The organism is Nibrella saemangeumensis, assembly GCF_039541915.1.
Taxonomy (GTDB): Bacteria; Bacteroidota; Bacteroidia; order Cytophagales; family Spirosomataceae; genus Nibrella; species Nibrella saemangeumensis.
On sequence record NZ_BAABHD010000084.1, the window covers coordinates 57,672 to 173,014 of the forward strand.

The 115,343-nt window shown below is 54.4% G+C and carries 99 protein-coding genes and 1 tRNA gene (2 of these 100 cut by a window edge); 50 read left to right on the top strand and 50 right to left on the bottom strand.

Features of this window, described 5'->3' with window-relative positions; genetic code table 11:
- The 11 genes from ABD949_RS27970 to ABD949_RS28020 form a co-directional block, all read left to right on the top strand.
- A protein-coding gene (locus ABD949_RS27970; protein WP_345249354.1) for a DegT/DnrJ/EryC1/StrS family aminotransferase crosses the window boundary here: on the top strand, positions 1 to 1,072 show its 3' portion. The gene continues 155 nt to the left of window position 1, outside the view; only the last 1,072 of its 1,227 coding nucleotides appear in the window; its start codon lies off the left edge, out of view; its stop codon occupies positions 1,070 to 1,072.
- Positions 1,073 to 1,168: 96 nt separating this feature from the next.
- Entirely contained in the window at positions 1,169 to 2,071 is a 903-nt protein-coding gene (locus ABD949_RS27975) for an alpha/beta fold hydrolase (RefSeq protein WP_345249356.1), read from the top strand.
- 60 nt (positions 2,072 to 2,131) lie between these two features.
- Positions 2,132 to 3,082, top strand: coding sequence for an NAD(P)-dependent alcohol dehydrogenase (locus ABD949_RS27980; protein WP_345249358.1), 951 nt, complete (start codon positions 2,132 to 2,134; stop codon positions 3,080 to 3,082).
- 22 nt (positions 3,083 to 3,104) lie between these two features.
- On the top strand, positions 3,105 to 3,557 hold the full coding sequence (locus tag ABD949_RS27985; RefSeq protein ID WP_345249360.1) for a nuclear transport factor 2 family protein: 453 nt from the start codon (positions 3,105 to 3,107) through the stop codon (positions 3,555 to 3,557).
- A 23-nt stretch (positions 3,558 to 3,580) separates the two neighbouring features.
- Positions 3,581 to 4,111 (top strand): dihydrofolate reductase family protein, encoded by a 531-nt coding sequence (locus ABD949_RS27990; RefSeq protein WP_345249362.1) that lies wholly within the window; start codon positions 3,581 to 3,583, stop codon positions 4,109 to 4,111.
- Between the two features lie 41 nt (positions 4,112 to 4,152).
- Positions 4,153 to 4,728, top strand: a complete 576-nt coding sequence (locus ABD949_RS27995) for a TPM domain-containing protein (protein ID WP_345249364.1) — start codon at positions 4,153 to 4,155, stop codon at positions 4,726 to 4,728.
- Positions 4,729 to 5,122: 394 nt separating this feature from the next.
- A complete protein-coding gene (locus ABD949_RS28000; protein ID WP_345249366.1) occupies positions 5,123 to 5,353 on the top strand; it encodes a DUF2281 domain-containing protein in 231 nt (76 codons plus the stop codon).
- A complete protein-coding gene (locus ABD949_RS28005; protein ID WP_345249368.1) occupies positions 5,346 to 5,666 on the top strand; it encodes a type II toxin-antitoxin system PemK/MazF family toxin in 321 nt (106 codons plus the stop codon). The genes ABD949_RS28000 and ABD949_RS28005 overlap by 8 nt, the downstream gene beginning before the upstream one ends.
- A 271-nt stretch (positions 5,667 to 5,937) precedes the next feature.
- On the top strand, positions 5,938 to 6,294 hold the full coding sequence (locus ABD949_RS28010) for a nuclear transport factor 2 family protein (protein WP_345249370.1): 357 nt from the start codon (positions 5,938 to 5,940) through the stop codon (positions 6,292 to 6,294).
- A 29-nt stretch (positions 6,295 to 6,323) separates the two neighbouring features.
- The gene (locus tag ABD949_RS28015) at positions 6,324 to 7,124 is read left to right on the top strand and encodes an SDR family NAD(P)-dependent oxidoreductase (protein ID WP_345249372.1); all 801 of its coding nucleotides are present in this window, start codon (positions 6,324 to 6,326) and stop codon (positions 7,122 to 7,124) included.
- A gap of 139 nt (positions 7,125 to 7,263) precedes the next feature.
- Positions 7,264 to 7,836: a DUF4256 domain-containing protein gene (locus ABD949_RS28020; RefSeq protein WP_345249374.1), complete on the top strand. Its 573-nt coding sequence runs from the start codon at positions 7,264 to 7,266 to the stop codon at positions 7,834 to 7,836.
- Positions 7,837 to 7,862: 26 nt separating this feature from the next.
- Here ABD949_RS28020 and ABD949_RS28025 read toward each other — a convergent pair whose 3' ends face one another.
- The 3 genes from ABD949_RS28025 to ABD949_RS28035 form a co-directional block, all read right to left on the bottom strand.
- Entirely contained in the window at positions 7,863 to 9,026 is a 1,164-nt protein-coding gene (locus ABD949_RS28025; RefSeq protein WP_345249376.1) for an AraC family transcriptional regulator, read from the bottom strand.
- Entirely contained in the window at positions 8,992 to 10,302 is a 1,311-nt protein-coding gene (locus ABD949_RS28030; RefSeq protein ID WP_345249378.1) for a sugar MFS transporter, read from the bottom strand. The genes ABD949_RS28025 and ABD949_RS28030 overlap by 35 nt, the downstream gene beginning before the upstream one ends.
- Positions 10,303 to 10,367: 65 nt before the next feature.
- The gene (locus ABD949_RS28035) at positions 10,368 to 12,992 is read right to left on the bottom strand and encodes a family 20 glycosylhydrolase (RefSeq protein WP_345249380.1); all 2,625 of its coding nucleotides are present in this window, start codon (positions 12,990 to 12,992) and stop codon (positions 10,368 to 10,370) included.
- Between the two features lie 66 nt (positions 12,993 to 13,058).
- Between ABD949_RS28035 and ABD949_RS28040 the strand changes: the two genes are divergently transcribed.
- Both ABD949_RS28040 and ABD949_RS28045 read left to right on the top strand, forming a co-directional pair.
- On the top strand, positions 13,059 to 14,198 hold the full coding sequence (locus tag ABD949_RS28040) for an acyltransferase family protein (protein ID WP_345249382.1): 1,140 nt from the start codon (positions 13,059 to 13,061) through the stop codon (positions 14,196 to 14,198).
- An 88-nt stretch (positions 14,199 to 14,286) separates the two neighbouring features.
- Positions 14,287 to 14,760, top strand: coding sequence for a response regulator (locus ABD949_RS28045; RefSeq protein WP_345249384.1), 474 nt, complete (start codon positions 14,287 to 14,289; stop codon positions 14,758 to 14,760).
- A 42-nt stretch (positions 14,761 to 14,802) separates the two neighbouring features.
- Here ABD949_RS28045 and ABD949_RS28050 read toward each other — a convergent pair whose 3' ends face one another.
- The 4 genes from ABD949_RS28050 to pafA all read right to left on the bottom strand — a co-directional run bounded on the left by ABD949_RS28050 (position 14,803) and on the right by pafA (position 19,950).
- A complete protein-coding gene (locus ABD949_RS28050; protein WP_345249386.1) occupies positions 14,803 to 15,819 on the bottom strand; it encodes a bestrophin family protein in 1,017 nt (338 codons plus the stop codon).
- Between the two features lie 12 nt (positions 15,820 to 15,831).
- Positions 15,832 to 16,989 (bottom strand): acyltransferase family protein, encoded by a 1,158-nt coding sequence (locus ABD949_RS28055; RefSeq protein ID WP_345249388.1) that lies wholly within the window; start codon positions 16,987 to 16,989, stop codon positions 15,832 to 15,834.
- Positions 16,990 to 17,079: 90 nt separating this feature from the next.
- Positions 17,080 to 18,237: an acyltransferase family protein gene (locus tag ABD949_RS28060; RefSeq protein ID WP_345249390.1), complete on the bottom strand. Its 1,158-nt coding sequence runs from the start codon at positions 18,235 to 18,237 to the stop codon at positions 17,080 to 17,082.
- Positions 18,238 to 18,294: 57 nt separating this feature from the next.
- On the bottom strand, positions 18,295 to 19,950 hold the full coding sequence (gene pafA / locus ABD949_RS28065) for an alkaline phosphatase PafA (RefSeq protein WP_345249392.1): 1,656 nt from the start codon (positions 19,948 to 19,950) through the stop codon (positions 18,295 to 18,297).
- Between the two features lie 144 nt (positions 19,951 to 20,094).
- Here pafA and ABD949_RS28070 point away from each other — a divergent pair, with 144 nt between their 5' ends.
- The 11 genes from ABD949_RS28070 to ABD949_RS28120 all read left to right on the top strand — a co-directional run bounded on the left by ABD949_RS28070 (position 20,095) and on the right by ABD949_RS28120 (position 32,293).
- A complete protein-coding gene (locus ABD949_RS28070; protein WP_345249394.1) occupies positions 20,095 to 21,060 on the top strand; it encodes a dihydrodipicolinate synthase family protein in 966 nt (321 codons plus the stop codon).
- A gap of 74 nt (positions 21,061 to 21,134) precedes the next feature.
- On the top strand, positions 21,135 to 22,610 hold the full coding sequence (locus ABD949_RS28075) for a sodium:solute symporter family protein (protein ID WP_345250427.1): 1,476 nt from the start codon (positions 21,135 to 21,137) through the stop codon (positions 22,608 to 22,610).
- Positions 22,611 to 22,631: 21 nt separating this feature from the next.
- Positions 22,632 to 23,339, top strand: coding sequence for an orotidine 5'-phosphate decarboxylase / HUMPS family protein (locus ABD949_RS28080; protein ID WP_345249396.1), 708 nt, complete (start codon positions 22,632 to 22,634; stop codon positions 23,337 to 23,339).
- Between the two features lie 30 nt (positions 23,340 to 23,369).
- The gene (locus ABD949_RS28085; protein ID WP_345249398.1) at positions 23,370 to 24,395 is read left to right on the top strand and encodes a zinc-binding dehydrogenase; all 1,026 of its coding nucleotides are present in this window, start codon (positions 23,370 to 23,372) and stop codon (positions 24,393 to 24,395) included.
- A 3-nt stretch (positions 24,396 to 24,398) separates the two neighbouring features.
- Positions 24,399 to 25,220, top strand: coding sequence for an SDR family NAD(P)-dependent oxidoreductase (locus ABD949_RS28090; protein ID WP_345249400.1), 822 nt, complete (start codon positions 24,399 to 24,401; stop codon positions 25,218 to 25,220).
- Positions 25,220 to 26,155, top strand: coding sequence for a sugar phosphate isomerase/epimerase family protein (locus ABD949_RS28095; RefSeq protein ID WP_345249402.1), 936 nt, complete (start codon positions 25,220 to 25,222; stop codon positions 26,153 to 26,155). Before ABD949_RS28090 ends, ABD949_RS28095 begins: the two co-directional genes overlap by 1 nt.
- On the top strand, positions 26,152 to 27,534 hold the full coding sequence (locus tag ABD949_RS28100; protein WP_345249404.1) for a DUF3748 domain-containing protein: 1,383 nt from the start codon (positions 26,152 to 26,154) through the stop codon (positions 27,532 to 27,534). Before ABD949_RS28095 ends, ABD949_RS28100 begins: the two co-directional genes overlap by 4 nt.
- Positions 27,535 to 28,027: 493 nt before the next feature.
- On the top strand, positions 28,028 to 29,296 hold the full coding sequence (locus ABD949_RS28105) for a vanadium-dependent haloperoxidase (protein ID WP_345249406.1): 1,269 nt from the start codon (positions 28,028 to 28,030) through the stop codon (positions 29,294 to 29,296).
- Between the two features lie 178 nt (positions 29,297 to 29,474).
- A complete protein-coding gene (locus tag ABD949_RS28110) occupies positions 29,475 to 30,947 on the top strand; it encodes a Kelch repeat-containing protein (protein WP_345249408.1) in 1,473 nt (490 codons plus the stop codon).
- Positions 30,948 to 30,989: 42 nt separating this feature from the next.
- The gene (locus ABD949_RS28115) at positions 30,990 to 31,595 is read left to right on the top strand and encodes a PKD domain-containing protein (protein ID WP_345249410.1); all 606 of its coding nucleotides are present in this window, start codon (positions 30,990 to 30,992) and stop codon (positions 31,593 to 31,595) included.
- Between the two features lie 131 nt (positions 31,596 to 31,726).
- The gene (locus tag ABD949_RS28120) at positions 31,727 to 32,293 is read left to right on the top strand and encodes a hypothetical protein (RefSeq protein WP_345249412.1); all 567 of its coding nucleotides are present in this window, start codon (positions 31,727 to 31,729) and stop codon (positions 32,291 to 32,293) included.
- A gap of 115 nt (positions 32,294 to 32,408) precedes the next feature.
- Here the strand turns inward: ABD949_RS28120 and ABD949_RS28125 are convergent, their stop codons facing one another.
- Together ABD949_RS28125 and ABD949_RS28130 are read right to left on the bottom strand one after the other, a co-directional pair.
- Positions 32,409 to 33,302 (bottom strand): MBL fold metallo-hydrolase, encoded by an 894-nt coding sequence (locus ABD949_RS28125; protein WP_345249414.1) that lies wholly within the window; start codon positions 33,300 to 33,302, stop codon positions 32,409 to 32,411.
- A gap of 52 nt (positions 33,303 to 33,354) precedes the next feature.
- Positions 33,355 to 34,299, bottom strand: coding sequence for a 2-hydroxyacid dehydrogenase (locus ABD949_RS28130; RefSeq protein WP_345249416.1), 945 nt, complete (start codon positions 34,297 to 34,299; stop codon positions 33,355 to 33,357).
- Between the two features lie 57 nt (positions 34,300 to 34,356).
- On the opposite strand from ABD949_RS28130, the gene pdxA reads away from it, so the two are divergent.
- Together pdxA and ABD949_RS28140 are read left to right on the top strand one after the other, a co-directional pair.
- On the top strand, positions 34,357 to 36,006 hold the full coding sequence (gene pdxA / locus ABD949_RS28135) for a 4-hydroxythreonine-4-phosphate dehydrogenase PdxA (protein ID WP_345249418.1): 1,650 nt from the start codon (positions 34,357 to 34,359) through the stop codon (positions 36,004 to 36,006).
- Between the two features lie 107 nt (positions 36,007 to 36,113).
- The gene (locus ABD949_RS28140) at positions 36,114 to 37,001 is read left to right on the top strand and encodes a YicC/YloC family endoribonuclease (protein ID WP_345249420.1); all 888 of its coding nucleotides are present in this window, start codon (positions 36,114 to 36,116) and stop codon (positions 36,999 to 37,001) included.
- Positions 37,002 to 37,025: 24 nt separating this feature from the next.
- Here the strand turns inward: ABD949_RS28140 and ABD949_RS28145 are convergent, their stop codons facing one another.
- Positions 37,026 to 38,105: a saccharopine dehydrogenase family protein gene (locus ABD949_RS28145; protein ID WP_345249422.1), complete on the bottom strand. Its 1,080-nt coding sequence runs from the start codon at positions 38,103 to 38,105 to the stop codon at positions 37,026 to 37,028.
- Between the two features lie 75 nt (positions 38,106 to 38,180).
- Here ABD949_RS28145 and ABD949_RS28150 point away from each other — a divergent pair, with 75 nt between their 5' ends.
- The gene (locus tag ABD949_RS28150; RefSeq protein WP_345249424.1) at positions 38,181 to 38,771 is read left to right on the top strand and encodes a DNA-3-methyladenine glycosylase; all 591 of its coding nucleotides are present in this window, start codon (positions 38,181 to 38,183) and stop codon (positions 38,769 to 38,771) included.
- A gap of 15 nt (positions 38,772 to 38,786) precedes the next feature.
- Here the strand turns inward: ABD949_RS28150 and ABD949_RS28155 are convergent, their stop codons facing one another.
- Positions 38,787 to 39,752 (bottom strand): helix-turn-helix transcriptional regulator, encoded by a 966-nt coding sequence (locus tag ABD949_RS28155; protein WP_345249426.1) that lies wholly within the window; start codon positions 39,750 to 39,752, stop codon positions 38,787 to 38,789.
- Between the two features lie 113 nt (positions 39,753 to 39,865).
- On the opposite strand from ABD949_RS28155, the gene ABD949_RS28160 reads away from it, so the two are divergent.
- Positions 39,866 to 40,969, top strand: a complete 1,104-nt coding sequence (locus tag ABD949_RS28160) for a serine hydrolase domain-containing protein (RefSeq protein ID WP_345249428.1) — start codon at positions 39,866 to 39,868, stop codon at positions 40,967 to 40,969.
- A gap of 83 nt (positions 40,970 to 41,052) precedes the next feature.
- On the opposite strand, the gene ABD949_RS28165 is transcribed toward ABD949_RS28160, so the two are convergent.
- The 6 genes from ABD949_RS28165 to ABD949_RS28190 form a co-directional block, all read right to left on the bottom strand.
- Positions 41,053 to 41,997 carry an NAD-dependent epimerase/dehydratase family protein gene (locus ABD949_RS28165; RefSeq protein ID WP_345249430.1) on the bottom strand — a complete coding sequence of 315 codons (945 nt, stop codon included), beginning with the start codon at positions 41,995 to 41,997 and terminating at the stop codon, positions 41,053 to 41,055.
- A gap of 82 nt (positions 41,998 to 42,079) precedes the next feature.
- Positions 42,080 to 42,904 carry a sterol desaturase family protein gene (locus ABD949_RS28170; protein WP_345249432.1) on the bottom strand — a complete coding sequence of 275 codons (825 nt, stop codon included), beginning with the start codon at positions 42,902 to 42,904 and terminating at the stop codon, positions 42,080 to 42,082.
- The gene (locus ABD949_RS28175) at positions 42,901 to 44,013 is read right to left on the bottom strand and encodes a fatty acid desaturase family protein (protein ID WP_345249434.1); all 1,113 of its coding nucleotides are present in this window, start codon (positions 44,011 to 44,013) and stop codon (positions 42,901 to 42,903) included. Before ABD949_RS28175 ends, ABD949_RS28170 begins: the two co-directional genes overlap by 4 nt.
- Positions 44,014 to 44,093: 80 nt before the next feature.
- A complete protein-coding gene (locus tag ABD949_RS28180; protein WP_345249436.1) occupies positions 44,094 to 44,711 on the bottom strand; it encodes a hypothetical protein in 618 nt (205 codons plus the stop codon).
- A gap of 120 nt (positions 44,712 to 44,831) precedes the next feature.
- The gene (locus tag ABD949_RS28185) at positions 44,832 to 47,297 is read right to left on the bottom strand and encodes a TonB-dependent receptor (RefSeq protein WP_345249438.1); all 2,466 of its coding nucleotides are present in this window, start codon (positions 47,295 to 47,297) and stop codon (positions 44,832 to 44,834) included.
- A 227-nt stretch (positions 47,298 to 47,524) separates the two neighbouring features.
- On the bottom strand, positions 47,525 to 50,641 hold the full coding sequence (locus tag ABD949_RS28190) for a carboxypeptidase-like regulatory domain-containing protein (RefSeq protein WP_345249441.1): 3,117 nt from the start codon (positions 50,639 to 50,641) through the stop codon (positions 47,525 to 47,527).
- 264 nt (positions 50,642 to 50,905) lie between these two features.
- Here ABD949_RS28190 and ABD949_RS28195 point away from each other — a divergent pair, with 264 nt between their 5' ends.
- Together ABD949_RS28195 and ABD949_RS28200 are read left to right on the top strand one after the other, a co-directional pair.
- Complete coding sequence (locus tag ABD949_RS28195; protein ID WP_345249442.1) at positions 50,906 to 52,957, top strand: 7TM diverse intracellular signaling domain-containing protein; 2,052 nt, start codon at positions 50,906 to 50,908, stop codon at positions 52,955 to 52,957.
- Positions 52,958 to 52,990: 33 nt separating this feature from the next.
- Positions 52,991 to 53,746, top strand: a complete 756-nt coding sequence (locus ABD949_RS28200) for a LytR/AlgR family response regulator transcription factor (RefSeq protein ID WP_345249444.1) — start codon at positions 52,991 to 52,993, stop codon at positions 53,744 to 53,746.
- Between the two features lie 87 nt (positions 53,747 to 53,833).
- On the opposite strand, the gene ABD949_RS28205 is transcribed toward ABD949_RS28200, so the two are convergent.
- From ABD949_RS28205 to ABD949_RS28240, 8 genes are all read right to left on the bottom strand, one after another.
- The gene (locus ABD949_RS28205; protein ID WP_345249446.1) at positions 53,834 to 55,762 is read right to left on the bottom strand and encodes a CocE/NonD family hydrolase; all 1,929 of its coding nucleotides are present in this window, start codon (positions 55,760 to 55,762) and stop codon (positions 53,834 to 53,836) included.
- Between the two features lie 45 nt (positions 55,763 to 55,807).
- On the bottom strand, positions 55,808 to 56,416 hold the full coding sequence (locus ABD949_RS28210; RefSeq protein ID WP_345249448.1) for a DUF308 domain-containing protein: 609 nt from the start codon (positions 56,414 to 56,416) through the stop codon (positions 55,808 to 55,810).
- A 17-nt stretch (positions 56,417 to 56,433) separates the two neighbouring features.
- Entirely contained in the window at positions 56,434 to 58,887 is a 2,454-nt protein-coding gene (locus tag ABD949_RS28215) for a carboxypeptidase regulatory-like domain-containing protein (protein ID WP_345249450.1), read from the bottom strand.
- 81 nt (positions 58,888 to 58,968) lie between these two features.
- The gene (locus ABD949_RS28220) at positions 58,969 to 59,751 is read right to left on the bottom strand and encodes a hypothetical protein (protein WP_345249452.1); all 783 of its coding nucleotides are present in this window, start codon (positions 59,749 to 59,751) and stop codon (positions 58,969 to 58,971) included.
- A 448-nt stretch (positions 59,752 to 60,199) separates the two neighbouring features.
- Positions 60,200 to 60,808, bottom strand: coding sequence for a hypothetical protein (locus ABD949_RS28225; RefSeq protein ID WP_345249454.1), 609 nt, complete (start codon positions 60,806 to 60,808; stop codon positions 60,200 to 60,202).
- Positions 60,786 to 61,184: a hypothetical protein gene (locus ABD949_RS28230; RefSeq protein WP_345249456.1), complete on the bottom strand. Its 399-nt coding sequence runs from the start codon at positions 61,182 to 61,184 to the stop codon at positions 60,786 to 60,788. The genes ABD949_RS28225 and ABD949_RS28230 overlap by 23 nt, the downstream gene beginning before the upstream one ends.
- Before the next feature lie 377 nt (positions 61,185 to 61,561).
- Complete coding sequence (locus ABD949_RS28235) at positions 61,562 to 63,217, bottom strand: 7TM diverse intracellular signaling domain-containing protein (protein ID WP_345249458.1); 1,656 nt, start codon at positions 63,215 to 63,217, stop codon at positions 61,562 to 61,564.
- A 224-nt stretch (positions 63,218 to 63,441) separates the two neighbouring features.
- The gene (locus ABD949_RS28240; protein WP_345249460.1) at positions 63,442 to 63,792 is read right to left on the bottom strand and encodes a hypothetical protein; all 351 of its coding nucleotides are present in this window, start codon (positions 63,790 to 63,792) and stop codon (positions 63,442 to 63,444) included.
- A 240-nt stretch (positions 63,793 to 64,032) separates the two neighbouring features.
- Here ABD949_RS28240 and ABD949_RS28245 point away from each other — a divergent pair, with 240 nt between their 5' ends.
- On the top strand, positions 64,033 to 65,196 hold the full coding sequence (locus ABD949_RS28245) for a sensor histidine kinase (RefSeq protein WP_345249462.1): 1,164 nt from the start codon (positions 64,033 to 64,035) through the stop codon (positions 65,194 to 65,196).
- 28 nt (positions 65,197 to 65,224) lie between these two features.
- The gene (locus ABD949_RS28250) at positions 65,225 to 65,950 is read left to right on the top strand and encodes a LytR/AlgR family response regulator transcription factor (protein ID WP_345249464.1); all 726 of its coding nucleotides are present in this window, start codon (positions 65,225 to 65,227) and stop codon (positions 65,948 to 65,950) included.
- A gap of 3 nt (positions 65,951 to 65,953) precedes the next feature.
- Here the strand turns inward: ABD949_RS28250 and ABD949_RS28255 are convergent, their stop codons facing one another.
- A complete protein-coding gene (locus ABD949_RS28255) occupies positions 65,954 to 67,627 on the bottom strand; it encodes a dipeptidyl-peptidase 3 family protein (RefSeq protein WP_345249466.1) in 1,674 nt (557 codons plus the stop codon).
- A 124-nt stretch (positions 67,628 to 67,751) separates the two neighbouring features.
- On the opposite strand from ABD949_RS28255, the gene ABD949_RS28260 reads away from it, so the two are divergent.
- The 4 genes from ABD949_RS28260 (at position 67,752) to ABD949_RS28275 (ending at position 72,164) form a co-directional block, all read left to right on the top strand.
- Positions 67,752 to 69,194 carry a DUF1593 domain-containing protein gene (locus ABD949_RS28260; RefSeq protein WP_345249468.1) on the top strand — a complete coding sequence of 481 codons (1,443 nt, stop codon included), beginning with the start codon at positions 67,752 to 67,754 and terminating at the stop codon, positions 69,192 to 69,194.
- A gap of 203 nt (positions 69,195 to 69,397) precedes the next feature.
- On the top strand, positions 69,398 to 70,126 hold the full coding sequence (locus ABD949_RS28265; RefSeq protein ID WP_345249470.1) for a carbon-nitrogen hydrolase family protein: 729 nt from the start codon (positions 69,398 to 69,400) through the stop codon (positions 70,124 to 70,126).
- Positions 70,127 to 70,211: 85 nt separating this feature from the next.
- Complete coding sequence (locus ABD949_RS28270; RefSeq protein ID WP_345249472.1) at positions 70,212 to 71,678, top strand: TrkH family potassium uptake protein; 1,467 nt, start codon at positions 70,212 to 70,214, stop codon at positions 71,676 to 71,678.
- A 24-nt stretch (positions 71,679 to 71,702) separates the two neighbouring features.
- The gene (locus ABD949_RS28275; RefSeq protein WP_345249474.1) at positions 71,703 to 72,164 is read left to right on the top strand and encodes a GNAT family N-acetyltransferase; all 462 of its coding nucleotides are present in this window, start codon (positions 71,703 to 71,705) and stop codon (positions 72,162 to 72,164) included.
- 34 nt (positions 72,165 to 72,198) lie between these two features.
- Here ABD949_RS28275 and ABD949_RS28280 read toward each other — a convergent pair whose 3' ends face one another.
- Positions 72,199 to 73,329, bottom strand: a complete 1,131-nt coding sequence (locus ABD949_RS28280; RefSeq protein WP_345249476.1) for a D-2-hydroxyacid dehydrogenase — start codon at positions 73,327 to 73,329, stop codon at positions 72,199 to 72,201.
- A 78-nt stretch (positions 73,330 to 73,407) separates the two neighbouring features.
- A complete protein-coding gene (locus ABD949_RS28285; RefSeq protein ID WP_345249478.1) occupies positions 73,408 to 73,923 on the bottom strand; it encodes a YdeI/OmpD-associated family protein in 516 nt (171 codons plus the stop codon).
- Positions 73,924 to 74,044: 121 nt separating this feature from the next.
- On the opposite strand from ABD949_RS28285, the gene ABD949_RS28290 reads away from it, so the two are divergent.
- The gene (locus ABD949_RS28290) at positions 74,045 to 74,467 is read left to right on the top strand and encodes a DUF4345 domain-containing protein (protein ID WP_345249480.1); all 423 of its coding nucleotides are present in this window, start codon (positions 74,045 to 74,047) and stop codon (positions 74,465 to 74,467) included.
- A 41-nt stretch (positions 74,468 to 74,508) separates the two neighbouring features.
- On the opposite strand, the gene ABD949_RS28295 is transcribed toward ABD949_RS28290, so the two are convergent.
- The 14 genes from ABD949_RS28295 to ABD949_RS28360 form a co-directional block, all read right to left on the bottom strand.
- On the bottom strand, positions 74,509 to 75,270 hold the full coding sequence (locus ABD949_RS28295) for a hypothetical protein (RefSeq protein WP_345249482.1): 762 nt from the start codon (positions 75,268 to 75,270) through the stop codon (positions 74,509 to 74,511).
- Between the two features lie 112 nt (positions 75,271 to 75,382).
- On the bottom strand, positions 75,383 to 76,252 hold the full coding sequence (locus ABD949_RS28300) for a LytR/AlgR family response regulator transcription factor (RefSeq protein ID WP_345249484.1): 870 nt from the start codon (positions 76,250 to 76,252) through the stop codon (positions 75,383 to 75,385).
- A 103-nt stretch (positions 76,253 to 76,355) separates the two neighbouring features.
- Entirely contained in the window at positions 76,356 to 77,285 is a 930-nt protein-coding gene (locus tag ABD949_RS28305) for a bifunctional riboflavin kinase/FAD synthetase (protein ID WP_345249486.1), read from the bottom strand.
- Between the two features lie 13 nt (positions 77,286 to 77,298).
- Positions 77,299 to 77,973 carry a tRNA pseudouridine(55) synthase TruB gene (truB, locus tag ABD949_RS28310; protein ID WP_345249488.1) on the bottom strand — a complete coding sequence of 225 codons (675 nt, stop codon included), beginning with the start codon at positions 77,971 to 77,973 and terminating at the stop codon, positions 77,299 to 77,301.
- 5 nt (positions 77,974 to 77,978) lie between these two features.
- A complete protein-coding gene (locus tag ABD949_RS28315; RefSeq protein ID WP_345249490.1) occupies positions 77,979 to 78,845 on the bottom strand; it encodes an undecaprenyl-diphosphate phosphatase in 867 nt (288 codons plus the stop codon).
- Positions 78,842 to 79,108, bottom strand: a complete 267-nt coding sequence (locus tag ABD949_RS28320; RefSeq protein WP_345249492.1) for a DUF3098 domain-containing protein — start codon at positions 79,106 to 79,108, stop codon at positions 78,842 to 78,844. The genes ABD949_RS28315 and ABD949_RS28320 overlap by 4 nt, the downstream gene beginning before the upstream one ends.
- Positions 79,109 to 79,128: 20 nt before the next feature.
- On the bottom strand, positions 79,129 to 80,007 hold the full coding sequence (locus ABD949_RS28325; RefSeq protein WP_345249494.1) for a cell division protein FtsX: 879 nt from the start codon (positions 80,005 to 80,007) through the stop codon (positions 79,129 to 79,131).
- Positions 80,008 to 80,130: 123 nt separating this feature from the next.
- Positions 80,131 to 81,420: a serine hydrolase domain-containing protein gene (locus tag ABD949_RS28330; protein ID WP_345249496.1), complete on the bottom strand. Its 1,290-nt coding sequence runs from the start codon at positions 81,418 to 81,420 to the stop codon at positions 80,131 to 80,133.
- Positions 81,421 to 81,516: 96 nt separating this feature from the next.
- Positions 81,517 to 82,914 (bottom strand): DUF418 domain-containing protein, encoded by a 1,398-nt coding sequence (locus ABD949_RS28335; protein WP_345249498.1) that lies wholly within the window; start codon positions 82,912 to 82,914, stop codon positions 81,517 to 81,519.
- A 32-nt stretch (positions 82,915 to 82,946) separates the two neighbouring features.
- A complete protein-coding gene (locus ABD949_RS28340; protein ID WP_345249500.1) occupies positions 82,947 to 84,329 on the bottom strand; it encodes a DUF418 domain-containing protein in 1,383 nt (460 codons plus the stop codon).
- 201 nt (positions 84,330 to 84,530) lie between these two features.
- Entirely contained in the window at positions 84,531 to 84,995 is a 465-nt protein-coding gene (locus tag ABD949_RS28345; protein WP_345249502.1) for a hypothetical protein, read from the bottom strand.
- Positions 84,996 to 85,142: 147 nt separating this feature from the next.
- Entirely contained in the window at positions 85,143 to 85,736 is a 594-nt protein-coding gene (locus tag ABD949_RS28350) for a bifunctional nuclease domain-containing protein (protein ID WP_345249504.1), read from the bottom strand.
- A 128-nt stretch (positions 85,737 to 85,864) separates the two neighbouring features.
- Positions 85,865 to 86,827: an electron transfer flavoprotein subunit alpha/FixB family protein gene (locus tag ABD949_RS28355; RefSeq protein WP_345249506.1), complete on the bottom strand. Its 963-nt coding sequence runs from the start codon at positions 86,825 to 86,827 to the stop codon at positions 85,865 to 85,867.
- Positions 86,828 to 86,924: 97 nt separating this feature from the next.
- On the bottom strand, positions 86,925 to 87,662 hold the full coding sequence (locus ABD949_RS28360; RefSeq protein WP_345249508.1) for an electron transfer flavoprotein subunit beta/FixA family protein: 738 nt from the start codon (positions 87,660 to 87,662) through the stop codon (positions 86,925 to 86,927).
- Between the two features lie 106 nt (positions 87,663 to 87,768).
- On the opposite strand from ABD949_RS28360, the gene ABD949_RS28365 reads away from it, so the two are divergent.
- Complete coding sequence (locus ABD949_RS28365) at positions 87,769 to 88,092, top strand: tetratricopeptide repeat protein (RefSeq protein WP_345249510.1); 324 nt, start codon at positions 87,769 to 87,771, stop codon at positions 88,090 to 88,092.
- Between the two features lie 168 nt (positions 88,093 to 88,260).
- Here ABD949_RS28365 and ABD949_RS28370 read toward each other — a convergent pair whose 3' ends face one another.
- The gene (locus ABD949_RS28370; protein WP_345249511.1) at positions 88,261 to 89,076 is read right to left on the bottom strand and encodes a purine-nucleoside phosphorylase; all 816 of its coding nucleotides are present in this window, start codon (positions 89,074 to 89,076) and stop codon (positions 88,261 to 88,263) included.
- A 183-nt stretch (positions 89,077 to 89,259) separates the two neighbouring features.
- Entirely contained in the window at positions 89,260 to 90,510 is a 1,251-nt protein-coding gene (locus tag ABD949_RS28375; protein ID WP_345249512.1) for a BaiN/RdsA family NAD(P)/FAD-dependent oxidoreductase, read from the bottom strand.
- Positions 90,511 to 90,557: 47 nt separating this feature from the next.
- On the opposite strand from ABD949_RS28375, the gene ABD949_RS28380 reads away from it, so the two are divergent.
- From ABD949_RS28380 to ABD949_RS28395, 4 genes are all read left to right on the top strand, one after another.
- Positions 90,558 to 91,649, top strand: a complete 1,092-nt coding sequence (locus ABD949_RS28380; RefSeq protein WP_345249513.1) for a DNA/RNA non-specific endonuclease — start codon at positions 90,558 to 90,560, stop codon at positions 91,647 to 91,649.
- 168 nt (positions 91,650 to 91,817) lie between these two features.
- Positions 91,818 to 93,758, top strand: a complete 1,941-nt coding sequence (locus tag ABD949_RS28385; RefSeq protein ID WP_345249515.1) for a helix-turn-helix domain-containing protein — start codon at positions 91,818 to 91,820, stop codon at positions 93,756 to 93,758.
- 95 nt (positions 93,759 to 93,853) lie between these two features.
- Positions 93,854 to 94,372, top strand: coding sequence for a hypothetical protein (locus ABD949_RS28390; protein WP_345249517.1), 519 nt, complete (start codon positions 93,854 to 93,856; stop codon positions 94,370 to 94,372).
- Between the two features lie 12 nt (positions 94,373 to 94,384).
- Entirely contained in the window at positions 94,385 to 97,006 is a 2,622-nt protein-coding gene (locus tag ABD949_RS28395; RefSeq protein WP_345249519.1) for a choice-of-anchor Q domain-containing protein, read from the top strand.
- A 154-nt stretch (positions 97,007 to 97,160) separates the two neighbouring features.
- Here ABD949_RS28395 and ABD949_RS28400 read toward each other — a convergent pair whose 3' ends face one another.
- Positions 97,161 to 98,423: an asparagine synthetase B gene (locus tag ABD949_RS28400; protein WP_345249521.1), complete on the bottom strand. Its 1,263-nt coding sequence runs from the start codon at positions 98,421 to 98,423 to the stop codon at positions 97,161 to 97,163.
- A 118-nt stretch (positions 98,424 to 98,541) separates the two neighbouring features.
- On the opposite strand from ABD949_RS28400, the gene ABD949_RS28405 reads away from it, so the two are divergent.
- The 5 genes from ABD949_RS28405 to ABD949_RS28425 all read left to right on the top strand — a co-directional run bounded on the left by ABD949_RS28405 (position 98,542) and on the right by ABD949_RS28425 (position 104,165).
- The gene (locus ABD949_RS28405; RefSeq protein WP_345249523.1) at positions 98,542 to 99,780 is read left to right on the top strand and encodes an ABC transporter permease; all 1,239 of its coding nucleotides are present in this window, start codon (positions 98,542 to 98,544) and stop codon (positions 99,778 to 99,780) included.
- A gap of 183 nt (positions 99,781 to 99,963) precedes the next feature.
- Positions 99,964 to 100,047: transfer RNA gene (locus ABD949_RS28410), tRNA-Leu, on the top strand.
- 528 nt (positions 100,048 to 100,575) lie between these two features.
- Positions 100,576 to 101,580 (top strand): ATP-binding protein, encoded by a 1,005-nt coding sequence (locus ABD949_RS28415; RefSeq protein ID WP_345249525.1) that lies wholly within the window; start codon positions 100,576 to 100,578, stop codon positions 101,578 to 101,580.
- A complete protein-coding gene (locus ABD949_RS28420) occupies positions 101,580 to 103,574 on the top strand; it encodes a tetratricopeptide repeat-containing sensor histidine kinase (RefSeq protein WP_345249527.1) in 1,995 nt (664 codons plus the stop codon). Before ABD949_RS28415 ends, ABD949_RS28420 begins: the two co-directional genes overlap by 1 nt.
- Before the next feature lie 60 nt (positions 103,575 to 103,634).
- Positions 103,635 to 104,165: a hypothetical protein gene (locus tag ABD949_RS28425; RefSeq protein ID WP_345249529.1), complete on the top strand. Its 531-nt coding sequence runs from the start codon at positions 103,635 to 103,637 to the stop codon at positions 104,163 to 104,165.
- A gap of 121 nt (positions 104,166 to 104,286) precedes the next feature.
- Here the strand turns inward: ABD949_RS28425 and ABD949_RS28430 are convergent, their stop codons facing one another.
- The 3 genes from ABD949_RS28430 to ABD949_RS28440 form a co-directional block, all read right to left on the bottom strand.
- Positions 104,287 to 106,074 carry a hypothetical protein gene (locus ABD949_RS28430; RefSeq protein ID WP_345249531.1) on the bottom strand — a complete coding sequence of 596 codons (1,788 nt, stop codon included), beginning with the start codon at positions 106,072 to 106,074 and terminating at the stop codon, positions 104,287 to 104,289.
- Positions 106,075 to 106,121: 47 nt separating this feature from the next.
- Positions 106,122 to 106,676, bottom strand: coding sequence for a fasciclin domain-containing protein (locus tag ABD949_RS28435; RefSeq protein ID WP_345249533.1), 555 nt, complete (start codon positions 106,674 to 106,676; stop codon positions 106,122 to 106,124).
- Positions 106,677 to 106,955: 279 nt separating this feature from the next.
- On the bottom strand, positions 106,956 to 108,137 hold the full coding sequence (locus ABD949_RS28440; protein WP_345249535.1) for an Nramp family divalent metal transporter: 1,182 nt from the start codon (positions 108,135 to 108,137) through the stop codon (positions 106,956 to 106,958).
- A gap of 155 nt (positions 108,138 to 108,292) precedes the next feature.
- Between ABD949_RS28440 and ABD949_RS28445 the strand changes: the two genes are divergently transcribed.
- Genes ABD949_RS28445 through ABD949_RS28455 form a run of 3 tightly spaced genes read left to right on the top strand, consistent with a single transcriptional unit; the run spans position 108,293 to position 111,483 of the window.
- Positions 108,293 to 109,336, top strand: a complete 1,044-nt coding sequence (locus tag ABD949_RS28445; RefSeq protein WP_345249537.1) for a sialidase family protein — start codon at positions 108,293 to 108,295, stop codon at positions 109,334 to 109,336.
- Between the two features lie 41 nt (positions 109,337 to 109,377).
- On the top strand, positions 109,378 to 110,322 hold the full coding sequence (locus ABD949_RS28450; protein ID WP_345249539.1) for an NADP-dependent oxidoreductase: 945 nt from the start codon (positions 109,378 to 109,380) through the stop codon (positions 110,320 to 110,322).
- Between the two features lie 3 nt (positions 110,323 to 110,325).
- Positions 110,326 to 111,483, top strand: coding sequence for an acetyltransferase domain-containing protein (locus ABD949_RS28455; RefSeq protein WP_345249541.1), 1,158 nt, complete (start codon positions 110,326 to 110,328; stop codon positions 111,481 to 111,483).
- Positions 111,484 to 111,501: 18 nt separating this feature from the next.
- On the opposite strand, the gene ABD949_RS28460 is transcribed toward ABD949_RS28455, so the two are convergent.
- Complete coding sequence (locus ABD949_RS28460) at positions 111,502 to 112,566, bottom strand: sensor histidine kinase (protein WP_345249543.1); 1,065 nt, start codon at positions 112,564 to 112,566, stop codon at positions 111,502 to 111,504.
- 154 nt (positions 112,567 to 112,720) lie between these two features.
- Positions 112,721 to 115,343: the 3' portion of a hydantoinase B/oxoprolinase family protein gene (locus ABD949_RS28465; RefSeq protein ID WP_345249545.1), read on the bottom strand. The gene runs 1,277 nt beyond the window's last position; the window shows 2,623 of its 3,900 coding nt (coding positions 1,278-3,900); its start codon lies off the right edge, out of view; the stop codon is at positions 112,721 to 112,723.

Here is a 115,343-nt window from a genome sequence, read left to right on the forward strand (position 1 = left end):
GGTCGAAGCCTTCGAGCGGGCCTTTGCCGACTATTGCGGCACCCGGTACGCCGTCACCTGCGTCAACGGCTCGGTTTCGCTGCGACTGGCCCTGATGGCCTGTGGCGTCAAACCGGGCGATGAGGTAATTGTGCCGCCTTACACGTTTATCGCCACAGCCTCAACCGTGCTGGAGGTGAACTGCGTGCCGGTGTTTGTCGATATCGATCCGGATACTTACAACCTCGATCCCGCAGCCATTGAAGCCGCTATTACCGAACGCACCCGCGTGATTGTGCCGGTGCATTTTGCCGGGCAGGCCTGCGATATGGACGCCATCATGGCCATTGCCCGCCGGCATAAACTGCGGGTAATCGAGGATGCCGCCCACGGCCATGGTGCAGAGTACAGGGGCAGAAAGTTGGGGAGCATAGGCGATGTGGGTAGTTTCAGCTTTCAGTCGTCTAAGAACCTGACCAGTGGTGAAGGCGGCATTGTCGTTACCAACGACGAAGCACTCTACCGCATGATGGCCTCGCTGCGCAACGTCGGCCGGATTGAAGGCGGGCAGTGGTACGACCATTACAACCCCGGCTGCAACTACCGCATCACCCAGATGCAGGCCGTGCTGCTTTCGCAACAACTGAAACGACTGGAAGAACAGACCCGAATCCGCGACGCCAACGGCCGGTTGCTGAACGAACTGCTCAGCGGCATCGACGGCATCACGCCCATGCGTCGGGACCTCGGCGAAACGCTCCACTGCTATCACCTCTACATGTTCCGCTACGACCCGGCTGCGTTTGGGCAGTTGCCGAAGCAGCGGTTCGTAGAGATGCTGGCGGCCGAAGGCGTTCCCTGCTCGGCCGGATACCCGCACCCACTTTACAGACAACCGCTCTTTCAGCAGAAGAACTTCATGTGCTACGCCATTCCGGAGACGGTGGATTACAGCCAGGTCTACTGCCCGGTAGCCGAGCAGGCCTGCCGCGACGAAGCCGTCTGGATCTTTCAGCACGCCATGCTGGGTACGGCGGCCGATATGGAGTTGTTTGCGGAGGCTATCCGTAAGATTCAGCGGGTGGTGGCCTGAAGAGCATAAGAGAAATACGATTTTATCAAATGATAACGACTCTCCGCTGTTAGACTCCCACCTTTGTCTCATTACATCACTGAAACAGTTTTAACGATGAGACGGCTAATGTTTGGAGTAACGGTCCTGGTATCGCTGACTACGAAAGCGCAGGCGAACGAAGCGTACGTGACAACACTAATTGACAACAAAGGCGATAAGTTGTTTTCCACGATTTATCCCAATCCAACCAAAGAAACCATCCTCCTGCTGCACGGAGGGCCAGGTTTCCCGAGCGATCTACTGGAGGTCGTTGATAGTCTGAAAGAGAACTTTCAGGTCATCACCTTTCACCAGAGGGGCACCCGCAACTCGCCCTGCGTCAGCAAAGACTATTCGATGGATGCCTATGTAAGCGATGTAGACGCCATCCGGGCGTATTACCACCTCGACAAGTTTCATCTGTGGGGCCACTCGTGGGGCGGCCTGTATGCGCAGATCTACGCCGACAAGCACCCCGAAAACCTGCTGAGCCTGTTTCTGTGCTGCCCGGGTTCAGGTACCAATGCCGAATGGCAACAGACCGAGAAAGAGGTCATGGCGCTCAACAAATCCAAATGTACGGCCTGGCAGTGGACCGCTATGGGCTGGAACAACCTGCTGGGCATGCTGGGTAGCGATAAAGCCTACAGCCGCCTGTTTACCCAGGTGATGAAGAACTATAACGATGAGTTCATCGATACCGATCATCTGGACATCGACTTTGATAATCTGAAAGCGGAGCCGATCAACAAAACCAGACCGGAAATTATAAAGTATCCGCGTCTGGCCAGGCAGGAAACTCCCGGCTACAAGATCACGATCGTGTACGGCGATCAGGATATTTACCAGACGAGCAAAGACTTCGTCATCAACCGGTATCCGACCGCCACCGTCATGACCATTAAAAACAGCGGCCATATTCCCTGGCTGCACAACCCGACCGATTATAAAGCTATATTGAAAGGGCATTACGAATAGGCAAATATTCCACGGTTCCACACATGGTCACCGGGTGATTAAGGGAAATGAAATTCTACGATGAAAGCCTTTACGAAAACCAGATATGGCGGGCCGGACGTACTTCAACTGGAAGAGGTAGCCAGGCCGTCGGTGAAGGATAACCACATCCTGGTGAATGTTAAAGCCAACTCAGCCAATCCCGCCGACTGGCATATTCTTCGGGGCAAACCGTTGTTCGCCCGGTTCACGTTCGGCTTGCTCAAACCCAGCGATAAAATTCTGGGGGCCGATTTTGCCGGTGTTGTAGAAGCAGTAGGCAACAATGTAACGCATTTTAAAGCCGGTGATCGGGTATTTGGCGAGACCCTCAAAGGCGGGGCTTTTGCTGAGTACACCTGTGTAGCCGCCAGTGTGTGTGGCCTCATGCCGGAAGGAGCCGGTTTTACTGAGATGGCCAGTGTTCCCATCGCCGGGGTAACGGCATTGCAGGCGCTTACTAAGCATGGGCAGCTCAAAAAGGGTGAGTCGGTTTTGATCAACGGTGCTTCAGGGGGTGTCGGACATTTTGCGGTGCAGCTTGCCAAAGCCTACGGGGCTACCGTAACCGCTGTCTGTTCCAGTAGAAACAGTGACTTTGTAAGGGCCTTAGGGGCCGATCAGGTTATTGCCTACGATACCGAAAGCATTCATCACCACCAGGGACGATACGACCTCGTGGTTGACACGCACGGCAATCTGACGTACCAGGATTACAAACGCATGGGGCAACGGGGTGTCACCGTCGGTTTCACCACCATAGGCCATATGGTTACGCTGCTTGCAAACGCAGCGGTTGGTAAATTCCCCCTGGCGCAGTTCACGGCCGAAGCTAATACGACCGATTTAGAAACACTGGCTGCGTTAATCCAGCGTGGTGACATCAAGGTTCATATTGAGAAAACGTATTCATACAAAGAAATTCCGGAAGCCATTCGCTATATTGAAGCCATGCATACAAGGGGAAAAGTGGCGATGGTTTGGGAAGGATAGCAACCAGGCAAACACCCTCCATATGAAACGATTCTTTTGGTTAACGGCTTTTGTATCGTCAGCCCTATGTTGTCATGGACAGCCCTCTGCCCGGATAGAAGCTGAAATTAGACAATTGGAACAAACCGTTGTGACGGCAATTTTGAATGCGGACACTACGACCCTGAAGCAAGTCTGGGTCCCGGAGTTTCTGGTAAATAATCCCAGAAACGATATTTCTGTCAACCGGGCTGCTGTACTGCAGACGCAAAAAGCCGGCCTGATTAATTATAGCACGTTTGACCGGGTGATTGAGCAGATGCAGGTTCAGGGAGATGTTGTGATTACAATGGGGCACGAGACGTTTGTATCCCGAAATGACATACCTGGTGCTAAGGCAGGGCAGCCCTATAAAAGACGATTCACGAATATCTGGATGAAGAAAAAAGGCAAGTGGCAGCAGATTGCCAGACATGCTTCGATCATATGCCAGTAGCGGTATCTTTAAAATTCTTAATAATGCGAAAACTCATTCTGCAGGTAGCTGTTAGCCTGGACGGCTTTATTGAAGGCCCAAACGGCGAATTCGACTGGTGCTTCACCGACCAGGATTACGGAATGACTGCCTTTTTTGAGCGGATCGATAGTGTCTTTTATGGGCGTAAGTCGTACGAGCTTACCGTATCTATGGCAGACTCCATGGACAACGGAGCGCTGCCCGATTTCCCAAAACTGCAGGAATACGTTTTCTCCAACACCTTACCCGAAGTAAAGCCGGGCGTCATCCTCATAAACGGAGATATAGAAACTGAAGTGAGACGGATAAAAAATGAACCCGGTAAGGACATCTGGCTTTTTGGAGGGGCAAGCCTGACGGCCTCCCTGATGGCTTTGGGTCTGGTCGACGAAATTTCACTGGCCGTTCATCCCAATCTACTAGGTTCTGGTAAACCACTGTTTGGCCCACTAACCAAACGAATGCCCCTAACCCTGCTGGACACAAAAACCTACTCCTCCGGACTGGTGTCCCTGACCTACGCTCTGACCTAAGACGCAACGCACAATTGGTAGATCGAATGACTCGACAGCGAATGACCTCCCTAAAATGCTTCGCCTTGCTGATTCTGCTTGCGTTTACAAGCTGTAGTATTGTTTCATGTCAGTCAAAACGATCAGCGTCTCAGGAAGCCGACGATCAGGTACAGTCGTTGCGGGAGGAGTACCGGCGAAACCCTCCTGAGCGTAAGGGCTACGTGAATAATTACGAAAATCTATACACGGACAAAGAAGAAAAAACGCTGGATAGCCTGCTTGCGTTATTTACGGAAAAGACAACCATAGAAATTGCGGTTTTTACCATCGATACGGTAATGACCGAGCGGGACAGCCTGGACGCGTTTACCCTGCGGGTAGCCAATACCTGGGGCGTTGGGCAAACCGGGAAAAACAAGGGCGTTGTGATAGGAATCAGCCGGGGCCACAAAAGGATGAGGATACAAAACGGATATGGGATTGAGAAACTTATCTCGGACGCTGAAACGAAGCTCATTGTCGACACCGCCTTTCTGCCTTTTTTCCGAAAAGACCTCTATTTTGAGGGAACCCGGAATGGCTTAGCGGTGCTAATGGCTACCCTCGAAGGCAGATCTCAACCGGTCAATTCTTAATTGGTTCTTCTCCGGCTATGAGCCTTATAAACAAGGCCCAGGCTGGCGGCCAATACCCGTTTTATCAACAACCGCCCTTTCAGCAGAAGAACCTCAGATGCTACGGCTATGCTGTCAATATAGCCAATTGAACATGCAAATTCAGAAGGCCATATGACTCCTTAAATCTGAAAAAGGCGTAACTTACCCACAGGTATTACGCAATTGCTGTAGTGCTAATTTAAATAAGCACTACACTTAAAGTGCAGTCTGTTCTTTTTAAAGTGCAAATTAATGCAAAAGGTACGACCGCCCGGTGGCCCGGAAAACTTTCGCATATTTACGAGTTGCCTGCAAAGCAGCGTGAGAGTGTAAGCAGACAAAATCTGTTAACTTTGAAAACAATCTTTTGAGCATGACCCGACAAGCAATCATAGAACGGACGTTAAAGGCAATCAATCAGTTGCCGGAAGAAAAAGCGGAGGAAATCTCTGATTTTGCCGAATTCATGATGAGACAATACGAGGAGCAACAAATCTCAAAAGGCATTCAGTGGCTGACTGCTAACAGCCAGGCGTTTGACTTTTTAAATGACGAAGAAGACCTCTACACAGAAGAGGACTTAAAAGAAAAGTACAATGGCTAAAGGCGACATTGTACTCATCACCTTTCCTTTTACAGAATTAAGCGGCTCTAAACTGAGACCAGCCGTCGTTCTTGCTGACACGAGCCTTGACCTGACGGTCTGCTTCATCACGACACAATTGGGTTGGCAGGAAGCGACAGACGTTTTGCTGACACCGAGTGCAACAAATGGCTTGCGTAAACCTTCACTCATCCGGACAAAGAAAATTGCAACATTAGACAAAGCCTTAGCCAAAGGGCTGTTGGGCAGACTTTCCGGACAGGAAGTGAGTGAATTGAACACAAAACTCAAGCAGTTTTTGCAGCTACCTTGACGAGAAGCACATGCAGGCAACATGGGGCTTTGTGCAATAGCGGGGCAACGAAACGCAGCATCAACTTTTCGTTCGCTGTTCATCTGCAGTTTCGGCTGAGCAAACGCAGGTGGACGACAGAAATAAACATCAACTTTTGTGCATTTATCACCAGCGGTTCGGGGCAGACGGAACACGGAATACCGCTACTGCACAAAGCCCTATTCGTTAGAGGCAATTTTTCGAGATACTAATTCCTCACGACTGATTAAACATCAAAGGAAATATTGACATGGGTGAGAGTAATAAAGCCATTTTAGAAAGAGCAAACGCAGCGATCACGAAAGGCGATAATGAGGGCTTTCTTTCTTTTTGCACTGAAGACACCGAATGGGTATTTATAGGTGATAAAGTTCTACGGGGCAAGGATGCTGTTCGACACTACATGGCAATGGCTTATGTGGAGCCTCCAAGGTTTGTAGTTGAAAATTTGATTGCTGAAGGTGATTTTGTTACCGCAATTGGCACAATTAGAATGAAGAACGAACAGGGCAAGATGGTTGACTATTCCTACTGTGACATATGGCGATTTCGTGATGGCAAGATGGCTGAATTGAAAGCATTTGTCATAGAAACCAAGCCAAAGTGAAGATCACAAAATGAGGAGAGACGAATAACATGGCAAATCCACAAGATAATGTAGTATGGATAACGGGTGCTTCATCCGGCCTTGGTAAATTTATGGCTCTTGAATGGGCAAGATTAGGCTATAAAGTAGGTCTTTCCTCCAGGCGTAAAGAATTATTGGATAAAGTAGCAGACGATATTCGGCACTCCGGTGGGGAAGCACTGGTGATACCGTGTGATATAATGGATGAAACCTCTATAGAAAATGCAGTCCAACAAATCATTTCAGCCTGGGGGCGTTTGGATGTTGTTATAGCGAATGCCGGCTTTGGTGTTTTTGGCAGTGTGGAAAAACTAACCGCCAACGACTGGAACAGACAATTACAGGGCAATGTTACAGGATTAGCCTTAACGGTTAAATACGCCCTGCCACACTTAAAGAAGACCGAGGGAAGGATTGGTTTAGTAGGTAGTGTGGGTGCATATCTCCCTAGCCCAAATCTAGGCGCATACGGTGCTTCAAAAGCTGCCGTACACTCCATTGGTCAGACGTTGCAGGTTGAATTAATGGGTACCGGTGTGAGTTGTACCACGTTGCATCCCGGATTTGTGGTTTCGGAAATTGCCAGAATTGATAATGACGGCGTTTGGCATCCTGAACGTCCGGACCCACGTCCATCAAAGTTAATGTGGCCTACTGATAAAGCGGCAAAAGTCATGGTAAAGGCTATGATAAATCGAAAGAGAACGTATGTGTTCACTACACACGGCAAACTATTTGTATGGTTGCAACGATGGTCTCCTGGGTTGATGCGATTTATACTGTCAAAAGGCCCAAAACCAGATTCCTAACTAAAGCGAAGCCGAACGCACAACCCCGATTTTGCGCCAGGCGGGCTGACGTGCAAATTTGAAGCTTTGTGCTCTGAATTCCTGGACAAACGCTAAGCCCCAAAAAGCTAAAGTCACCATAAGTACTCCCCAATCTACCATGACCACACCCAGCACTAACAAAGAGTTGCCATCCCTACAACGTGAAGAGCTGCTCAGCGTATTGAGAACTCGTTTTGAGGAAAATAAGCACCGCCATGCTGGTATTGAGTGGGTGGATGTTCAAACAAGGCTGGAGGCTAATCCTGAGAAACTGTGGTCGCTTCAGGAAATGGAACGGACGGGTGGTGAGTCGGATGTGGTTGGTCAAGATAAGGCGACGGGCGAATACCTGTTCGTAGATTGTTCCGCGGAGAGCCCCAAAGGTCGCCGGAGCGTTTGCTACGACCGGGAAGGGCTTGAGTCGAGGAAAGAGAATAAGCCGGAAAACAACGCGGTTGATCTGGCTGCGGCCATGGGGATTGAGCTCTTAACGGAAGAACAATACCGCGAGTTGCAGACGCTTGGCCGTTTTGATACCAAAACGTCGAGCTGGGTAAAATCACCGGCGGACATCCGGAAACTCGGCGGTGCCCTCTTCGCCGAATACCGCTACGGTCAGGTTTTCGTGTATCACAATGGAGCACAGTCCTATTATGCCATAAGGGGATTCCGGGGCTTGCTACGAGTTTGAGTTTTGCGCGGGCGGCCATAGGGCCCTTACTTCCCCGCCAGGTACTTATTGCGGTACTCGATGGGCGTGCAGCCTTTTACCTGCCGGAACTGGCGGGCAATGTTCTTGCTGTCGTTGAGGCCCATGTCCAGGGCAATTTCAAACACGGTCTGGTCGGTTTCCAGCAGTTTCTGCGTGAACTTCTCCATCCGCAGGTTATAGATGTATTTGTAAATGGGGTAGCCGGTGATCCGTTGAAACCGCTGCTCCAGCGATCGTCGCGATAAAGGTACCTGCCGCACCACCTCATCTACCTGCAGATTCCGTTCAATATTCTGGTGAATGTACTTCAGCGTAGAGGCAATATGATCGTCGTTGGTGGCGTAGATGTCGGTGGATTGCCGGGTAACAATCTGGATGGGCTTGACAATAATGTCGTAATACCCCGACATGCCATGCCGGATCATGTGGTCCAGCAGCTTCGCCGAATCATAGCCGCCCTGCTCGGCGTTGAGGGCAATGCTGGACAGAGGAGGGTCGGAAAGTTCGCAGAGCATTTCGTCGTTGTCGACGCCCAGCACCGCCACCTCGCCGGGGATGTGAATACCGGAATGGCGGCAGGCCTCCGTAATCTGCTGCCCCTGCCGATCGTCGCAGGCCAGAATCGCGATGGGCTTGGGAATGGATTTCAGCCATTTACTGAGCGAGCTGGGTTTGTAGTACCACAAATCGCCCGATTCGGCCCGGTGGTGGTCGAAGTATTGTACCGGGTAGCCGGCCTTTTTCAGTCGTTCTTCAAAGCCCTGGGCGCGTTCGCGGGACCAGACAATGTCCTGAAAACCATAGAACGCAAAGTGCTTAAAGCCCTTTTTCAGGAAGTATTCGGCGGCCATAATGCCGGCTTCCCGGTAGCCACCGGTGATATTCGGAATGGTGTCGAAGCGCTCCTGGAAGTCCTGGGCGATAAGGGGTATACCGGCCTGTACGATCTTGTCGATGTCCTTACCGTTGTAAAGCTGCCCGATAATGCCATTGGCTTCCCATTCGGTAGCCCATTCCAGAATACCGTCGATACCTATGGTTTCCCGGTGGAATAGGGGCATGCGGCAGAACACCCAGGGACCATACTCTTTGGAGTAGCGGGTAATTCCTTTTAGCAACTGTTTGCTGTATTCCTCAGCGAAGTCGATCAGCAGGATGATTTTGTTCATGGGCGGGGGTTGCAGTGTCGGTACGTGGCCGGAATAAATCCTTAAAACTTGTCACGGTCGCATTGTTGACCAGCGGCCGGGCCCACATGCCAATGCTGAGAATATATCCGAGGGTAATCAGCAGAAAGAGCATGGCCAGGCGAAGGCCCACCAGTTCGCCCAGGCCGCCGATGATGAGTGGAACCACCGCCCCTCCGGCAATACCCGTACACAGGATACCCGAAAAGGTACCGTGGTGGTGCGGCACCGAATTTAACGCCAGCGACACAATGACTGACCACATCACCGACGCAAAGAAGCCGGTCAGCGGAAACGCGTAGAGCGCTACATTCAGCGGGCCGAACAGGCCCGCCAGCAGGGCCACGATAGCGCCGATGGTGAACAGCATCAGCACCCTGCGACTATCGAAGATCTTGAGCAGCACCAGCCCCAGCAGGCAGCCAATGGTGAGCAGTCCCCAGAAATACGAGATGACGGTAGCGCCGGTCGTAGCCGGATCGACACCGTGGTAGGTCAGCAGAAACTTGGAGGTCCAGTTGGCAATGCCCTGCTCGGTACCCACATAGGCGAAAATGCCGAGGAAGAACAGCAGCACGTACCGGTTGCCAAGCAGGTCTTTAAAGGCTTTGCCGGTATCGATTCGCTCATCATCTTTAAGCGCTACCTGCGGAAACCGGACCAGCCGGATCACCATCACCATCAGCAGTGCAATCACCGCAAAGACCCAGTACAGCGATACCCATTTCAGATCCGCCGGCACCAGGTTGTTAAACAGCTTGATGAGAGGGGAGGTGTTGCCGGAGTGCACGTTAAGCACCAGGTAACTGTACAGCAGCGGACTCAGAAACGAAGCCCCGCCGAAAAAGAGCTGGGCCAGCACCGAGTTAAAAGCAAAGTTCTCTTCCCGACCCGCAACCCGAAGCAACGGATTGATCACCACCTGCAGCATAGCCATGCCGATGCCGATCAGAAACAGCGAAAGCAGGGCAACGGCGAAGCTGGGCAAGACGGCAAACAGCAGCGCTCCGGTAAAAGCCAGCAGAAAGGCCCAGATCATCACCCGTTTTTCGCGGTATCGCTCCACCAGCAGACCCGACGGAATGGACATAACGCCGTAGGCCACAAAGAACGCAAAGGGTAGAAACCCCGCCAGCCCGATACTAAGCTCAAAACTGGTCACGATATCCGGGATGAGCGGCCCCAGAATATTGCTGAGAAACGAGATGACAAAAAAGATTAACAGAATCAGGATAACAATCCACGTGTTACGGCTCATACGGCTGCGGGACGGTTTCGTAGTTTCCGTCCCTACTGGTAAATCCTCGGCGGGTGAATTCCTAATCATTTTGGTGGAGAAAATCCGAGCGATGCATTGGCGGAAGCGATACTGGTCCGGCTGGAGCGTCCGGCGGCATCAAAGCTTTTCAGCTTCACCGTTCCGTCCACGGCCACCGGGCGCTGGTATAAAGGTGACCGGTTGTCGGGCTCTGATCCGTCGGTGGTGTACCGGATACTCAGGCCGGGGTATTCGACATTGGCTTTGAGCATCCCGTTTTCGATCACGGCACCGGGCAGTGGCAGTCGGTAGTTGTAGCCTCCGTTTAGTTGGCTCAGCCGGGGGAGTTCTTTCTGCGCGAGGGTATTGGCAAATACCGTCCAGCCGGCTTTGATGGCGGTTTCCTGCGCCTGCCGGTTGGCAATGGTCTCCCAGGGGCGTTCCGGAGACCAGGCGCTTTCGGCAAAGCCCATCAGTTTCGGCAACAGATAATACTCGATCATATCGCGGCCTTTGATGGTTTCGCTCCAGAGCTGGGCCTCTACTCCGAGTATATTTTTGCGGGCTTCCGGCTTCAGCGATTCCAGGCCCGGTATCTCTTTCTGCTGGTCGATCGGTCGGCCCATATTGGTCTTGTAGGTGGTCCGGAACATATTGAAGGGTGCAAAGGTCCAGGCGTTGCGGGTATCCACAAAGCCACCCCAGTACAGGCCCGGTTCTTTCGGGTCGTTGGTATAGGCCAGGTCGAAGTAAAAGTTCGAGACATTGCACAGCACCACCGGGTAGCCCGCATTGGCCAGCCGGTAGCCCAGGTCGGGGTAGTCGAACACGTTGTTCCAGATGTAGGGCACCACTGCCCCACCGGCAAAGGCCTGGTTAGGGTTGTACCGGCCGTCGGGGCCTTTATTCAGGGCTACCTCTTCCCAGCCGTGGATGGTCAGGTTCCGCTTTTTCAGTCGTTTCAGCAATTCCCCGAAGAAATACCCCTGCAGGTTTTTCGGGTCTTTGATGGCCGGATGCTCGCTCATAAGTTTGGCCGCCTGGGGCGATTGGGTCCAGGCCCCTTCGGGTACCTCATCGCCCCCGGCATGAATCACGTCCATCTTCAGGCCGGCCTGCTGGTACATCTTCGCCAGCTCATCCACCACCTTTTCGTAGAAACGGTAGGTCGATTCCCGCGCTACGCTGACCACGTTGTCTTTGTAGCCCTGCGCGGAGAGGTAGACCGATTTATCGTCGGGATCGATCAGGCGGTACTCATTGGCTTCCGTCTCTTTGCCTTCCTTCATCAGGCGCTCATAACGGGCTTCCATGGCTTTGATGGCGGCTCGGGCGTGGCCGGGGAAATTCAGTTCGGGGATGACTTTGATATGCCGCTCGCTGGCGTATTTCAGAATCTCGATAAAATCCGCTTTGGTGTAGAAGCCGCTGCCGTGTTTGCCCTTGTCGTAGGCGACCGGGCCGGAGCCGTAGGCCGGGTGCAGGGCGGGGGCTCCCATACCCGAGGTATGCTGCCGCTGCCCGGCCACCTGCGTGAGTTCCGGCAATCCGTCGATTTCTAGTCGCCACCCTTCGTCTTCGGTGGTGTAGAACAGAAAGTGGTTGATCTTGTAAAAGGCAAGCAGATCGAGGGTGCGCAGAATGGTTTCCTTGGTCTGGAAGTTCCGGCTGACATCCATGTGCAGTCCCCGGAAGCCAAAACGGGGCGCATCGTCAATCCGGATGTAGGGCAGTTTAACCGAAGCGCTGGTTTTGAGATATGCTTCTGCCGGGGCAAGCGCCAGCAGGCTTTGAATGCCGTAGAAGACGCCGGCCGCATCTCCCCCTGTAATGGTCACCCCGTTTGCGCTAACTCCCAGTTGATATGCTTCGTGCTTAACACCGTTAACCTGAACCGGACCTGTTGTCAGCACAATGCCCCGGCCGGTCGATGGGCCGTTCTTTACTGGGAAATCGGTGCCGGTCAGCGCCCGCAGTTTCTGGCTGAGGAAGCGGGCTTCGGTTTCCAGTCCGGCCTGGTAGATGATGGGCAGTTTATTGTCGAGCGTCAGGAAACCGAGTTCTCGTTTCAGGCTTACTGGGGAGGGGATCACCGGCAGGAGCTTTTCGGCGCTGACCAAGCTCATTGCCAGATTATCCTGGTAGCGCTGGGCCGCCGTCTGGAGGGGTTCCTGATCGGCCTTGCCCCGGCGCATCTGCTCCGGCCGGGTAAAGGGCTGAATGGTGTACTTGGTAACCTGGGCAACACTTTCTTCTTTACCCTGCTGGTCGTAAAAGACCAGGTACAGCCCCAGTGGAGCATCAGTCTCTTTGATGACCCCCTCTGTACCCGCATAGCGGATCTCTACCGATGCCCCCGGTTTGAGACTGAAGCTCTGGTTGGGTACTAGTTTGTACCAGTCGCCGTTGATGTGCTGAACGGTAGCCGGTTGTGGGGTTTTTGACGGCAGAATCGGCCGGGGAGCCATGTTAAAAAACAGCGCCCAGTTCTTTTCCGTCAGGGTTACATCACTGTTGTTGCTCAAGGTGAACCGGGCTTCAAATCCATTTTCAACGTCGGTAAAATTGCTGATCAGTTCCCAGCTAACGGCGATGTCGGTCGTTTGGACCGTTTGCGTGCTGGCTGCGTATTTACAACCAGACAGTAGGGAGGCAAGGAGCAGGAAAGGTAGGTAAAAAAAAGTGCGCATACGGGGGCGGTTAAGTAGCCTTAATACTACTGAATTCCGTATTAAAAAGACCATTGGTCTGCCGCGATGATCCCACAAACCGCACAATCTTTTTCGGAGCCAGCTGAGTCAGCCGCCGTCAGCAACCGGCTCATCTCCCTGGACACCCTGCGCGGGTTTACCATTGCGGCCATGATCCTGGTCAATTTTCCCGGCGACGGCAACCATGTGTATCATCCGCTGAAGCATACCACCTGGAACGGCCTGTCCTTTACCGACCTAATTGCGCCGTTTTTTCTGTTCATCATTGGTGTTTCCATCGTGTTCGCCTACGCCAGGCGGCTCAGTGAAGGGAAGCCTAAAGGGGAGCTATACCAAAAGATCGTGATCCGCGCGCTGAAGATCTTTGCCGTCGGCATGTTCCTGAATATGCTGCCCGACTTCGACTTCGCCAATCTGCGGTGGACCGGCACCCTCCACCGCATCGCCCTGGTTTTTCTGGCCTGCGCCATTCTCTTTCTGAACACCAACTGGAAGCAACAGGCCTGGATCGGGGCAGGGGTACTTCTGGCCTACTGGCTGGCGCTGACCCTGATACCCACACCGGGTATCGGTAAAGTCATGCTGGAGCCGGGTGTCAACCTCGTCGCCTGGGTCGACAGCCGATACCTGCCCGGCCGGATGTGGCAGGACACCTGGGACCCCGAAAGCATTCTCAGCACGTTTCCGGCCATCGTCAGCGGCATCACCGGCATGCTGGCGGGGCGCCTGCTGCTCAGTAGCTTCACCCGAAACGAGAAAGTGAATTACCTGATGACCATCGGCCTGTTCACAGCTGCAGCCGGTTACGGGTGGGGACTGGCGTTTCCGGTCAACGAAAACCTGTGGACCAGTTCATTCGTGCTGGTTACCTCCGGCTTTGCCGCGCTGCTATTCGGGGCGGTGTATTTTCTGGTTGATATCCTGGGCCGAACCGGTGGTACCAAACCGGGCGTGGTCTTCGGGGCCAACGCCATTGCCGTTTACGTACTGGCTGATCTGCTGGCTCTAATTTTCTACGGATTACCGGTAGGCGGGCATTCACTGAACGAGCATTTCGTGGCCCATTTCACGGCGCAGGGCCTGGAGCTGCGGTTTGTCAGTATGCTGTACGCGCTGCTCTTCGTCTGCATCAACTTCATTCCGGCGTATGGGCTGTACCGCCGGAAGATTTTTATTAAATTGTAACCAGTAGAGGACTACGAACCCACGGCAGGGGCTGGTAGCTGCGACTGATAGCGTGATAAATGAGTACTAGCCTAATAGACGAGTAGGTATGATGACGATCGGATCAATTCTAAACGAACTACGGGAAACGTTTTCGCCCGCGAACTGGACGGTTTACAGTACCCAACGCCTGAAAACGATTCGTATCGCTGTTTGTGACGACTACAGCCTGTATCGCCGGGCGCTCTCGATGGTGCTTGGCCGAATTCAGGGTTTCGAGGTGGTGCTTCAGGCCGCCAATGGTCAGCAACTTCTGGACCAGATATCCTCTGCCAGGCCTGACGTGGTGTTGCTGGATCTGGACATGCCCGTAATGGATGGTGCGGCTACGGCCGATATTCTGCTTCGCACCTATCCGAACATTGAAATTATTCTGCTTACGCTAGGGCGGGAGAATGTCGATGTGTCCGATCTGCTGAAAAAAGGCATACAGGTCTTCGTCAGCAAAGACGCCGATCCCGACGAAATTGAAATGGCCATCCGTAAGGGCGAGTTGCGTAAGCAGTACTGGCGAAAGCGGTAGGTAGCAGGATTTCTCAAAGATCACCCTTAAGACAGCGTATTCTCAAAACAGCACATCAAGCTCAGGCTTCATCCGTTCGGGCAGGTCTTTTTCGCCGAGCATGTCTTTCAGGTCGATCTCGATATTGCGCACGATGCTCTGAATAGGTACATCGTTTATTAGTCCTTCAAAGGGGTTTTCGCTATAATCGCCGGTGTATTCCATTAGCGAAAAGACCCACGATACCACCAGGTTGAACGGAATCAATAACCAGATAAAGTCTTCGCCAATCTTCTGAAATTCGTTCAGCATACCGAAGGGCAGCAGAAAGGTAAAGATGAGGATGAAAATGGCGCTCGACGTGGAATACTGCCGCGGGAGCGGAGTGTTTTTGATGCGCTCGGTCCGGCCCTGCTCGGAATACAATTCGGTGATAAGCCGTTGCAGCTCCATATGCCGGAAATCATCGATTAACTTTCGCCGTCTGAGGGCCGCCAGGTGCTGCGACTGCCGGTCGAGGAGTTGCGTAGCGGCATTCCTTTTGCTTTTAATCCACGCCAACTCGTCGGGGCTCAGGCAGGCGGAGGCTTCTGTTTCAAACGAGGAAAAGTCGATCCGTTTCCGAAAGTAGTTTCGCTGCCGGACGCTCGCTATCTGTTCATGTTCCCATGGGGTCCGTTGCCACATAGCATGTTTCAGGGCATGGAGCCAGGCGATATGGCGGTAAATCAGGGTGCATACCTCCTGGTGGATCTCCTGCTGCGGAACGGCTTCGTCGGTAAAATCGCTGGTAACAAAAGCGCGGGCAGCGGCTCCGAACGACCGGCTGGTGTTCACAATGCCGCCCCATACTTTTCGGGCTTCCCAGCCCCGGTCGTAGGACTGGTTATTTTTGAAGCCCACATAAAACGCCACGGCGGTACCGATCAGCGATACCGGCAACCAGGGAATGGCCACCCACCGCCAGTCCAGGTAGTGATACGTCGCCACCGCCAGTAATCCCGTAAACAGGGAGTACAGGATCATGCGCCAACTTATGAAGTAGATGATGACCGGGTGAAAATAGCGTCTGACGTACATACGGGTATGGGTTTAGACCCTGAGAAAAACCTTCTTCCGGTACAGAAAATACAGAAACGCCCACTTCACGGCCAGCAGCGCCAACACCCCCGCCACGGCTTTGGCCGGCTCCGACGACAGGAAGCTGATCAATCCGCCGAAGAGGTACTTCACGGTATGCTCAAAGTCGATAAAGTCGCCGGCGAGGTAGATCAAAATGGAGTTCATGCCGATGACCACAAAGAAGGTGGTCCAGCGTTTGATCTGCTTTACATCGATTACCCAGTAGAACAGGGCCAGCAGCAGCAGGCTGAGGCCGCCCGTTACCAGCATAAAGGAGCTGGTCCACAGGTTCTTGTTCAGCGGAAAAACAAAGCTCCACGCCCAGCCGACTATCAGACAGGCCGCACCCGCCAGGACCAGCAGCACCGTTTTGCGTTCCTGTCCAAACGTCCGGCCATCGGACCGCAGCAGAGTACCCGCAAAAATACCGAGCAGGGCGTTGGCAATGGCCGGTACAGTCGACATCAGGCCTTCGGGATCGTGGACGGTCTTGTACAGATGACCGGGGACCAGCAGCCGATCGACGTACCCGACCAGGCTGCATTCCATGGTGAGTACCCCAGCTCCGCAGCCCGGCACCGGTATCAGCATCAGCATGGCCCAATAACCCAGCAGAATACCGGCGAACCAGCCATACTGCGCCCGCCGGCCGGCATACACGTAGATCAGCTGCGCAAACATGCCCGCCATACCAATCCGCGCTAATACGCTGGGGAAGCGCATTTCATGAATCGGGGTGGTAAACAGACCGTTGTTGTAGATAATACCCAGCAGCACCAGAACGAGCCCGCGGGTGATGATCTTCCGGGCCAGCTCCGATTTGGAAGCGCCTTTCTCCAGCCGGCTGCCGATGGAAAACGGGGTAGATACACCCGCCATGAACAGAAACAGCGGAAAGATAAGGTCATAGGGGCTGAAGCCGTTCCAGTCGGGATGCACAAACTGTTCGGCCATGAAGATGGCCCAGGCCCAGCCGGTGGTTTTAGCCAGCACGTGGAAGATTTCTTCGCCACCCATGATCCAGAACATGTCGAAGCCGCGGAGGGTGTCTAAAGAAACTAAGCGACGGACCGGAGCGGGTTGGGCCACCGCTGGTTCGGCCGTTGTTACGGTAGAGGTTTGGTGCATAAAAAATGGTTTAGGAAAAAGATGGGATTGCAACGTAACGGTATGAAAAGCTGAATATACGGCAAAAAGGAAATGCCAGACACATCTGGCTTACACCCGCAGAAATACTTTCTTCCGGTACAGGAAGTACAGAAACACCCACTTCACGGCCAGCAGCGCCAGCACGCCGGCGAGCCCTTTGGCCGTATCGGATGACAGGAAGCTGATCAGTCCGCCGAAGATATATTGGGCGGTATGGTTGAAGTCAATAAATTTGCCGGCCAGATAGATCAGTACGGAGTTCATGCCGATGACGGTAAAGAGGATCGTCCACTTCTGGATACCCTTCACGTCGATCACCCAGTAGAACAGGGCCAGCAAGAGGAGGCTCAGGCCGCCCGTTATAAGCACATACGAACTGGTCCACAGGTTCTTGTTGACCGGAAAAGCGAGGTCCCAGGCCCAGCCCAGCAGCAGGAGCGCCACGCCCGCAATCGCCAGCATACCCGTTTTCCGTTGTTGGCTCATCGTTCGGCCGTCGGCGCGCAGCAGGTTGCCCGCGAAGATGCCGAGCAGGGCGTTGGAGATGGCCGGTAGGGTGGATAAAATACCGAGTGGATCGTGGTTGCTCCGGAGCAGTCGGCCGGGCAGCAGGGTGCGATCCAGGTAGCTGGCCAGGTTACACTCCTGGGTAATAACGCCCGCTCCGCAGCCGGGCACCGGTACCAGCATCATCAGCGCCCAGTAGCCCAGCAGCAACCCGGCGTACCAGCCATACTGCGCCCGCCGGCCGGCATACACATAGATTAGCTGCGCAAACATACCCGCCAGACCAATGCGGCCCAGGACGCTGGGGTACCGAATGTCGTCGAGCGTTCGGGTGAACAGGCCATTATTGTAGATAATTCCCAATAGCACCAGAATCAAGCCACGGGTGATGATCTTCCGGGCCAGTTCTGATTGGGAGGCCCCTTTCTCCAGGCGGCTGCCGATGGAGAAGGGCGTAGACACACCCGCCATGAACAGGAACAGCGGGAAGATGAGGTCGTAGAAGGTAAAGCCGTTCCAGTCGGGGTGCACAAACTGTTCCGCGACCAATACCGCCCAGGCCCAGCCGGTGGTCTTGGCCAGTACGTGGAAAATATCCTCCCCGCCGATGATCCAGAACATATCAAAACCGCGAAGGGTGTCGAGGGAGAGCAGGCGCCGGACCGGAGCGGGCTGGGCCACCGCCGGTTCGGTTGTTGTCAGGGTAGAGGGTTGATGCATAGAGGGTTCAGGAAAAAGAGAAAGACCAGCGCATCAGCCAGTCTTTCCAAAAAAGACTTATTTTTTCAACGCTTCCTCCACCGGATTACCAACGCTGCCGCTCGGCGGCAGAATGTGCAGCAGGGCCGAGATCGTAGGCGCAATATCGGCGATGGAGGTACGCCGGAGCGTTTCGCCTTTGTTGACGCCCCAGCCGTAGAGCAGGAACGGTACGTGCGTATCGTAGTTGTACGGTGAACCGTGCGTGGTGCCGGTACCGCTGCCGGAAATCCAGCCCGACTGGGTAACAATCTGAATATCCCCGCTGCGTTTGGCATTGCGGTTGTTCTTATATAGTTCCAGTTGGTACGCGTTCAGATTAGCCGTGCCTACATTTCTCAGGTTGATCACATCGGCAATGCCCGGCAGCGGCAGCAGCGCTTCCCGAACTACCTCATACACCGCATCGACCGAAAGCCTTTTGTCCTTTAGCACCTGCTGGTTAAGGTAGAGCTGGTAATTGCTGGTCGACCGGACGTATTCTCCGGGGCCGAAGGCCGCTTCCAGTTTGTTTTTCAGGGTGCTGCGCAGTTCGGTGCTGTTCAGTACGCCGGCCGGCAGGTTGTGCTGTTTCCAGAAGCCGGGAATGTCCATCACGCCATGGTCGGCCGTCAGGAAAACGGTGTAGTTGTTTTTGCCAACCCAGCCGTCGAGGAAGTTCAGCAGATCGGCGAACTCCAGATCCAGGCGCAGGAAAATGTCCTGCTGCTCGATGGAGTTTGGCCCCAGCGAGTGGCCCACGCCGTCGGGCGTCGAGAAGCTGACGGCCAGGAAATCCGTGAAATTGCCTTTGCCCAGGTTTTCGCCTTTGATGGCGGCAATGGCCATTTCTTTGGTCATGGTATTACCACCCGGTGTGCCCGTTACAACCCCAAAGGCGTTACCCGCTGTACCCGCCAGTTCATAGGGAAATACCGGTTTGGCGGCCCCGCCGATGCGGGCTTCGTAGGCCTGGTCGTCGGGCGTACTTTCGGTGTATTCTTCGATGGGGCGGAGGGTTTTCCAGCCGTTTTTTGTGTACTCGGCATGGAGTTTCCGGGCGTTGACGTCTTTTACCCACTGGGGCAACTCCGTCCGATAATACGTACTGGTGATCCAGTTACCGGTTTTGGAGTCGTACCAATACGCCCCCGTGGCCGCGTGACCAGCCGGAAGAATCGAGCCCCGGTCTTTGATGGATACGCCGATGGTTTTGGACCGGAAGTTGGAGGCAATGCGTAACTGGTCGGTGACGGTGCTGACCAGCAGGTTTTTGGGCGACATCCGGCCCGCTGCCGGATTGTTGCTGCCTACGGTCTGCACGGTACTGTCTTCGGCGCAGTACATGATCCGGCCGGCCATGGGGTCAAACCAGTCATTGCCGATAATGCCGTTGATGGCCGGAATCGAACCCGTATACACGGCTGCGTGACCGGGGCCGGTGACCGTCAGCGCGTAAGGATAATGATGGTTGCGGCAGTTGAACCCGCCGTTCAGCATGCGCTTGAACCCACCCTCGCTGTATTTGTCGTAGTAGCGGTAGAAGTAGTCGTAGCGCATCTGGTCGACGACGATACCGACCACCAGTTTAGGCTGGGGCAGGGTGGTCGATGCCGGAGCGGATTTTCGGGCCGTTTGTGCATGAGCCGTTAAGGCAACCCAAAGTGTTACGGCGAGTATGGACAGTTTTTTCATTTGGTTAGGCATTACAAACTTAAAAGACGATGACGCGGCTATAATACTTGCGTTTTGACGGGTGAGGCTATTCGCATCGAATTATTCCCAGTCGGTAGTGGCCTGAATCCGTTAAGAGTGCGTATACTAGTAAAAAGAAAAATTATGGCTGAGAAACTGCCGGAAGGGCTCTGGCCGGTGATGGTAACGCCCTTTACGCCGGGCAATACCGTTGATGTGGCGGGTCTGGAACGATTGACCGAATTCTACCTGGACTCCGGGTCCAATGGCCTGTTTGCCAACTGCCTGTCGAGTGAGATGTTTCAGTTGACGGAGGAGGAGCGGCTGCTGGTTACGAAGACGGTGATAAAGACCAGCCGGGGCCGTGTGCCGGTGGTGGCTACCGGTTCGTTCAGCCAGGATGTGCCGGCGATGGCGGAGTTTATTAAAAAAATCGCTGATACCGGCGTGCAGGCGGTGATACTGGTGACCAATATGCTGGCGCAGCCGGACGAAAGCGAGGATGTGCTGAAAAGCCGCCTGGAGCAGATCATGGCGCAGACGGGTGATATACCCCTGGGTGTATACGAATGCCCGGTGCCGTATAAGCGGCTGCTGAGCCCGCCGCTGCTGAGCTGGCTGGCTGCCACCGGCCGATTCCTGTACCACAAAGACACCAGTTGCCATTCCGGCTCGCTGGCAAGGAAAGCATCCGCTGTGCAGGGTAGCCTGCTGAATCTGTACAATGCCGACACCGCCACGGCGCTCGATTCGCTGGATGCCGGGGCCAGCGGCCTGTCGCCGATTTCGGCTAATTTCTACCCAGAGCTGTACAGCTTCCTGCTGACCCAATACCGGGAGCAGGGTAGGACCGAAGCTCTGAACCGGCTGCATGCATTTCTGACGATGATGGACCGCGTGACGCATAGCTTCTACCCTTATGCGGCCAAGCTGTTTCTGCAAAAGCGCGGCCTGAAGATCGAAACCGTTACCCGTATACCGTTCGAAACGTTAAGCAATGTGGACTACATCCGGCTAAACGCGCTGATGGATTCATTTCAGGCGTTGGCCGAGATGTACGCCGTTCCGCTGGTGCTGCATAACGAGCAACCGATAGTCTCTATCCACTAACCCTTTTCGCTAGTCTCCCAACCTAACCCTTTAGTCCCTTGCAACCTGTAGACCTGATCGTTTTTATCCTGTACATGGCCGGAGTGACCCTGCTGGGTAGCTCGTTTTATAAAAAGAATACGTCATCGGAAGCTTTCACGCTGGGTAACCACAGCTTTCCGGGCTGGGTCGTTACGATGTCGATCTTTGCCACCTTTGTCAGCAGCATCAGCTTTCTGGCGCTGCCCGGCAACGCCTATCTGACCAACTGGAACGCCTTTGTCTTCAGCCTGTCGCTGCCGATTGCGTCGTTTGTTGCGGTAAAGTTTTTTGTGCCCCTGTACCGGAAGATCAACAGTCCGTCGGCCTATACCTATCTGGAAATGCGGTTCGGGCTCTGGGCCAGGGTGTATGTGTCGGCTTGTTACCTCTTAACGCAGGTGATGCGGGTGGGTACAATTCTGTACCTGCTGGCCCTGCCGCTCAACGCCATGTTCGGCTGGGACATCGTCACCATCATCGCCGTTACGGGCCTGACCGTCATGGCGTATTCGCTGCTGGGCGGTATTCAGGCGGTGATGTGGACGGACGCCATTCAGGGCATTATCCTGATTTCCGGGGCGATACTCTGCCTGCTATATATCTGGTTCTCTATGCCGGAAGGGCCGGGGCAGGTCTTTGCCATCGCCCAGGAAAACAACAAGTTCAGCCTCGGCAGCTTTGGCCTGAGCCTGTCGGAGTCTACGTTCTGGGTGGTGCTGATCTACGGCATCTTTATCAACCTGCAAAACTTCGGTATCGACCAGAATTACGTGCAGCGGTACATGGCCTCTAAATCCGACCGGGAAGCCAAACGTTCAGCCTTTCAGGGTGGGTTGCTATACCTGCCGGTGTCGATGCTCTTTTTCCTGATCGGAACGTCCCTGTTTGCCTATTACACCGCTTTCCCGGCGGAGCTGCCGGTTGCGTTGCGCGATGCGGGTATGAGCGACCGGGTCTTTCCGTATTTTATCGTCTACAAACTTCCCGCCGGGCTCACCGGTCTGCTGATCGCCTCCATCTTTGCGGCCGGCATGAGTACCGTGTCAACCAGTATCAACAGCTCCTCCACGGTAATTCTTATCGATTACGTTAAGCGATTCAGCCGGCACGAAGTATCTGAAAAAGACTCCATGCGCGTGCTCTATATCGCTTCGCTGGTGATTAGTATCCTGGGTATCCTGATCGGCATCGCCATGATCAACGTCAAAAGCGCGCTGGATGCCTGGTGGAAACTGGCGTCGGTGTTCAGCGGGGGGATGCTGGGTCTTTTCCTTCTGGGTGCTTTTGTCGAGAAGATCAACGTCTGGGGCGCTATTGTCGGAGTCGTGCTGGGTCTGTTGCTCATTCTGTGGATGAGTGTGTCGCCCCTGGTCTGGACCGAAGGAGCCGCCAAAGAGTGGGCCAGTCCGTTCCACAGCTACCTCACCATCGTTTTCGGCACCGTTGTCATCTTCCTGACGGGATTTCTGGCTACGCTGCTGTTTTCCAAAACCACCCGGCCCCGCAACGAATACGAACGCGTCGGGTAACTAGCATTAACGTCTATCCTCATGAAACCGATTGTTCAGATTTCCCTTGACCTGACCAACATCGACGAAGCGCTGGAGACGGCTGCCCTGGCTATGCGTGCCGGTGTCGACTGGCTGGAAGCCGGCACCCCGCTGATCCTGGCCGAAGGACTCCATGGCGTGCGTAAACTGCGGGAGGCTTTTCCCGGTGTACCGATTGTGGCCGACCTCAAAACCATGGACGGCGGCTACCTCGAAGCCGAGATGATGGCCAAAGCTGGGGCTACGCATGTGGTGGTGATGGCCCGAGCGCATGAAGAGACCATCCGGTGCGTGGTAAAGGCCGGGCGCGACTGCGGGGTGCAGGTCATGGGCGACAACATGGTTTGCCCCGATATGGTAGCGGGAGCGAAGTGGCTCGAAGACCTCGGCTGCGATTATGTCATTCACCATATCGGCTACGACGAACGGCGTGGCATTGCCGCCAGGGGCGAACGCATGCCGAGTCCGCTGGACCAGCTTCGCGAGGTAGTGCAGGCCGTTAGCGTACCGGTACAGGCCGTGGGTGGCCTCACGCTGGAGCAGGCGATCCGCTGTCCCGAATACGGTGCCCCGCTGGTGGTGCTGGGTGCTCCGCTGACTATTGATGCCGATGCGTTTCGGACAGCCGACGGTGACCTGGAGAGCTCGCTGCGGCTGATATGCGAGAAAATTCACGCTTACGGCGATGTTGCTGTAGGTGTAGCCTGATTAAAGACAAACCTGACTATTCCTGACCCCATGAAATCGGCTGCTGTTGTGAACTACGCACCGGAGAAAGGCTCCGTTGAACTGCGCGAAATACCGAGGCCCACCATCGGCGAGGAGGATGTGCTGCTGGAAGTCATCAACGTGGGCGTCTGCGGTAGTGACCTGCACCAGTGGACGGCCGACCATAGCTGGCCCGTCAATTACCCCGTTGTGCTGGGGCATGAGTTTGGTGGTCATGTGGTGGAAGTCGGTAGACGGGTCGTCGGCTGGCGGGAGGGCGACCGGGTGGTGAGCGAAACGGCTGCGGTCATTGATCCCGGCAATCCCATGTGTCGGCGCGGCTTCTACAACCTCGACCCTACCCGAAAGGGATTCGGCTACGGGGTCGACGGAGCCATGACGCGCTACGTTCGGGTACCCGCCCGTTGTCTGCACCGCGTACCGGAGCAGCTCGGCTTTGAACAGGCCTGCCTGACGGAACCATGCAGCGTCGCCTACAATGCCGTCGTGGAGAATACGCACTGCCGGCCGGGCGACCGGGTTATCGTGCTCGGTCCGGGTACTATCGGCATCCTGTGTGCGGCCGTGGCCCGGCTGTGCGGGGCCGACGTGGCCGTGGTGGGGCTGGCGCAGGACCGGCACCGGCTGGCCATTGCAGAGCAGTACGGCTGCACCGCGATCGCTGGCGATGCGACGGCCTGGGCGCTGGAGCGCGATGGGCTCGGTGCTGATTGTATTATCGATGCTGCCGGGGTAAGCAGCACCCTCCGCATCGCCATGCAACTGGTGCGCCCCAAAGGTCAGATTACCAAAGTCGGCTGGGGGCCGCAGCCGCTCGATTTTTCGCTGGACCCGCTGGTGCAGAAGAACGTAACCCTGCAGGGAAGCTTCAGCCATAACTGGCCTATCTGGGAGCGGGTGATCGCCCTGCTGGCCAGCGGCCAGCTCGACGTCAAACCCGTTATCGGCGGGGTGTGGCCCGTGACTGACTGGCAGGAGGCCTTTGAGAAAATGCACAAAGGGGAGGTGGTGAAGAGCGTGCTAAAACCGGTATAGTCCATGCGCCTGCACAACAAAGTTATTATCATCACCGGCAGTTGCACGGGCATCGGCAAAGCCATTGCCGAGCGGTGCGTGGCGGAAGGAGCGAAGGTAATCGTTCACGGGCTGGAGCCGCAACCGGGCGAAGTTCTGGTGGCGAAACTGGGTAAAGCCAAAGCCCGGCTGCATATTGAGGATCTGACGGCGAACGGTGCCCCGCAGCGGCTGGTCGAGGTAGCCGTGACGGCCTTCGGTAAGCTGAATGCCGTTGTGAATAATGCGGCATTGATCGCTACGTCCAACATCAACTCGACCGACAGCCACTTGTTCCGCCGGATGCTGGAGGTCAATACCATTGCGCCGTTTGCGCTCATCAAAGCGGCCTTGCCCTATCTGAGCCGGACCCGGGGTTGTGTGCTCAATATCGGATCGGTCAATGCCTGGAGCGGAGAGCCGGATATGCTGGCCTACAGTGTATCGAAAGGGGCGCTGATGACGCTGACCCGCAACCTGGGCGATACGCTGCACCGCGAGAATGGGGTGCGGGTCAACCAGATCAACCCCGGCTGGGTACTCACCGAAAAAGAACTTCAGAATAAGCAGGAGCAGGGATTCGAGGAGGACTGGTATGCTACCCTTCCGCCGGCCTATGCGCCCGCCGGTCGTATCCTGCGACCGGCCGAAATAGCGGCCGCTGCGGTCTACTGGCTGGCCGACGAAAGCGGCCCCGTCAGCGGACAGGTTGTCGACCTGGAGCAATACCCGTTTATGGGCCGTAATCTGCCAAAAGATTCGGCCACGCTGTTACATCTTTTAGCCACCAGACCGGTACCGCACTAATGCCAAAACTCGCCGTTTTCCCGAAAGCTTTTATGCCGGCCCTCTGTAAGGATGGCACCATGACCGTTTCCGAGTGGATTGACCTGGCCGTTAAACTGGACATTGACGGGCTGGAATGGTACGCCGGCTTTCTGGAAATGGCCGATGAGTCGAACTGGTCGCGGTTTCGTCGGCAGGTCGGGGAGCACGGTAAAGTGATTCCGATGATGTGCTGCTCTCCCGACTTCACGCATCCCGATGCCGGTTTTCGTGCCAGGGAAGTTGTGAAGCAGAAACGCTGGATTGATATGACCTACGCCCTTGGCGGATCCTATTGCCGTGTCCTGTCTGGTCAGCGCCGGCCGGAGCTTTCCGTAGAGGAGGGTATCAGGCTGGCGGCCGATTGCATTCATGCCTGTCTGCCGTATGCGCAGGAGCGGGGTATTACGCTCATCATTGAAAATCATTACAAGGACGATTTCTGGGATTACCCGGAGTTTGCGCAGAAAATGGATGTATTCTGCGAACTGGTAGCGCGGGTCGACCATCCGAATTTTGGCGTCAATTATGACCCGAGTAACACCTACCTAGCCGGTGAAGATCCGCTGGAGCTGCTTCAGCGGGTGTCGCACCGGGTGGTGACCATGCACGCCAGCGACCGGTACCTGATCGAAGGAACCATCGAAGACCTGCGTCGGGAAGAGGGCGGTTCCCAGGGATACGCCCGGCGGCTCCGGCACGGGGAGATCGGAAAAGGGCTGAACGACTACGACGCTATCTTTACCGAACTAAAGCGGGTTGACTTCAATGGCTGGATTAGCATTGAAGATGGCGTGGATGGTATGGAGCAGTTAGCCCGCAGTGTGACGTTCCTCCGTCGAAAAATGGCTGAATACTGGTCCACTGAGATTGAAAAGCAGTCATCATCCAGTCAGTCGCAGATGCATGAGGTATGAAAAAAACGGTCGGATTGTTAAGTTTGCTGTTGGTCTGTCATACCTTACGGAGTCAGCAGTTGGAAACGAAACAGTGGACCGAACACCAGATTACCAAAGGGGCCAAAGGGCATACAATTCATAATACACAGGTATTTTCTCCCGATGACCAGTGGGTCGTGTATGATACCCGTAACCACGATACCCACCTGGCCCGCACCGGCTTCGTTGAGAAAGTGAATATCCGCACCGGGGAAGTAGTAACGCTGTATAGCGCACCCGATCAGGCGGACTATGGTCCCGGCGTCGGCGCGGCTACCTACAATCCCGCTGGCTTTCAGGTGCTTTTTATACATGGCCTGCGGAACAGTACCGCCGAGCGTCCTTACGGCATGACCCGACGCACCGGCGTGATGGTCGACGACCGTCAGCCGTTCAAACCGCATTTTCTCGACGCCCGGGATATTGACCCACCGTTTACGCCCGGTGCGTTGCGGGGTGGTACCCACGCCCATACCTGGAGCCATGACGGGCGCTACATCGCTTTTACGTACAATGACTACGTCCTCGAACAACGGCAGAAGCACGATCCATCCGTCAGCGATCTGCGCGTAGTTGGTGTTATGGCACCAGCCGGGCCGGTGCGGGTAACGCCCCGCACCGACGGTGAAAATCATGATGGAGACTTATTTTCGGTAGTCGTGACGCATGTAACCGAACGACCTAAACCCGGCTCCGACGAGATTGATAAAGCCTTTGACGAAGGCTGGATTGGCACCAACGGGTACCTGCGGACAGACGGCTGCCGGCAGCAGCGGGCCATCGCCTTTCAGGGAAACGTGCGGGATGCCCAGGGAAAGACGGTAACCGAGGTATTTGTGGTGGATCTGCCGGCAGATCTCACCAAAGCCTCACCCCAGGCTCCGCTGGAAGGTACGTCAGCGACCCGTCCGAACCCGCCAGCCGGCACGGCCCAGCGCCGGATTACCTTCACCACGGATCGGCCGTTTCCCGGTGTTCAGGGCCCCCGCCACTGGCTGCGGAGTAGCCCCGACGGCAGTCTGATCTTCTTCCTGATGAACGACCCGAACGGCCATGCGCAGATCTACGCCGTATCGCCCAACGGCGGACCGATCCGGGCGGTCACCCATCATCCATTTTCCGTACAGACACCGTTCAACCTAAGCCCCGACGGTAGCTATATCGCCTACGGTGCCGATAACAGCGTATGGATAACTAACATCAAGACCGGTGCAACCAAACGCCTGACTCCGCGATCCTCCGATGAGAACCGCCCCATAAACGGCGTCATCTGGTCGAATGACGGATCAATGCTCGCCTACAACCGCTATGTCTCCGAACCTGCCGGCCAGTTCCTGCAAATCTTTGTGCTGCTGTAATTCTGCGTATATACCCTGGTGTTACCGATACAGACTCACAATGCCGTTGCTCCCAATAAAAAGTATACCTTAAAACTTTATTTGTAACTCCGAACCAGGGTCTTCGCCTGCTTAACGAAGTTATGTTCATTTTAGTGTTAATGCCTTGTTAGACAGATATTTACCGAATAATAAAAACTTAAGTAACGACAAGGGCTTTTGCTGTATCTTTTATCTATGCTCCTAAATGGCCCGCAACTTCAGAGGCAGATTATATGGGCAACTAATAGTTTGTAGTAACTATACGACTGTTGATCTGACTGGCGCTATCGGTTCAATTTGGTAGATGATATAACGCCTGGGTTCATTCTGATTACTATTCCTTTCACTTTTAAAACCAAATAGTATGAAAATCTCTATGATCAAGCACCGGTTTGATGCTAAACCGTGGGTTTTACTCCTGTTACTAGGTGTGTAGTCGGGTTGTCAAAAGGCTGACCGGTTAACCGAAACGGTGTCACCAAATTCAGCACGTAAGCCGGCAAAGACAGGCGAGGAACGTGCCGATATCGTGTACAACTGGTACAAGTTCATCGCAAGGCTGCAATTGCGTGAAACCCCGCAACCGGTTGTATTGGCCCAGCTTAGAGCCTTTGCCTACATCGGAGTGGGTTTATACGAGTCCGTCCAGCCTGGCATCAAAGGAGCATCCAGCTTATCAAAACGACTCTACCAGATGCCCGATATGCCCAAAGCAAAGATGTCGGAAGATTATCTGTGGGCTGCCTCTGCCAATGCAGCCATGGCCAGTATGTTTAAATCATTTCTGGGCAGTCTGAGCAACGCCAGTAAGGCCAGCATCGATTCGATGGAGGCTGCTAATTATGATCAGTTAAGGTTAACCACGTCCGAAGATGTGATGCAACGTTCGCAGGCCTTTGGCCGTTCTGTTGCTGCGGCCATCTATAATTGGTCCACGACTGATAACTTCTCGCTCGCCAGTCCAGGCTACACCCCGCTGAATGAGCCCTGGGCCTGGGTGCCGACTCCGCCTAATTTTGCGGCTCCGGTCGGCGCTAATTTGCAGTATTCAAGGCCTTTCCTGGCGTATAGCCTGACGGCTTCGGCTCCCCCGCTACCGTTCCCGCATTCAGAAGACCCCAACTCAGCGTTTTACAAAGAGGTGAAAAACGTATACAATATTGGGGTAGGCCTGACAACGGAGCAAAAAGCTATTGCGAACTGGTGGGCCGATGCGGGTGGGGTCGGAACCGGCGTGCCGGCTCCTTACCATATTCTTTCGATCATAACCAGCGTCCTCGAAAGCCAGCAGGCCGGGCTCTGGCGGGCCGTTGAAGTGTATGCCAAAACAGGGATAGCCCTAAAAGACGGGGGAATCACTACCTTCCGGGCGAAATATCAGTATAACCTGCTCAGACCGATTACCTACATCCGGCGACATATAGACGCCAACTGGCTGTTTTATTTGGTCAATCCACCCTATCCGGAGTATACCTCAGGGCTAATCAGCTTTTTTAGTCCCGTCATTGAAGTGTTAATCCAGGAATTTGGGGATATCCCGGTAACGGATAATGCCTATGCCTGGCGTGGTTTGCCGGCCCGGCAGTATAACTCGCTGTCAGATTTGCTGGAAGAGGCTGCGGTTTCCAGGGTATACGCCGGTATCCATTACCAGTTTACGCAGGATATCTCCATCGAAATAGGTAAGGAATTAGGGGATAAAATTGCCAGGCTTCAATTGGTAGGACCTATGTATCAATAAAACCCACAGACCCCGCTTAACCTGTAAATGACCGGGTCAAGTCCAGTCTTTACAGGCTAAGTGGGTCTCCATGTTAATGGGTCTATCTAAGTTCGCTTTTGCTATTATTGAGCTAACTATCAGGTTGTTTCCCGGAACGCAGTAAAAACCGACTATTATACGAACAAAGTCAGTTGCTATGAAACGGGTACTTACTTTTCTCGTTCTGTTGTTGCTGTTTGCCAGATGCGATAACAATCCGGTTGTCCCGGCTTTAACCACCAATGCGCCCCCTATTGCCAACGCCGGCCGTCAGCAAACGATTATTTTGCCTCTCATGAAACTCGTACTGGATGGCAGTAAATCCGCTGATCCAGAGAGAGGATCGCTTCGTTATGCCTGGACGAAAATAGCCGGACCATCCGCTTATTTTATTCAAAATCCCAACGCAGCGCTAACCGATGTGACCAATCTGGAAGAGGGTACTTACCAGTTTGAACTGAAGGTAACCGATATAGGAGGCTTATCGGCAAAAGATACCACCGAGGTGCAGGTGATTACTCAGCAGACGGTTACTACTAAACCGGTAGCCTGTGATTTCAGTAGCGGTCGGCCTGAGATAGCCGCCCGACTGATTCCGGTCGGAACACTTTCGCAGGCCAGAGGAGGGATGGCTGTTGCTTGGGCAGGTTCCAAAATTCTGTTTGCGGGGGCTACCCTATCGGCGGTTAGTGGGTCATTGGACTCAGACTATGGGTCATCCACAGTAGATATTTATGATGTCGTTACTCAAACGTGGTCCAAGGCCAAATTAAGTAAATCACGCTCCGACATAGCTGCCGTAGCGGCCGGTAACAAGGTGTTTTTTGCCGGAGGCCGGTTGGGCGACGGCGCAAATGACCAACTTTTTACTACGGTCGATATTTACGATGTATCGACCAATACCTGGTCGGTGGCTTCGTTAAGCGAACCGCGTGCCTTCATCGGGGCTGCTGCGGTAGGCAATAAAGTCTTCTTTGCCGGCGGAGAAAAAAACTGGAATTATGAAACCTCCAATCGGGTAGATATATATGATCTGTCTTCCGGCACCTGGTCGACAGCCAATCTGAGCGAGAATAGGGCGTATATAGCTGCCGTTACGGCTGATAACAAGGTCTACTTTGCGGGTGGCCATATTGATAATCGGTGGTATGACAGCCCATCCCGCACCATCGATATTTACGACAATGGGACAAATAGCTGGAGTACTTCCCGGCTACTGGAGCCTAGAGGCATGAGCAGCGGCATTGCCGTTGGCGACAATATCTACTGGGCAGGTGGCCTGCGCTACTCTGGCGGAGTCGCTGATGAGTCGGATTGTTCAGTCGAAATCAGGAATATTCATAGCCAGGTAAGCCGTCTCGAAGGTTTGTTCAAACCGGCCAGCTGGGTAACAGTCGAGGGTCAGAATGCAGTGGTAAAAGACAACAAAATTCTCTACTTCCGGCATTACAACACCGATGATACCAGTCGGTTCGACATCTACGACATCGCCAGTGGTAGCTGGTCCATCGGGGTACTCCCCAAATCGATCACCGGAGTCTCTATCATCGCCGTCAACAACACGGTGTATATTGCCGGTGGTATGGTGGATGGTAAGTTATCCAATCAGGTGTGGAAGCTGGAATTTTGACTCAACAGGTGAAACATAAAGTACCAAACCAGACAACACGCTATGAAACCGACAATTACTTTCTTCATAATCCTGTTGTTTGCTACGTGTACCACCAACGTTGATCCCTCGGCGGCTTTTACCGTACACAACAACGGCTGCAAAGCCCCCTGCGAAGTCAGCTTTACCAGCACAGCTAAGAATGCTACCAGCTATCTCTGGGAGTTTGGTGATGGGCAAACGGCCACCGACCCCAATCCCAGACAAACCTACGCCACTATTGGCGTGTATGAGGTGACACTGACTGCCAACGGAGCGGGTGGCAGTCATACTACGAGCCAGAAAATCAAGATTAACCTCTACCAGCGGGTATGGGATAAAGCGTTTGGAGGAACCAATAAGGAAACCTATAGCACGATGGTGGCTACGGCTGATGGTGGGTTTTTGTTGGCGGGTAGTCCACAATTACCTATGAATGTTTCCTATAGAAGTGAAGTTGATTTCAATGTCATGAAGGTTGGGGCTGATGGCGTAACGCAATGGAGGAAAACCTTCGGCGGAAGCCAATATGATGAGCTTACCTCGGCTATAGCTACGGCTGATGGAGGCTTTCTGTTGGGGGGACCTCGGAGTCACCGGCTTCGGGTGATAAGTCTCAGCCCAGAATAGGGGCTAGAGACATCTGGGTAGTTAAAATTGGAGCCGATGGGACCAGGCAGTGGGATAAAGCTTATGGCAGGCAAGACCTATATAGCACACTAAGCACTATAGAGTCTACAAGCGATGGACATTTCAGGCTATTGGGCGGCATTCATAATAATGTATGGAGCTTTTCGGATGATAACTATGAATATTCTGATTGCTTGCAAATCAAACTAGGACAGGATGGTACCGTAAAAGAAGCTTTAAACAAGTGTAACTACACATCAGAAGTTACTATTCCAGCTAGTGGTAATGTAATTCCGGATAATTTTATTTATCGAGATTACGGCGTAATCAAAGTAGGTGCCGATGGTGCCAGACAATGGCAAAAATCCTTTGGAGGAAGTGGGGATGACTTCCTCCAAACCATAGTAGCTACTCCGGACGGCGGGTACCTGTTAGGGGGTGAGTCAAATTCAATAGCGTCAGGAGATAAGACCGAAAACACCAGAGGATTAACTGACTACTGGATCATAAAAATAGACGCTAAGGGGACGAAAGTCTGGGATAAAACCTTCGGAGGAGTTAGCCGGGATTGGCTAACCACTGTAATTGCTACTCCGGATGGTGGATTTCTGCTGGGGGGGGTCTCCGAATCCCCTCCGTCCGGTGATAAATCGGCCAGTAGTGGGGTAAGGGTATTTTGGGTGATCAAGCTGCAATAGGCATTCTGTACCAGACAGCCCGCAACGGGGGCGTTAATACCACCCGGTCCGACTGGCGCAGGTAGTCACGCAAATACAACAACATCATCGGGAGGGGTAGTTCTGTTACCGTGAATTAAGGCAACGGAATTTGAACACCTAAGCCTGCATATTGATATTGAGCCCCGAAAACTTGCTGTAAGGTGATAAAGCCCCCTTCCCCTGTACAATGACCTGGCGCAATGGAGGTTACGTTCCATTCCTCCCGGAGGGCTTTTGCCAGACGCTCAAGCTCCGCCTGGGGTGTTTGTACCAGGTGAAGACCTCCGACGAGCAACCGGACCGGATTCTCTTTTGCGCCGATTGAACTTAGAATCTGTTCTATGCCTGGATGGGAACAGCCCACTACCAGCACCTGGCCACGTGTGGTTCGAATGGCTAATGACAACTCCGGGGTTTCACCAAAAAGTCTTTCCTTAGATAGGTTTCGGACAATGGTTATGTTTGGATTTATCTGCACACTACTATCGATGCGGCTCATATTCTTTTGCGGCCAGGGACTACCGTGTGGAATTTGTTGAGGCACCTTCCCATTGAAATACCTCATATGCGCGGGTAGGGTAGGCTCTTTGCGCCGGAAGAAACCCATCGGCGTTGGCCCTCCGAAGTACTCATCGTTGGGTACGTAAATACGGACCTCCGGATTTACTTTCAGCAAGTGTCGTAAGCCATCGGTGTGGTCTCCGTGCCGGTGGGACAGCACCACAAAATCGAGTCGGGTCAGGTCAATATTCAATGCCTTTGTGTTGAAGGCAAATATGTCGGCGTTGTTACCCGTATCGAACAGAATCCGTTTGCCGTCGTATTCAATGAGGGCTGCAAACCCCCAGTCTTGTTTGAGGGTGGGCGATTGGCTGAAGGCATCGACCAGAATGGTGATTCGGCTGGCGGGTTGTGCCAGCGCAGACAGGCGCACAAACAGTAGGAAGCCAGTGACCAAACAAAAGCCTGAACAACGTATTTTTTTCATGGTCAAAGCGTTTGACTGGATGGGAGCTCAATAATACTGATAAATTTTATCCTCAGGTAAGTATTTCCTTCAACTGCCGAACCAGCACCTCATTAATCCGAACATAGCTTTCGTGGGTCCACCCGGCTACGTGGGGCGTCAGCACCACCCGGTCTGAGTGGCGGAGGTAATCGAAGGCTTCCTGCTGCGCGGGTGTCAGAGTTTTCAGTTTTTCATTCTCCAGCACATCCAGACAGGCACCGAGCACTTTCCCGTTTTTCAGCCCATCGGCGACAGCCGATAGCGAGACAATCTCCCCACGGGCGATGTTGATGATGTTAAACGGTTTGCAAAACCGTTTAATAAACACGTCATCCACAAGCATCCGAGTCTCCTCCGTCAGCGGAATGTGCAGACTCAGCACATCAGCTTCCGCCATAATATCCTCCAGCGTAGCCTCCGTGGCGTAAGCATCGCCGTAATCGGTGCGATATTTGTCATAGGCCAGCACCCGGCAGCCGAAGCCACTGAGCCGTTGTGCGGTGGCCTGCCCGTTGTTGCCGTAGCCCAGCAGGCCGACGGTTTTACCCATTAACTCAACACCCCGGTTACCTTCGCGGTCCCAGATACCCTGCCGCACTTCGCGGTCGGCCTTCAGGATGCTGGCGAAGAGGGCCAGCAGCATACCCACCGTATGCTCGGCAACGGCATCGCGGTTACCCTCGCCCGCGTGAACAACCCGGATGTTGCGTTTCTCAATAGCTTGTAAATCAATTAGGTCCAAACCGGCGCCGGCACGGCCTATAAACCGGAGGTTGGGTCCTGATTGTAACAGATCATCGTCGACTGTGGTTTTACTACGGATAATCAGCCCGTCAAAATCAGCGAGTTGCTCTTTCAGTCCCTGACGATTGATGGTGGGAAGATAGGTATAGGCAAACCCGGCCTGGTCGAGCATGGTAAACAGCGACGGGTGCATTTCATCGGCAATCAGAATGGTTGGTCTATTCTGGGACATCCGGGGGCTTTTTGTAACTTGCGACAGATTAAACGTGGGCGAAACTAACAAACTTTAATGGAACAGCGCCATCCTGAGAAACGAAACGATCGCAATACTGACCTGACATCTGAACAAAACCAGACTGACCGACCCGAACGACAGGAGAGCGAAAGCGCCGGGCAAAGCCCGGAGGATCGCAACCTTTCTGATCAAAATCCCGGGAATAGCAACCTGGAAGAACAGAATTCCAGGGATTCCAACCAAGGGGATCGCCGTCCCGGAGAGCATAATCCTGACGATCGGGGCGCCAGAGAACCCAATGCCGGAGAGCGCCAGCCTACGGATCGAGGGTCCGGTGATCGCAATCCTGGAGATCGAAACCCTGGGAACCGCAATGCCGGAGAGCGTCAGCCGGGAGATCGTAGTCACGGGGATCGCAATCCTGGAGGCCGCAATCCCGGTAATCGTCAAGGCAACGATCGGCACCAGCGGGATAAGGAGCGTACGGAAGGAGCAGCGGCCCGGCATGATCCCGTCGACCGCATGGCGGGAGAAATCGCAAGGGAAGGGCGTCGACCCACCGATAATGGTTCGTCGGAGCGGCAGGATCGTCCTGCCGGCGAGCGGGGGCCGGATCGGCGGAATACCGAAATGGGCCAGCCCGACCGGGGGGGACCAGACCGGTTGGTGGTGGGTATTTCGCTGGGTGATTACAATGGCATTGGGCCAGAGGTAATCCTGAAGGCCCTGCAGCATAATCGGATGCAGCGCATCTGTACACCGGTGATCTACGGCTCCATGCGCATTCTGAACCGGTACCGCAACGTGCTCAACCTGAAAGACTGGAACCTCAACGGCATCCAGGCTATCGGCCAGGCCAGCCACAAACTGACCAACGTCATTACCTGCTGGAACGACCAGAACCACGAAATTCAGCCGGGCAAGATCACGGCCGAAGCCGGTCAGGCTGCTTTTGCCTGTCTGCAGCGGGCGGTCGAGGACCTGAAGGCCGGTAAGCTCGATGCCCTGATCACGGCCCCCATCAACAAGCACAATATCCAGTCGGAGGAGTTTGCCTTTCCGGGCCATACCGAATACCTGGGGCATGAGTTTGGCGTCGCCGACAACCTGATGTTCATGGTCAGCGAGACCCTGCGGGTGGGTGTTGTTACCGGACACATTCCCTTAGGTCGCGTCCGCTCAAGTATTACGCGGGAGCGGATATTACAGAAACTAAACCTGATGTATCAGTCACTGACGCTGGATTTTGGTATTCAGAAGCCAAAAATTGCTCTGCTGGGATTGAACCCCCATGCCGGCGAAGAAGGGTTGCTGGGGCAGGAGGAAAACGAAATAATTAAACCGCTGATCGAGGAGTTACGGCAGCAGGGCCGGTTGATCTACGGGCCTTATCCGGCCGATGGTTTCTTTGGCACCCGTTCGTACCGCAACTTCGATGGCGTGCTGGCTATGTACCACGATCAGGGACTGATCCCCTTCAAAGCCATTGCCTTTGACGAAGGGGTTAACTTTACGGCCGGCCTGCCCATTGTACGGACCTCGCCCGACCACGGCACCGCCTACGACATTGCCGGCAAAAACCTGGCGGACGAAACATCCATGATTCAGGCCCTGTACCTGGCCTGTGATGTGGCCCGCCGGCGGATTGAGTACCAGGAACTTGAAGCCAATGCGCTGAGGGAGAAACAACACGTTGAGAAATAGTTGACAATGGACAGTGTGCAGTTGGCAGTTTCCAGTAGACAGAAAAAACACTGCTCTGCATACTGCTCACTGCCAACTGTCAACTGCCAACTGCACACTAAAGAAATATGCTCAAATCAATGACCGGCTTCGGCAGTGCGACTGTGGAAGCGAATGGCCTGACGGTTACGGCCGAAGTGAAAACCCTGAACTCGAAATTTCTGGACATTTTCTGCCGGATTCCGAAGAGTTACTCGGATAAAGAAATTGAATTGCGCAACCTGATCACGCATCAGCTGGAGCGCGGCAAAGTTGAACTAAACCTCAATATCGTCCGTACGGGCGACATCCGGCCGGCGGTGGTGATAAACCGGGCGCTGGTGGGCGCTTATATGCAGGATCTGCGTGAAACCGCCAACGGTATGCTGCTGAGCGTGCCCGATGCCGAAATGCTGAAACTAGCCCTACAACAGCCCAACGCTTACCTGACGGAAGCCCCCGACCCTGAGGCCGGTGCCTCCGACTGGGAAACCATTCAGGCTGCGGTGAAAGAGGCTATCCGGCGCTGCGATGCCTTCCGGCAACAGGAGGGCGCTACGCTGGACAGTAAGTTCAACGAATACATTCGGACCATTGCCGACCGCCTGCGGGCCGTCGAGGAGCAGGATGTCCGGCGTATTCCGGCCGTTCGCGAACGCATGCAGGCCGCCGTGGTCGAACTGGTCGGTAATGAGGAGTTCGATCGCAACCGCTTTGAGCAGGAACTGATCTACTACATGGAGAAGTTCGATATCTCCGAAGAGAAGGTCCGCCTGCGCACGCACCTCGACTACTTCATCGAAGTACTCACGAACGAGGACGCCAACGGCAAAAAGCTGAACTTTATCGCTCAGGAAATTGGCCGGGAGATCAACACCATCGGCTCGAAAGCGAACGATGCGCCCATCCAGAAACTCGTCGTTCAGATGAAAGACGAACTGGAGAAGATCAAGGAGCAGACGATGAATATTATTTAAAAAGGGGCGTATGCCCCTTTTTATTTATACCTCTTCCACCACGGCTCTTACCTCCCGGAAAAACCGGCCGTTGCTGGTGTCGAGGAAAGCAGCGAGTGAAATCTCTTCCTGCTTGAGAAAACCCTGCTGGGGGAGCTTTTCGTCGGCAACCATCTCGACCACGGCGGCTACGGAGCCGGCGGTGGTCCAGGAGATGGCCCGCCAGTGCTGCCCGTCAATCTGGCGCGGATGGTAGGCCCGGTAGAACTCCTCGCGGGCTAGTTCGGAACCTTTCCAGCCTTCCACAACGGCATACACGTAGACCACGTCTTCCTGCACGGGTGGCTTGGCTTCGGTCAGGATTTCTTCGACCAGTTGCCGCTTATTTTTCAGGATCAGTTCGTACAGCAGAAAGCGCATCAGTTTGGCGTGGCCGGGGTAGCGGATGGTCTTGTAGTTTAAGGTATCGACCTGTCCGGCGTAGGTTTCGCACATCGTACCCAATCCGCCCGAGGTGCTGAAGGCCTCAAACTCCTGGCCTTCAATATTAATCAGTTCGATGCCGTCGAGGGCGGGCACCATTTTGCGCACGCCGTTGGCAATCACCTCGCAATCGTTGATATATTCGTTGATGACCCCCGCCGGTGACCAGGTAAAGGAGTAACCCAGCAGCCCGTTGGGATAGCGGGGCAGGGCACCCACGCGCAGTTCAATATCCCTAAGTTTGGTGAAGCGTTTGGCGAGGTCGGCGCCTACGATGCCGATCAGGCCCGGAGCCAGTCCGCACTGCGGAGCCATTACGGCTTTGGCGGTTTCGGCCATTTGCCGGATGGCCGTGGTGGTGGGCACGTCTTCGGTAAGGTCGAAGTAGTGAACGCCTAACTGGTAGGCTGCCTTGGCAATGGGCAGGTTCAGATTGTACGGCAGGCAGGAAACGACGGCGTCGAAGTCGGACAGTATTTCCATTAGCGTGGACTCGTCGGACACATCGCCCCGGATGGTTTTGAACGGTAAGGCGTGGGCGGGAATCTGTTTGTCGAAACCCGTAACCGTGAAGCGTTTGTTGAGCAGGATGCCAACCAGCGAACCGACTTTTCCCAGGCCGACAACAATTACATTTTTCATAAGTTCAGCAAATAGTGGGAGATAGGTTGATGGGGCAAGTTAAGATTTTAACAGAAAAATGTTTACTTAAACGCCATGAAACTCCCTCTCGACTTCTACGAACAACACGATACGTTAACCCTTTCCCAACTACTCCTTGGCTGCGAACTCGTCCACGAAAGCGCCGAAGGCATTACGGCCGGTATTATCGTCGAGACGGAAGCCTACCTGACCGGCGACCCGGCCTGCCATGCCTACCGCAAAAAGACCAACCGCAATGCTGCCATGTTCGGCCCGCCCGGTACGCTGTACGTCTATCTGATCTATGGCTATTACCACTGCCTGAACGTCGTTACCGGCCCCGAAGACATAGGCGAGGCCGTATTGATCCGGGCGCTGGAACCCACCGAAGGGATCGACCTGATGGGCCAGCGCCGGGGCCTTGATCCAGCAACTAAAGCCGGCCTGCGGGGGCTCTGCAGCGGCCCCGGCAAACTGGTCATCGCCATGGGTGTCGACCGCCAACAGCACAATTTCTCTTCCCTGACCACGGGCCCCCTCTATATCCGGCCCCGCAGCCTCCACGATTTCGAGATGGTCACCACCACCCGCATCGGCATTACCCAGGGAGCCGACCTGCCTTATCGGTTTTATGTCAAAGGCAACCTGTTCGTGAGTAAGTGGTAAGCTGCTGCAGAATGCTTAATGCAGTTTGCCGGGGCTGACGCCAAATTTTCGTTTGAAGACGCTCACAAAATGCGACACACTTTCGTAGCCGACGGCCATAGTCGCTTCGCTTACCGTATGCGTGCGTTCCAGGAGTAATAGTCGCGCATGGTGTAGCCTGCGGTCTACCACATAATCCCAAACGGTGGTGTGGAACAGCTCTTTAAACCCTTTTTTGAGCTTAAACTCATTCAGCCCGAACCGGAGGGCAATGTCCCGCAGGTTACCCGGTTCCTGAAAATGGGTAGTCAGAAAGGCTTTTGCCTCCTGTAGGGCGTCAATATCACGCGGAGAAAAAGCGGACTCGGGAGGGGTTTGCGAAAGTTGGTCCAACTGGAGCGTCAGCAGTTCGAGTACCTTAGCCTCCAGGTACAGACTCCGCAACGGCCCTTTGACGGTCTCACGGGTTAAGGCGGTAATGGCCTCCTGCATGGGAGTTGTAATGATGCCGTTTACCGGCTGGGCCGTACACGATTGTTGCCGGTGCAGTTGGGTTAGCAGGGGTTCGTGCAATGGCGCGTACAGTTCCAGTTTACTGCGTAACCACTCTGGCTGAAGCAGGATAACCAGATACTGATAGGACTGCTGTGCCGAAAATAACAGATCGCCGGAGGGGTTGCTGTGGTAAAAGAGATTGTGCCGGCCGGCCTGCATCCGGGTCGGCTTTTCCAGTCCGCTGAAGTGACCACCTCCGTTGCCGGTCAGTTGAAAATGCAGGCCTACGTGGCTATGGGCCGCTACCTCTTTCACCGTTACGTTCTGCATGAATGTGCCCGACACTACATTGACGGAGCCCATCGGTAGGAAATCACTCTGCATGGACATCGTAAACAAGCCGGCTTGTTCAACCAGACTGCCGGCCCGTTGCGGCTGCGTCTGCATGGCGGCTGAACGATTCAGGTATAACTCACTAAATTCATCGCCTGTCAGTTGGTAGCTCATAGAATCCGGATATCGCTAAAATGACTCCCGATTCCGATACCTCGCATTGGGGCAGCCGTGCTTACTTTGGGTTGATTTTTATCTATCACACACCAATTTACACAGGTACGACAATGAAAACCAAACATGTTCGTGAACGGCTGTCCCGGCTGTTGATCGTCCTCGGCTGCGTAGGCATCGCAGCGGCTCCCGTACAGGCGCAGAAAGATTCTGTCGACCTGTTCATGCAGCAGGCCATGACTAAGCACCATATCCCCGGTGCGGCTGTGGCCGTGGTCAAAAACGGTAAAATCCTGAAAGTGAAGACGTACGGCTACGCTAATCTGGCGTGGCAGAATCCCGTTACCCCCGAAACGCCCTTTCAACTGGCCTCCGGCACTAAACCTCTGACCGGTACGCTGCTGGGCGTGCTGTTGCAGGAAGGCAAACTGTCGCTGGACGATAAGGTATCGAAATACCTCGATTCAATACCGGATGCCTGGAAAACCATCACCATCCGGCAACTGGCCGCGCACCAGTCGGGGATTAAGCTGGTGCCGCTGGAGACCACAAAGACCATTCAGGAGGGCCTGAAAACGGCCGCAGCGTATCCGATGGAATATGAGCCTGGCACCAAAGAATTTTACGTGAGTAGTGACTACCTGCTTCTGCAGCACATCATTGCAAAGGTAACGGGACTATCGTTTACCGAAGCCTTGCGGCAAAAGGTATTGGTGCCGCTGAAAATGGCTGATACCCAGTTTAGCCTGACGCAGGATGACGGCCTGTTCCGGACGGCACGGGTCATTCCAAAAGTGGCGGAAGTCTATAGTTGGTCGAAAGACCATTACTCCGTCAGCGATATGCGGTTCCCCGACTGGTTTTACGCGGCCGGAGGGGCGTACTCTTCTATTCGGGATCTGGCCAATATGATGGTGGCTTATGATAAAAACACGCTGTTAAAGCCGGAAACCAAAAACCTGCTCTATTCTCGAGTTAAATTGCTGAATGGCGCCGACACCCACTGGGGAATCGGCTGGCTGATCGAAAACTACCAGGGTCATACATTAATCAACCACAGTGGTGGCCCGGCCCTGTCGGACATCGATTATTTTCCGAAAGAAGGGCTTTCAGTGGTCGTGCTGACCAATGCGCGTGGTGGCTTCCCGCCGTATCTGGCAAGGGCTATTGCCCGGTACTACATCCCCGGCCTGAAAATGCCACAATTGCCTAATTAAAACGCCCCCGTGTTGATACGCTATCGCGATAGCGTATCAACACGGGGTTGAGTTTGATCCATGATAATTGCTGCGGTAAATAATTAGGCACTGACGCTGGTTCTGGCTAATTGCGCAACGGTCTGTTTAACCGCCATTGCATTGGTGGTAGGCGTGTACCGGAAGTAATTATTAAATTTCGAGCTGTCGAAAAAATAATCCCGGTCATACTGGTACCGCATTTCGTAGGTTTCTTTCATGAATGGATAAAAAAGTCCCAGCGCCTTGATCTCCCAACCCGGCACAACTTGGTATTTAGGACGGGTGTTCAGTTCGGTGGCAAACAGATCGATCCAGTCTTCGCCGGTAATTTTTTGCGGGTCCGTCGGCAGGTTCCAGATCTGATTGTAAGCGTCACTGGTGTTCCCGAGGATAGCGACTCCTTTCGCCAGATCGGGTGCATAACTCATACTGTGAACAACCTTGGCATCGCAGTACCACAGCGCCTTTTTGTCCGTTGCCAGGTTGTCGTAAACCAGGTTCATCATCACACTTTTTTCTTTTACACCACTAAAAAAATCGGCCGCCCGGGCAATGATCGCCTTCAGGTTTCTTTTTTCAATGCTGTCCAGGATGTGTTTGGCTACTTCGGCCCTCACTTCGCCCTTTTTGCTGGTCGGGCTGATCGGCGACGATTCGGTGATGTGATTCACATTGTTGCCACCAATTGCGTATACCGTATCGAAGTAAACGAGTTTGGCGTTGTGGTGTAAACAGGCGTCGATCACGTTGTTGATAAGGGGCGGCCACAGTTGTTGCCAGACCTTGGTTAGGTATGGTAAGCCAACCGTCAGGTACACGATCTCACTGTCGGCAACAGCGGTGAAGACCTGGTCACGGTCCGACAGGTCGGCTTGCAAAAGGGTATCTGTTAGATTTACTTTTTTGGGATTGCGGGATACAAGTCGTATGTCGTTGGTATAGGCTACTAATGCTTTTGCCAGTTCAATGCCGATCGCACCACCAGCTCCCAGTATAGTTTGTTTCATGTACAGGTATCGGGCTGTTCAGTTCTTGATTATTCTGGTTTAAGTTAAGTATAAATACTGTACAACTGGCACTCCCGACGTTTTAATAATTCTTCGGTATATGGATCCTCCGTGCAGGAAATGAAGACCTTGCCCGCTTCTTGCTGAACGTAGGGTCAGTATGTTGTTCCTGCTTCGCTCTTAAGTCAGTTTTCATCAACCGGTCCCAGAGGTTGAAATAGAAACCGAAGTTGCCCCGGCTGTATTGGTGATGCCGGTTATGGTGCGTTGAGGATCCCAGCCATTTTCCCATCCAGTGCCGCTCAAAATCGTCAGGCAGAAACTCGTATCCGGAATGGCCGATGACGTTCATCGTAATAATGAAAAAAGAAAAGAGCAGCACTGCACTTAGGGATATTGGCAACAGCAGGATGATAAACGTGAAGCCACCGGCCTGCAGCAGGGCTTCGACCGGGTGGAAGGCGTTGGCGGCCCAGGGGGTTGGGTTGTGAGACCGGTGGTGAACATAATGGACGTGCCGAAACCACCAGGGCCGGTGCAGTAGCCGGTGCATCCAGTAAAAGTAGGTGTCGTGCACAACCAGTTGCAGCAGCAGGGTTAGTACCCAATAGCCCCAGCCATAGGCGTCCCAGGGTTCATACATACGGGTATAGCCGCCCCGGTAGGCCAGCCATACGCCGGTTCCGACCGCACTGAAGACCAGCATCGTTTGCGCGGAATACCGAATCTCGTGCCGGATCTGGCGGGCATCGGGCCAGCGGGGCTGCAACTTGCGCATGCCGGCCGGCGGCTGCCGCATATAACCCACATAGAAGGTCAGCCCGGCCAGGATCATATACCGGAGTGTGGCTCCAACGAAGGCCAGCATCAGCACCGGCCCGAATTCCTGAATAGACAGTTCGTTCATGGCAGGTCTGGATTGTCAATCAGCCAGGGCAACCGATCGGGTGACGTACTTTGCTGCTTCAGCAGCCGGAAGTGCGACCGAACCGCCTGCCAAAGGGTTTTGGAGCGGTATTCGAGGCCAAAATCACGGGCCGTCTGAGCAACGATTCGCGTAATAGCCGGGTAATGCACATGGCAATACCGTGGAAACAGGTGGTGCGCCACGTGATGATTCAGACCGCCAAACATAAAGGTGACAAACGGATTGCTGGTACTGAAGTCATCCGTCGTATTCAGTTGGTGAATAGCCCAGGTGGTTGAAATCCGGCCGTGCTCGTCGGGGTACACAAAATTGGCGTCTTCACCGGCGTGGTTAGACAGCAGCGCAAACATGGCGACAAAACCGGCACCGATGTGCATGGTCAGAAATCCGACGCCAATCTGCCACCAGGCCAGCGGCAGCAGCCAGGCCGGTAAAACCAGGGTGTAGGAAAAATAAACCACCTTGCTACCGACAAGGATAAGCCACTCCCGCCGGGCGTGTTGGGCTTGTTTGATCCCCATCCGGCGTCGGCGGAAATACCGCACATCCCGGAAGAAAAGCCAGAAGAACGTATAAAAAGGGTACAGCAGCAGCATATACCAGTGCTGGTACCGGTGATACCAGCGCCGTTTGGTAATCGGCACCACACGCACCAGGTCCGACTGTTGCAGGTCGACGTCCAGACCGGGAATGTTGGTATACGGGTGGTGCGACAGCAGGTGCTTGCAGCGGTACATATACCCGTTGCCGCCAACCAGATTACAGTAGTACAGCAGGAGCGTATTTACCCAGCGCTTAGGCGATAGAACCTCGTGGCAGGCATCGTGGACGATATTCATGGAGGAAATCATAAACGTAGCCCCCAGCAGCAGGGTGAGGGCCCATCGGGCCGGCAGGGAGACATCGGCCAATAGCACCACCAGGTAATTGGCAACGAACACAGCAAACAGGAACAGGCATTTCGCTACCATAAATCCGTTGGCGTACCGGCTGGTCTGATTGTCGCGGAAATGGCTGCGTACCCGACGTCGCAGTTCCGTATAAAAGCCATCCGCCGGTTCTTTCTCAAAAATGACATTTGTTTCCATGATTGGGTTTGGATAATTGAAGAGGAGGTGTTTCGGTGACGTACCAGTGGGCTTTAATCCGTAAATGACTTAGCGCCAGGTTAAAGTCCGCCGGTACGTTGGGATTCGTAAATAACAGTTGCCCCGCGAGGTATCTTTGTTAACTGCGTTACAATGGTGTACTTATCCAGTCTCTTCCAATTTTCTTTGGTGGATAAACGATACACAACGGCATTGGGCGATACGCCTATAATGGTTCCGAGTAAGGCTCCCAAACCGCCAAGATATACAACGGGCATGGCTCCACTCATGGGCGTAAAGTTTATACCGCCGGAAGAACTGCTCCCAGCGGAGGCTACAAGTCCTATTAAACTGCCCAGTCCAATACCCATCCCGATACCCGTACCCGCTTTGCCTCGCCCGGTGATCGAGACGTGCTCAATGTTGGAAAGCGGAATAACCGTTAAGTCGAGGGGTTTACCTGCCATGAGGTCTTTTTTGAGGCCAACGGGAGAAACCAGCGTCAGTGTTGAATCAGTAATGGCATATAAGCAACCTCTGATGTATCGTTCGCCCGGTTCGCCGGATGTTTTGCCCACGTTAGCGATGTACTGCTTAAGGCCAATCACGGTTTGTGCATCCGGCCCGGACTGTCCATTCGAAAACGTGGTTGTGCCAATCAGGCAAATAGAAAGAAGTAAAAGCTGACAGGATTTCATAAGACGGAGGTTTAGTAGTATCGTCGTGGTTTCCAGGGGGGTGCAGAAGCCAGGCATACTGGCTAACCAGCGCTGGAGAAAAAGAAGTTGCCTGATTTTCATGGCTATAGAGGTTTGTAATCAAAAATCAATGCGGTAGAAGAAGACCGGTAGGAAGCCAAGCTGGTACTCCTGCTTGATGAAGCTGCCGTCGGGCTGCGGGGCGTAGGTCAGCGACAGCAGGTTCTGAATACCCAGGATGTTCACGAAGTCCACGGCGATGGTATGGGTAAGCCGACCGCCCCCCGGCGTAGCCCTGTTAATCTTGTAATCGACCTTCAGATCGAGCCGGCGGTAGGGGGCAAACTGTAGCGTGTTGCGTGTGGCATCGGCGAAGATGATCTCCTGATTCTGCCGCGAGGCTGCCTCATTCACCGGTCCGTACCAGCGCCCGCCAATGGCGGTAAACTTGGCACCCAGATTCAGACTCGATCCGCGCTGGTCACCGCGCCGGAAGATGAATTCTTTGGCCACCAGGGTATTGACCGCGTAGCGGCCGTTGAAGTCGGTGTTGCGCAGTACCCCGTCGGAGCCGCGGTATTTGGCATCGAACAGTGAGCCGGTGACCAGAAAGTAGTAGCTGTCGCTGAAGAATTTCTCCAGGGTCAGCTCTACGCCATAGTTGCGGCCGGTACCCTGGTTGACCAGCTTATCCGGAAAGATGCGGCTGAAGGAAGCCCCGGTGTTGAGGATGGAGAACGAACTGCGCTGTTGCTCGACCGGTACGTCAAACAACCGCTGGTAGTAAGCCTCCAGTTTCAGGCGCATGTTGCGGCCCAGCAGGCGGTCGTAGGCCGCTACGTAATGCCAGCTTTTGGTCAGGCCAATATCCTGATTGTGGGTGCCAGCGGGAGCACTGCCCGATGCCGGCGTAAAGCGGGAGAAGTAAATATAATTGGGCTGAATCTGGCTGTGCAGACCAGTGGCCAGGCTGATCTTCTGGCGGTTGGGCAGGTCCCACGACAAACCCAGCCGGGGCTCAACGGGCGAGAAGCTGTTGGGGTTGAGGGAAAAGTAGAGGCTGGTCAGGCCGGCGCTGAGCGAGAGGTTGTCGAGCAGATTGACCCGCCACTGCACATACGGCTGCAGCAGCACGGCCTGCTCCCGGCTGTCCCAGCGGGTCGACCAACTGCCCAGCGTGGCGGGTATCGTTTCATTAGCGACGGTGCGGACGCTGTCAATGAAGCGAAAGCTGTAGAGGTCGGTATTTAGCCCGGCTTTAAGGATGCTGCGGGGCGAAAACTTGTGGTTGAGCGATAGAGCCAGCGATCCTTTGCTTTCGCGGAAATGGTACCCTAAGGTTGGCCGCAGCGAGTCGATGACGTACCGGTTGTTCTGCACCATAGGCTGGTTCCCTTCGTGCTTCAGGAACAGAAAATCATCGACCGCCCCCTGAGCATTACCCGATGCCGCCAGTGTGGCCTTAAAAAAGGTTTTGCGGTTCAGCGGCTGCTCAAATGTGATTCCCGCTACGCCCATCCGCGTGTTGAAATACTGATCACGGTCATTCTGCCCGTAGATGTTGCGGTCCGCTATTTCCTGGTTGCTGATCAGAATATCGATGGTGCTGGCACCGCCAAAACCCCAAAGCGCTACACGGCCGCCTTTTTTGTTGGGGAAGTTGAGCCGGAACGACGCATCCTGGTAGGTGGGAACGGCGGAGGTACCCAGGTCGATCCCCAGTTTGTTGAACAGCCATAGATTGGCGTAGCGATAGGTTACCAGGTATGAGCTGCCCGACTGGCGGGAGAGCGGCCCCTCGACCAGCCCTTCGGTACCCAGAAAACCAAACTGGAACGACCGCTGGTGCCGCTCGTTGTTGCCGTTGCGCAGCCGCAGGTCAAACACCCCCGCCATGGAGTTGCCAAACTCGGCCGGGAAGGCACCCGTAAAGAAGTCGGAGTTGGCCAGGTACTTGTTGTTGATGATGCTCACCGGGCCTCCCGTAGTGCCGGGATAGGCAAAATGATTGGGGTTGGGGATGCTGACGCCCTCCACCCGCCAGAGCACCCCAATGGGCGAGTTGCCCCGGATGACGATGTCGTTGCGGGAGTCGTCGGCACCCTGTACGCCGGCAAAATTAGAGGCCATGCGGGCGGGTTCGCCCCGGCTGCCGGCGTAGCGGTCGGTTTCTTCGACCGAAAACTGGCGGGCCGACACCATGGCCATTTCGTTGCGGGCGTCGCCGGTGCGCAGAGCTTTCACCGTCACGGCCGAGAGCTGCTGGATGGATTCTTCCAGGTCAATATCCAGGATGGTTTCGCGGCCGGCATCCACAATGATGTTGTTGAGCAGGGCCTCTTTGTAGCCCACCAGCGAGAGCTTAACGGTGTGCCGGCCCACGGGTACATTGGTCAGTCGGTAACGGCCGGCGGTATCGGAGATGGTCCCCATGGCAGGGGTGACATCGGTCACCTGAACGGTAACGTCCACCAGGGGGTATTTGGATTCTTTGTCGACCACCCGGCCGCGCAGGGTTTGGCTGAGTTGCGCATAACCGGCCTCTGTGAGCAGCAGGCCGAACAGGAACAGTAGAGAGGGTTTCATAATCACAAGCGCTGAAAATGTGTAAGGGGCTGGTGTTGCCTGGTTTAAAGATGGGAAATGGGTATAGTTAGCGTAGGCGCTATTTGGGGAATGGCGGACTTGATTTGAGCAACGGCAGGATTAGGTCAGGAAAGGGGAAATTAGGTAAGGCAGCTTGAAACCTCAAAACCCCCGACCGTATAAAACAGCCGGGGGCGTTGGAAAAAGCAACTGTTCACCAAAGGAATTTAATTCAGTAACTCATCGAATGTCAGGCTGACGTAGTACATCGAACCGATTTGGGCGCTGCCAAACGCCTGGATGTAGGGCTTGCCGAACAGGTTGGTACCGCCCACCTTCAGAATCGACTTCAGGCCGGTGAGTTTGTAGCTTACCTGCGCGTCCACGTTTCTGACGGCCGGTACTATCGTGTTGGTAAACAGCGGTACGGCAGTAGTGGTGGGCAGGTTAAAGCCGGTCTCCCACACAAAACTGTCCTGGTGGCGGTACGTCAGATTAAACCCAAGCCGGTCGCTGCTCCCGATCCGTTTGCCAACCGACAGGTTATAGCGGTTCTTCGGGGTGTTGAAGCTGGCATACTGGAGTTCTGCAGTGGGGGTGAAGCCAGCCAGGTTGTTCTGGGCAAAATTACCGCCCACGTAGAAACCCAGGCTGAGCGCGTAGTTGGCGCTGATGGCGAAGCCGTTGATGCGGATTCGCTCGCTTGTATTGGCCCGGCGGGCATACCCCTTAAAATTACCCGCCCCAATACCCGATTCGAGCGGCAGACCCGGAGCGGCTGCCGCCGTTGGTACCACAATGATGGTGCTGCCCAGAAAGTTCTTATACGTGCTGGTGTAATAATACGCGTCGATAAACAGTTTCTTGCCAATTACCCCTTTGTAGCCTATTTCGAACGACTGAATACGCTCCGGTTGCAGCGCCGACGGCTGGTATTTAGGCAGTTTGGCCAGCGCATAGGCGGGTGCCAGTTGACTAACTAAGCCCGGAAGCTGCTGCGGCAGCACAGTGGTAAGTTGCTGCTGAACGGCTGGCTCAAGTTGCTGCTGCAGTACGCCCGGCATCGTAGCGTTTACGCCGGCCTGAATGGCTGCCTGGATCGCAGCCGGATCGTTGGGGAGCTGCCCGGCGGCTACCAACTGCTGCACCTGCTGGGTAACCCCATTGGTAACCTGGGTTGTGATGGCCGCTGTAACCGCCTGACGAACCTGCTCGGTGATAGCGGCCGTGGCATACTGCGTAGCCGCCTGAATAATGCTGGGATCATCTTTGATTTTCTGCGCAATGACCTCCGGCGACAGATTCTGCCGCAGAATGCCACTGGTCAGGTTGTAGCGGCTGACAAACTCCGGCAAACCGCCAATGAGCGTGCCTGATGGCGTGGCCAGATCGATGTACTGGTCCTGCGTGGTTGGAATCCGGAAACCGGTCTGGTACGACGCCCGGAAGTTCTGTTCGCCAAACGTTGTTACGGCCGATACCCGTGGTGTATACTGTCCCTTGAAGTTCTGGTTCTTGTCGTAACGGATAGAGGCCGTCAGCCGCAGGTGATCGCTGAACAGGCTTTTGGCCGCCTGCATGAAAGCCCCGTATTCGTTGATGGGGATGGTGCCGCCGCGCCCTTCCTTGGTGTCGGCGAATAAGGTGCCGTTGGAGCGGAGCTGATACTGCCGGTAGTTGGCTCCGCCGATCAGGTCCATGAATTTGATCTGGTTCTTGAAATTGAAGAGGCCCTCGGCATGGTAGAGGTTGGTGCGGTCCAGAAAGCCGCCCCCGCCTTCGACAATCGGCTTGTTGCGGTAGGTATCGAGCAGCGACTGAAACCCGGCCGATCCGGGAGCGGGCATATTGCGGTCGGCAAAGGTTCGGGCGGCTACATGGGCGGCATCCTCGGGCTGCCCGGCTCCGCGAGCCTGCACAAAAGCGCCCACATACTCGCCAAACCAGGTAGCGTGAGGCTTTATGTCGTTCAGCATAGCAACAGCCGCCAGTCCTACGGCATACGATTGACCGGATCGCTCCTGGGTAGTATAGCCGCGCAGGGTGAAGTTGTTGCCCCGCAGCTCGAGCTTGGCCTGCATCAGGTTGAAGTTCCGGAAGGAATAGCGGCTGGTTCCGGTGTGGACCGTAGTACCGTAGCCGTAATTAACCTGCGCGATAGCTTCTACGCGGTCGTTGATCCGGTAGTGCAGGGCTGCGTTCGTTTTGAAGCTCTTGGTGTTGTAATCCACCAGGTGGCGCTCCAGAAAACCAGTCCGGCTCACCATCGTATTAGGTACCAGGCCCACTGCTGCTCGCGGTATCAGATTATTATCTGCCAGAATTTTGGCTACGTTGTTAATGTTCGTCTGTACCTCGTCGCCGTAGGTATTCTGGCCGTCGTAGTCGAGCCGAACGCCAAGTCCGCGGGTGGCGTTTTCTACGCCCCCGACGTTCAGGTTGGTGTAGTCGGTAGCCTGCCAGTCCTGCGCCCGGATGTAGGCCAGGTTCACCTTAAAGGCAACGCGGTTGTTGAACGCTTTGGCGTAACGCAGCGAGAGGTCATAGAAAGGGGTATTGACCTTGTCGCGATTAGTGGCACTCATAACCCCCACCTTCGTTGTCGCGCTGAGTCCCTGGTAGAGGAACGGGCTCTTGCTGTTCATCAGGATCAGCCCGTTGATGGCATTGGGTCCGTACAAGGCCGAAGCCGCTCCGGGCAGCACTTCCACGCTCTCGACGTCCAGTTCGGGCATGCCCACGATATTGTCGACCGGAAAGTTGAGGCCGGGAGCCTGGTTGTCCATCCCGTCGATCATCTGCACGGTGCGCACATTGCCTGTCGCGTTAAAGCCGCGGGTGTTCACCGATTTGAATAGTAACCCCTGCGTGGTCATATCAACGCCCTTGAGATTGCCCAGGGCGTCGTAGAACGAGGCCGATGGTGTTTCGCGAATGGCGCGGATGTCCATTTTCTCGACCGCCACGGGCGACTTCAGGACACTTTCTTCCACCCGCGAGGCCGATACCACCACCTCCTGACCCAGCATCGGCTGCTCAGTCAGTTGAACATCCAGGCTGGTGCGGTTGCCTTCAACGGTAAATTCCTGCGATTTGTAGCCAACAGCCGTAATCACCAGGGTAAACGGGGGGACGGTAAACGTCCTCAGCGAGAAATTGCCTTTGGCGTCGGTAATGGTGCCGGCCACTTTGCCTTTAATGGCAATGCTTACGCCGGCCAGCGTTTCGCGGGAGTTGGCATCGGTAATGTTGCCGGCCACTTGTGTCTGGGCAACTAACAGGGAGGTTGAGCACACAAAGTACACGATCAGGTACCCTACGCGCCAGGTAAATCGAGTTTTCATAGTGTTGGTTGGATTTGAGGTTCTGGGCCAAATATGGCCTAAACCACCATGGGAGGTAGGCGCTAGTTGAACAGTGGCGGAGGTAAGTTGCACAACGGCGTATTTGGGTTGCGCAAAGGCAGTTGCCTTTCCCTCAAAAATCTGCGCTGATGGCCAGTGAAATGTTTATCTTTCTTCCTACATCATCGACTAAGGAACGGATGGTTTACGCTTTAGCGACAGGAGATAAACCCGATTATGAAAAATGGTATACATGTATATTTGATGAGACTGCTGATCGTATATGGGATACTTTCGATCATGGGTACCGGAACTCCGCTGGCGGCTCAGCCCGGCGGCAAATTGGTATACGCCGATTCGCAGTCGCTGCTGGAACTGGGCAGACACGTACGCATCTACAAAGACCCGTCGGCTACGCTCAACATCGACCAGGTCCGGCGGTTACCTGATTCGCTGTTTGAAGCCAGCCGGCAGGATGTGCTGAATTTTGGGCTGACCCGCGCCCGCATCTGGCTGAAGGTCACGCTGCAAAACCAGGCGGCCGAACCTCTCTACCTCCTGTTCCGGACCCAGGACATCAATGCCGTCGATGCCTACATCACTGGTCCGGCCGGTAGTAGTGTGTTTCATACCGGAACGTACCGGCCGTTCCGGAACCGCTATTTTCTGACCAACAGCGTGGTGCTGAAACTAGGCGATGCGCCCACGGATATATACATCGCCGTGCAGGAAGGCAGCCGGTTTCATTTCCCGATTCTGCTGGGCAGTATTCAGCCGATCGTTCAGCACCAGTACCGCGAAACGCTGTTCAACGGAGCCATTCTGGGTATTATGCTGGTGATGGCGTTCATCAATTTCTGTATCTACCTGATGCTGCGCGACCGCACCTACCTGTTTTACTGCTGTTACGTGCTGACGTCCGGGCTGATGTTTATGATGTACGAAGGACTGACCTACGATCTGTTCTGGCGGAGTTTCCCCTGGCTCAACGACGACCGGTTTTCGTTCGTTACCCGCGTGCTGACCTTTGTTTTTGGTATTTTGTTCTCAACGCGGTTTCTGCACCTCGATCAGTACCTGCCCCGGCTGAATCAATTTTTCAAGGGTGTTGTCGGGCTGCTGCTCGTGGTTGGCTTCCTGAAAATTGCCAATCTGTCGGTGGCGGAAACAATCTTTTATCCGCTGACGCTCTTCGGGCTGGTGTCTTTGTTCACGGCCGGCGTGCTGACCTTTCGGGCGGGTTACCGGCCGGCACGCTACTACCTGGTGGGTTGGGGATTGTATATCCTGGGGGCCATGTCGACGATACTGGCGCTTATGGATGTCTTATCGTTCAAATACCTGCTGACGGCCTACGGCTATGCGTCGGGGGCAGCCTGCGAAGCCACCGTGCTGTCGTTTGCCCTCGCCGACCGGCTGAACAGTTTCCGGAAAGAGAACCTGCGGTCGCAGCAGTTGGCCATTGCCCAATTGCAGGAGAACGAGCGGCTGGTGCGCGAACAGAACCGGCTGCTGGAAGAGAAAGTAGCCGAGCGGACGCAGGCGCTGCAGCATTCGGTGGATGAGCTTGAACTGAAAAATGCCGAAATCCTGCGGCAGCAGTCGGAACTGGAAGAAGTGCGGCTGAAAAACCTCCGGGCCGAGTTTGCCCGGAAACTGGCCCGCATCAAGCTCAAGTCGTTGCGCGATCAGATGAACCCGCATTTTCTGTTCAACTGTATGAACACCATTGAGGCCTACATCATCGAAAACCGCCCCGACGAAGCCACGGCTTTTTTGCAGAAATTTTCCAAGCTAATCCGGGCTACCCTCGAAAATTCACTGTACGAGAGTATCCCGATTAAAAGCGAGATTGAAGCGCTGAACCTGTATATTCAGTTGGAAGAAGCTCGCGTGAATAACCGGTTTTCCCATACCGTAGACGTCAGTCCGGTATTACTTGAACAGCCCTATACGATACCTCCGCTGCTGCTGCAGCCCTACGTAGAAAATGCTATACTGCACGGACTGCGGCATAAGCGGGATACGGCCGGGCAGCTCCGGATTGGCCTGTCTGTTCAGGATCAGCGATTGATCTGTACAATTGAGGATAATGGGATCGGGCGGCAGAAAGCCGCCGAGATGCGCACTAGCCGACCCGGCAAAAGCCAGTCGCTCGGCATGAAATTTACCGGAGAGCGGATGGCCGTAATGAGCGAGATATCGGCTACCCGTTACGAGGTAGAGGTGATTGATTTGATCGGGAACGGCCAAACCGGAACGAAGGTAATCCTGACGCTACCCCTGCTCCGGCAAACGGAAACACCAGTATCGTAAAGCCAGCAAACGACTCTTTTTAACCCAACTACCATGAAAGTAATACTCGTAGATGATGAGCGACCGGCCCTGATTACGCTCCGGCACAAGCTCCTGAAATACGATAGCAGCATCGAAATTCTGGCCATGTGTGAAGAGCCTGAAGATGGACTTGAGCAGATTGGCCGGCTGAAACCCGACGTAGTTTTTCTGGACGTGGAGATGCCCGGCATGAACGGATTCGATCTCCTGGAGCAACTGCCAAAGATCGATTTTGAGGTGGTATTTACCACGGCCCACGATGAATTCACCATCCAGGCCATCCGCGTCAGTGCGTTCGATTACCTGCTCAAGCCCGTTGATGAGGAGGATCTGCGGAAGACCTTGGAGCGGCTGATCGTTTGTCTGAAGGAAAAGGAGGATCGCAACCACTTCCGGGAGTTTCAGTACCTGCTGAAGAGCCTGCGGGGCGAGCCGGAAAAAGTAAAGAAATTGCCTATTGCCACCATGGACGGCATTCTGCTGCTGCCCCTCAGCGATATTATCCGCATTGAAGCGATGGGTAGTTACACCGCCTTTTACTGCAGCAAAAAGCAAAAGATCGTGGCCTCCAAATCCATCTCCGAGTTCGACCACCTGTGCCACAATGATACCTTCTTTAAAGTGCACAAATCGCACATCATCAACCTGAACTTCGTCGAGAAATACATCCGTGGCGAAGGCGGCTCGGTCATTCTGGCCGACGGCAGCGAAGTGGGCGTTTCCCGGCGCTCCAAAGCCGAACTGCTGGAACGGCTGTTTCTGAAGTAACACGTACCTCCGGCGGTCCGCCATTGCGGCTTCAGCCCGTTTCTTATAAATACATTATGAAGAGACGGGCTAACGCCAAATAGTACGTTATTTCAACACCTGCACCTCAATAGCCGAGTTACCGTAGACCCGGTGCGTGGCCTTCTGAAAATCGGTTGCCTCGGCTTTGTAAATATTCTCGACGTACTTCTGCGGATTGCGGTCGATGAGCGGGAACCACGTACTCTGCACCTGTACCATAATGCGGTGGCCTTTTTTGAACGTATGCAGCACATCCTGTAGGCGGAAGGTAACGTCGGTTACCTGGTTCGGCGTAAACGGCTCCGGCTTTTCGAAGCTGTTGCGGAAACGCCCGCGCATGGCTTCCGACCGGACCATCTGCTGGTAATTGCTTAGCGTGATGTTCTTGTTCGGCATGTAGGGATGGTTGGGCTCATCGGGTGGATACACGTCAATGAGTTTCACCACCCAGTCGGCATCGGTACCGGTGGTGCTTACCTTTAGTTTCGCCGTGATTTCGCCACCCAGTGTTAGGTCTTCCGTCAGCGGCTCGGTCTGGAACACCAGCACATCGGGACGGCGACCGGCAAAGCGCTGGTCTTCCGACATATAATTGAACGGGGTAAAGCCCTGCGTTGTCGTAATATCTTCCGTATACGGTACGGGCTTCATTGGATCGCTGATAAACTCCGAAAACGCGGTCCCATTGCCGGCCTGCTGCGTCAGTTGGCCCTTATCGGTCAGGTAATAGGTTTGGTTTTGGGCCGCAGCGGCCGGCCACTTATCGCAGGTCTTCCACTCTTTCCGGCCGGTATCGAACAGGTAGGCTTCGGGCAGGCTGGTTTTCCCGTCGCCGGGACCTTTCAGGAAGTGGTTGAAAAACTTACCTTCGATAGTACGCTGGTAGAAGGTGGCAATGCTGTCGCCGAAATAGATGTTACTGTGCAGTGTAGGGCCCGTCTCCCGCGACCAGCGGCCATGCCCAAACGGCCCCATCACCAGCGTGTTGTAGGTGCCGGGATTGTTCTTCTCCAGGGTTTTGTAGATCGTCAGGGGTCCGTACAGATCCTCGGCATCGAACCAGCCGCCCACGGTCATCACCGCATGTTTGACGTTCTTTAGGTGGGGCACAATGCTGCGCTTCTGCCAGAACTCGTCGTAGTTGGGGTGTTCCATCGTCTCCTGCCAGAAGAAGTTGTCCTTATAATACTTGCTGGCATTTTTGAGCGGCCCGAGGTCCAATTGCCACTGAAACCCATCTTTGGTGCCGGTATTGATGAACCGGTCGTTATACCAGGCCTGAGGAGTTGGCTTGGGGTGCTGTACACCAAAGACCGGGTACGTAAACAGATACGCTTGAATGAACGCCCCGTTGTGGTGAAAATCGTCGAAGAAAAAGTCACCCACCGGAGCCTGGGGCGACGACGCTTTCAGGGCCGGGTGGGCATCTACGGCTCCGGCAATGGTGTAAAAGCCAGGGTAGGAGATACCCCACTGCCCCACACGACCGTTGTGGTGCTTCACGTTTTTCAGCAGCCACTCAATGGTATCGTAGGTATCTGAACTCTCATCGGGAGCCCCCGCCGTTGAAACAGTAGCGGCTGCTTTGCCTTTCTTCCGGCTGGCCGTGGCGACTGGTTTGGGGTCGGGTATATTGGGCGTCATATTGGTCCAGGTACCCTCCGACATCCACCGGCCCCGCACGTCCTGGTACACAAAGATGTATTTGTCCTGCATCAGGGAGGGCGAGGGACCCAGGCGCTCGGCGTAATTCTCCGGCCCGTAGGGTGCCACGCTGTAGCAGGTACGCTGCATCAGGAAGGGGTAACGTTTCGTCTCCGAGGCATCTTTCGGCACGTACACAATGGTGAACAGTTTGGTGCCGTCGCGGGCCGGAATCTGGTATTCGTACTTCTGGTACGTATCCCGGATAAAGGAATTGGTTGCCGGTTGCTGGGCAACGCTGGTAACCGAAACCAGCAGTACCAGCAAGAGGACTCGTAACGAAAGCTGCATAAGGTAGTTTGTTAAACGTGCCGGCTAAATTAATAGATTTTGGGCCTATCGGAAAACGGCCGCCAGAGCGGCAATGACAATGGCATAAAAAATGGTTGCCAGCAGAAGCACAATACCCATTATCAGACCAGCCGTTGCCGGTCCCCGTTCCGGAGCTTTTTTTCGGGATCGGTTAATCCCCCGAATACCGGCTATGACCGCCCAAATCCCGGCAACGGGTAAGATCAAAATAAGCGATGCGGCATTGGGTACAAGGATAGCCACGGCCAGACTTATAATGCCGATTAGCCCCGCAACGAGCGACTGATTGGCGGCCCGGCGGGCAGACGGCTCCCGGCTGACGCGCTGGTGAATGATTTCATCTGAGGACGATACATTTCCGACAGTCCGTTGCTTTTTATCGTTTTTAGCCGGATGCATAGCCCCGTGGGAAGCGGGGTTCGCGCGTCCTTGTTCGGGCAGAGCCGTTGCGGCCATGGGCAGAGCCTCCGGCAGTTGGTAGGCTGAATCGGTTCGAGCCAGAAGAGGAGGGGAGGTATCGGCAACCGGAGCGGTGTAATCCGGGTGGTCCGTTGGCTGAAAATAAGCGACCGGCCGCTGACAACCCGTAATCAGGCCCATACCGATGCACAGAAGGAGTAAATAGTTACGCATGAAGAGCATGAATACGTTTAAAAGTCAATGCGGTAGAAGAAAACCGGCAGAAAACCCAGCTGGTACTCCTGCTTGATGAATGTGCCGTCGGGCTGTGGCGCGTAGCTCAGCGACAGCAGGTTCTGAATGCCCAGAATATTCACGAAGTCCACGGCGATGGTGTGAGTAAGCTTATTGCGATTAATCTTGTAATCTACCTTCAGGTCGAGCCGGCGGTAGGGGGCAAATTGCAGCGTGTTTCGAGACTCGTTGCGGTAGATGATTTCCTGGTTCAGCCGCGAGGCCGTTTCATCGACCGGGCCATACCACCGCCCACCTATGGCCGTAAACTTAGCGCCCAGGTTCAGGCTGGACCCCCGCCGGTCACCGCGCCGGAAGGTAAACTCTTTCGCCACCAGGGCGTTGAACGCGTACCGGCCGTTGAAATCAGTATTGCGCAGGACGCCATCGGCCCCCTTGTATTTGGCATCAAACAGGGAGCCCGTTACCAGGAAGTAGTAGCCGTCGCTGAAAAACTTCTCCACCGTCAGTTCCATCCCGTAGTTCCGGCCGGTACCCTCATTGACCAGTTTGCCCGGAAAGATGCGCGAGAAGCCTGCGCCGGTATTTAGGATCGAAAATGAACTATTGCCCTGCTCAATGGGAACGTCAAACAGCTTCTGGTAATAAGCTTCCAGCTTCATGCGCATGTTGCGGCCCAGCAACCGGTCGTAGGCCGCTACGTAATGCCAGCTTTTGGTGAGGCCCATATCGCGGTTGTAGTCGCTACGCGGGAGGCTGGTGCCGGTAGGTGTAAACCGGTAGAAATAAGCGTATGCGGGCTGAATCTGGCTGTGCAGACCCGTCGCGAGGCTGATTTTCTGCCGGTTGGGTAAATCCCAGGCTAAACCTAAACGGGGTTCAATCGGGGAGAAACTATTGTTGTTCAGTGAGAAGTAAAGGCTGGTTAGGCCGGCGCTCAGCGTCATGTTACGGAGCAGGTTCAGCCGCCATTGCACAAATGGCTGCAGCATCACGGCCGAGGTGCGGGCATCCCAGCGCGTAGCCCAGTTGCCCAGCCGCACGCCCGTCGTGGTTTCGTTGATCGTGCGGTATTGGTCGTTGTAGCTATACAGGTACAGATCCGAGTTCAGCCCTACTTTCAGCGTGCTGCGCGGACTGAATTTATGGTTTACCGACGTCGCCAGGGACGTTTTCGTTTCGGCGAACTGATAGTTCATGGTCGGGCGCAGGGAGTCGATGACGTACCGGTTATCCTGCACCTGCAGATTGCCCTGACCGTCGCGCCGGATAAACAGGTAGTCGTCGCTGGCCCCCTGAGTATTGCCCGATACCGCCAGTGTAGCCCGCAGAAACGTGTTGCGGCTCAGGGGCTGGTTGTAGCTCAAACCAGCCACGCCCATACGGGAGGTGTAATACTGATCGCGGTCGTTTTGGCCGAAGATGTTGCGGTCGGATACCTCCTGCTTGCTGATCAGAATATCGATGGTACTGGTACCGCCGAATCCCCAGAGGGCTATATTTCCGCCTTTCTTCAGCGGAAAGTTGAACCGGAACGCGGCATCCTGGTAGCTTGGTACAGCCTGCGTGCCAATATCAATGCCGGCTTTGCTGAACAGCCAGAGATTGGCGTAGCGGTACGACGCCAGGTACGAACTCCCCGATTTGCGGGAGAGCGGCCCCTCGACCAACCCTTCAGTCCCCAGAAAACCAAACTGAAACGACCGTTGGTGCCGCTCGTTGTTGCCGTTGCGCAGCCGCAGATCAAATACCCCCGCCATGGAGTTGCCGAACTCGGCCGGAAAGGCACCTGTGAAGAAATCGGAGTTGGCCAGGTACTTGTTGTTGATGATGCTCACCGGGCCACCCGTAGTGCCCGGAATGGCAAAGTGGTTGGGGTTGGGTATGCTCACGCCCTCCACCCGCCAGAGTACGCCAATGGGCGAATTACCCCGGATAACGATATCATTGCGGGAGTCGTCGGCGCCCTGCACGCCGGCAAAGTTGGAGGCCATGCGGGCGGGTTCGCCCCGGCTGCCGGCGTAGCGGTCGGTTTCTTCCACGGAGAACTGGCGGGCCGACACCAGGGCCATTTCGTTGCGGGCGTCGCCGGTGCGCTGGGCTTTAACGGTAATGGCCGAGAGCTGCTGAATGGCTTCTTCCAGGTCAATGTCCAGAATGGTTTCCCGGCCCGCATCCACAATGATGTTGTTGAGCAGGGCCTCTTTGTAGCCTACCAGCGAGAGCTTAACGGTGTGCCGGCCTACGGGTACATTGGTCAGTCGGTAACGGCCGGCGGTATCGGAGATGGTCCCCATTGCTGGGGTGACATCGGTCAGCTGGACGGTAACGCCCACCAGGGGGTATTTGGATTCTTTGTCGACCACCCGACCCCGCAGCGTCTGACTGAGCTGGGCGTACGTGGTTTGAGTAATCAGAAAGATGCTGAAGAGCAGTACAGATTGTTTCATAGAGGAAGAAGTCGATTCATCAGGTTAAAGCCGAATGTAAACAGGATACAATTGGAATTTAAACTGGTTGTCCACGGGCGTCTATCCGCTAATGGCCGCAATCAGCCACAGCAGAACTAAGCCAGCCACCACGCCACCCCAGGTTCTGAAAAAACGTCGCTTTTCCCGCTTCCGCTCGTCGCGGGTCATATCCCGGTAGCGCTTCATGTTCCGGTCAACCGCCCGGCCGAAGAAATACAAACCACCGGCCAGAATACCCGTACCCAGCAGCAGGACCATGACCGACGCGAAGCCATAGCCCGCACAGGCCAGTTCGCAGGAGATGGCGGCTGCGCCATACGCCAGTACCAGTCCGGCCAGAAACAGCAATATATAACCGATGCGGGTGCCGGTCCGGTCACCTTCCTGCCGGGTTCCGGAGGGTTTTCGTTCATCTTTATGGGCCAATGATATGGTATCTGCCCGGTTGGCGGATTTGGTTTGCCCGGTTGTTTCATAACGAACTTCTTTACTGCCGCCCACGCTGCCTGAGGGGTGAAACACGGCCGCCCGCTCCGCACCTATGCCCCCAAGGGTTATATAAAGCAAAAAATTAGCCACAAACAACGCATAGGTGTAGCGTTGTCTGCTTCGGGGGCGCTGCTCGGCCGAGTAGTAGACGTATCGGATGTAAAGTACTACAGAAATGAGCAGCACGATAATCACTTGCAGATAGCAGGCCGTAGTTCCCGGACGCTGAAATAAAGGCCCCCAGGCACCGGCCCCCAGCAGGAGCCCCAGCACAGCATTGGACAGTTCAAGACAGACAAGTAGAAGTCTGGCGGGGGCGGGGTATCGATACGACCACCGGGCAAGGAGTGACATAGTTCTAGCTGTTGGGTAAGGCTGTTAATATGGCCTTATATTAATACAGAATTAGCTGTAATGCCTGGATTAGAAGAAATAAAATTGCCGTCATCAATAACGAAACGATGCTTGCTATAGCTACTACGGTTCCACCAAATGTAGCATGTCTACGCTCAGATGCTCGTTGGGGAGGCTGGATAGGGCCTTCGGCAACCGGTCTGTTGAACTACGCATAATAGCAGGCAGGTAATTCCAAGAAGTAGCTTTACTGTCATTATTTTTTTCTTAGCGATTTTCTGACCGAAAGTACCGTGCTTCAACCGACAATTGCAATCCAGACTTTTCCAACGGCGGGGTTGGGTTTATTAATGGTAGAAATGAGTGGAGAGAGGAGCATTATAGTTTGCAGGTTTGGCTCGGGCTATACATTGAGGAATGTCTTTAATAACAGGATGTGTACCGCTGGCTATAAGACGGTTTGTACCATACTTGCAAAGGATGATATTGTTAAAATAAGGTATCCTATTCCACCAATTAGAAGAGCAGCCAAAAAGACACCCCCATCTTTAACCGCCAAACCAATAAGGCCTAATAGGATGCCAATTATAAGCAGCGTGATGCCAATCCCTCTGCCTACATTCCCGTTTGTAGAGCCTATTCGTTTTGTAGGTAGAAAGCTTAACCGTTTCAGTACCTGACGTTCAGAGAAGCTCATTTTTTTTGAGGTTAACAAAGCTGAAGCAAATTCGACATTCTGCGCCCTGGTCACCGGGCGTTGATTTAACAGAGGCAAGTGATTACTGGTAGTTTTTGTGTGAGGAATACGCTGGCTGTTGTCAGCCAGCAATTCGCTTTCTGATTCGGCTGCCTCGCCGATTAGTACTGGCTGGTGAGCGGCTATAGTCCACTCTTGAGGTTCTGTTGCCTGCTCCTGGAGTACTAACGGTGTCAGGTTAACGCTGGAATCTGCCCGGTAGACAGGCGAGCGTTGAAAGAATGCCTGCTGGCGTTGGCAGGAAAACAGGAAAACGATGCACGTTCCGACGAGTACATTAGTAAGTAGATGCTTGTTCATAATGGTAGTTTGGAAATTGGTAATTGTGTGTCTTTGAAGAGATCTTGAGCGCATATTTCACGCCGTTGATTTCCCGGTAGTCGTCGAAGCGTAAAGTCTCAATTATACCGGCTGGCGTAGGTCTTGTTTGCTGCACCTTAAGGCCAGTTTCTGCATCGTAATTAGTGCTCCAGGTGTAGGAGCCGTCGGCTGTCGTGTGTGATAATTTGTAGGTATTCCGGCCGTCGACTTGTTCCGGGCCGACTACTGTAGGCTTAACGCCATGTTCCGCAAAGTGCAGCTCTGGAAAAATTCGGTTCTGAACCAGCATGCCCTGAGCCTGTGAGCCCTTGATAGGGTGGGTGCCTTGTGCATGGGTTACTATTAGTTTTTTCATAATTGGTTTTGGTTTGAATTGGTTTGAGAGCAAAAGTATACACCTGAAGCTGGGGTGACCCGAGCGGTTTGCCAGCGGCAGGGTTGGGTTTACCAAAGGTGTCAGGAGAGACCTGTCCGGATGGACAATTCCGATGAAGAAAGGCACTGGTTTCGCCATTCAGGCGTTGCCTGAGCGTAGCTTTCACTGGCTAAAGAGCCTAAAAACAGATACAGGCACTTATGCGGGAAAATTGTAAGCGGCTGTTGTTAAAAGGTAGTAGTGGGTGCGGTAGCCATTCCTGATAGGGCCACCCCATAACAAAGGCTTCCAGATTGTGTCGGATGAGTTTTGCCGGAATTAAACGTCGGCGAAAGCTTCGCTCTGATGGATAGCTCTCAATTATCCAGCCCCATCTTCCGCAGAAAGTCGGGTTTTACGCGCCGGGCTACGTCGACCTCGCTGCCGTCTTCCATAAACAGGACACCACCTTCGCCCCGGACGTATTTGGTGATGTAATTGAGGTTGACCAGGTGCGACTTATGCACCTTGAAGAAGTTATCGTGTTCGCTCAACTGCTGCTCAAACTCTGCCAGGGAGCGGGAGGCCATCAATTTCTGGCGATTGGTGAAAAACACATTGGCGTAGCTACCCATGGCCTCTACCCGCACAATATCGGAGACGGGAAACAACAGCACGCCCTCCATGGTGGCTATGGGAATTTTCCGGACTTTCTCCCGTTCCTCCCGGATGGCCTTTAGCAGTTGCTGCAGTTCGCCGTTGGGATTGGATTTTTCCTGCTGAAGCTCTTTTTCGAGCAGACGATTCTGTTCGGCTACCAGTTTTTCGTTCTCTTCCATCCGCCGAATGGCCAGGTCCTGCGCATCGCGGGCTTCCTGCCGCAGGGTGTTTATCCGATCCATTAAGGCGAACGTCAGCAGGGTAGCCTGAAACACGGCACCAATCTGGTATCCGTAATAGGTAAAGAAATGGTCGAACGAGAGCAAGTTGAAGATCGTGAGAATAACCAGCAGTACCTCCACAATATAGATTCCCCAGCCCAGCAGGTAAAAACGCGCCGGGCGGAAGCCCCGCCGGTACAGCCAGAAACCAACCGCCAGAAAAGCCAGAAAGGTAAGCAGGACCGAAATGTTGAACAGCATTTCTGCCTCCTGCACACCAATGAGTTTGGCGACCAGGATAACGATGGCGAGACCACCCATACCCAAAAAAGCCCGGTAGATCTGTGGCAGCATTTCCCGCAGGTTCAGAAAAGCGATGGAGAAGGCAATACTGGTAAGCAGCGTAGACAGTCGGATCAGGCTGGAGTTAATGCTGTTGTTCATGTACGGCATTTCCCGCCAGAGCAGATCGGACAGGTAACCCTCAAAACTTAACAGCGTTAAGGTAGAGAACAACACGTGGAGTGCATAGAGCAGGTACGTACGGTCGCCCAGGGACAAAAACATGAAAAACCCAAACAACGTAATCAGCACCATGACCCCGATCACAAAGGCATTGATCAGGGTTTCACCGTAAACTTTACGCATCAGGGGTTGTATGGCACCCACTTTGAGCGGCAGCACCAGGCCGTTGATATCTTTGAGGGCAATGTAGATCTGCCGAGGCTGCCGGCCCAGGTAGAGTACCGTGCTGTTTACGCCAAAGTACCGGTTTTCGAAAGGCCGCAGGCCGCCCGTTTCCAGGAAATACGTGGTGTCGGCACCGACCACGTAGGCATCGATAAGGTCGATGTCCTGTGCTTCCAGAATGGCATACAGAGGTTCAGGAGTCTGGTTTTGAATTGTAAATTTGAGCCAGATCCGCGAGGTTGAAAAGCCGAGGTTCAGGATTTTATCAGAATTGTTGAGAAACTGACCTGTAGGTAATCCGGCGACCTGCTGATGGGTAAGCTGGTTGGTCTTGTCTTCAAAATATTGGGCGTAAGAGCCGATTTCAACCAATTGGCTGGTATCTGAATACCTTAGCACAGGCTGGGCATGGGCTATCCCGGTGACCAGGACCAGCAGCCAAACGAGTAAATAGTTCATCATGCGTATAGGAAGGAGGTAAGTCCCATGACCTGACTCTGAGGGAACCTAACAACGCCTGAAAATAAACTATTTACCTTAAATATGATAGACTACTAATCCTTAATTTTTCGAGGGGTTGCGAAGGACTTTCCGATTAACTCTCTTCCGGAAAAGACAAGGGGCGGAGACAATCTCCGCCCCTTGTACCGTACTCTGCTTAATAAAAGTGTCATGGCTTTCTGGCCTTACTTACGAAATTGCGCGGCAACCAGATTCTGATCCGACTGAAAATGTTGCGTGGATGCCCATTGGGTCATGGCCTGGTCCAGGGCTCCATTTAGCCGGATGACGGTTTTGGCGCGCCGGATGTTAAGCCGCTTGCCGGTCAGATCTTCCTGATAAATCAGCTTATTGGCGTTGTTGTAAAAGCGGACAATCGTCTGCCGGTTGGGCTGCCTGGCCGTTTCGATTACCCAGTAGCCTGCTTTTGGCGGGGTCGGTACATCGCGTTTCTGGGCAACAGCCGCCGTGGTAAGGGTGAGGGCAAACAAAGTGGCCAGGGCGGACGGACGGATCTTGGCGAATAAGGTTTTCATGGTGTGGATAGAATTATGTGTGTTTGATAGCCGAAAGGTATAAGGTCTTTGGTTCTTTAGTCGGGATTTTCGCCGGAGGGGAAACATTCCCGGTGATACAGTACGCTACTGGCGACAAATGTCGTATGGCTTCATTTTTTGTCGTTTGGCGACGTTACCCCGTAGTTTGTCTATAAACTAGGCGAATGGTGGCTGATGTGACGGCGTTTGTCTAAATTCGGGTAGTCAATCGGCCGTCTCATGCAACTTTTTGATCAGCAGTTTGTCTTCTCCACCCAGCCCTGGTACCGGCTGGCCCGGCATAGCCTGTTCTGGCTGGTGGTTATGCTGTACTTCGGTCTTCTGTATGGTATATTCCCACTGCGGCATTACCTGAATCACGGGTTGGAACCCGTAAAAGCGCTCCTGATCAGTTACGCATGGTCCAGTCTGGAAGCAGCCATTTATATGCCCAACCACATGGTGCTGACCTACGGGATCCTGTACCTGCTCCTTCCCCATTATCTGTATAAAGGGCAGTATCTTTCGATGTTTGCCGGCGTTCTGCTTCTGGGGGTACTGGCGGCTTTTGTCTCAATATTTCAGGCAATCTATATCATCGGCCCCCTTCGTGAAGCCAACGGGTTGCCCACGCCGGAACTCATCAACATCGGGTATTCCTTTATGGCCGGCTTACGGGGATCTACCACCGTGGCTGGTTTTGCAACGGCCATCAAGATTATGAAAGACTGGTATCTGAAACAAAAGGCCTTACGCCAGATCCAGCAGGAGAAGTTTCAGGCTGAGCTGCAACTGCTGAAATCACAGATTCACCCGCACTTTCTGTTCAATACCCTCAATAACCTCTATGCGCTGACGCTGCGTAAATCGGAGCAGTCGCCGGCGGTGGTGCTGCGGCTGTCGGAACTGCTTAGCTATATGCTTTATGACTGCAACGCCGACGAGGTGCCGCTGGAAAAAGAAATTGCTTTTATCCGCAACTACGTCGGCCTCGAACAACTGCGTTACGGCGACCGGCTCGATCTGTCGATGAGCTTCCACGGCGATCTGCAGGGCAAACAGATTGCACCGCTGCTGCTGATACCGTTCCTGGAAAATGCCTTCAAACACGGCACCAGCGAGCAACTTGATCAGGCCTGGATCAGTCTGGATCTGGCGGTGGAAGGTGATACGCTGCGGTTTAAGCTCATCAACAGCCGTGATCCGGAGGAAGACCATCCCGAGCGGCTGGGTGGTATCGGTCTGCAAAACGTCCGGAAGCGGCTGGACCTGCTGTATCCACAACGGTATGAGTTGCAGATTCTGCCGGAAGAAGATCTGTTCCTGGTGACCCTGACGCTGCATTTGCCGGAGACTCCGGCCTTACCGAACACTCACTTGATTCAGACAGCGGCTGTTTCCTGACTATCTTTGGCTAAACAACCACACCATCATGAAACTACGCTGCTTATTAGTCGACGATGAACCGCCGGCGCTCGAAGTCATTGAATCGTACATCGACATGATCGAGGGGCTGGAGATCGTTGCCCGGTGTACCAACGCCGTTCAGGCCTTTAGTGTACTTCAGGAGAAGCCTATCGATTTGATGTTTCTCGACATTAAAATGCCAAAGCTGCTCGGCACTGATTTTCTCCGCAGCCTGCGCCAACCCCCCAAAGTAATCTTTACCACCGCCTACCGCGACTACGCCCTCGACGGCTTCGAACTGGACGCGGTTGATTACCTGCTGAAACCCATCTCGTTCGAGCGCTTTCTGCGGGCAGTATCTAAAGTGATGCGGATTGAGCCGGTTACCAGCCTGCCCCAATCGCCGGTGCAGGAACTGACTCTGCCGGAGAAAGGGTCTTTTCTGTACTTCCGCGCCGACCGTAAAATGGTCAAAGTCTTTACCCGCGACATTCAATACATCGAGAGCCTCAAAGATTATATCAAAGTCATTACCACCAACGCCAAACCGCTGGTGGTAAAGCAGACCATCAGCTCGGTAGAAGCTATGCTGCCGGAACGGGACTTCCTGCGCATTCACCGGTCCTTTATCGTGGCGGTGGATAAGATCCACGCGTTTACGCCCAGTCACATCGACATCGACGGGCAGGAACTGCCCATTGGCCGGTTGTACCAGAAGGACGTCGAGCGGGTGCTGAAGATGAACGAGTAACGCTTATCGGCTGGCGGTGGCCTGTAATCCCAGCACCGCCGGCCCCTGCTCAAACACAATATCAACCGGAATGCCTTTCTGCTGAAGCTGGTTGAGGTCGGCCTGTAACTCGGGTCTGACCACCGCTTTGTCTTTTTGAAGCGCTTCTACCTGTGCTTTGTCGCCGGTACCCTGGAGGGTCAGAATCAGATTGCTTAACTCATTGATGGCAGCTCGGAATTTATCGTGGTTTACCTTGTAATGGCCGCCTGAGGTCTTTTCAAAAGCGCCTTTCTCCTGGAAGAAATTAAACGCCAGCATGTTGGCCTTGCCGTGCGCTTCGCCGGCCCCAAACCGCACCGACCGCAGGATACCCGCCATAAACGTAGTGTAGTAGTTCTCGATGGGGCCGGGAAGTTCGCCTTTCTCGACCAGTCTGGTGACCATGTACAGCCCCAGAATGTCGGCCTTGGCTTCTTCGAGCCAGGAACTTTGCTCCTGAAGAGCCGCCCGCACCGTGCCTTTACCGTTGACCGTGTTTTTAATGCCCAACCCATGCGCCACTTCGTGAAACATCACATCGGCAAAAAAGGCGTCGAACTGCACCTGACTCAGTTGCGATGGATCAATAAACTCTTTGGCAATGGGCATCATGATTTGGTCGAACTTGGCCCGCATGGCGTTCTTCAACTGCGACCGGCGCGTACCTTTGCTTTTCTGGATCTCCTCGTCGTTGGGCAGGTTCACCGCAATGGTTTTGCCGCCACTGTTGCAGTGCCCGGCGTAATAGATAATGTCGTAAGCGTTGAGTTCCGACGAGGTGCCGGGCGATTCCTTCTTGTATTGCGCATCCACCGGCAGTCCCTGCTGCAACTCAGGCAGCATGGCAACGTATTTGGCCAGTCGCCGGCTCCACTCTTTGTCTTTAATCAGCACATAAGCTTCGTAAGCGGTGCGGGCGTTGTATAGCCCATCTTCGTAGGATTCAATGGGGCCGATGATGCAGTCGACGGTATTGTTTTTCATATCCAGCCAGGCAATGTCGCTGGGGTCGTATTTGTCGGTTACCAGCGCTTCGGAGCGAAGTTGCAGGTAGCGTTTCAGGCCCGGATCCTCGGCCAGTTCGGATGCCTGCTTCAACAGGGCAGCGGCCCGCTGCAGCGGTTCTTTGTAGGCAACATGGTAGGGGATGGAATATAGTTTACCCGTTGAGTCGCGCCGGATCAGCGAGTACAGACCCATTTTATCGGCTACGTTCGCCTTCTCCAGTTCCTCTTTGGTCATATCGGCCGGGTAAAACTGCGCGCCCAGTGGCTTGGGACCCACACCGGGCAGAAACGGTTTGTCTTCGTTCAGCTTGTCCCACGGCCCGTAATTGATCCGGACAAACTGTTTGGTCTTATCGTCGGTGACAGCGTTGAGGAGGCTGTCTTTTTTGCCGTAGCATTGCTGCCAGTACAGATCATCCATGATCTGGGCCGCCTGGATCAGTAGTGGGATCATCTGCCGCTCGTTGTCGGTCAGACCGGAGAGGTCGGCCGTGAGCCGGACGGGGGCGTAGCCGGCCAAACGCTCTTCAATATAGCGTTGGGTCGAATCAGTGGACGCTGCGCTTTCGGAGCCGGACCGGTTGCTGCACGAGAACAGGCCGAGAGCGGCTGCAAGGGCCGGTATCAGCAGGAGAGAAGGCTTATTCATCGTTGTTTGCTGGTAACGTTCTGGTTGGGAAATAAGGTCAGGTTTTTCAGTCGTATCAGAATTTTTCCAATTTTAAGGAAGAAAAGTTACAGAACCCTTACTCCTCCTGAAAATAGAACGGCCTATGAAATTTCTGCTCCTGGCTCTGGCGCTTTTTGGTTATGTCGCTGTCGATGCCCAACCCACCGGGAGACACTCGGGCCACTACCGGATTGTCATCATGACTGACATGACGCATGACGACGGCAACTCCCTGATCCGGTACCTGTATTACGCCAGCGATTTCGATCTGGAAGCGCTCATCGTTACGCCCCAGTTGCCGGATTTTAACCATGATGCCGACCAGCCCTGGCAGAAGGCGCAAACCATATTGAACGGCTACAAAGCCATTTACCCGAATCTGGTGAAGCACTCGCCCAATTTTCCAACCTATGAGGCCCTGCAGCGGGTGACCAAAAAAGGAAGGGGTGCCCTGCCGATCATCTGGCTGACCAACGAGAAAAAGTTCGCCGGAAAAATCGCCGGCCGGTACGTAGAGAGTTCCTGGGGAGACATTCGGTTCCACGACTGGATTGGGGAGGGCAATACCCCCCACGGAGAGCCCAAAGATTCGGAAGGCAGTGCATTTTTGCAGCAGGTATTCGACAAAGACGATGACCGGCCCATTTTTGTGCAGATGTGGGGCGGCCCCATTACGTTTGTGCAGGCGCTGTACCGCTACCGGCAGCGGCAGGGCAACGAAAAATACCGGAAGCTGCTGCAAAAACTGCACGTGTTCGGTATTACCCTACAGGACATTACTTTCGATTACCTGATTGACCTTGACGCGGTAAAAGCCCTGAAATGCGCCAACATGGGCACAGTAACCTCTACCTTCACCGGCGAACGGTCGACGCCGGGCCGGCTGCTGTTTGATGGCGGGCATTTCTGGCGATACATTACGGTGATGAAACCGGAGGAGGTGAATCAGAATGATGTTATGTCGGCTTCGTACGACCATGGCGGAGAGGGCGATACACCGGCGTTTCTGTACCTGCTCAGCGGATTTCTGGGGCTCAATGATCCCCGCGACCCTACCCAGGGCAGCTGGGGCACCCGCTTTGCGCCAATGGGAGCAGCTTTCCCGCCGGGGTATTACAGCACCTGCGGAGTTGACCGCAAAGAGCTGGAACGATGGATTCCGGATGCCAGAAACAGTTTTCTGGCGAGGCTGAAATGGGCTACCAACCGCCCGACTGAGGTCAACCATGCGCCAACCCCCGCCTTTGGCAAAGACCGGTCCAATGCGGTGGTGTACAGGCAGGTAGTTCCGGGAAACGTGCTGAAACTGGATGCTTCGGCCTCCACCGACCGCGACGGCGATAGTCTGTCATACCGATGGTACCCGTATCCGGAGGCCAGTTCCTATAAAAATCCGGTAGCGCTTGAGAACGCCAATTCGCCGGTGCTTACCTGGAAAGTGCCGGCAGACCTAGGCGACAACGACATTCACCTGATACTGGAAGTAAGGGATAGTGGTTCGCCGGCGCTCGTCGCTTACCGGCGCGTAGTGGTGCAGAAGAAGTAGTCGAGATCATCAATTAATACAAAGAGAAGTTAATGGGCAGGAGGTATTTAACCCGGATATTCTGGCCACGGTACTGGCCGTAGGTAATCTACCTGTATAGAATATGGGATAGTGCTGAGGATTGTTGTCTGCAAAGGCCTATGGTGGAAAAGGAAGGATGATTATGTTAACTTTCGGAATGAGTAAACTGCTCTGCCTGTAAAATGAAACTCTGCATAGCCCAGACCCGCCCCGCCAAAGGCGATATGCCGCAAAATACGGTAGCTCATATACGGTTCATTGACCTGGCTATAGCGAATGGTGCCGACCTCATTATTTTCCCCGAACTCTCCATAACCGGATACGAGCCTGAACTCGCAGCCGAGTTGGCAACCACGCCGGAGGACAGCCGCTTTGATATATTCCAGCAAATCAGCGATACCCGGCAGGTGACGATTGGCATTGGCGTACCCACCCGAACGGAGCAGGGTATATGCATCGGCCTGGTCATCTTCCAGCCGGGTCAGCCCAGACACCTGTATTCAAAAAAGTACCTGCATCCGGATGAAGAGCCGTTTTTCGTCAGCGGGGAGACTACAACCGGTCTTATAGGTGGTAACGCCAGTATAGCCCTAGCCATCTGTTATGAGATTTCCGTACCTGAACATTCAGAAAATGCCCATAAACAGGGAGCCGGAGTGTACATTGCCAGTGTCGCCAAATCCGTTGCCGGGGTTGAAAAAGCCGTTGATACGTTGTCACATATTGCCAGTCGATATAGTATGCCGGTCCTGATGGCCAACTGCATTGGACCTTGTGATAATTTCGAGGCCGGTGGCAAATCGGCTGTCTGGAACAGCAAAGGCGAACTCGCTGGGCAGCTTAGCGATACTCATGAGGGTATTCTTGTTTTTGATACGGAAACTCAGTTGGTAATTCCCGGAAGGGTGTAAGCCGGAACGTACAACCGGCCCGTTAAACAACTTGTTGCCGTGGAAAGTCTTGCAATAACGGGACTAATCCTGTGGCAGCTATACTATGTTTTCGCAACACTATAAGGCATTACTTCGTCACCTCGGCTCATTTCTCCGGATTCCCGCTCTCCTCTGTTTACCGACGTTTGTCGTTATTATCGTTTTCCGGGAGTGGTTTGCCGTGCCGGCATTTGCGGTACTGCTGGTCCTGACATTCGGTATCGGGCAGTTTTTATTTGTCCGGTTCCGGCACCATACCCACCTGCCTGCTTCGTCGGCCTTTGGGCTGATTGCCCTCACCTGGCTACTGGTTACGGTGGCCGGTATTATTCCGTACTATGGGGTAGCGTTGACCGGGCATTCCGGCTGCCGGGAATTTCTGGATCTGAACAGCGCTTTTTTTGAGTCGATGTCGGGCTTCACCGGCACGGGGCTGACTATGGTGAAAAAACCTGCAAACCTGCCCCACTGCCTACAGTGGTGGCGTTCGGTTACCGAATGGAGTGGCAGCCTCGGCATGATCTTTATTGCGGTGGCGTTTCTCCGGAAAAAGAAAGAGATAGATAAAATCTATACCGCGGAGACCAATTCATTTGACATTGACGGCGATTATCCGAAGACCATTGGCAAAATCTGGTGGATGTATGTGCTCTTTACTGCATTGTCCATCCTGGCTTTTGCGGGAGCGGGTATGCCGGTCTGGGAAGCCTTCAACCACGGACTGACGGCCATCAGCACCGGGGGCTTTTCCGTCCGGAACGACAGCTTTACCAGTTATCCGCTGCCGGTGCTGGTGACCGGCAACATCATCATCGTCATCGGGGCCATCAGTTTCAAGGTATATTACCTGATGCTGTTCAAATGGCAGTTCAGAAAAGCGTGGCGGCAAACCCAGCTACGATATTTTGGGACCTTACTTCTGGGCCTGATTTCTCTGCTGCTGATGTTTAACCGGCCGGAGAACTGGATTCACAACACGTTTCAGGCGGCATCGGCCATTGGCACCTGTGGGCTGAATACCGTTCCGGTACAAGGCTGGCCGCTACCAGCCGTCTTGCTGCTGACCATCGCTATGAACCTGGGCGGCAATGCCGATTCAACGGCGGGTGGGCTGAAAACGGCCCGGCTGGCCTGGCTGCTCAAACATCTCAGAGCCCAAATCTGGCAGACACTGGCCCCGAATGAAAAATCCAGCGATTATCCAGTTCAGTTTGATGGCCGGGCAGTGGATCACAACGAAAAAAATGAAGAAGTTTTGCAGGCACTTAACTTTCTGCTGCTTTGGCTGGTAGCTGGACTGGCCGGTTGCCTGGTGCTGAGTCTGCTGTTGCCGGACCAGTTTTCGCTCAGCGACATTCTGTTTGAAGTGTCATCGGCCCTGAACAATGTAGGGCTGAGCATCGGCATCACCGATCATGCGTTGCGACCCGCTGCCAAATGGACGCTAATCGTGCTGATGTGGATAGGCCGGCTGGAAATTTACGCCGTTGTTGTGCTGCTGTATGGCGTATTTGGTCGCAAACCCCGATAATTGGCAAACGAAACCGAGTTACTAATGCAAATCAGATCTTACACCGATGCCGACCGGGAAGGTGTCCTTAGCCTGTTACGGTTAAATACACCTGCGTACTTTTCCGAAAGCGAAGAAGACGACCTGATCGAATACCTGAACCATCATAGCCAGCATTACTTTGTAATGGAGTCGGAGGGGGCGCTACTGGGCTGCGGGGGCTTCAACCTGTTCGACGAGGAGGAACTGGCCCGTATCAGTTGGGATATTATTCACCCCGGCCATCAGGGCAAAGGACTGGGGCGGTTGCTGACCCAATACCGGATCGCCAGAATCCGGGAGTACCCGCACATCAAAACCATTGTGGTCCGAACCTCGCAGCTGGTTTACAAATTCTACGAGCGATTAGGTTTTGACCTTAAAGAGGTGACCAAAGATTACTGGGCCGAGGGCTTCGATCTGTACTACATGGACGGTCCGGCTGAAAAATGGGACGTCTCGCGGTGATATTTGCCAGATGCCTGATTTACGTTTCCGGCCACTAATAACCTTTTGCCTTATCGACCACGTTCAGTAAGGGTAAGCCTGATGAATACCGGCGTACGTTTTCGGCAACCAGGGCAATCAGTCGTTTCTGGCGAATGGGGGCGTTGCCTGAGTTATGCGGAGTAATCACCAGGTTGGAGCAGGTCCACAGGGGGTGATCGGCCGGGAGCGGTTCCGGCGTAGTTACGTCGAGCCCGGCACCCCGGATTCGCCCTTCTTTCAGAACCTTTACCAGCGCATTCTGATCCACCAGGCCACCACGGGAGACATTGATAAAATAGGCGCTCGGCTTCATCCGGCTGAAAACGGCTTCGTTAAACAGCAGCCGGGTTTCTTTCGTCAGCGGGGCTGCACTCATCAGCACATCGACCTGCGGCACCATCTCCATCAGCCAGGTGGGGTCATGCAGTTCGGCCACAAATTCGGGCCTGGGCAATGGTTTGGCATCCGTAGCCAGCACCTTCATGTTGAATCCGTAATGCAGTCGCCGGGCCGTTTCGGAGCCAATGCCGCCCATGCCCACTATACCAATGGTTTTCCCGTAAAGGTCATCCAGCACGACAGAACCGGGTGGGTGTACCCACTTCCGATCGCCAAAGGCGGGAATTGATGTTTGGGCCAGTCCACGGGTAAGGCTGAGCAGCAGTGCAATGGCCGATTCGGCAATGACGGGCGCAAAGACCCGTTGCATATTGGTGAGTTGAGAGGGGTGCGCCATCAGCTCGGCAGGGGCCCGTTCAACACCGGCTGCCCAGGTTTGCACCCATTTGAGTTTGGGGGCAGCCAGCACCGTCCGGGCATCAACCGAGCCCAGAATAACCTCGGCTTCCGCGAGGAGTTTTGCCGGGTCACTTGCCTCACCGAGCAGATGCAGTTGGATGTTTTTGCCGGCCGCCCGGATCTGTTCGGCTTCCGCAGCCGACAACCGTTCGGTACACACGATCTGAATCGGTGCGTGGGGAGCCCGGCTTGTGGCCGCCAGCCCGTTCGCTTCGTTATGAGCTGAAAGAGCGGGTTCCGCCTGACCGCTTTCCGGCAGACTGATGGCCGCTCCGGATGCCGCCAGCGACGCGATAAAATGGCGACGGGTAAGCGAATTTTCTGTCAGGTTATCCATGGTCGGCATAAGATTAAGGGGTAGGAAACAGAAAGTTAAGGTGGAAAGATTTACCCGGAAAAGCAACTTCTTTTTACGGGCTCAGCTTTATATCTCCTGCTCCCTGGCCTTAAAATACCGATACATTTCGCCGAAGGTCATGCCCAGCGACAGCCCTTTCACCGTTTTGGCGATGCGGCTGGCCTTTGTCTCCACGGTTTTGGCACTTTCAACCCAGTCCGAGAAGTATTTCTGGTGGCCTTTACTAAGCTGATCGAAAAACGCCAGGGCCTGGGGGTCGTCCTGAAGGCAATCCAGCAGATCGGCCGATACCGGGATAGGATCATCGTCGGCTTCAATAGCTACCCGAACCGTTGCGCCTTCGGCTTTCCGGAGGCTTCGTCGCATTCCGGCGTTGATCGGGATGATAAAATCGCCGTCACCCATCGGCAGCAGCGCCACTGATTTGATAGGATGGTTGTCGAGCTGCCCTTTCACCCGAAAGGATTGTTTGGTGCCGGGTTTTAGCTCGTTGGCCAGCGTAGCCGGAATGTCAATGTAGATCCAGCCCGTTTTCTCGCCTTTGCTGCCAAATTTTAATAATTGCGCTGTAAAAACAACCATGCGTACTGATCAGGATTAAACAAATGAGGTACGTTGTTGCAGGAAATTTAAGGCAAATTCTTGGTCTGTACCAAGAATTACGCAGGCCAGTATAAAGAGCTTTGTCAAAAAAACAAATACAATGACACGTACAAAACTTATTAACGCTTCGGCTATCGCGCTAATTCTTTTTTCAGCCTTCGCCATTCTTTCGGTTAGTGTAATGGCTTTTGTAAATCCTCAGTCGGTCATGGACCTGGTGCAGGTCAAATTACCCAATACCGATGCCTACAGCTCCATCCGGGGCGTATACGGTGGGGTGGGCCTCACAATCGTCGTAACGCTGATCTACCTTGCCTTTGCCGATACCGTAAAAGGGTTGGTGTTCTTAATTCTGCTGTGGGGCTTCTACGCCTTATCACGTTTTATTACGATGCTGGTTGATGGTCCCCTGGGCGCTTTCGGGCAGCAGTGGTTACTGACCGAAAGCTTGCTCTGCCTGCTAGCCGTAATGCTGGTCGTACTCTACCGGCAGGCAGGTATACAAAAGACAATGGCTGTTTGACGGACATAATCACCTCATCAAACAGCCATTGAGTAGCCTTATCAAGCGACCTGCAGGTCAGTCACGGTGTCCGGTGACTGACTTTTTCTTGCCCGGCTGCGGATCAATTGCCGGATCGCTACTACATGGCAGAACAGGACCAGCGGTACAACAAAGGCAGGTAACCAGATAAAGGGAAACTTCAATACGGCGACATTGGGCTGCTCAAAACCAAATTGTTGAAACGGGACCGGCGAAGCCAGGATCGCCTGAATGACGATGTTGAACAGGAACCCCAGCGATACCAGGTTCCAGAGCAACAGCCCACGGCTGGAAAGCCAGTGCCGGTTAAAAACCAGATAGGCCACAAGGGGGGCTGTCAGGCCGGGGAGGATATCCGGATTACGCCCTTCAAATGTCATCAACTCCGGTACCTGCTGGTAGAGGTAAAAGGCGTAGATCGTCAGCTCAACCGGTATCCGGACCGTATGCAGCAGCGTCAGCGCCGGCAGGGGAAGCCGGTCCACGAACCGGTGGCCGCTACGGGTGCTGAGCAGACCAATAATAAAGGCGAAGGCTGGGACAAGGATAAAGGCAAACCGGGGAGGGGTAGTGCCTGTCACCAGAAAGAAATCGTTAGCGGCCAGAACGCCGGTCAGGGCGAGCCAGCCCAGTAGCCCAATCAGGGCGCGTCGGGAGCCGGCCGGACTGGCCTGTTGCATCGCTCTGTACAGACCGGCCAGGGCGGTAAAAGTGATCATGGCAAAGGCAATACCCAGCCAGAGGGGCAGGGATTCATGGAGGTGTGATAGATTCGCTTGCATCGTCTTTGTGTTTTTGGTTGATAGACGATGCAAAGAAAACCGGCATTTTTCGCTTAAAAAGCAACATTACCGCTCCTTATCAACGAATGGTTACGGATTTTGCAATGAATGGTCAGGCCGTTGCCACCTGCCGGAACCACTTCTTGAACTCGGCGCTGCGGTATCGGCTCACGGTAACGGTCTCGTGCGGGTCGCTCCGTCGCAAGGCCGGGGTAAGCAGCACAAGCAGCTTCCGGTTCTCGTCATCCTCTACCGCCCGAATGGCCGGTAAACTGACAATAAATTGCCGGCTTAGTTGAAAAAAGGCATCGGCGGGGAGCCGGTCTTCCAGTTTGGCGAAGGAGTTGTAGCTGGTCATGATCTGCTGCCCGTTGGTTTTCACCAGCAGCACCACACCCCCGGACGAGTAGAAATAGGCAATCTGGTCGAAGGGGAGCTGAAGCTGTCGCGCACCCGCATCTACCAGCAGTGAATGGGTGCGGGGGGGAAGGGACGGCAGTTGACTCAGCTGCTGCGTCAGGGATTCGGCGGGCTGCTGGTTTTCGAGGTAGATGGTCTGGAGCAGGTACAGCCCCACGTAGGCACCGTTGCCGATGGTAGCAATGGTGGCGCATACGAACATACCCGTCACAAACAGGTCCGGCGAGGGCCACTGGCCGGTATATAGCCGGATGGCGCACGGAAACACCAGGGCAAACGTCAGCATGGTTAGCAGGCCGCCGTACAGAATCTGCCTGAGAATCCGCTGAACCGGGTTTTTGTGAAACGGCAGCCGCTGATCGAGGTAACGAAAAATAGCCAGGTTCATTTCCCAGCAACTGAGCATGACGGTGGCCACCGTGAGAAAATAAGGCCAGGGGAATTGATAGTCTGCCTGCCAGGGAAACCGCCGGTAAAACACCACGTGCGAGGCCGTCAGGGCGGCTACCGGCACTGCGATAAGCCGGGCGATCAGGTTCTGACGATGGGTGAAGGGACGCATGTGGCAGCAATACCAGAATCAGGTGTTTATTAAAATTCACGCTTTTTTCCGGCCTTTCCAACACCGTCCGGTGGAAAAAAACGGTAGACGTAAACGGAGTAGCTTAGCCCACCAGCACTTTCCGGGCCTGCTGCTCGTCGCGCTTAAGCTGCTCGACCAGTTCGGGCAGACCGCTGAATTTCTTCTCAGGCCGCAGAAACTCGCGGAAGCTTACGGTCAGGTGTTCGCCGTAAATGTCCGTGCTGAAATCGAAAATGTAGGCCTCGATTGTCTGGTTCAGGCCGTCGACGGTTGGGCGTACGCCAATGTTCAGCATGCCGCCATGTGTTCTACCGTTGTGCCACACATCAACGGCATAAACGCCGTTACTGGGTATCAGCTTGTTGACATCATCGACCTGGATATTGGCCGTCGGAAAGCCGATGGTCCGCCCTAACTGCCGGCCTTTGACAATGGTCCCGGTGAGGCTGTAAGGCCGGCCCAGAAACTTGTTGGCAATCTGAACATTCCCTTCGGAGAGCGCGGCCCGTATCTTGGAGGAACTGACACCGACGGCTTCGACATCCTGACGGGGTATTTCTTCTACCTCAAAGCCGTACTCACCGGCATGCTGGCGAATGTATTCGAAGCTCCCTTCGCGGTTGCGGCCGAAGCGATGGTCATAGCCGATCACCAGCTTCTTTGTACCAATTTTATCGATCAGGATGTTTCGAATAAACTCTTCGGAGGTCAGCTCGGAAAACGAGCGGGTAAACGGGATTACCACCAGATGATCAACCCCCGCCTGCTCCAGCAGGGCAATCTTCTCGTCCAGCGACGATAGCAGTTTCAGGTTCTGGCTGTCATTGGAGACCACCGTTCGGGGATGCGGCCAGAACGTCAGTACCACGGTCTGCCCGGCATGGCCTTTCGCTATTTCGGTCAGCCGGTCCAGAATTTTCTGATGACCCAGGTGTACGCCATCAAACGTACCGCTGGTAACAACGGCGTACGAAATCGGCTCAAACGTATCAACTCCGTGGTGAACGAGCATAATTACTGTTCCACTAACTAGTCTTGTATCGGTTTATAAAACCCTCAATCGTATCAGCATCTTCGATGCGGAAGTCGCCAATGCGGGTCCGGCGCAGCGCCTGCATATAGGCTCCATTGTTGAGCAGCAGGCCTAAATCCCGTACCAGGCTGCGAATATACGTGCCTTTTGAGCATATAATGCGAAAGTCTATTTCGGGAAAGCGCTCGGTGTTTACCTCAAAAACAGATACCGTGACTGTTCGGGCTTTAATCTCGGCGGCCTCGCCCCGCCGGGCCTTTTCGTAGAGTCGCTCACCGTTGATGCGCACGGCGGAATAAATCGGAGGAATCTGCTCAATGGTACCGGTCAGCTTTTGGGCAGCTTCCTGAATCTGTTCCGGAACGATACCAGACACATCAAACTCCGCGTCAAATTCCGTTTCCAGGTCTACGGACGGGGTGGTTTTTCCCAGCACCAGCGTGCCGGTATACTCTTTTTCCTGCGCCTGGTAGCTATCAATCTCTTTGGTCTTCTTACCCGTGCAGAGAATAAGCAGGCCTGTAGCCAGTGGATCGAGCGTACCGGCATGACCAATCTTTTTGAACTTACACGCCCACCGCAGTTTTTTCACCACATCAAACGAGGTCCACTCCAGCGGTTTGTCGATGAGTATAACCAGGGCCGGTTCCGGTTTTTGTTCTGTCATACCTATCAAACCACATCCAGCTTTACCCCCGCAGCCATCAGCCCCAACAGCAGCAGCCCTAAAGCGATGCGGTAATAACCAAATACCTTAAAACCATATCGGGTCAGGAAGCCGACGAATCCTTTGATGGCGATTAGTCCCACCACAAAGGCTACCGCATTGCCAACGAGCAATAGCTGAATATCGCCGGGTTGCAGCAGTTTGTAAGTTTTCAGCAGTTTGTAGCCGGAAGCGGCCGCCATGGTTGGTACAGCCAGAAAGAAGGAGAACTCGGCGGCCTGCTGGCGGCTCAGGCCCTGAAACATACCGCCGATGATGGTAGCCGCCGAGCGCGAAACGCCCGGTATCATAGCGATGCACTGGTAAAACCCGATGCGCAGCGCTTCGGGGAAGGTTACGTCGTAGTCGCGGGTGATTGCCTGAATCAGCCGGTCGATGTACACCAGCACAATACCGCCCAGCAGCAGGGAAATTGCCACGACGGTTACGTTCTCTAATAGGGCATCAATAAAGTCGTTCAGCAGAAAACCAATGACAGCCGCCGGCAGAAAAGCCACGAAGATTTTCAGGTAAAAGTCGAGCAGCCCGGCCTGGTTGCGCAGGGGGCGCTGTATCGATACAGGCAACCGCCGGAACCAGAAGGTAGACTCCCCGTCGGAGGTTCGGGTATCCACCAGGAACCGGCGACGGTACAGCACCAGCACCGACAAAATACAGCCAAACTGGATGTCGACGGTAAAAAGCTTGGTAAATTCATCACCGCTGATGCCGACCAGCGAGGAATAGATAATCATGTGGCCCGTGGAGGATACCGGCAGAAACTCGGTCAGCCCCTCAATGATGGCCAGCATAATGGCGTGAAATAAGGTCATGAAGGTTGTTGCGGTCGGGCCATATCAGGCCGTGCTACGTTTGGCCGGGCTACGTCCGGGCGGGTCTCGTCGGGCCGGGCCAGAATGGCAAAAAATTCAATGATAAAACCGGTAAAGACCACCAGTGGGCCAATGGTGAGGCCAAGGGCACCGAAGCCGAATTCTTCGGAGTCGAGGCTCATGATCAGAAAGCCCGCCAGGATGACTACAACGCCGATGATCATCAGCCGGTAGTTCTTTTTACCAAAAGGAAGTTTATTCATGTTTTATGTTTACTTACAGATTAATACATGTCGTCGAGCGACATACCCAGGTAGCGGTTTACCGCCTGGAACGTGCTGATGAGTCCGATCAGGATACCCAGCACAATCAGGGCTGCAAGCAGCATGGCCATTTTTTCCGGCTCCTGCAGCACGGCCAGTTCCGGCAGGTTATACAGGGCAACCTGAAGCAGCAGTACCAGCAGGGATGCCGCCACCAGCCCGCTGATCAGTCCCTGCAGCATGCCACGGCGCAAAAACGGACGGGTAATAAATCCGTTGGTGGCCCCCACCAGTTGCATACTACGGATCAGCAGCCGCTGCGAATGCAGCGCCAGCCGGATGGTGTTGTTCATCAGCACCACAATGATTAGGAGCAGCACCAGCGCAAATCCCGACATAAGGAGGTACACTTTGGTAATGTTGCGGTTGATGATATCCACCAGATTCTCCTGATAAACTACCTCAAAAACGCCATTTATCCCTTCCAGATCTGTTTTGATGCTCTGCAGTTTGGCTTCTTCAAAATAATCTTCCCGCAGCTTGATCCGGTAGCTGTCGCGCAGGGGGTTCTCGCCCAGCAGTTGCCGGAAGTCTTCTTTGGTTTCGGCAATAAACTGCTTGGCCGCCGAATCCTTAGTGACGAAGGTGATCTGCGGGTTGTTATTCTGGTAAAGCACATACGGGCGGGATACCAGCGTCCGGTACAGCGAGTCGACCTTCGGGGGAGTGAGGTCTTTATCCAGAAAAACCCGGACCTCGTTGTTTTCGCGGATATAGGTAACCAACCGTTTCGACTGAATAGCCAGCATGCCACAAAGTCCAATGAGAAACAGGGCCAGCGTCAGGCTGAACATAATCATGCCGCTGGGGTACGAGCCTACTTTCTTCTTTCGAGCCATTCAGGAGCCAAAGCGCAATTAATTGTTACCTGCAAAAATAGATTATTTTAACAAAAACCGGCCGATATAGCCGGTTTGTGCCCACAGATTTAGGAAAATTTAAGAAACGGTCCGCCGGACGCTCTACTTACCCGACAGCATCGGCTCCTGCGAGTTGGTAATAGCCTGGTATACCAGCACCCTAAATTTGTCGCCCAGACCGTGGCTATTCGGGTATTGCTGGGTCATGAATAAGGCGACAATGCCTTCTTTCGGATCGGCCCAGTACGTTGTACCGAATATGCCGCCCCAGTCGAAGGTACCTTCCGGTACCGGCACCCTGGCAGCTTCCCGTTCGCCGGTCAGACCAAAGCCTAAGCCAAACTTCTTGGTACCCGTATAGAGCTCACCAATCTGGTTAGTGGTCATCATACGCACGGTGGCCGGACTAAGCAGCCGTCGGCCGTTGTATTCACCCCCGTTCAGCAGCATCTGCAGAAAAATGGCGTAATCATAAGCGGTAGAGGATAAACCGGCCCCACCGGAGTAATACGTGCCTTTCAGTTTGGGGTAATCAGGCGTGTTCCCGCCCTGAGGCTGTGACTTTATCACTTTACCATCCTTTTCGGTGTACAGAACCGCCAGGCGGTTTTGTTTGTCGGTGGGCAGGTAAAAGTAGGTGTCCTTCATACCCAGCGGCTCAAAAATGCGGGTGCGGAAAAACTGGTCCAGCGACTGTCCCGACACTACTTCGACCAGATAACCCAGCACATCGGTGTTCAGTCCGTAGGTAAAGCGCTCCCCTGGCTGGTGTATCAGCGGCAGCTTGCCCAGCCCCGGTATCTTGTCGGAGAGCCTGTCGTTGGGTGTACCGATACCGCTCGGTATTTTGTATTTGGCATAAATGGCGTTGGCTTCTTTGGTGCCGATGCCGGCGTAACTAATACCGGACGTATGGGTGAGCAAATGCCGGATGGTTACCTCGCGTTTGGCCGGTACGGTCGTAAACGTGGTATCTTTCTCATTGAATTTATCCAGCACCTGCGGGTTTTTGAACTCCGGGATGTAGTTGGAAATGGGCTCATCGAGCATAAAGCGACCTTCTTCAAACAGCATCATCACGGCCACACTGGTGATGGCTTTCGTCTGCGAGGCAATGCGGTAAATAGCATCCCTCGACACCGGCGATTTGGTGTCGACATCATTCTGACCGTAGGTTTTGTGGTACACGATTTTGCCGTTGCGGGCGATAAAGGCCGATGCGCCCGTCAGCCAGCCTTTACTGATGTAGTCCTGCACCACGCGATCGATACGCTGCAGGCGGTCGCTGCTCATGCCGGAGGCTTCCGGGGAGCCGGGCGTTAATACGGGTTTCTGCGCGTAGGTATAGACAAAACAAAGCGCAAGCAGGAGAGAGGTCAGGGTTTTTCGCATAACAACAAAAATTATGCTGTGAATATACGCCGAATGACGCTACCCACAGCATAATGCCTGATGAAAATGGCAGTATACCCCGGCATTGCCGGCCGCTTACGGAGCAACCGCAGCCACGTCAGATTCGGTGGCCTGGAGCCGCATGGGCTGGGGCTTCCAGTAGGTGAGCGAGCGCCACAGCCACTCAAACGGCCCGAAGCGGAAGTACCGCAGCCATACCACGCTGAAGACCAGTTGGAACGCCCACACAGCCGCTACCACATAATACAATTGGTGATACGCCAGTTTACCAAAATAGCCAAACCCATAGCCGAAGAAAAAAATCGTGCAGATGATCGACTGCATCAGGTAGTTGGTAAAGGCCATCTGGCCCACATTTCCCAGAGCCTTCATCAGCCAGGGCACTACGCCCGAGCGGTACACCAGCAGCAGCAGACTGGCATGCCCAACGGCCTCCAGACACCGACGTACCTGATACAGCGCCTGGAAAGAGAAAGATTGGGTGTCGATTACCTGGCCCGGATTCGAATACCAGGCTACCTGATCCCGGAAAGCCAGGTAAGCAAGTGGAATGCCTAGACCATAACCGGCCAGCAGGGTAATGGCGTAGGTACGTGTAGGCAGTTGATTGGTGAAGAAACCAAGCTTAAACAGGGCCATCCCGAAAAACATCATCGCTATGGCATCCCAAAACAGGAACTGATAAAGTTTAGTAGACTCGCGTTTTATATTAACTCCCTGCAGCGCCAGAAAAATGGCACCGTAATTAGATTGTCTGTTCTTAATGATTTCAGCATCTTCTTTTTTATCAGGCTTAGTTTGTTTCTCAACCGCCAGCCAGGCTTCTTTTTCTTTTTTTTGCTCGTCTGTCAGCTTTTTCTTTTGCTTTTCCAACTGCACTGCTTTCAGATACCCCTGCCGGTGGTCTTTCTGCTCCATCGTCTTCCAGATTTCTTTTCCAAACAAAATGGCAACGCAGAGAAAGGCCGCTATAAACAGGCTCGATGGCTTTAGCTTGCGGAACGCAAATAACAGGATACCGGCTATCCCGTAGTTAAACAGAATGTCGCCCGGCCACAGCAGAATATAGGCATTGAACAACCCAAACACGATGAGCCACATCATTCGGCGGAAGTAAAAATCGGCTACGGTGTACTGGCTGTCTGGGAGTCCTTTTTTGGCCGTAAACAATAGGATACCGGCTCCGAAAAGCATGGAGAACAACGCCCGCATGGTCCCCTCAAAGAGGATGCTGACTACCATATAGGTTTTATAATCCGTCGATTCGGCCGGCAGATTAAACAGCGTTCTGTCGTGCGTATGCGGTAACCCAAAATAAGGAATGTTCATCATCAGGATACCCAATAGGGCAACACCCCGGATGATGTCAATGGTCTGTACTCGTTCGGTCCGGGCAACAGGCTGAAGTATGGCAGGCGGTACCGCAGCCGGTTTGGTGCCGGACTGGTCGGCTAATGACAAGGTATTTTCCACAGAGAGTAGGTTTTCAGGTTTAGAAAAGACAATCAGGAAAGGGTCACCTGGGGTTCAGCCGCAACCGGCTCGGTACGCAGCCGCATGGGCTGGAGCTTCCAGTAGGTGAGCGAGCGCCACAGCCACTCAAAGGGGCCAAAGCGAAAGAATTGCAGCCAGATGACGCTGAAAATGATCTGAAAAACCCAAACAACAGCTACTACATAATACAGTTGGTGGAACGCCAGCTTACCGTAGTATCCCAAGCCATAACCATTGAAAAACAGGGTGCAGATAATCGACTGCATCAGGTAGTTGGTAAAGGCCATTTGCCCTACGTTGGCCAGCGCCTTCATTAACCAGGGCACCACGCCCGAGCGATATACCAGCAGCAACAGACTAGCGTGACCAATGGCGGTAGCCCCGCGCCGGAGGTCGTATAGCGCAAAAACGGAGAAGAAATGAGTATCTACGTATGCGCCGGGATCATGAAACATGGCGGCCTGATCCATAAACTGTATATTACCCAGCAACAAGCCGATACTATATCCCAGGCTTAACGTCATCCAATAAAGAGACGCAGACAGTTTATTGGAAAAAAAACCAATCTTGAACAGGGCCATACCCAAAAACATCATCCCCAGCATATCCCAGAAATCGTAATACATGCCCCTGGATTCGATATTGACATTACGCGGCATGAGCTTGGCAAAAACAGCACCGTAGCCAGATTGCATTCCCTTGATGATCTCGGCTTCTTTCTTCGGATCATGTTTCGTCCACTTTATCTGCTCCAGCCAGGCTTCTTTGGCTTTCTTTTGTTCATCGGTCAGCTTCTTTTGCTGTTGCTCGACCTTTACCGCTTCCAGATAAGCAGTCCGCTTTGCCCTGAACTCCAGATTGCTTTGAATGCCCCTGGCAAACGGTAAGACCACACAGATTACAGTGGCAATGACCAGATGCGTCGCCTTCATCTTCCGGAATGGGTACAGTAGCAGACCACACAACCCATAAAAATACAGGATGTCGCCCGTCCAGAGCAGCACATACCCGTTGATAACCCCGAACAGGACCAGCCATAACAACCGGCGATAGTAGTAATCGACGACCGACTGCCCACTGGCCAGATCTTCTTTTTTGGCGAGGAACAACAACATCCCCGCCCCAAACAGCATCGAAAACAAGGTCCGCATGGTTCCCGAAAAAGCCGTTTCAACGGCCATGGCTGTATAATAGTCGGTGGAGCCGGGGGCACCAAAGATTAAAGCCCAGCGGGTCCAGGGTTGACCAAACCCCGGAATGTTCATCATCAGAATGCCCAGCAGCGCGAAGCCCCGGATGATATCAATGGTTTGAGTCCGTTCGGCGCGGGAAACGGGTTGAGGAGCCTGATCGGTTGTCGCTGCCAGCGTGGACGAATGAAGTGTAGAGTCCATAAAGAGATATGATCAGAAATTGGGTTACAAGGCGGAGGTGTCTGTCCGGCAGCGTACCTCTACATTGAACAATGTTGAACATAAATCTCCTGATTATCAAAAAATTGCCTGATTAGTAATCGTAGTTTTTTGTGAACGGTAAATAGCCAAAAAGAAAGGCCACGCTTTGGGCATGGCCTGAACAAATTTGTCTGAACCCGGTTACTTGCGCGTCCCGGTAATCGAGCCGCTTTTGACATACTGCACGCCCCCCCGGATGGCCCCGGCCTGGGTCTGTATAACTATCTCCTTGTTATTGCTGACAAACTTGCCGCTGGCTGTATATTGGCCCTCAATTGTGGTATTGTTGACGGTGAAGCGATCCTGCTTTTTATCAATAATGGTGAAATCAGCGCCGTTCAGTTCGGCCGTCATGGTTTCGGTAACCTGCCCAAAAACCATTTGAAGCGAGATCTCTTTGGGATTTGCTCCTTTGGCGACGTTTATCGTTACATTACCCGACTCCGGGTCCAGTTCACTGCTGCCGATTTTAATGACTGCCTGATAACCTCCGGCGTACGAACCAACGTATTGCTCGCGTGGGTCTGCCGCTTCGCCACCGTTTCTCAGTTTACAGGCCGATACGGCCAACAGAAGTACAAAGAATAGAGTAAGGCTGCGTTTCATGGATACTTGAAAGTTTACGGAAGTTTTCGTGAAAAAACGGGTTTGCACTGGAAACGTTCAGGTTTATGGATTAGTATGTTTTTCTGTTTATATGGCCGCTGGAGCCACAAAAAAGGCCCTGTTGCCAGGGCCAATGATACGAAAGAATTAGTTTCTGCGGCTTAGCTCGTCCCGGATTTTAGCCGCCCGCTCGTATTCTTCTTTCGAGAGGGCTTCTTCCAGCATCCGGTGCAGCTCATCGACGGTCATGTCCTTTAACTGATCCGATAGCGCCCGTGGGGTCCGGCTCGACTGCCGTACCAGTTCTTCCTGCTCCTCGTCCTCGTCGGTTACGCTGGCCGTGATGCCGGCTTCTGACAGAATCGATTCATAGGTGTAGATCGGGACGTTGAACCGGATGCCAATGGCGATGGCGTCTGACGGACGCGCATCCACGACTGATTCCCGTACGCCGTCGCTGCACACAATCCGGGCGAAGAAGATCCCCTCGCGGAGGTCGGAAATGACAATTTCCCGCACCGTGAAGTTGAAGTTCTTGGCGAACTGCTTGAACAGGTCATGGGTCATCGGCCGGTTCGGCACAATTTTTTCAATCTCGATGGCGATGGCCTGGGCTTCAAACATTCCGATGATGATCGGCAGCCGGCGGTTGCCGTATTCTTCCCCCAGGACCAGCGCAAACGACCCGGACTGCGACTGGCTGGGCGATAAACCTAATATTTCTAACTTGATCTTCTCCACAGCGCAAATTTAATAGTTTGACTGTTTGGTTGTTGCTTGTTTGACGGTTCTCTGCCGGGTTTGTTCATTAAATTATTTTAAGACAAACCCGGCTGCCCAAACGGCTCCAAACAGCCAGCCAATCCAACTCATAACGCCTGTGCCGCTTTTGTCAGCCTCGGCAGTATCTCAAAGACATCACCGACGATGCCGTAATCGGCCGACTTAAAGAACGGGGCCTCAGGATCCTTGTTAATAACAACAATTACCTTGGAGGAGTTTACGCCGGCCAGGTGCTGAATAGCGCCCGAAATACCGGCGGCAATATACAAATTCGGGCTGATTTTGATGCCGGTTTGCCCAACGTGTTCGTGGTGAGGCCGCCAGTCGAGGTCAGACACCGGCTTGGAGCAGGCAGTGGCCGCCCCGAGTGCTTTGGCCAGATCTTCGACGAGGCCCCAGTTCTCGGGTCCTTTCAATCCACGGCCTGCCGACACAACCAGGTCGGCGTCGGGCAGCAGCACATCGCCGGTGGCTTTTTCGGTACTGGTTACCTTCAGCACAAAGTCGCTGTCGTTGAGCATCGGCTGGAAGGATTCTACCGATGCCGTGGCGTCGGTTTCCTGGGGCTCGATGGTGTTTTTCTTGATGGCGAGAATTTTCTTACCGGCTTTCAGTTCCGTAAACGCAAATGCTTTGCTGGTGTAGATGCTGCGCTTCACCCGGAAACCGTTCGACAACTCCGGCAGGTCGACCACATTGGCGGCCAGTCCGGCTTTGAGTTTACCGGCCAGCCGGGCGGCCATGGCATCACCCAGCGCCGACTTGGCCAGCACGATCACCTCAGCCCCTTCTTGGTTGGCTGCTTCGGCTACTACGGTAGCGTAGGCCATTCCGTTGGCTTCGTTCAGGCGGGCGTTGCCGGCGTGCAGGACTTTTTTGGCCCCAAAGCGGCCGGCCGTGGCCAGTTCACTTTCGTCGGCCTCACCCAGCACAATGGCGGTAGCCGAGGTACCCATCATTTCGGCGACTTTAGCGCCATAATAAATTGCCTCCTGCGAGGATTTTCTCAGTTTGCCTTCATCCAGTTCGGCGAATATCAGAACAGACATTTTATTAGTCGTTTGGGGTTTAAAGTTCCATGTTTAAAGTTTCATGTTGGTTCATTGTCATAACATGAAACTTGAAACATGGAACCTGAAACAAGTTTTAAATTACTTTCGCTTCCGTACGGAGGAGTTGTATTAAGGTTTCAGCCTGGTCGGCGGGAATCATTTTGCAGGCACCACGGGGAGCCGGCATCTCGTAGGCGGCCACGCTGGTGAGCGTTTCCTGGCTTACAGGCTGCACCACTTTCAGCGGCTTGGTCCGGGCCGTCATGATGCCCCGCATATTGGGGATCTTCCATTCGGCAATTGGCTCCTGGCAACCCAGTACCAGCGGGAGTTTGGCCTCCAGGTCTTCGTGGCCTCCTTCTATTTCACGGACGATCTTAGCCGTATCGCCGTCGAGGTCCAGGCGCATGACCGGCGAAATGGAAGGCATACCCAGCAGTTCGCCCACGATGCCGTGTACCTGACCACCGTTGTAGTCGATCGACTCACGGCCCATCAGGATCAGGTCGTAGTTATTTTCTTTGGCGATGGCGGCAATATTTTCGGCTACAAAATAGGCGTCGGTCGGCTCTGCATTCACGCGGATGGCATCGTCGGCCCCGATGGCGAGGCACTTTCGGATAACCGGTTCGGCGTCGGCTTCGCCCACATTCAGGACCGTAATGGTCGCGCCCTGTTGCTCTTTCAGTTCGACGGCCCGCGCCAGAGCGTAGTCATCGTATGGGCCGGTGATGTATTGAACACCGGCTTTGTTGAGTTTGGTGTTGTTGTCGGTAAAGGTGATTTTGGTCGTCGTGTCGGGCACGCTCGTCACGCACACTAAAATTTTCATGCTTTTTCGGGAATTGAAGGATGAAAAATTGTTTGGATATATGTGGCGGCTAAATTAACAAGTCAATACAAAAAATGTATGCTTGCATACTATTTTTTCTCCTGAAATGAACAACGACCGCATCCAACAATTACTTCGTTTTGTACAGGAACAACCCGAAGACCCTTTTAATGTTTACGCGCTGGCGATGGAATATCGGGGGGAGGACCCCGGTCAGGCGCTGCATTACTTCGAAAAGTTATTAACCGAACACCCCGGTTACCTGGCTACTTACTACCACGCTGCCGAACTCTACGAGGAAATGGGCGACCGGCCAAAAGCCAGTATGCTGTACCAGCGTGGCCTTGAACTCGCCCGCGACCAGCAGAACCAGAAAACCTTCGATGAACTGAACCGGGCGTACCGGCGGTTTCTGGATGAGGAGGATTAGGAATAAAAAAAGGTCGGTTGGGGCCGACCTGAGGGATAGAAGGGAAAGCTACTGTTTTTCGGGTGAAGGTATATAAATTTTTACGCTTTCGCCAGAAAGGGTAAAATATTGTATATCGAGAAAGCGCTGATGTATCCAAATCACGGGTGCTTTTTCAATCTATACTCATTATAGTCGCCTGACCATTTCCCTTGTCAGGGTGGTGAGCGTTGGTTCGGCGGCTTCGGCGGCTGCCAGTATCTTCTGGATGTCGGCTTTTTCGAGCGTCTTCGGAATCGCCATATCCGTAATTACCGATACCCCAAACACCTGCATTCCCATCTGGTGCGCGACCATCACTTCGGGTACTGTCGACATCCCTACCGCGTCGGCTCCCCACTGGCGCAGCATCCGGTATTCGGCTTTGGTTTCCAGTTGTGGTCCGGGCACGCTCACATACACGCCTTTTTTCAGCGAAATGCCTGCTTCTCCGGCAATTGCATACGCCATATCGATCAGCTTTGGGCTATAGGGTTCGCTCATATCGGGGAAGCGGTCGCCCAACTCGGGCTGGTGGTGGCCAATCAGCGGATTCGACGGCAGCAGCAGGCTGATATGGTCTTCAATTACCATAAGGTCACTCAATTGAAACTCCGGGTTCATGCCGCCGGCTGCGTTGGAAACCAGCAGCGTGCGGATGCCCAGCGCGTGCATGACCCGCACCGGAAACGTAATCTGCTGCATGCCGTAACCTTCGTAATAGTGAAAGCGCCCCTGCATCACCACCACCGATTTGCCGGCCAGCGTTCCCAGGATCAGTTTCCCGTTGTGAAACTCCACGGTAGACGTGACGAAGTGAGGAATCATGGAGTAAGGGAGCGCAATCTCCGCGTCGACTTCCTGGGCCAGCGCCCCCAAACCCGTGCCGAGGATAATCCCTACGGTTGGTTGGCCGTGCATCGATCGCTTAATAAAGTCGGCAGCTTCCTGAATCTGTTCGAGCATACGTTGTACCCGGCCCCGTCACGGTACCGGCCAAAAAAGTTGATATATGAAAAAACGCCTTAAAAATGCCAATTACCGGAACATAATCCAACGCTCAGCCAGGAAATAAACCGGCCAGGTTCGTCAAGTCACGTTTAGTGAGAGTACACCCACCGGGCGGGGACAGTACAAGGGGGGTATCGGTTAGCGTTCATCCACCGGGACGGGGGATGCTACAAGGCCGATGTGTTTCCCCGCCAGGTAGCCGGTGGTCCAGGCGTTCTGGAAATTGAAGCCGCCGGTAATACCGTCGACGTCCAGCACTTCGCCGGCAAAGAACAGGCCTTTGTGCCGGCGGCTTTCCAGCGTCTGCGGGTTGAGGCTGCCCAGGGCAATACCCCCACAGGTCACGAACTCTTCCTTGAAGGTACTTTTGCCGGTTACAGGGAACGTGCTGTTGGTCAGTCGCTCCACCAGCCGGTTGAAATTTTTGGCCGGCAGATCGGCCCAGCGCTGTGTTTCCGTAATGTCTGACAGACTGACCAGGGCTTTCCAGAGCCGGTTGGGGAGGCCAAAGGCCGCCTGCGACGATACCTGCTTTTTGGCGTGCTGCTGGCGGAAACCCTGCAGCGTCTCCCGCACCTGATTTTCGTTTTGCTCCGGAACCCAGTGAATACGCAGCGTGAACCGGTAGTCGACAGCCGCCAGCTCACGGGCGGCCCAGGCGGAGAGTTTCAGCACGGCCGGTCCGCTGAACCCCCAATGGGTGACCAATAGGGGGCCGCGCTGTTCCTGTTTGGTACCCGCAATCTGCACCCGCGCATCCGGCACCGATACCCCCGCCAGGGGCAGCAGCGGACTATCGGGTACGTTGAAGGTAAACAACGACGGCACCGGCTCGATCAGCGGCTCCGACTGCTCCGGCAGCCAATGGTACGACGTCAACTGGGGATAACCACCCGTGGCCACCAGCACGCGGTCGGCCCGCAGCGTTTCGCCACTGCTCAGGCGGAGTTGCCAGCCGGTACCCTCGGGCGCAAGCTGGCTAACCCCGCAACTGGTGCGGATGTCGATGTTCAGCCGGTGAGCGGTGCGCAGCAGGCAGTCGATAATGGTTTCGGAGGTGTTGGTGGTCGGAAACATCCGGCCGTCGGCTTCGGTCTTCAGGGGAACCCCCCGGCCCTCGAACCAGCGCACCGTGGCAGCCGCATCAAACTGATTGAGTAGCGGCCGCAGCCAGCGCTCGCCACGGGGGTAGTGTTTCACCAGTAGCCGGTTATCAAAACAGGCGTGGGTAACGTTGCAGCGTCCACCTCCTGAAACGCGTACTTTGTTGAGCACCGTCCGATTTTTCTCCAGAATGGTAACCCTGGCGTGGGGGAACTTTTCGGCCGCCGTAACGGCCCCAAAAAAGCCGGCGGCTCCTCCGCCAATGACCGCAATGTGTAAGGACATACCTACTCAACAGCTAAAAATCATGCATTAGTTCGTAGTTTTACCCCATGTTTTTCCGTCCCTTTCATCGCTCTTCCCGCCGGTATCACCAGCGGGGTTTCCGGCTGCGCGGCAATACGCTCGTGCTGCTGTTTATCTTTTTTCTAATTGGTCTGTTTCTCCACTACGGCGGCCGTACCGAGCCGGTCGTGGCATTTTGGAACGACGTAAAAAGCCTGGTGGGTATCCGGTCGTCGAGGCCCGAACGCAAAGAGGACAACCCCTACAAAGCGCCCGAACCCACCGAAGAGGTGGCTACCGATGTAGCCAGCGACGATCGTACGGCTGCGGAAAAGCCGAAACGCCGGTCCCGGAAATCCCGGCCCTCCAGCGACAATGTCGCGTCGGATAACAGTCCGTCGGGCTCGGACGGCACCTCCATGCCAGGCACCCGGTTTGCGTTTGAAAAAGAAGTAGATTTCATCCTGCCCGCTTTTAAAGCCTCTGATCAGATCATCCGGCACGATGGCTATGCTCTGCGCTACCAGGAACAATATGAACAGGCCGACTGGGTGGCGTATCCGCTGCTGGCTTATGAAGTAACGGGCGACGCCGAACGCGGCAACGACTTCATGCCAGACCGGGAGGTAGCCACTGGCTCGGCCATGCCCGGCGATTATACCCGCTCCGGTTACGACCGGGGGCACCTGGCTCCGGCGGGGGATTTTAAGTTCTCGCAGCGGCTGATGAAGGAGTCGTTTTACATGAGCAACATGAGCCCGCAGGCACCCCAATTTAACCGGGGTATCTGGAAACAACTGGAAGACCAAGTGCGCGACTGGGCCGTGCGCGATCAGGGTCTGTACGTAGTGACCGGGCCGGTGCTGAAGCCTGATTTACCCACCATCGGTAAGCAAAACCAGATCGCCGTGCCGGAGTACTACTATAAGGTGTTGCTGTACTGCAACAGCCCCAAAATCCGGATGATTGCGTTTGTGCTGCGAAACGAGGGCTCCGACCGTCCCCTGCGGGAGTTTGTAGTGCCGGTCAGCGAAGTGGAGCGCCGGACGGGGATTAAATTCTTTCCGAAAATTCCGGCCGATATAGCCCAGAAGCTGAAAAACCAGCGCCCCGCCCAGATGATTCAGGCGTGGTTCTGACGGTGGACATTGGACTTTAGACGGTGATACGGCCTTCTCCATCGTGTTTGAGTAGGTCTAGTATCCAGTGTCCAACGTCCAGTATCTAAAATTCAACGTCCAGCGTCTATTGCTGATTTGGCCTCTTTTTTGCTATCTTTCAGAGTGTAATGCACCAAGGCCCACCCCATGAACACCGTTGATGCATCGCTCCTGGAGCGGCTCAATCAGACTATTGACCAGCATATCGACCAGTCGGACTACTCGATTGATGAGTTGTGCGCTGAACTGGGGTTGAGCCGTTCCGGATTGTTCCGGCTCATTAAACAGCAAACCGGTTTTTCTACCACGCTCTATATCCGGCACCGGCGCCTGCTCAGGGCCCGGCTTTTGCTGGAAACAACGGCCCTGCGCGTGGCTGAAATAGCCGACCAGACTGGCTTCAGTACTTCTCAGGACCTCAGCCGCTATTTTGCCGAAACTTTTGGCTGCTCGCCCAGCGAGTACCGCAAGCAGTCGGCGGAGTCCAGTGCACAGCTAAGCCGTGTTGCCGAACCGGTCGCTGAGCCCGTGCCGCCGTCGGGCGGTGGTGCCGGACCGGCTCCGTTGCCTCCGGCTGAGCCCTCCGTAGCCGCCACCCCCCGCCGGCGACTGACCGCTATGCAGATAGCGGGCGCGTCTGGATTACTCCTGGTGCTGCTGGCGCTGATTGGCTGGTATGTGGGCCGGCACGTTGGTACGGACCAGCCTGCCCAGCCGGTCGCCCTGGCCGTGCTGCCGTTTCAGAACACCGGCGATGCCCAAAGTCAGTACTTCAGCGATGGGGTGATGGAGCAGACGCACCAGTTGCTGACGCTGGTAGAAGGGCTGAAGGTTATTTCGCGGACGTCGACCGCGCAGTACGCTCAAACCCGCAAATCGCCGGCGCAGATTGCCGGCGAACTTGGCGTGACCTATCTGCTCACCGGGCAGGTGCGGCAGTGGAATAACCAGGTCCGGCTGTCGGTGGAACTGGTGCTGGCGGCCGAAAATCAGACCCTGTGGAGCCATACCTACGAAGGGCCGGCCAAAGACATTTTCCGCTTTATAAGCGGAACCGCCCGCGCCGTAGCCGACGCCCTGAACCAGCAACTCAGCCAGACTACCGCGCAGCGCCTGACGCAACCCCCGACCCACAACCACGATGCCTATACCGAATACCTGAAAGGGCAATACCTGCTGCTGCCCCGGACCGAAGCCGGGTTAACGGGTAGTCTGGTCAACTTCGACCGGGCCATTGCGCTCGACAGCACCTTTGCCGACGCGTATGCCGCTAAAGCACTCGTCCATTTTCTGTTCATCGCCGAAGGCTACGGCCCATCGGACCCCCACCAGAAGCCGGCCGAGACCAACGCGCTGACGGCCATCCGGCTCAACCCCCGGAACGGCATGGCCTACGCCGTTCTGGCTAACCTGTACCGGGTGCAGAATAAATGGGAGCAGGCCGTTACTACCTACCAGATTGCCCTGCGCTATGCGCCTAACGACGCGCAGATTAACTACTGGTACAGCATCACGCTCCGGTCGCTGGGGCAGGTCGATGAGGCCGTGCGCTACAGCACCAACGCCCTCGGGCTGGACCCGCTCCATCCGGTTATTCTCATCGGCCACATTGGCAACCTGACCTACGCGAACCGCTTTGCCGAAGCCCGGCAGGCCATTGCCGAAGGGAGCCGCCTGCACAGCCAGGTGGCCTCGTGGTACTGGGCTACCGGCTACTACTACCTCTACCAGCAGCAATACGCCAAAGCTTACGCCGAGTTTGCCAAATGCCGGCAGCTCAACCACGATACCGATGTTTACCCGGCCATGATGGCGTATTGCAGCGCCCGGCTGGGCCGGCCCCAGGAAGCCAGGGCCCTGCTCGACAGCCTGCCCTATGTGCCCGACCAGTATGCCCACCGGGCCATGGTGTATGCCGGACTGGGTAACGCCGACAGTTGCCTGACCTACCTCGAACGCGGAGCCGAAACCGGCCGGCTGCCCAACTACCTCAAAGTGTCTGTCCTGTTCCGGTTCCTCCACCGGCAGCCCCGCTTCCAGGCCGTGCTCCGGCAGGTGGGCCTGGAAACCGATAATTTGACCAAATAATACACGGCCTGCAACAATACTACACCTTTTTGCCCCAATATACCACGGCTTTTGGCGGCTGACCGGCGAGTTTTGACCAACCAAACCAACTCGTCATGAAAGCCTTTTTCCTGAGCTGCTGGCTGAGTCTGCTGGGCTGCCGCGAGCCGCCCACCTCCACCGCCGAGCTGAGCATTGCGTCCCCCGAATACCTGGTGCTGGCCCAGAAGGCGCTGACCTGTCAGGCCGACTTCGACACGCTGGCCTGGGCCGGTTTGCTGGCCGAACGCGTCGAGTACCAACTGGCCGGACAAGCCCCCGGCTGGCGGGGCAAAGCCGCCGTGCTGGCCGGGTGGAAACACTGGCAGCACCGGGCCGGTATCCAGACCATCCGGCTCAGCGGCCTCACCCACCTGCCCGTGCAGACGCTGCACCCGCTGCCGCTGATGGGCCGCGCCGGAGTGTATGTGGTCTCCTACTGCCTGGCTCACGTGCGCTATGCCGACGGCCACCAGACGAGCCGGCCGATTCACCTGTGCTATCATTTCGACGCAGACAAGCGCATTGATGCCGGCTGGCTGTTTATGCCCGACCCCGCGCAGGATACCCTTTTACTAACCATAAACAACCACTAATCACCAATTCCCATGAAAACCATTTTTTACCTTTCCTTTTGGCTGATGCTGTGCAGCGTCGGCGTGTCTGTTGCCCAGACCACCCGCTATGTGCGGGCCGGCGGCACGGGCGACGGCTCCTCCTGGAGCCAGGCCAGTGGCGATTTGCAGGCCATGATTAACGCCAGCAGCGCCGGCGACCAGGTCTGGGTAGCCGCCGGGGTGTACAAGCCCACCACCAGCACCACCGACCGCAACGCCAGCTTTCAGATGAAGAACGGCGTACAAATTCTGGGGGGCTTTCCCGCCACGGGTGACCCTACGCTGGCCGACCGCCCGGCCATTAACCCGGTAGCCGGCATCCCGAGCAGCACCACGCTTAGTGGCGATATTGACAACGACGGCACTCTGGCGAACAACAGCTACCACCTCTTCTATCATCCATACACCAATCTGAACAGCACGGCCGTGCTGAACGGCTTTGTGGTCACCGGCGGCAACGCCAATGGCGGGGGCGGGTTGAACAACGGAGACGGCGGGGCCTTCTATAACCTTCAAAGCAGCCCCATGTTGACCAACTGTAGTCTGCAAGGCAATTCGGCTACCAAATATGGCGGGGCCTTCTATAACGCTGGCAGCAGCCCCGTGTTGACCAACTGTAGTCTGCAAGGCAATTCGGCTACCTTATTTGGCGGGGCCTTCTATAACGTTCTTCAAAGCAGCCCCGTGTTGACCAACTGTAGTCTGCAAGGCAATTCGGCTACCTTATATGGCGGGGCCTTCTATAACCTTCAAAGCAGCAGCCCCGTGTTGACCAACTGTAGTCTGCAAGGCAATTCGGCTAGCAATGGCGGGGCCTTCTACAACTATCTAGGCAGCAGCCCCGTGTTGACCAACTGTAGTCTGCAAGGCAATTCGGCTACTGGTGCTGGCGGGGCCGTCTTCAACTATGGTGAAAGGGACAACATTCAGTTGACCAACTGTAGTCTGGTGGGCAATTTGGCTAACGCAGGCGGGGCCTTCTTCGGCCTTCAAGGCAGCAGCCCCGTGTTGGCCAACTGTAGTCTGGTGGGCAATTCGGCTAACGTTGGCGGGGCCTTCTACAGCTTTCAAGGCAGCCCTCACTTAACCAACTGCAGTCTACAGGGCAATTCGGCTACCTTATATGGCGGGGCCTTCCTCAACGATTTCAGCAGCCCCGTGTTAACCAACTGTAGTCTGCAAGGCAATTCGGCTACTGGTGCTGGCGGAGCCTTCTACAACACTGGTTACCTCAATGTAACCCTGGCAAACTGTGTGGTGTTTAACAATGGGGGAGCCAACACCGTCTTTAATACTACCGACTCTGGCGTTAACAGCGCCACCACCACCGCCCGCTACAGCCTGCTGGACAACACCACCGGCGTAGACATCAGCGGGCCGGGCAACCTCACCACCACCACCTCGCCCTTTACGTCAACGGCCAGCGTAGCACTGGCCGCCGGGTCACCGGCCATCAACGCCGGGGATGTAGCCAGCTATACGGCTGTGGGTGGCCCGGCTACCGACCTGGCCGGTAACCCCCGTATTGTGGGCGGCCGCATCGACATGGGCGCGGTGGAGTTCCAGGAGACAACCTGCACCACCCCGGTACTGACGGCCGTTAAAACGCCATTGGACCCGGTGGCCATTACCACACCGGTTACCCTGACCATCAGCTATGCCGAGACCAACGTCACCTCCGCCACCATCACCTGGGGCGATGCCACAGCGGACCAGACCGTGGGCAATCCGTCGGCTCCCCAGTCACATACCTACGCCAGGCCGGGCGTCTATACCATCAGTGTGCGCATCGGCAATGACTGTGGGCTGAGCAGTGCGACCGTGATGGCCCTGCAGTACGTGGTGGTGTATGACCCTTCGGCCGGCTTTGTCACCGGCGGGGGCTGGATTGATTCGCCGGTAGTGAGTACCACCGCCTGTGCTTCCTGCACCTTTATGCAGGTGGGGGGCCGGGCCAACTTCGGCTTTGAGGCTAAGTACCAGAAAGGCCAGAGCATCCCCGCAGGCAATACCGAGTTTAAGTTCAGGGCCGGGGGGCTGGACTTCCGCAGCACCGCCTACGAATGGCTGGTAGTGGCCGGCAACAAGGCCCAGTACAAGGGCACGGGCAGCGTCAACGGCCAGAGCGGTTACGGCTTCATGCTGACGGCCACCGACGGTGACCTCAACAAAACCAAAGGCCCCGACCGCTTCCGCATCAAAATCTGGCAGGTCAGCAGCGGCCAGACCGTCTACGACAACCAGTATGGCGCTGGCGACACCGCCGACCCAACGACGGTGATCGGGGGTGGTTCCATTGTCATCCACGACCCCAGCGGCAAGAATGCCCGCGAGGCCTATAGTCTGCCGGTCAGCGCCGAAGTGGTGCAGGTGGTGGTAGCGCCCAATCCGGTGGAGCAGGTGCTGGCGGTTGAGGTGCGGGGCCTGAGCGGGCAGGCACAGCTACACCTGGTAGATGTGCAGGGCCGTCAGCGGGGAAGCTGGTCAGTGGAGCCGGTGAACGGGATAGGGCATCTGCGGACGGAGGCCGGCCACCTGCCCACGGGCGTTTACCTGTTGCAGGTAGAGACCACAGACGGGGTACTTAGCCGTCAGCGGGTGCTGAAGCGGTAGGGTTGCCAGTGGGCAGATTACAGGAACAGCTTTTCTGCCTACTGCCCACTGCTTACCAGGAACTGCCGCTGGTAAAAAAGAAGCCGGAAAACGCTTCAACGTTTTTCCGGCTTCTTTTTCCGCTGAATAATGAGCGGCTTACATATTTTCATGGCTACGTCTTCTGCTTCTTTTTTTTAGCGGCCGGAAACAGAATATTATTCAGGATGAGCCGGTACCCGGCCGAGTTCGGGTGCAGGTTCAGATCGGTCGGATCTTCGCCAATTTCGTGGCGGTAGTCTTCGGGGTCATGGCCGCCGTAGAAGGTAAAGAAGCCTTTGCCGTAGGGGCTGTGAATGTAACGGGCTTCGTTGGCCGACCGGTTTTCGGCCATGACCACCACTTCCGGTTTAATGTAGGCTTTCTTGAACGCGGTCGTCTGGCCCATAAACCCTTTTATCACGTTCATGTGGTTCTGGGTCAGCATGGTCGGAATCGGATCCCACTTGGCTGAGAACTGGAACAGCGAAAAGTAATCGTTATGTTCGCTCAGGCCCCGCTCTTCGGGCTGGTTGTCGATGTTGGAGAATTCGATCAGGTACGGGTTGGTGTATACCTGGAAGTTGCGGAAAGCGAACGTCTGGCTGAAGTCCAGTTTCTGGTTGGCGCTTGGATCAAACGGGTCGCCGTCGTAGAAAGAATCGACCATGTCGGTATTCTGAGCGGCCAGGGAAATGTCGAACGTATCGGTGGCGTTGCACATGGCGAACATGTAGCCGCCACCGAGGCAGAAGTCCCGGATTTTTTTTACCACCGCCAGTTTCAGCTGGGGTACTTTGGTAAAGCCAAATTTACGGGTAATCTCTTCGGCTTCGCGCTTCTGGGCAATGTACCAGGGCTGATCGCGGAAATGGAAGAACTTACCATATTGGCCGGTAAAATCTTCGTGGTGGAGGTGCAGCCAGTCATATTCCGGCAGCTTGGCGTTCATCACCTCTTCGTCGAAAATAATATCGTAGGGGATCTCGGCGTACGTCATCACCAGCGTTACGGCATCATCCCACGGTTGCTTGGTTTTGGGCGAGTAGACCGCAATTTTAGGGGCTTTCTGGAGCTTAACGGCGTCCATGTTGGCGTCGGGAGCCGCAATCTGATTCAGGATCTGGGCGGCCTGGGCTTCGGAGATTACCTCAAAGCTGACGCCCCGGATGGTCATCTCGCTGGCAAACTTCTGCGTATGCGGCAACATAAAACTGCCACCCCGGAAGTTGAGGAGCCAGTCTATTTCGGTCTCATATTGTTTAAGCACCCAATAAGCGATACCATATGCTTTCAGGTGGTTTTTCTGATGCTCATCCATCGGAATCAGAATCCGCGATGCCTGTGCCTGGATGGCCAGGGTCAGGAAAAGGATGAGCGGTAAGAGCAACCGTTTCATTGGTTTAGAGATAACAGTGTTTCTGGGTAACTTGCGCGGAGTAACGCAGGTACCGTTTGCGTAACGCTAGTAAAGATATACCAAAAAACGGTTTTTCCACCGAAAAGTTGTCAGACACATGAATTTGCTGGAGAATGTTCGTGAAGGGTTACGCTCCATTGCCGGCAACCGGTTGCGGACCGTGCTGACCTCGCTGATCATCGCCATCGGCATTACGTCGCTGGTGGGGATTCTGACCGCCATTGATGGTATTCAAAACTCCGTCGACAGCAGTTTTGCCGGGCTGGGGGCCAATACCTTCAATATTACAGTTCGCCAGGATTTCGGGCGGTTTGGGGGGCGGGCCATTAACCGAAACAAACCCATTGACTACCGGCAGGCGGTCGGTTTCAAACGGCGGTTCCCCTACGGTGCTACCATTTCCATTGCCACCCAGGTGTCGGGCGCGGTCCAGGTGAAGTACGGCTCCAAAAAGACAAACCCGAACATTCGGGTCATTGGCGTCGATGACACCTATCTGACCGTAAAAGGGTATAAACTGGAAAGTGGGCGGGACTTCTCGGCCAACGACCTGCAAAAATCGGTGAACGTTGCCATCATCGGCAATGAGTTGGTGACTACGCTGTTTCCCAAAAACACCAATCCGCTGAACCAGGAGATCCGCGTCATGGGGTCGCAGTATAAAATCATCGGCGTACTGGACAAGAAAGGCAGTCTGACCGGAGCGGGGGATGACCGGGTGGTGCTGGTGCCGCTCGACAATGGCAGGGCGCTGGCGGGAACCCGCACGCTCTCTTTTGACATCACCGCGTCGGTTACGGATCTGGCCAACCAGGAGATTGCCATGGAAGAAGCCAGGGGCGTTATGCGTCTTATCCGGCGTGACCCCCTTGGCAAGCCTGATTCCTTTGAGATTGAGCGGGCCGATGCCCTGGCCAAAAACGTCGGCCAGATTACCGATTACCTCCGTATCGGCGGATTCGGCATCGGCTTTATCACGTTACTCGGAGCCGCTATTGCGCTGATGAACATCATGCTGGTATCGGTTACCGAGCGGACCCGTGAAATCGGCATTCGGAAGTCACTGGGTGCAACGCCCAAACGCATCCGAGAGCAGTTCCTGATCGAAGCCGTCGTGATCTGCTTTATGGGCGGTGTTGGTGGCATTGTGCTGGGACTAGGCATTGGCAACCTGATCGCGCTGGTGATCAGCCAGGGGCGGGGCGGGTTTGTGGTGCCCTGGGGCTGGATGGGCCTGGGCATTGTCGTCTGCGTGGGCGTCGGCCTGTTTTCCGGCATTTATCCGGCGTTTAAAGCCTCCCGGCTCGATCCGATTGAAGCGCTTCGGTATGAGTGAAGAGTACAGAGTGATGACGGGGTCGCCCGGCGGTTACGAATTGGGACGAGGTCAGCTGATGGGTATGAGTGGGTTAGCTCAAACCGGCAAATTTTATTTATTATTCATGATCCATTATTCTTTGCTGTTTCTATATTTGCACTCCCATCGTCGTAGCGGCTTGCCGTTGCGACCGATTCAGAAGCCGGGATGGCGGAATCGGTAGACGCGTTGGTCTCAAACACCAATGTCTGCAAGGACATGCCGGTTCGAGTCCGGCTCCCGGTACTTTAAAGAGGTCACAATTTGCTGTTTATCAGTAGGTTGTGATCTTTTGTTTTTGATTTAGTGAAACAATTCTTTCCTATAACCTTAGGTTTTTCACGTAAAACCGGGCAGCCGTAGTGCATTCCGATTCGTCGATGCGTCCGGTTCAATTCGGCCTGTTGATAGCTCTACACGCATACTCCCTCCATACATTCTGAAACTTCTGGCCCTGCTCTTGTGCGAATTTAACCGGAATGCTATGGCCTACAATCAGGGTGGGCATGGCAGGCTCTTTTCACAAAGAGGCTTACAGTACTATTCCAGCTCTTTACCGTTTGCTAAAAGCCTGCTGTTTGTGGAATTATTGAACATAGTAGTAGCAGTAAGTCAATGTATTTGACTAAATTTAAGATACGTTGCGTTGCTATTTCTGAATCTATTATGAGCGTATTCTGCTGTCAGGTCTGCCTTAGTCCTTCTACGAATACCTTTGAGCGAAAGCTAGGGCCTTTCGTACTCATGTATCACTACTTTGCCAAGTTATGACGTATGAAGAAGACGTGTTCCTTTCTTCTTATAGTCTTCAGCTGGATATGTAATGCTGCTTTGGGGCAGGAACGCCTGGCTGGGCCAAAGGAATTTGCTGATAGCCTTAGAACGGTTTTAGCTCAAACCTCACAAGACACCAGCCGAGTGTTGCTGCTGTTGGAGTTATCAGGTAACTATCAGTTCTTCAAGTCGGATACCGCCGTTGTTCTTGCACAGAAAGCAATCACACTGGCTCACCAGATTCACTTTACCAAAGGAGAAATCAAAGCCTTAACCAGGCTGGGAGAAGTACTTCGCCTTCAGGGGGAGTATCCGCCCGCTTTAGAAGCGCATCTGAAGGCCCTGCAACTGAGCAGGCAAACTCATAACATTATCGAGGAAGCCAATACCTTGAGCTTTATTCTAACCGATTTGGAGGAAAGCCTACAGAAGATAACGCATCATGGCAAGCGGGCCGATAGCATTGTTAAGGGGATGCTGCAACACTCAAAAGTTAGCAGCGGTCAGAAGGAACCCACTGACCTAAACCAATTGGCTGATGAGTATCTGAAACTGGCCTATCACGGCATACGAGCCAAGGACCAGAACTTTAACGCCGACTTAAGGTTAAACCTGGATTTCAGCTTAAAACCAGTTAATATCATTCAGCAGGATATAGGGCGGGTCCTTTTGAACCTCTATAACAATGCTCTCTACGCCGTACAGCAGAAGCAAAAGCAAACGCAAACTGGCAACGGGTATCTGCCGCAGGTTGAAGTTACAACCCACACCACCAACGGCAAAGTCGAACTGCGAGTAAAGGACAATGGTACTGGCATTCCGACAGAAATCCTCAACAAAATTTACCAACCCTTCTTTACGACTAAACCGACCGGAGAGGGTACGGGATTGGGATTATCCTTAACTTATGATATAATAACCAAAGGGCATGGGGGTGAACTTAGCGTACTAACGGAAGCCGGTAGGTTTACCGAGTTCACTGTCAGTTTGCCCGTTGACTCGTAATGATGATGAAAGCCTGGGCTTTTGTATTGATACTCTTTCTAAGCAGTAAGCTCACTTATGCTCAAAGCATCAGTCGGGCGGATAGTTTAGAAAACCAATTGCGACTATCTAAACCTGACACAAATCAGGTATTGATACTTAGCGCATTAGCTCTTGAGCATGTGGCTTCTAACCAAAAGTTGGCATTAAGGTATGCGCAACAGGGTATGAACCTGGCTCGGGAGTTGAAATTTCATCGAGGAGAAGCCGATTGCTTAAGAAGGAGCGGTATTGTTTTGTTTCACCAGGGCCGCTATCCTGAAGCACTTGATATTTTCCAGCGAGCACTCGACATTAGTGAAAGTAGCAACGACGGCTTTGGCATTGGTGCTGGTCTGGCCCACATCGGCAATATTCACCTGGTTCAGGGGCAGTACGATCAGGCAAGGTCTTATTTATTGAAAGCCCTGAAAATAGCCGAAACCATCCGTAATGAGAACGAACAGGCAAACTACCTGACTAAAATTGGCCGGAGCTATTTACAACAGGGCTATTTGGACTCCGCATCGCTATTCTATAACCGGGTTTATAAACTTATCCCCGGAAAATCGGACGTTGTTATCGCTGAGTTCTGGAAAGACATGGGTAAACTTCAAGCTAAGGAAGGCAGACATGCTTTAGGCATGAAGTATTTTCGAAATAGCCTTCCCTATGCAATCAACAGGAGAAATTCAGTCGTTTTGAGCGAAACGTTTTTAGGGATTGCTGATTTATACCGGAAAGCAGGCCAAATTGACTCCAGTATTTATTATGGTAGAAAAGCGCTGGACATAGCACAACGTTACAATAACCCCTCAGGTATATTAACCGCCAGTCAATTGTTATCAGAACTATACGAACGTATCAATGAGCACCAGGCTTTCCAATACCACAAGCTGGCTACGGTTGTCAAGGATAGCTTGTTTAACACCGAGAAAGCAAACCAGATACATAACCTCTTTTATGTTGAACAGCAGCGCCAGCAAAACCTTGCGCTAACCAAACGGGAGTACACCTATAAAATCAGACTTTACAGTCTGGTATCAACGCTGATATTTCTTTTAGTGTTAGCCGTTCTGCTCTATCGCAATAACCAGAGCAAACAACGGGCTAATGAGCTTTTGCATCGTCAGAAAGAAGAGATTGAAGCCCAACGGTTGAAAGCGGAGCAAGCATTGGAGAATCTAAAGTTAGCCCAAACCCAACTCGTGCAACGCGAAAAGATGGCTTCTCTCGGTGAACTTACTGCCGGTATTGCTCACGAGATTCAGAATCCCCTGAACTTCGTCAATAACCTATCCGAAGTGAGTGGCGAGTTGGTTGATGAACTGGTGGAAGAAGCTAAGGCAGGACATACTGACGATGTCCTGGAGATTGCAGGAGATTTGAAGGAGACTCTTGTAAAGGTGAACCATCATGGAAAACGCGCTGATGCAATCGTCAAAGGGATGCTCCAACATTCCAAAGCCAGCACCGGTCAGAAAGAACCAACCGATTTGAACCAACTAGCGGAGGAGTACCTGAAACTGGCGTATCACGGCATACGGGCGAAAGACCAAAATTTCAACGCTGACCTACGTCTGAACTTAGACACCAACCTGTCTCCCGTTAACCTCATCCAGCAGGACTTCGGCCGGGTGCTGCTCAACTTATACAACAACGCTTTATACGCCGTACAACAGAAGCAGAAGCAAACCGGCAACGGGTATCTGCCGCAGGTCGAGGTAACTACCTATAGTAACAACGGCAAAGTAGAATTGCATGTAAAGGATAACGGCACGGGGATACCGGCTCAACTTCTTAATAAAATTTATCAACCCTTCTTTACGACTAAACCCACTGGAGAAGGCACTGGTCTTGGTTTGTCGTTAACGTACGACATCATCACCAAAGGACATGGTGGCGAACTGAATGTACAAACCGAGGAGGGACAGTATACTGAGTTTGTCGTTAGCTTACCTGCAACTCAAATGTAGACTTTTCGCAAAAACACTCTACCCCTTGTCCCTTGCTGCTTTCTGCTAACCTGGAAAAAGATGTCAGATATTGTTCAATGGCTAAAAGAGTACTCCCCGGTAGTAGTTCTTTTACTGGCTTTAGGTGCCGGTTTAGTCTTTATTCTTCAGCAAACGGTGGAGAAAGCAATAGGCGTGAAGATGGACACCTACGCCCGGCACCTAGAGTTAAAGCTGGAAAGACGCTCGGCTTTTATGGAAAAACTATTGACCGACCGGTTTATCCGTATTGCTGACTTGTCTACCCGGTTAGAAAAGGTAATGACCAACATAAATCAGTTAAAGCACAACCATCCGGTTCCAAAGGATTTTATGTTAAATGGGGAGATCATACCGTTAACTGAGATATACGAGGACATAACCATTCATCGCCTAATCTTAACTGAGACATTCTACGGTCTTTTACGGAAAAAAGCGGATTTAGCTTTACAAGCTGCAAATACTAATTCTGTGGAGGATTGGGGTACAGTGACTGCCAATAGGATGCAACTTGATGAAGAACTTCGATTGGCCGTGGAAGAAACCTTCCGTATCAGCGAAATAAAGGCTTGATCTGGTAGAGTTAAAGGTATCGAAATGGGCTGGGCGTTTGCCGACAAAGTGTTTTTCAATCGATCCCAAAAAAGTAGCCTGACCGATACCATACCGGTCAGGCTACTTTTTTTTGCACTGCTCAAAGGATGGTCAGCCCGGCCAGTCGCTCCTGGGCATCGGCCAGTCCGTGCGCAAAGGCTTCCCGGTCGGGACCAGCCGGGATTTCGTCCGTCAGGCGTCTGTAGTACGCGATTCCCCCGGCCAGATTTTTGGCGAACTCCCGACAGTAGGCTACCCGTTTGGTGTCTTCCGGCCGAAGGTCTTTCTGTTGCTCGTCGAGGTAACTCAGGTACTGCGTCAGTTCATTCAGAAACATATGCGGCCGATCCGGATGGCTAATCAGATCGGTGCGGCCGTAAATGTGGTCGGTCATGGTCTGAAGCGAAACCACCTTTGAAAAATAAGCGATATTAGGACCGGGGCAAATAGTGACGCTCGATCGTTTCTTGACGAACGATACATTGTAAACGTGCGTCACCGAATTGCTCAGCCCCACGCACAGGCATTCTTTTTCGAGCACCTCGGTACGTTGTTTTCCGTACTCGGCCGGGCTCAGGTCGAGCGTAGCCAGCTGGGCCAGCTTTTGTTTCTGATACTCGCGCGAAGCCGTGCAGATGGGCAGCCCGGTAAACTCCGTGTTCGTTATCAGGTGTTTTTCGGTGCACGGGCTGCCGGGCTTACCCCGATGGATACGCGCCAGTTTTTCCTGCTCCGAGCTGGTACCCCTGAGGTAGTAAAACCGAACTCCCAGGGGCGAGGCCTTACTCAACACCACATCCGTTTCGTGGGCCTGACAGAGTTTGTGCAGCGTAGGTTCGTCGACCGTGGTGGCTTCGGGCACCAGCAAAAAAGGCGTACCCCAGCCGGTACTATCAACCCCGTAGAGCCGGTGCAGCAGTTCGGCTTCGGCCTGGGTGCCAATACCACCCTGTACCGTGATCCGGATCGGGTGGGGTTCGTCGAAGGCAGGCTTGCCTTTTTGCCTTAATGCCTGGGTGTACAGACTAAACAGCGCGTCGGTGAGTTCCGCTTTTTTGGCGCTGAATTCGTCCAGAATGGGGCCGAGCAAAAAGCCGTCGGTGACAAAAGCGTGCCCCCCGCAGTTTAGACCCGACTCAATGCGGAACTCACTGACCCAGATGCCTTTTTTAGCGAGATACTTCCCCTGGATCAGGGCCGAGCGGTAATCACTCACTTTGATAACCACTTTTTTCGGAAACGCACCCAGGCCGGTGGCTTCAAAAGCCGGGAGTGATTCGAGGTAATTGAACAGGCGCGGATTCAGACCAGCCGAAAAAATAACCGACGAGTCGGTGAGGGTGCTGTTGGCGTACCCACGCAGGGCCGTCAGCGCATCGGAGCCGTTTTCGAGCACCACACCCGACGGGTCGACATTGTTTTTGTCGACTTTCGTCATGATGTTGACATCAATGCTGCCGGGGCGGATCTGCTGCCGAAGCCAGGTCTGCAGATCCCGTTTTTCGGCACTGGGCTCAAGCTGAAGCATATGCCGGTACCTGCTTTTGAGAAAACTATCGTCGGGGAGCATATCGAAATACCGTACCAGCTCCGAACCGGCCTCAAAAGCGGCATTTTTGAGTTTACCTACCTGATCCTGCACAATTCGGTTGACCAGGTTAAGGTAATCCGTTACCCGGCGGGCCCGGTAGTCGTCTTCGCGGTCGCTGATGGGTTCATACGGCTCATCCAACTGACCATAGTAGTATTGCCGCATCGTCTCAAGCAGCCGGTCCTCAATAATGGACATCACCGACGAAATACCAAATCGCGCTACCTTGATCGGCGTATCGACGGTAAATGCCAGACCCATAACCGGTATGTGAAAACGGTGCAAAGGGATCGTCATGATTAAAAGTGTAAAGTGAAAGCCTTCTGACAAATTCAAACGGTGCCCTATTTGGCCGGGGGGAGAATGACTTTGTCGATAATGTGCACAATGCCGTTGGACGCCTTTACGGTACCGACGATGTTGGCATCGTTGATTTTATACTTGCCATCTTTCACGGTAATGGTGGCGTCGCCCCCGTTGACCTGGTTAATTTTCTGACCATCCTGAAGGTATTCGAGCGGGTAGCCGGCCACTGATACGTGGTATTGCAGAATATCGGCCAGTTTCTCTTTGTTTTCGGACTTCAGCAAGTCGTCGACGGTGCCGGCGGGCAGGGCTTCAAACGCTGCGTTGGTAGGGGCAAACACCGTGAAGGGGCCGGCGTTGGAGAGCGCATCCACCAGGCCGGCGGTTTGTACGGCCTTCACCAGCGTCGTGTGGTCGGGCGATCCGGCGGCTACTTTCACCACATCTTTCTGGGAGTCGTTGTCCTGTACGGCCGATTGCCCGACCGCCATAGCCGCCGATTCCTCCGTGCTGGTATCATTTTGCGTGGTAGAATCTGAGTTACAGCCCAGCAGGACGCTGGCAATCAGCAGCGTAATAAATGTCGTTTTCATGAGTGTACGGTTTTGGGATTAATGAGAAATCGAAAATCCGGTGATAAAGATATAGGGGTCTTTTTATCTAAATCCTGAGCACAATCCGGTCTGCGCCTGATTTTTATCATGCTTTTAGCCGATGGCAAACCGAGGCATCAATCAACGTTTATTTACACCAGCCGCTAAGTGAGTCTTACTTGTTACGCTTACTAAATAGTTTCGTGTAAGAATAGACTTCGAAGTATATATTGGGGATTGGTGAGCTGGCGCACTAACAACCGTATACTATATGTTGCTTTACTGAAAAGCCAGCCAGAGATTGCGCAGGCCCAGGAAAGCGGAGACGGCTACCACCGCCAGCATCGCTATGTTCTGCCAGACGGAATTGCGGTAACGGGCATCGAGCAGTTTTGGATGATTCACCGCCCGCAGCAGAAAAATCGTTACCACCGGCAGTAATAAACCGTTGATGGCCTGGGCCGTAATAATTACCGGCACGGGCCGGATGCCCAGCCAGCCGAACAGAAGCCCCACCCCCATAACCAGCAGCCATACCGCCCGGAACGAAGCGGAGCCGGGCGACCAGCCCAGCAGGCCCTGCGCCGTCACGGCAGCCGCCAGCGGGGCGGTCAGGCAGGAGGTAAAGCCGGCCGCAAACAGGCCAAAGGCAAACAACTGCCCGGCCCAGCTTCCCAACCGGTCGGATAAGGTCTGGGCGACGTGCTGGAAGGAGAACTCGCCCGTTACCAGCGTACCCGCGACCAGGATCGCCATGGAAATCAGCCCGCCGATCAGGACCGCCAGGCCAACGCCCCAGCGCATTTCAGCCAGCGACTGTCCCTGACCGATACCCGACGCCAGAAACAGGTTGTAAGGGACGATTGTGGTGCCGATGAGACCGATGACCAGCACCAGCGAGTCGGTGGGCAGCGCCGGGACCACCAGTGCCCGCCCAAAAGCGACCGGCGACGGGGCCGCACTGAAAGCAACATAGGCGAAAGCCAACCCCATGCCGAACACCACCAGACCCAGAAACTGCGCAATCCAGCGGGTAGAACCTGCCCACAACAGGACGATGGCCACCAAACCAACCGCCAGCGTAAGCCAGTACACAGGCCAGCCGGTGAGCAGGCTTAGCCCGGAAACGGCCCCCAGAATGTTGCCGGCCTGGTAGGCGGCACAGCCAAACGCAACGGCCAGAAACAGGAACCAGCCAATGGCCCGCGAACGGGTCCCGTACGAGAGCGCAATGATCTGCCCCAGGCTGTGCCCCGATGCCAGGGTGATTCGGGCGGCTGCTTCCTGCAGGATAACGGTGCTGATGGCCGAAAAGGTAAGCGCCCACAGTAACGCCAGCCCAAAGCGGGAACCGGCCATGGCGCAGGTGGTTACCGTGCCCGGTCCGATAAAAGCGGCTGAGATAACCGACCAGAACAGCAGGCTGCTGAGACCGGTACGGAAGGCAAGGGTTTTGGCCATGGGAACAACAGGGTACGGGGGTTACGGGGCTGCAAACTACAGAAATAGGCGATTCGCCTGGCCGGAACGGTATATTTTCTACCTCGTTCGTCTTTAGAATTTATCATCTTTCCATAGTAGCCTTGCGTTTCCCGTACCTAACCTTTCCAACAAGCATGTATACTCTTTCCGGCTTACTGACTGCCCTGTTGCTGGTATCCTGCCAGATAGTCTTCGCCCAACCCGGTCCGCAACCCGCCGTCCTCCGCAGTCAGCTGATCTATGAGCAGGCTCCCTTTCCCCAATGCCACGCATCGACCCTGGCCGAGACCCCACAGGGGATCGTCGCTGCCTGGTTTGGCGGTACCCACGAAAGGCATTCCGATGTGGGTATCTGGGTAAGCCACCGGCAGGGCGACCGTTGGACTGCCCCCGTGGAGGTAGCCACCGGAGTGCAACCCGATGGCAAACGACTTCCCTGCTGGAATCCGGTGTTGTTTCAGGTGCCAAACCGCGAATTGATCCTGTTTTACAAAGTAGGACCCAGCCCGTCGACCTGGTGGGGGCTGCTGAAGCGCTCGACCGATGGTGGCAAAACCTGGTCCGAAGCCGAGCGACTGCCCGATGGGATTCTGGGGCCGATCAAGGATAAACCGGTGCTGCTGGCCAACAATACCTTACTGTGCCCCAGCAGCTCCGAGCACGACAATTGGCGCGTTCACTTTGAAACGACGAATGACTGGGGTAAAACCTGGCAGAAAACCGAAGCCATCAATGATGGTAAAGCCTTCGGTGCCATTCAGCCGACGGTGCTGGTGCATAAAAACGGCCGGTTGCAGGCACTTTGCCGGAGTACCAACGGCTTTGTGGTTGAGAGCTGGTCGGCCGATAACGGTAAAACCTGGTCTCCGCTGACCAATACTGACCTGCCGAACCCGAACTCAGGGTTCGATGGGGTAACGCTGACCGATGGCCGGCATCTACTCATCTATAACCCTGTTTCCGTAAATCCCGGCAAGCGCAGCGGTCCGCGTACCCCGCTCAGCGTGGCGGTTTCGCCGGATGGTAAGCAGTGGAAGTCGGCGGTAATTCTGGAGAATGAACCCGGTGAATACTCGTACCCGGCCATAATTCAGACGTCCGATGGCCTGGTACACATGACCTACACCTGGAAGCGGCAGCGCATCAAATACGTGGTCGTTGACCCAAAGAAACTTTAGGCAATGCGGGCCGATAGGGCTTTTTTCTTAATATTGCCGGCATGAAAGCAGCCGTATTAACGCAGTTCGGAGAGCCGGAGAATCTGGTTGTACAGGAAGTACCAACGCCTTCGATCGGGGAGCACGAGGTACTGGTGCGGGTCAGAGCCGCCAGCATCAACCCGGTCGATATGAAAACCCGGCAGGGGAAGGCGTTTGCCAGTCAGTTAAAAGACCATCAGCCTTTAATTCTGGGCTGGGATATTTCCGGTGAGGTGGCAGAGGTGGGCGCGTCCGTGCATACCTTCCAACGGGGCGATACCGTGTTTGGGATGGTCAACTTTCCCGGCTACGGAGCGGCCTACGCCGAATACGTGGCGGCACCGGCGGCTCACCTGGCCCACAAACCCGCCAATATTACCCATGAGGAAGCCGCAGCGGCCACCCTGGCAGCTCTGACGGCCTGGCAGGCGGTGGTGGACAAAGCCCAGCTACAGGCCGGACAGAAAATTCTGATTCATGCGGCTGCCGGTGGGGTTGGACACTTTGCCGTTCAGCTTGCCAAACACCTGGGCGCTTATGTCATTGGAACGTCATCGGCCGCCAACCGGGATTTTGTGCTGTCGCTGGGTGCCGATGAGCATATAGATTATACCGCGCAACGGTTTGAAGATGTGGTAGCAGATGCCGATGTGGTTCTGGTGACCACCCTGGCCGATACGACCAAAGACCGGTCGGTCGATGCGCTGAAGCCGGGTGGTACGCTGGTCAGTATCCTGAGTGGTTTGTCGGGTGAGAGTGCCGAAAAGGCTGCGGCTAAAGGTATCCGGGTGGAAGCGTTTCTGGTGGCTTCAAACGGTGAACAGATGCAGCGGTTAGCCGACCTTCTGGAAACGGGTGCCTTACGATCGGAGGTATCCCTGGCGGTGCCCGTTGAGCAGATACCCGAAGCGCACCGGCAGATAGAAACGGGTAAAACCAGGGGGAAGATTGTCGTAACGTTTTAAGGCATGAACCGCATCAGCAGCATCGATTTCACCCGGGGGCTGGTCATGCTCATCATGGCGCTGGACCACGTGCGCGACCTGATGCACACCACCTCGCTGACGCAGGACCCGACAGACCTGAGCACCACCACACCCGCCTTGTTCCTGACTCGGTGGATCACGCACCTGTGCGCGCCTACGTTTGTGTTTCTGTCGGGCACATCGGCCTATCTGTCGCTGAAGAGTCAGGGAAGAATTGCCGAAAGCGCCCGATTCCTGCGCACCCGCGGGCTCTGGCTCATTGTGCTCGAGCTGACGGTGATCAACTTTTCCTTCTGGTTTGATATCCACTTCCGCACGCTGCTCTGGCAGGTGATCGGGGCCATCGGTGCTGGTTTTGTGATCCTGTCGTTTTTGCTCCGGGTACCGGTGCGGGTAGTGGGCGTGCTGGGCCTGCTTATTGTTTTCGGCCATAATCTGCTGCCGAATGCCAGCTTTGCACCCAATGGCTCATTTGTCTGGGCCTGGCTGTTTCAGCCTAATATTTTTACCGTGTCGCCCCGGTTTACGCTGGGCATCCTCTACCCGGTCATTCCCTGGCTGGGCATTATGCTGACCGGGTATGCCTGCGGCCGGCTGTTTGAGCGACCACTGGCGCAGCGCCGGCGACTGTGGCTGGCCATTGGGGTAGCGACACTGAGCCTGTTTACGCTGATCCGATTGACCAACCTGTACGGTGACCCGGTGCCGTGGGCACCGCAGAAAACCGGGCTGTTCACGGTCCTGTCGTTCATCAACTGCACCAAATACCCGCCATCCCTGCTGTATACGCTGATGACCATCGGCATCTCGTCCATCGTTCTGGCGGTAACGGATGGGGTAAAAAACCGGCTGACCGACATCGTTTCGGTCTACGGAAAAGTACCGCTGTTTTATTACCTCATTCACTGGTACGTGATTCACTCGGCCATGGTGGTCATGGTCTTGCTGCAGGGCTACCGGTGGAATGACCTGATCTTTGGCCCCTTCCGTTTCGGACGGCCCGAAGCCGGGTCTGGCGTGGACCTGCCTTATATTTACCTGATCTGGCTGGGGGTTATTGTGGCGCTGTACCCGTTATGCAAATGGTACAGCCAGTACAAGGCTTCGCGTCGGGATAGCCGGTGGCTCCGGTACGTGTAGCGTTGGAGCTGACAAGGATTAACGTTCGCTTTGCTTCACGGCAAACTGACCCGTTCTGGCCGGCAAATCGCCAAGAAGAGGGAGCAGAACGGTGAAGTAGGTGTCATCTTCCTGCACCAGAATATTGTGTTGGGTCAGCATTCGGTATTTCGCGTTGATGTTGGATAAACCAACGCCATTGCTGACTTTCGACGCATTTTTTCGCTGAAGGTTATTGCGCACCATCAGTTGACCTTCTTCGGTAGTCCGTATTTCGAGGCACAAGGGCTGGCTGGCCATGACAATATTATGCTTGACGGCGTTTTCCAGAAGCATCTGCAGGGTTAAGGGCGGCAGGCAACGGTTCAGTTGATCCGGCGACACCGACTTATGGACAATAACCCCTTTGCCATACCGCGTCTGTAACAGGTGTACGTACGAATCAATGAAGGTTAATTCCGTACTGAGCGGCACCAGTTCCTGATCGTTGGCCTGTAGCAGATACCGGTATACCGTGGACAATTCGTCGACAAACACACTGGCCCGGTTTGGCGATTCCTGGATCAGGGCCGAAAGGGCATTGAGGGAATTAAATAAAAAGTGGGGGTTTACCTGACTCTTCAGGGCATTAAACCGACTCTGCCACTGGGCCTTCAGGAGTTCTTCTTTTTCGAGGTACGTTTGCTTCCACTGTAACAACAGGTACCAGCCTTCGTAAACAGCAAAATACACCATATGGTAGAACAACTGAATACCGGAGGAGGTGACATAATCAACCAGCCCTAACCACAACTGTTCCCGCGAACCCAGAAACACATGCATGGCGAACCGCGAAAAGATTGCGGCACTGACCAGCATTGGCGTGAGGAGTAGTAAGATCATTAACCGGTTGGGGGTACGCTCCAGACCCGGCAACTGGTCCTGCAATCGCAGCACAATCCAGCGGTTTAACTGCCAGAACAACGCTCCCGCTACCAGCCCTACAATAACGGAGTGGAGCATGTCCCTGCCGGTAGCCTCTAACCAAAAACCAAGCCGAAAAAATACGTTTCCCAACAGAAACAAGCCCACCGGACCCAGCCACCGCAAACGGGAGTCGTTCATGTGCATCAGCGTAAAATCCTCACGATTGTTAACCAATCACCTTCCTATTCATACCAGCAGCAATTTATTAAAATTGCCGGAAAAATGGAAGAATGAGTGTATATACGGTAATATATAGGTAAACGGGCGTTTAAACGGTGCGAACGCGTGAACCTCATACGTCGCTCCCCCAGCCACCACCACCGGGCGTTTCGATCCGGATGCGGTCGCCGGGTTGCAGGGGCCTGCTGAAGATGCCCGGCAGGGACTGCTCGTTGCCGTCGGCCCGAATCAGGGTCTGTTGTCCAGTCTGGCCGGGTTGCCCGCCCTGCATGCCGTACGGGGAAACAACCCGGTGCTGGCTCAGCAGGGTGGTTTGTACCGGGGCAAGAAACTCGATTTCGCGGATGATACCGTCGCCCCCGCGCCACCGGCCGGCACCGCCGGAGCCGGTGCGGATGGCAAACTGGTGCAGCCGTACCGGATACCGCCGTTCGAGTTCTTCGGGGTCGGTCAGGCGGGTATTGGTCATGTGCTGGTGTACGGCCGAACGCCCGTTGAAACCCGGCCCAGCCCCGGTTCCTCCGCCGATGGTTTCGTAATAACCGAACTGGCTGTTGCCGAACAGGAAATTGTTCATGGTGCCCTGGCTGCAGGCTGCCAGGCCCAGCGCCTTCAGCAGCGTATCCACCAGCCGCTGGCTGACTTCTGTATTACCGCCGACAACCGCCGGGCATTGCTCGGGGGTATCGCCGAAATCTGGGTTCAGAAAAGACGATTCGGGTAGTAAAATCCGAACCGGTTCCATCAGCCCCTCGTTGAGCGGAATGTCCTTTCCCGGCCGTCCGGACCCCGGATGGCCGGACCCCAACTGGCCCGATCGAATCCAGAGCCGTAACACGTAGAGGATGGCACTGAACAGAATGGCCCGGTTAGCGTTGAGGTTGTTTTTATGGACGTCTGAAGTGCCGGTGAAATCAAACGTAATAATCTGATTGAAGATGGTAATTGAAACGAAAATACGCTGACCATCGTCCAGCCGTTCTTCGGCTTCGAAAGTTTGGTCCTCCAGCGGAGCCAGCACGGTCCGCAGCGCATCGGCGGAGGCCTGTTTGAGCCGGCGCATGTAATGCTGCAGGGTAGGTAGTCCGTGGTCGCGTACCAGTTTCAGCAGTGCCTGCTCGCCGGCCCGCAGGGAGGCCAACGCGGCTTCAATATCCGCCCGGTTTTCGGCCAGGGCGCGGGTGGGGTAGGGAGCCTGGGTAAACTTTTGCGCTACATCTTCCCAGCGAAAAACACCCCGCCTGACCAGGTACTGGGGTTCAAGCACAACGCCCTCTTCGGCCAGGTTTACCGCATCGGGCGGCATAGAGCCGGGCACCTTACCGCCGATCTCGGCATGGTGGGCGCGGTTGATGACGTAGCCAAGCAACTCCCCGGCATCGGTAAAGACCCCGCTGAGCAGCGTGATGTCGGGCAGGTGTGAACCCCCATATTTGGGGTGATTGGTAATGACCACATCACCGGGGCCAATGCCAATTTTCGTCTGCACCAGCCGGGCGCAGATGCCCAGGCTGCCTAAATGGACCGGAATGTGCGGAGCGTTGACCAGCAGTTCGGCGTTTTCGTCGAGCAGGGCGCAGGAGAAATCCAGCCGCTCTTTGACGTTGACGGAAAAGGCCGTCCGCTGCAACTGCGCCCCCATCTCCTCCGCAATGGCCGTAAAGCGCCGGGCGAATAGCTCCGTCTGGGCTACCTCGGCCAGTTCGCTGTAGGGTTCTTCGTCCGACGAGACGTATTCGGCCACGGCATTCTGGTTTGCCCGCACAACGAGCCGCCAGCCGGGTTCGATGAAGGCGGAGGAGGTTTTGTTGAGCAGCAGGGCCGGCCCCCGGAAGGTATCGCCTTCGCGGAGTTGGGTCCAGTCGTAGACGGGGTAGGAGCCCGACGTGAATATCGGTAGTACATGGGTGTGTGAAACGGGCTGGGTCGTGACCGGCTCCTCCTCCCGAACGGTGCTGACCACCACACGAATGCTTTCTACCTCAATGGTTTTGCCGGTGGGGTAGTGGCCGTAAAGCTGCTGATATTTTTCCTGGAAGGTGTCTTCGATTTTCTTTATCATCCCAACGTCATGCTTTGTCATCCCGACGATAGGAGGGATCTGTATCTTGGCCGGCTCAGTAGCGTCTGAGATCCCTCCTGGCGTCGGGATGACAAAAGCAGTTGGGTTGACAACGTCAGTCGGGACGACCAGGGGCACCTCAATCGCTGTTTCCTGCCCCTGTAGCCGCAGAAACAACAGGACAGACTGCACGGCAACAGGCGTTTCCGGACCAACATCCTGCCGTAGCGCGTCGGTAGCCTGCTGGGTAAGGCCCGCGATGCGGTTGGCCAGTTCTGTCTCTACCGCCGAGAGTTCCTGCAGGACCGGTTGCGATACCATCCGCTCGATCCGGGCCTGTCCTATGCCATAGGCACTCAGCAGGCCACCGTCGAACGGCAGGATCAGGCGGTCGATGCCGAGCAGCCGGGCCACCGAGCAGCCGTGCAGGCCACCGGCCCCGCCAAACACCAGCAACGCATACTCCCGGGGATCGAAGCCGCGGGCAACCGAAATTTTTCGGATGGCACCAGCCATAGCTTCGTCGGCAATGCGGGCAAAACCCAGCAGCAAATCCCGTTCGCTGATGGTGGTGCTGGTTTGTTCCGCAATGCGTTGTTGGAGTGCATGCAGCGCCGATTTTGCCTGGTCGGGAAAGACCGGAATACCAAACTGGCCGGGGTGGAGCTTGCCG

What these genes read in the sequence shown, in the direction of transcription:
- ABD949_RS28145 (WP_345249422.1), bottom strand. Translation starts at nt 38,105, where the DNA reads ATGAAAAATGTAATTGTTGTCGGCCTGGGAAAAGTCGGTTCGCTGGTT.
- ABD949_RS28375 (WP_345249512.1), bottom strand. Translation starts at nt 90,510, where the DNA reads ATGTCCTTACACATTGCGGTCATTGGCGGAGGAGCCGCCGGCTTTTTT.
- ABD949_RS28150 (WP_345249424.1), top strand. Translation starts at nt 38,181, where the DNA reads ATGAAACTCCCTCTCGACTTCTACGAACAACACGATACGTTAACCCTT.
- ABD949_RS28295 (WP_345249482.1), bottom strand. Translation starts at nt 75,270, where the DNA reads ATGCAAGCGAATCTATCACACCTCCATGAATCCCTGCCCCTCTGGCTG.
- ABD949_RS28055 (WP_345249388.1), bottom strand. Translation starts at nt 16,989, where the DNA reads ATGCACCAAACCTCTACCGTAACAACGGCCGAACCAGCGGTGGCCCAA.
- ABD949_RS28040 (WP_345249382.1), top strand. Translation starts at nt 13,059, where the DNA reads ATGATCCCACAAACCGCACAATCTTTTTCGGAGCCAGCTGAGTCAGCC.
- ABD949_RS28220 (WP_345249452.1), bottom strand. Translation starts at nt 59,751, where the DNA reads ATGTCACTCCTTGCCCGGTGGTCGTATCGATACCCCGCCCCCGCCAGA.
- ABD949_RS28020 (WP_345249374.1), top strand. Translation starts at nt 7,264, where the DNA reads ATGACCACACCCAGCACTAACAAAGAGTTGCCATCCCTACAACGTGAA.
- ABD949_RS28265 (WP_345249470.1), top strand. Translation starts at nt 69,398, where the DNA reads ATGAAACTCTGCATAGCCCAGACCCGCCCCGCCAAAGGCGATATGCCG.
- ABD949_RS28015 (WP_345249372.1), top strand. Translation starts at nt 6,324, where the DNA reads ATGGCAAATCCACAAGATAATGTAGTATGGATAACGGGTGCTTCATCC.
- ABD949_RS28210 (WP_345249448.1), bottom strand. Translation starts at nt 56,416, where the DNA reads ATGCGTAACTATTTACTCCTTCTGTGCATCGGTATGGGCCTGATTACG.
- ABD949_RS28035 (WP_345249380.1), bottom strand. Translation starts at nt 12,992, where the DNA reads ATGCGCACTTTTTTTTACCTACCTTTCCTGCTCCTTGCCTCCCTACTG.
- ABD949_RS28230 (WP_345249456.1), bottom strand. Translation starts at nt 61,184, where the DNA reads ATGAAAAAACTAATAGTAACCCATGCACAAGGCACCCACCCTATCAAG.
- ABD949_RS28435 (WP_345249533.1), bottom strand. Translation starts at nt 106,676, where the DNA reads ATGAAAACGACATTTATTACGCTGCTGATTGCCAGCGTCCTGCTGGGC.
- ABD949_RS28430 (WP_345249531.1), bottom strand. Translation starts at nt 106,074, where the DNA reads ATGACGATCCCTTTGCACCGTTTTCACATACCGGTTATGGGTCTGGCA.
- ABD949_RS28280 (WP_345249476.1), bottom strand. Translation starts at nt 73,329, where the DNA reads ATGCCGACCATGGATAACCTGACAGAAAATTCGCTTACCCGTCGCCAT.
- ABD949_RS28445 (WP_345249537.1), top strand. Translation starts at nt 108,293, where the DNA reads ATGTATACTCTTTCCGGCTTACTGACTGCCCTGTTGCTGGTATCCTGC.
- ABD949_RS28245 (WP_345249462.1), top strand. Translation starts at nt 64,033, where the DNA reads ATGCAACTTTTTGATCAGCAGTTTGTCTTCTCCACCCAGCCCTGGTAC.
- ABD949_RS28045 (WP_345249384.1), top strand. Translation starts at nt 14,287, where the DNA reads ATGATGACGATCGGATCAATTCTAAACGAACTACGGGAAACGTTTTCG.
- ABD949_RS27975 (WP_345249356.1), top strand. Translation starts at nt 1,169, where the DNA reads ATGAGACGGCTAATGTTTGGAGTAACGGTCCTGGTATCGCTGACTACG.
- ABD949_RS28110 (WP_345249408.1), top strand. Translation starts at nt 29,475, where the DNA reads ATGAAACGGGTACTTACTTTTCTCGTTCTGTTGTTGCTGTTTGCCAGA.
- ABD949_RS28275 (WP_345249474.1), top strand. Translation starts at nt 71,703, where the DNA reads ATGCAAATCAGATCTTACACCGATGCCGACCGGGAAGGTGTCCTTAGC.
- ABD949_RS28085 (WP_345249398.1), top strand. Translation starts at nt 23,370, where the DNA reads ATGAAATCGGCTGCTGTTGTGAACTACGCACCGGAGAAAGGCTCCGTT.
- ABD949_RS28390 (WP_345249517.1), top strand. Translation starts at nt 93,854, where the DNA reads ATGAAAGCCTTTTTCCTGAGCTGCTGGCTGAGTCTGCTGGGCTGCCGC.
- ABD949_RS28300 (WP_345249484.1), bottom strand. Translation starts at nt 76,252, where the DNA reads ATGCGTCCCTTCACCCATCGTCAGAACCTGATCGCCCGGCTTATCGCA.
- ABD949_RS28380 (WP_345249513.1), top strand. Translation starts at nt 90,558, where the DNA reads ATGTTTTTCCGTCCCTTTCATCGCTCTTCCCGCCGGTATCACCAGCGG.
- ABD949_RS28215 (WP_345249450.1), bottom strand. Translation starts at nt 58,887, where the DNA reads ATGAAACAATCTGTACTGCTCTTCAGCATCTTTCTGATTACTCAAACC.
- ABD949_RS28175 (WP_345249434.1), bottom strand. Translation starts at nt 44,013, where the DNA reads ATGGAAACAAATGTCATTTTTGAGAAAGAACCGGCGGATGGCTTTTAT.
- ABD949_RS28415 (WP_345249525.1), top strand. Translation starts at nt 100,576, where the DNA reads ATGAAGAAGACGTGTTCCTTTCTTCTTATAGTCTTCAGCTGGATATGT.
- ABD949_RS28360 (WP_345249508.1), bottom strand. Translation starts at nt 87,662, where the DNA reads ATGAAAATTTTAGTGTGCGTGACGAGCGTGCCCGACACGACGACCAAA.
- ABD949_RS28240 (WP_345249460.1), bottom strand. Translation starts at nt 63,792, where the DNA reads ATGAAAACCTTATTCGCCAAGATCCGTCCGTCCGCCCTGGCCACTTTG.
- ABD949_RS28255 (WP_345249466.1), bottom strand. Translation starts at nt 67,627, where the DNA reads ATGAATAAGCCTTCTCTCCTGCTGATACCGGCCCTTGCAGCCGCTCTC.
- ABD949_RS28250 (WP_345249464.1), top strand. Translation starts at nt 65,225, where the DNA reads ATGAAACTACGCTGCTTATTAGTCGACGATGAACCGCCGGCGCTCGAA.
- ABD949_RS27980 (WP_345249358.1), top strand. Translation starts at nt 2,132, where the DNA reads ATGAAAGCCTTTACGAAAACCAGATATGGCGGGCCGGACGTACTTCAA.
- ABD949_RS28260 (WP_345249468.1), top strand. Translation starts at nt 67,752, where the DNA reads ATGAAATTTCTGCTCCTGGCTCTGGCGCTTTTTGGTTATGTCGCTGTC.
- ABD949_RS28400 (WP_345249521.1), bottom strand. Translation starts at nt 98,423, where the DNA reads ATGAAACGGTTGCTCTTACCGCTCATCCTTTTCCTGACCCTGGCCATC.
- ABD949_RS28165 (WP_345249430.1), bottom strand. Translation starts at nt 41,997, where the DNA reads ATGAAACAAACTATACTGGGAGCTGGTGGTGCGATCGGCATTGAACTG.
- ABD949_RS28285 (WP_345249478.1), bottom strand. Translation starts at nt 73,923, where the DNA reads ATGGTTGTTTTTACAGCGCAATTATTAAAATTTGGCAGCAAAGGCGAG.
- ABD949_RS28290 (WP_345249480.1), top strand. Translation starts at nt 74,045, where the DNA reads ATGACACGTACAAAACTTATTAACGCTTCGGCTATCGCGCTAATTCTT.
- ABD949_RS28440 (WP_345249535.1), bottom strand. Translation starts at nt 108,137, where the DNA reads ATGGCCAAAACCCTTGCCTTCCGTACCGGTCTCAGCAGCCTGCTGTTC.
- ABD949_RS28355 (WP_345249506.1), bottom strand. Translation starts at nt 86,827, where the DNA reads ATGTCTGTTCTGATATTCGCCGAACTGGATGAAGGCAAACTGAGAAAA.
- ABD949_RS28050 (WP_345249386.1), bottom strand. Translation starts at nt 15,819, where the DNA reads ATGTACGTCAGACGCTATTTTCACCCGGTCATCATCTACTTCATAAGT.
- ABD949_RS28095 (WP_345249402.1), top strand. Translation starts at nt 25,220, where the DNA reads ATGCCAAAACTCGCCGTTTTCCCGAAAGCTTTTATGCCGGCCCTCTGT.
- ABD949_RS28420 (WP_345249527.1), top strand. Translation starts at nt 101,580, where the DNA reads ATGATGATGAAAGCCTGGGCTTTTGTATTGATACTCTTTCTAAGCAGT.
- ABD949_RS28425 (WP_345249529.1), top strand. Translation starts at nt 103,635, where the DNA reads ATGTCAGATATTGTTCAATGGCTAAAAGAGTACTCCCCGGTAGTAGTT.
- pdxA (WP_345249418.1), top strand. Translation starts at nt 34,357, where the DNA reads ATGGAACAGCGCCATCCTGAGAAACGAAACGATCGCAATACTGACCTG.
- ABD949_RS28315 (WP_345249490.1), bottom strand. Translation starts at nt 78,845, where the DNA reads ATGACCTTATTTCACGCCATTATGCTGGCCATCATTGAGGGGCTGACC.
- ABD949_RS28320 (WP_345249492.1), bottom strand. Translation starts at nt 79,108, where the DNA reads ATGAATAAACTTCCTTTTGGTAAAAAGAACTACCGGCTGATGATCATC.
- ABD949_RS28115 (WP_345249410.1), top strand. Translation starts at nt 30,990, where the DNA reads ATGAAACCGACAATTACTTTCTTCATAATCCTGTTGTTTGCTACGTGT.
- ABD949_RS28205 (WP_345249446.1), bottom strand. Translation starts at nt 55,762, where the DNA reads ATGCAGCTTTCGTTACGAGTCCTCTTGCTGGTACTGCTGGTTTCGGTT.
- ABD949_RS28455 (WP_345249541.1), top strand. Translation starts at nt 110,326, where the DNA reads ATGAACCGCATCAGCAGCATCGATTTCACCCGGGGGCTGGTCATGCTC.
- ABD949_RS28030 (WP_345249378.1), bottom strand. Translation starts at nt 10,302, where the DNA reads ATGAGCCGTAACACGTGGATTGTTATCCTGATTCTGTTAATCTTTTTT.
- ABD949_RS28140 (WP_345249420.1), top strand. Translation starts at nt 36,114, where the DNA reads ATGCTCAAATCAATGACCGGCTTCGGCAGTGCGACTGTGGAAGCGAAT.
- ABD949_RS28180 (WP_345249436.1), bottom strand. Translation starts at nt 44,711, where the DNA reads ATGAAATCCTGTCAGCTTTTACTTCTTTCTATTTGCCTGATTGGCACA.
- ABD949_RS28200 (WP_345249444.1), top strand. Translation starts at nt 52,991, where the DNA reads ATGAAAGTAATACTCGTAGATGATGAGCGACCGGCCCTGATTACGCTC.
- ABD949_RS28395 (WP_345249519.1), top strand. Translation starts at nt 94,385, where the DNA reads ATGAAAACCATTTTTTACCTTTCCTTTTGGCTGATGCTGTGCAGCGTC.
- ABD949_RS28235 (WP_345249458.1), bottom strand. Translation starts at nt 63,217, where the DNA reads ATGATGAACTATTTACTCGTTTGGCTGCTGGTCCTGGTCACCGGGATA.
- pafA (WP_345249392.1), bottom strand. Translation starts at nt 19,950, where the DNA reads ATGAAAAAACTGTCCATACTCGCCGTAACACTTTGGGTTGCCTTAACG.
- ABD949_RS28365 (WP_345249510.1), top strand. Translation starts at nt 87,769, where the DNA reads ATGAACAACGACCGCATCCAACAATTACTTCGTTTTGTACAGGAACAA.
- ABD949_RS27990 (WP_345249362.1), top strand. Translation starts at nt 3,581, where the DNA reads ATGCGAAAACTCATTCTGCAGGTAGCTGTTAGCCTGGACGGCTTTATT.
- ABD949_RS28270 (WP_345249472.1), top strand. Translation starts at nt 70,212, where the DNA reads ATGTTTTCGCAACACTATAAGGCATTACTTCGTCACCTCGGCTCATTT.
- ABD949_RS28385 (WP_345249515.1), top strand. Translation starts at nt 91,818, where the DNA reads ATGAACACCGTTGATGCATCGCTCCTGGAGCGGCTCAATCAGACTATT.
- ABD949_RS28405 (WP_345249523.1), top strand. Translation starts at nt 98,542, where the DNA reads ATGAATTTGCTGGAGAATGTTCGTGAAGGGTTACGCTCCATTGCCGGC.
- ABD949_RS28325 (WP_345249494.1), bottom strand. Translation starts at nt 80,007, where the DNA reads ATGGCTCGAAAGAAGAAAGTAGGCTCGTACCCCAGCGGCATGATTATG.
- ABD949_RS28195 (WP_345249442.1), top strand. Translation starts at nt 50,906, where the DNA reads ATGAGACTGCTGATCGTATATGGGATACTTTCGATCATGGGTACCGGA.
- ABD949_RS28025 (WP_345249376.1), bottom strand. Translation starts at nt 9,026, where the DNA reads ATGAACAAAATCATCCTGCTGATCGACTTCGCTGAGGAATACAGCAAA.
- ABD949_RS28450 (WP_345249539.1), top strand. Translation starts at nt 109,378, where the DNA reads ATGAAAGCAGCCGTATTAACGCAGTTCGGAGAGCCGGAGAATCTGGTT.
- ABD949_RS28225 (WP_345249454.1), bottom strand. Translation starts at nt 60,808, where the DNA reads ATGAACAAGCATCTACTTACTAATGTACTCGTCGGAACGTGCATCGTT.
- ABD949_RS28010 (WP_345249370.1), top strand. Translation starts at nt 5,938, where the DNA reads ATGGGTGAGAGTAATAAAGCCATTTTAGAAAGAGCAAACGCAGCGATC.
- ABD949_RS28070 (WP_345249394.1), top strand. Translation starts at nt 20,095, where the DNA reads ATGGCTGAGAAACTGCCGGAAGGGCTCTGGCCGGTGATGGTAACGCCC.
- truB (WP_345249488.1), bottom strand. Translation starts at nt 77,973, where the DNA reads ATGACAGAACAAAAACCGGAACCGGCCCTGGTTATACTCATCGACAAA.
- ABD949_RS28330 (WP_345249496.1), bottom strand. Translation starts at nt 81,420, where the DNA reads ATGCGAAAAACCCTGACCTCTCTCCTGCTTGCGCTTTGTTTTGTCTAT.
- ABD949_RS28170 (WP_345249432.1), bottom strand. Translation starts at nt 42,904, where the DNA reads ATGAACGAACTGTCTATTCAGGAATTCGGGCCGGTGCTGATGCTGGCC.
- ABD949_RS28185 (WP_345249438.1), bottom strand. Translation starts at nt 47,297, where the DNA reads ATGAAACCCTCTCTACTGTTCCTGTTCGGCCTGCTGCTCACAGAGGCC.
- ABD949_RS27985 (WP_345249360.1), top strand. Translation starts at nt 3,105, where the DNA reads ATGAAACGATTCTTTTGGTTAACGGCTTTTGTATCGTCAGCCCTATGT.
- ABD949_RS28190 (WP_345249441.1), bottom strand. Translation starts at nt 50,641, where the DNA reads ATGAAAACTCGATTTACCTGGCGCGTAGGGTACCTGATCGTGTACTTT.
- ABD949_RS28160 (WP_345249428.1), top strand. Translation starts at nt 39,866, where the DNA reads ATGAAAACCAAACATGTTCGTGAACGGCTGTCCCGGCTGTTGATCGTC.
- ABD949_RS28125 (WP_345249414.1), bottom strand. Translation starts at nt 33,302, where the DNA reads ATGAAAAAAATACGTTGTTCAGGCTTTTGTTTGGTCACTGGCTTCCTA.
- ABD949_RS28005 (WP_345249368.1), top strand. Translation starts at nt 5,346, where the DNA reads ATGGCTAAAGGCGACATTGTACTCATCACCTTTCCTTTTACAGAATTA.
- ABD949_RS28100 (WP_345249404.1), top strand. Translation starts at nt 26,152, where the DNA reads ATGAAAAAAACGGTCGGATTGTTAAGTTTGCTGTTGGTCTGTCATACC.
- ABD949_RS27995 (WP_345249364.1), top strand. Translation starts at nt 4,153, where the DNA reads ATGACCTCCCTAAAATGCTTCGCCTTGCTGATTCTGCTTGCGTTTACA.
- ABD949_RS28130 (WP_345249416.1), bottom strand. Translation starts at nt 34,299, where the DNA reads ATGTCCCAGAATAGACCAACCATTCTGATTGCCGATGAAATGCACCCG.
- ABD949_RS28155 (WP_345249426.1), bottom strand. Translation starts at nt 39,752, where the DNA reads ATGAGCTACCAACTGACAGGCGATGAATTTAGTGAGTTATACCTGAAT.
- ABD949_RS28000 (WP_345249366.1), top strand. Translation starts at nt 5,123, where the DNA reads ATGACCCGACAAGCAATCATAGAACGGACGTTAAAGGCAATCAATCAG.
- ABD949_RS28090 (WP_345249400.1), top strand. Translation starts at nt 24,399, where the DNA reads ATGCGCCTGCACAACAAAGTTATTATCATCACCGGCAGTTGCACGGGC.
- ABD949_RS28460 (WP_345249543.1), bottom strand. Translation starts at nt 112,566, where the DNA reads ATGAACGACTCCCGTTTGCGGTGGCTGGGTCCGGTGGGCTTGTTTCTG.
- ABD949_RS28080 (WP_345249396.1), top strand. Translation starts at nt 22,632, where the DNA reads ATGAAACCGATTGTTCAGATTTCCCTTGACCTGACCAACATCGACGAA.
- ABD949_RS28060 (WP_345249390.1), bottom strand. Translation starts at nt 18,237, where the DNA reads ATGCATCAACCCTCTACCCTGACAACAACCGAACCGGCGGTGGCCCAG.
- ABD949_RS28340 (WP_345249500.1), bottom strand. Translation starts at nt 84,329, where the DNA reads ATGGACTCTACACTTCATTCGTCCACGCTGGCAGCGACAACCGATCAG.
- ABD949_RS28075 (WP_345250427.1), top strand. Translation starts at nt 21,135, where the DNA reads ATGGCCGGAGTGACCCTGCTGGGTAGCTCGTTTTATAAAAAGAATACG.
- ABD949_RS28305 (WP_345249486.1), bottom strand. Translation starts at nt 77,285, where the DNA reads ATGCTCGTTCACCACGGAGTTGATACGTTTGAGCCGATTTCGTACGCC.
- ABD949_RS28370 (WP_345249511.1), bottom strand. Translation starts at nt 89,076, where the DNA reads ATGCTCGAACAGATTCAGGAAGCTGCCGACTTTATTAAGCGATCGATG.
- ABD949_RS28345 (WP_345249502.1), bottom strand. Translation starts at nt 84,995, where the DNA reads ATGAAACGCAGCCTTACTCTATTCTTTGTACTTCTGTTGGCCGTATCG.